110 protein-coding genes, 2 pseudogenes and 1 riboswitch (2 of these 113 running past the window's edge) are annotated in these 115,343 nt (G+C 36.2%); of the genes and pseudogenes, 87 read left to right on the forward strand and 25 right to left on the reverse strand.

The features are described 5' to 3' along the window. The 19 genes from MHI40_RS01180 to MHI40_RS01270 form a co-directional block, all read left to right on the forward strand. Positions 1–57, forward strand: the 3' portion of a protein-coding gene (locus MHI40_RS01180) for a dipeptide/oligopeptide/nickel ABC transporter permease/ATP-binding protein (protein WP_340761181.1). The gene continues 1,635 nt to the left of window position 1, outside the view; 57 of the gene's 1,692 nt are visible here — the last part of the coding sequence; the start codon falls outside the window, past its left edge; it ends in the stop codon at positions 55–57. Continuing rightward, complete coding sequence (locus tag MHI40_RS01185; protein WP_340761182.1) at positions 54–851, forward strand: ABC transporter ATP-binding protein; 798 nt, start codon at positions 54–56, stop codon at positions 849–851. Before MHI40_RS01180 ends, MHI40_RS01185 begins: the two co-directional genes overlap by 4 nt. After that, entirely contained in the window at positions 851–1,480 is a 630-nt protein-coding gene (locus MHI40_RS01190; RefSeq protein WP_340761183.1) for a phosphate starvation-inducible protein PhoH, read from the forward strand. Before MHI40_RS01185 ends, MHI40_RS01190 begins: the two co-directional genes overlap by 1 nt. Continuing rightward, positions 1,480–2,088, forward strand: a complete 609-nt coding sequence (locus MHI40_RS01195) for a hypothetical protein (protein ID WP_340764337.1) — start codon at positions 1,480–1,482, stop codon at positions 2,086–2,088. Before MHI40_RS01190 ends, MHI40_RS01195 begins: the two co-directional genes overlap by 1 nt. A gap of 100 nt (positions 2,089–2,188) precedes the next feature. Continuing rightward, entirely contained in the window at positions 2,189–2,713 is a 525-nt protein-coding gene (locus MHI40_RS01200) for a hypothetical protein (protein WP_340761184.1), read from the forward strand. Between the two features lie 457 nt (positions 2,714–3,170). Further along, entirely contained in the window at positions 3,171–4,166 is a 996-nt protein-coding gene (locus MHI40_RS01205; RefSeq protein WP_340761185.1) for an ABC transporter substrate-binding protein, read from the forward strand. A 76-nt stretch (positions 4,167–4,242) separates the two neighbouring features. Continuing rightward, positions 4,243–5,103, forward strand: coding sequence for an ABC transporter permease (locus tag MHI40_RS01210; RefSeq protein ID WP_340761186.1), 861 nt, complete (start codon positions 4,243–4,245; stop codon positions 5,101–5,103). Continuing rightward, positions 5,100–6,311, forward strand: coding sequence for a quaternary amine ABC transporter ATP-binding protein (locus MHI40_RS01215; RefSeq protein ID WP_340761187.1), 1,212 nt, complete (start codon positions 5,100–5,102; stop codon positions 6,309–6,311). The genes MHI40_RS01210 and MHI40_RS01215 overlap by 4 nt, the downstream gene beginning before the upstream one ends. Positions 6,312–6,538: 227 nt before the next feature. Beyond that, the gene (locus tag MHI40_RS01220; protein ID WP_340761188.1) at positions 6,539–8,515 is read left to right on the forward strand and encodes a bifunctional diguanylate cyclase/phosphodiesterase; all 1,977 of its coding nucleotides are present in this window, start codon (positions 6,539–6,541) and stop codon (positions 8,513–8,515) included. Positions 8,516–8,612: 97 nt separating this feature from the next. Continuing rightward, positions 8,613–9,533 (forward strand): DUF2971 domain-containing protein, encoded by a 921-nt coding sequence (locus tag MHI40_RS01225; RefSeq protein ID WP_093536460.1) that lies wholly within the window; start codon positions 8,613–8,615, stop codon positions 9,531–9,533. A 143-nt stretch (positions 9,534–9,676) separates the two neighbouring features. Further along, positions 9,677–10,441: a sporulation protein gene (locus MHI40_RS01230; protein ID WP_340761189.1), complete on the forward strand. Its 765-nt coding sequence runs from the start codon at positions 9,677–9,679 to the stop codon at positions 10,439–10,441. 412 nt (positions 10,442–10,853) lie between these two features. Next, positions 10,854–11,105: a hypothetical protein gene (locus MHI40_RS01235; RefSeq protein WP_340761190.1), complete on the forward strand. Its 252-nt coding sequence runs from the start codon at positions 10,854–10,856 to the stop codon at positions 11,103–11,105. Between the two features lie 95 nt (positions 11,106–11,200). Beyond that, positions 11,201–12,898 carry a glycoside hydrolase family 13 protein gene (locus MHI40_RS01240; RefSeq protein ID WP_340761191.1) on the forward strand — a complete coding sequence of 566 codons (1,698 nt, stop codon included), beginning with the start codon at positions 11,201–11,203 and terminating at the stop codon, positions 12,896–12,898. Next, a complete protein-coding gene (locus MHI40_RS01245) occupies positions 12,895–13,791 on the forward strand; it encodes an ROK family protein (protein WP_340761192.1) in 897 nt (298 codons plus the stop codon). The genes MHI40_RS01240 and MHI40_RS01245 overlap by 4 nt, the downstream gene beginning before the upstream one ends. A gap of 392 nt (positions 13,792–14,183) precedes the next feature. Further along, positions 14,184–15,482 carry an ABC transporter substrate-binding protein gene (locus MHI40_RS01250; protein ID WP_340761193.1) on the forward strand — a complete coding sequence of 433 codons (1,299 nt, stop codon included), beginning with the start codon at positions 14,184–14,186 and terminating at the stop codon, positions 15,480–15,482. A 122-nt stretch (positions 15,483–15,604) separates the two neighbouring features. Further along, a complete protein-coding gene (locus tag MHI40_RS01255; RefSeq protein ID WP_093536446.1) occupies positions 15,605–16,465 on the forward strand; it encodes a carbohydrate ABC transporter permease in 861 nt (286 codons plus the stop codon). Next, entirely contained in the window at positions 16,465–17,280 is an 816-nt protein-coding gene (locus MHI40_RS01260) for a carbohydrate ABC transporter permease (RefSeq protein ID WP_093536444.1), read from the forward strand. Before MHI40_RS01255 ends, MHI40_RS01260 begins: the two co-directional genes overlap by 1 nt. Before the next feature lie 23 nt (positions 17,281–17,303). Beyond that, positions 17,304–18,326 carry a LacI family DNA-binding transcriptional regulator gene (locus MHI40_RS01265; protein WP_340761195.1) on the forward strand — a complete coding sequence of 341 codons (1,023 nt, stop codon included), beginning with the start codon at positions 17,304–17,306 and terminating at the stop codon, positions 18,324–18,326. Positions 18,327–18,352: 26 nt separating this feature from the next. Next, positions 18,353–20,014: a glycoside hydrolase family 13 protein gene (locus MHI40_RS01270; protein WP_340761196.1), complete on the forward strand. Its 1,662-nt coding sequence runs from the start codon at positions 18,353–18,355 to the stop codon at positions 20,012–20,014. 173 nt (positions 20,015–20,187) lie between these two features. On the opposite strand, the gene MHI40_RS01275 is transcribed toward MHI40_RS01270, so the two are convergent. Further along, positions 20,188–21,468: a glucose-6-phosphate isomerase gene (locus MHI40_RS01275; protein ID WP_340761198.1), complete on the reverse strand. Its 1,281-nt coding sequence runs from the start codon at positions 21,466–21,468 to the stop codon at positions 20,188–20,190. 168 nt (positions 21,469–21,636) lie between these two features. Next, positions 21,637–22,110 (reverse strand): general stress protein, encoded by a 474-nt coding sequence (locus tag MHI40_RS01280; protein ID WP_093536418.1) that lies wholly within the window; start codon positions 22,108–22,110, stop codon positions 21,637–21,639. 193 nt (positions 22,111–22,303) lie between these two features. Between MHI40_RS01280 and MHI40_RS01285 the strand changes: the two genes are divergently transcribed. The 5 genes from MHI40_RS01285 to MHI40_RS01305 all read left to right on the forward strand — a co-directional run bounded on the left by MHI40_RS01285 (position 22,304) and on the right by MHI40_RS01305 (position 29,767). Next, positions 22,304–22,723: a MerR family transcriptional regulator gene (locus tag MHI40_RS01285; protein ID WP_340761199.1), complete on the forward strand. Its 420-nt coding sequence runs from the start codon at positions 22,304–22,306 to the stop codon at positions 22,721–22,723. 35 nt (positions 22,724–22,758) lie between these two features. After that, positions 22,759–24,060, forward strand: a complete 1,302-nt coding sequence (locus tag MHI40_RS01290; RefSeq protein ID WP_093536414.1) for a hemolysin family protein — start codon at positions 22,759–22,761, stop codon at positions 24,058–24,060. A gap of 189 nt (positions 24,061–24,249) precedes the next feature. Then, a complete protein-coding gene (locus MHI40_RS01295) occupies positions 24,250–27,390 on the forward strand; it encodes an SNF2 helicase associated domain-containing protein (RefSeq protein ID WP_445678318.1) in 3,141 nt (1,046 codons plus the stop codon). 565 nt (positions 27,391–27,955) lie between these two features. Next, positions 27,956–29,140, forward strand: a complete 1,185-nt coding sequence (locus MHI40_RS01300) for a ParM/StbA family protein (protein WP_093536410.1) — start codon at positions 27,956–27,958, stop codon at positions 29,138–29,140. A 9-nt stretch (positions 29,141–29,149) separates the two neighbouring features. Further along, positions 29,150–29,767, forward strand: coding sequence for a hypothetical protein (locus MHI40_RS01305; RefSeq protein ID WP_340761201.1), 618 nt, complete (start codon positions 29,150–29,152; stop codon positions 29,765–29,767). An 81-nt stretch (positions 29,768–29,848) separates the two neighbouring features. On the opposite strand, the gene MHI40_RS01310 is transcribed toward MHI40_RS01305, so the two are convergent. Continuing rightward, positions 29,849–30,709 carry a YsnF/AvaK domain-containing protein gene (locus tag MHI40_RS01310; protein ID WP_340761202.1) on the reverse strand — a complete coding sequence of 287 codons (861 nt, stop codon included), beginning with the start codon at positions 30,707–30,709 and terminating at the stop codon, positions 29,849–29,851. Positions 30,710–31,034: 325 nt separating this feature from the next. Beyond that, the gene (locus MHI40_RS01315) at positions 31,035–31,613 is read right to left on the reverse strand and encodes a GbsR/MarR family transcriptional regulator (protein ID WP_340761203.1); all 579 of its coding nucleotides are present in this window, start codon (positions 31,611–31,613) and stop codon (positions 31,035–31,037) included. A gap of 183 nt (positions 31,614–31,796) precedes the next feature. Here MHI40_RS01315 and MHI40_RS01320 point away from each other — a divergent pair, with 183 nt between their 5' ends. From MHI40_RS01320 to MHI40_RS01400, 17 genes are all read left to right on the forward strand, one after another. Further along, positions 31,797–33,050, forward strand: coding sequence for a quaternary amine ABC transporter ATP-binding protein (locus MHI40_RS01320; RefSeq protein WP_340761204.1), 1,254 nt, complete (start codon positions 31,797–31,799; stop codon positions 33,048–33,050). A gap of 1 nt (position 33,051) precedes the next feature. Further along, positions 33,052–33,909, forward strand: a complete 858-nt coding sequence (locus MHI40_RS01325) for an ABC transporter permease (protein WP_340761205.1) — start codon at positions 33,052–33,054, stop codon at positions 33,907–33,909. Then, positions 33,906–34,808 (forward strand): glycine betaine ABC transporter substrate-binding protein, encoded by a 903-nt coding sequence (locus MHI40_RS01330; RefSeq protein WP_093536398.1) that lies wholly within the window; start codon positions 33,906–33,908, stop codon positions 34,806–34,808. Before MHI40_RS01325 ends, MHI40_RS01330 begins: the two co-directional genes overlap by 4 nt. A gap of 232 nt (positions 34,809–35,040) precedes the next feature. Next, a complete protein-coding gene (locus tag MHI40_RS01335) occupies positions 35,041–36,075 on the forward strand; it encodes a serine hydrolase domain-containing protein (RefSeq protein ID WP_340761206.1) in 1,035 nt (344 codons plus the stop codon). Positions 36,076–36,077: 2 nt separating this feature from the next. Continuing rightward, complete coding sequence (locus MHI40_RS01340; RefSeq protein ID WP_340761207.1) at positions 36,078–37,385, forward strand: ABC transporter substrate-binding protein; 1,308 nt, start codon at positions 36,078–36,080, stop codon at positions 37,383–37,385. A gap of 21 nt (positions 37,386–37,406) precedes the next feature. Continuing rightward, the gene (locus MHI40_RS01345; RefSeq protein WP_340764340.1) at positions 37,407–38,354 is read left to right on the forward strand and encodes a carbohydrate ABC transporter permease; all 948 of its coding nucleotides are present in this window, start codon (positions 37,407–37,409) and stop codon (positions 38,352–38,354) included. Between the two features lie 11 nt (positions 38,355–38,365). Further along, entirely contained in the window at positions 38,366–39,193 is an 828-nt protein-coding gene (locus tag MHI40_RS01350; protein WP_340761208.1) for a carbohydrate ABC transporter permease, read from the forward strand. Next, complete coding sequence (locus MHI40_RS01355) at positions 39,180–40,190, forward strand: N-acetylglucosamine kinase (RefSeq protein WP_340761209.1); 1,011 nt, start codon at positions 39,180–39,182, stop codon at positions 40,188–40,190. Before MHI40_RS01350 ends, MHI40_RS01355 begins: the two co-directional genes overlap by 14 nt. Positions 40,191–40,204: 14 nt before the next feature. Beyond that, entirely contained in the window at positions 40,205–41,110 is a 906-nt protein-coding gene (gene murQ / locus MHI40_RS01360) for an N-acetylmuramic acid 6-phosphate etherase (protein WP_340761210.1), read from the forward strand. Between the two features lie 51 nt (positions 41,111–41,161). After that, the gene (locus MHI40_RS01365; RefSeq protein ID WP_340761211.1) at positions 41,162–42,061 is read left to right on the forward strand and encodes a MurR/RpiR family transcriptional regulator; all 900 of its coding nucleotides are present in this window, start codon (positions 41,162–41,164) and stop codon (positions 42,059–42,061) included. A gap of 378 nt (positions 42,062–42,439) precedes the next feature. Further along, the gene (locus MHI40_RS01370; protein WP_340761212.1) at positions 42,440–44,488 is read left to right on the forward strand and encodes a BglG family transcription antiterminator; all 2,049 of its coding nucleotides are present in this window, start codon (positions 42,440–42,442) and stop codon (positions 44,486–44,488) included. Between the two features lie 55 nt (positions 44,489–44,543). Further along, positions 44,544–44,819, forward strand: coding sequence for a PTS sugar transporter subunit IIB (locus MHI40_RS01375; protein ID WP_340761213.1), 276 nt, complete (start codon positions 44,544–44,546; stop codon positions 44,817–44,819). A gap of 1 nt (position 44,820) precedes the next feature. After that, positions 44,821–46,083, forward strand: coding sequence for a PTS ascorbate transporter subunit IIC (locus MHI40_RS01380; RefSeq protein WP_340761214.1), 1,263 nt, complete (start codon positions 44,821–44,823; stop codon positions 46,081–46,083). Positions 46,084–46,405: 322 nt separating this feature from the next. After that, positions 46,406–47,188, forward strand: a complete 783-nt coding sequence (locus MHI40_RS01385) for a transporter substrate-binding domain-containing protein (RefSeq protein WP_340761215.1) — start codon at positions 46,406–46,408, stop codon at positions 47,186–47,188. 39 nt (positions 47,189–47,227) lie between these two features. Further along, complete coding sequence (locus MHI40_RS01390) at positions 47,228–48,382, forward strand: saccharopine dehydrogenase family protein (RefSeq protein WP_340761216.1); 1,155 nt, start codon at positions 47,228–47,230, stop codon at positions 48,380–48,382. 42 nt (positions 48,383–48,424) lie between these two features. Next, positions 48,425–49,081 (forward strand): amino acid ABC transporter permease, encoded by a 657-nt coding sequence (locus MHI40_RS01395; RefSeq protein WP_093536386.1) that lies wholly within the window; start codon positions 48,425–48,427, stop codon positions 49,079–49,081. A 40-nt stretch (positions 49,082–49,121) separates the two neighbouring features. Continuing rightward, on the forward strand, positions 49,122–49,871 hold the full coding sequence (locus MHI40_RS01400; protein WP_340761217.1) for an amino acid ABC transporter ATP-binding protein: 750 nt from the start codon (positions 49,122–49,124) through the stop codon (positions 49,869–49,871). A gap of 62 nt (positions 49,872–49,933) precedes the next feature. On the opposite strand, the gene MHI40_RS01405 is transcribed toward MHI40_RS01400, so the two are convergent. Together MHI40_RS01405 and MHI40_RS01410 are read right to left on the reverse strand one after the other, a co-directional pair. Further along, positions 49,934–50,734, reverse strand: coding sequence for a hypothetical protein (locus tag MHI40_RS01405; RefSeq protein ID WP_340761218.1), 801 nt, complete (start codon positions 50,732–50,734; stop codon positions 49,934–49,936). Between the two features lie 169 nt (positions 50,735–50,903). Then, positions 50,904–52,148, reverse strand: coding sequence for a mechanosensitive ion channel family protein (locus MHI40_RS01410; protein WP_340761219.1), 1,245 nt, complete (start codon positions 52,146–52,148; stop codon positions 50,904–50,906). 507 nt (positions 52,149–52,655) lie between these two features. Between MHI40_RS01410 and MHI40_RS01415 the strand changes: the two genes are divergently transcribed. Beyond that, positions 52,656–52,985 carry a hypothetical protein gene (locus MHI40_RS01415; protein WP_340761220.1) on the forward strand — a complete coding sequence of 110 codons (330 nt, stop codon included), beginning with the start codon at positions 52,656–52,658 and terminating at the stop codon, positions 52,983–52,985. A 151-nt stretch (positions 52,986–53,136) separates the two neighbouring features. Here MHI40_RS01415 and MHI40_RS01420 read toward each other — a convergent pair whose 3' ends face one another. Together MHI40_RS01420 and MHI40_RS01425 are read right to left on the reverse strand one after the other, a co-directional pair. Further along, positions 53,137–54,426, reverse strand: a complete 1,290-nt coding sequence (locus MHI40_RS01420) for a HAMP domain-containing sensor histidine kinase (protein WP_340761221.1) — start codon at positions 54,424–54,426, stop codon at positions 53,137–53,139. Between the two features lie 59 nt (positions 54,427–54,485). After that, complete coding sequence (locus MHI40_RS01425) at positions 54,486–55,508, reverse strand: ATP-binding protein (protein WP_340761222.1); 1,023 nt, start codon at positions 55,506–55,508, stop codon at positions 54,486–54,488. Between the two features lie 459 nt (positions 55,509–55,967). Between MHI40_RS01425 and MHI40_RS01430 the strand changes: the two genes are divergently transcribed. The 12 genes from MHI40_RS01430 to MHI40_RS01485 all read left to right on the forward strand — a co-directional run bounded on the left by MHI40_RS01430 (position 55,968) and on the right by MHI40_RS01485 (position 65,200). Then, positions 55,968–56,678 carry a class I SAM-dependent methyltransferase gene (locus MHI40_RS01430; protein ID WP_340761224.1) on the forward strand — a complete coding sequence of 237 codons (711 nt, stop codon included), beginning with the start codon at positions 55,968–55,970 and terminating at the stop codon, positions 56,676–56,678. A gap of 197 nt (positions 56,679–56,875) precedes the next feature. After that, a complete protein-coding gene (locus tag MHI40_RS01435) occupies positions 56,876–57,853 on the forward strand; it encodes an alpha/beta fold hydrolase (protein ID WP_340761225.1) in 978 nt (325 codons plus the stop codon). Between the two features lie 155 nt (positions 57,854–58,008). Beyond that, the gene (locus MHI40_RS01440; RefSeq protein ID WP_340761226.1) at positions 58,009–58,608 is read left to right on the forward strand and encodes a cupin domain-containing protein; all 600 of its coding nucleotides are present in this window, start codon (positions 58,009–58,011) and stop codon (positions 58,606–58,608) included. 534 nt (positions 58,609–59,142) lie between these two features. Beyond that, on the forward strand, positions 59,143–60,669 hold the full coding sequence (locus MHI40_RS01445; protein ID WP_340761227.1) for a T7SS effector LXG polymorphic toxin: 1,527 nt from the start codon (positions 59,143–59,145) through the stop codon (positions 60,667–60,669). Beyond that, the gene (locus MHI40_RS01450; protein ID WP_340761228.1) at positions 60,666–61,232 is read left to right on the forward strand and encodes an imm11 family protein; all 567 of its coding nucleotides are present in this window, start codon (positions 60,666–60,668) and stop codon (positions 61,230–61,232) included. Before MHI40_RS01445 ends, MHI40_RS01450 begins: the two co-directional genes overlap by 4 nt. A gap of 246 nt (positions 61,233–61,478) precedes the next feature. After that, a complete protein-coding gene (locus tag MHI40_RS01455; RefSeq protein ID WP_340761229.1) occupies positions 61,479–61,988 on the forward strand; it encodes an ankyrin repeat domain-containing protein in 510 nt (169 codons plus the stop codon). A gap of 110 nt (positions 61,989–62,098) precedes the next feature. Next, positions 62,099–62,416 carry a T7SS effector LXG polymorphic toxin gene (locus MHI40_RS01460; RefSeq protein WP_340764342.1) on the forward strand — a complete coding sequence of 106 codons (318 nt, stop codon included), beginning with the start codon at positions 62,099–62,101 and terminating at the stop codon, positions 62,414–62,416. Between the two features lie 199 nt (positions 62,417–62,615). After that, a complete protein-coding gene (locus MHI40_RS01465) occupies positions 62,616–62,795 on the forward strand; it encodes a hypothetical protein (RefSeq protein ID WP_340761230.1) in 180 nt (59 codons plus the stop codon). Between the two features lie 189 nt (positions 62,796–62,984). Further along, a complete protein-coding gene (locus MHI40_RS01470) occupies positions 62,985–63,494 on the forward strand; it encodes an ankyrin repeat domain-containing protein (RefSeq protein ID WP_340761231.1) in 510 nt (169 codons plus the stop codon). A 284-nt stretch (positions 63,495–63,778) separates the two neighbouring features. Next, positions 63,779–63,910 (forward strand): hypothetical protein, encoded by a 132-nt coding sequence (locus tag MHI40_RS01475; protein WP_340761232.1) that lies wholly within the window; start codon positions 63,779–63,781, stop codon positions 63,908–63,910. A 130-nt stretch (positions 63,911–64,040) separates the two neighbouring features. After that, positions 64,041–64,466, forward strand: coding sequence for an SMI1/KNR4 family protein (locus tag MHI40_RS01480; RefSeq protein ID WP_340761233.1), 426 nt, complete (start codon positions 64,041–64,043; stop codon positions 64,464–64,466). A gap of 542 nt (positions 64,467–65,008) precedes the next feature. Further along, positions 65,009–65,200 (forward strand): hypothetical protein, encoded by a 192-nt coding sequence (locus tag MHI40_RS01485; RefSeq protein WP_340761234.1) that lies wholly within the window; start codon positions 65,009–65,011, stop codon positions 65,198–65,200. Positions 65,201–65,575: 375 nt separating this feature from the next. Here the strand turns inward: MHI40_RS01485 and MHI40_RS01490 are convergent. The 3 genes and pseudogenes from MHI40_RS01490 to MHI40_RS01500 form a co-directional block, all read right to left on the reverse strand. Further along, a pseudogene (locus tag MHI40_RS01490) lies at positions 65,576–68,460 on the reverse strand (DUF3427 domain-containing protein). Positions 68,461–68,493: 33 nt separating this feature from the next. Further along, positions 68,494–68,892 (reverse strand): (deoxy)nucleoside triphosphate pyrophosphohydrolase, encoded by a 399-nt coding sequence (locus MHI40_RS01495; protein ID WP_340761235.1) that lies wholly within the window; start codon positions 68,890–68,892, stop codon positions 68,494–68,496. A 370-nt stretch (positions 68,893–69,262) separates the two neighbouring features. Continuing rightward, a complete protein-coding gene (locus tag MHI40_RS01500; protein WP_340761236.1) occupies positions 69,263–69,394 on the reverse strand; it encodes a hypothetical protein in 132 nt (43 codons plus the stop codon). A gap of 136 nt (positions 69,395–69,530) precedes the next feature. Next, a riboswitch (PreQ1 riboswitch) is annotated at positions 69,531–69,577 on the forward strand. A gap of 130 nt (positions 69,578–69,707) precedes the next feature. On the opposite strand from MHI40_RS01500, the gene queF reads away from it, so the two are divergent. From queF to MHI40_RS01540, 8 genes are all read left to right on the forward strand, one after another. Beyond that, positions 69,708–70,208, forward strand: a complete 501-nt coding sequence (gene queF, locus MHI40_RS01505) for a preQ(1) synthase (protein ID WP_093536326.1) — start codon at positions 69,708–69,710, stop codon at positions 70,206–70,208. 142 nt (positions 70,209–70,350) lie between these two features. Further along, on the forward strand, positions 70,351–71,022 hold the full coding sequence (gene queC / locus MHI40_RS01510; RefSeq protein ID WP_340761237.1) for a 7-cyano-7-deazaguanine synthase QueC: 672 nt from the start codon (positions 70,351–70,353) through the stop codon (positions 71,020–71,022). Further along, positions 71,019–71,558 carry a VUT family protein gene (locus MHI40_RS01515; RefSeq protein ID WP_093536322.1) on the forward strand — a complete coding sequence of 180 codons (540 nt, stop codon included), beginning with the start codon at positions 71,019–71,021 and terminating at the stop codon, positions 71,556–71,558. Before queC ends, MHI40_RS01515 begins: the two co-directional genes overlap by 4 nt. An 81-nt stretch (positions 71,559–71,639) precedes the next feature. Beyond that, on the forward strand, positions 71,640–71,837 hold the full coding sequence (locus MHI40_RS01520) for a TcaA NTF2-like domain-containing protein (protein WP_340761238.1): 198 nt from the start codon (positions 71,640–71,642) through the stop codon (positions 71,835–71,837). Between the two features lie 91 nt (positions 71,838–71,928). Then, positions 71,929–72,552, forward strand: a complete 624-nt coding sequence (locus MHI40_RS01525; RefSeq protein ID WP_093536318.1) for a hypothetical protein — start codon at positions 71,929–71,931, stop codon at positions 72,550–72,552. A 434-nt stretch (positions 72,553–72,986) separates the two neighbouring features. Then, positions 72,987–73,508: a sigma-70 family RNA polymerase sigma factor gene (locus tag MHI40_RS01530; RefSeq protein WP_340761239.1), complete on the forward strand. Its 522-nt coding sequence runs from the start codon at positions 72,987–72,989 to the stop codon at positions 73,506–73,508. Then, positions 73,501–73,986: a DUF4179 domain-containing protein gene (locus MHI40_RS01535; protein ID WP_340761240.1), complete on the forward strand. Its 486-nt coding sequence runs from the start codon at positions 73,501–73,503 to the stop codon at positions 73,984–73,986. Before MHI40_RS01530 ends, MHI40_RS01535 begins: the two co-directional genes overlap by 8 nt. Then, positions 73,979–74,878, forward strand: coding sequence for a DUF5643 domain-containing protein (locus MHI40_RS01540; protein WP_340764345.1), 900 nt, complete (start codon positions 73,979–73,981; stop codon positions 74,876–74,878). The genes MHI40_RS01535 and MHI40_RS01540 overlap by 8 nt, the downstream gene beginning before the upstream one ends. Positions 74,879–74,978: 100 nt before the next feature. Here MHI40_RS01540 and MHI40_RS01545 read toward each other — a convergent pair whose 3' ends face one another. Continuing rightward, a complete protein-coding gene (locus MHI40_RS01545) occupies positions 74,979–75,797 on the reverse strand; it encodes a purine-nucleoside phosphorylase (protein WP_093536312.1) in 819 nt (272 codons plus the stop codon). A gap of 195 nt (positions 75,798–75,992) precedes the next feature. Between MHI40_RS01545 and MHI40_RS01550 the strand changes: the two genes are divergently transcribed. The 4 genes from MHI40_RS01550 (at position 75,993) to MHI40_RS01565 (ending at position 81,691) form a co-directional block, all read left to right on the forward strand. After that, positions 75,993–77,306, forward strand: coding sequence for a GHKL domain-containing protein (locus MHI40_RS01550; RefSeq protein WP_340761241.1), 1,314 nt, complete (start codon positions 75,993–75,995; stop codon positions 77,304–77,306). A gap of 323 nt (positions 77,307–77,629) precedes the next feature. Then, complete coding sequence (locus tag MHI40_RS01555) at positions 77,630–79,369, forward strand: sensor histidine kinase (RefSeq protein WP_340761242.1); 1,740 nt, start codon at positions 77,630–77,632, stop codon at positions 79,367–79,369. Continuing rightward, positions 79,369–80,097 carry a LytR/AlgR family response regulator transcription factor gene (locus MHI40_RS01560; RefSeq protein ID WP_340761243.1) on the forward strand — a complete coding sequence of 243 codons (729 nt, stop codon included), beginning with the start codon at positions 79,369–79,371 and terminating at the stop codon, positions 80,095–80,097. The genes MHI40_RS01555 and MHI40_RS01560 overlap by 1 nt, the downstream gene beginning before the upstream one ends. Before the next feature lie 151 nt (positions 80,098–80,248). After that, positions 80,249–81,691 (forward strand): carbon starvation CstA family protein, encoded by a 1,443-nt coding sequence (locus tag MHI40_RS01565; protein ID WP_340761244.1) that lies wholly within the window; start codon positions 80,249–80,251, stop codon positions 81,689–81,691. A gap of 166 nt (positions 81,692–81,857) precedes the next feature. Here the strand turns inward: MHI40_RS01565 and MHI40_RS01570 are convergent, their stop codons facing one another. The 3 genes from MHI40_RS01570 to MHI40_RS01580 all read right to left on the reverse strand — a co-directional run bounded on the left by MHI40_RS01570 (position 81,858) and on the right by MHI40_RS01580 (position 84,700). Next, positions 81,858–83,573 carry a GMC family oxidoreductase gene (locus MHI40_RS01570; RefSeq protein ID WP_093536304.1) on the reverse strand — a complete coding sequence of 572 codons (1,716 nt, stop codon included), beginning with the start codon at positions 83,571–83,573 and terminating at the stop codon, positions 81,858–81,860. Positions 83,574–83,619: 46 nt separating this feature from the next. After that, a complete protein-coding gene (locus MHI40_RS01575; RefSeq protein WP_340761245.1) occupies positions 83,620–84,381 on the reverse strand; it encodes a gluconate 2-dehydrogenase subunit 3 family protein in 762 nt (253 codons plus the stop codon). A 61-nt stretch (positions 84,382–84,442) separates the two neighbouring features. Continuing rightward, positions 84,443–84,700 carry a hypothetical protein gene (locus tag MHI40_RS01580; protein WP_093536300.1) on the reverse strand — a complete coding sequence of 86 codons (258 nt, stop codon included), beginning with the start codon at positions 84,698–84,700 and terminating at the stop codon, positions 84,443–84,445. 280 nt (positions 84,701–84,980) lie between these two features. Between MHI40_RS01580 and MHI40_RS01585 the strand changes: the two genes are divergently transcribed. Genes MHI40_RS01585 through MHI40_RS01595 form a run of 3 tightly spaced genes read left to right on the forward strand, consistent with a single transcriptional unit; the run spans position 84,981 to position 86,689 of the window. Next, positions 84,981–85,358, forward strand: coding sequence for a PH domain-containing protein (locus tag MHI40_RS01585; RefSeq protein WP_340761247.1), 378 nt, complete (start codon positions 84,981–84,983; stop codon positions 85,356–85,358). Between the two features lie 15 nt (positions 85,359–85,373). Continuing rightward, a complete protein-coding gene (locus MHI40_RS01590; protein WP_340761249.1) occupies positions 85,374–85,985 on the forward strand; it encodes a histidine phosphatase family protein in 612 nt (203 codons plus the stop codon). Then, complete coding sequence (locus tag MHI40_RS01595; protein ID WP_340761250.1) at positions 85,982–86,689, forward strand: alpha/beta fold hydrolase; 708 nt, start codon at positions 85,982–85,984, stop codon at positions 86,687–86,689. The genes MHI40_RS01590 and MHI40_RS01595 overlap by 4 nt, the downstream gene beginning before the upstream one ends. 178 nt (positions 86,690–86,867) lie before the next feature. Here the strand turns inward: MHI40_RS01595 and MHI40_RS01600 are convergent, their stop codons facing one another. From MHI40_RS01600 to MHI40_RS01610, 3 genes are all read right to left on the reverse strand, one after another. Further along, on the reverse strand, positions 86,868–88,583 hold the full coding sequence (locus tag MHI40_RS01600; RefSeq protein ID WP_340761251.1) for a GMC family oxidoreductase: 1,716 nt from the start codon (positions 88,581–88,583) through the stop codon (positions 86,868–86,870). A gap of 28 nt (positions 88,584–88,611) precedes the next feature. Beyond that, entirely contained in the window at positions 88,612–89,391 is a 780-nt protein-coding gene (locus MHI40_RS01605) for a gluconate 2-dehydrogenase subunit 3 family protein (protein WP_340761252.1), read from the reverse strand. An 82-nt stretch (positions 89,392–89,473) separates the two neighbouring features. After that, the gene (locus MHI40_RS01610) at positions 89,474–89,731 is read right to left on the reverse strand and encodes a hypothetical protein (RefSeq protein WP_340761253.1); all 258 of its coding nucleotides are present in this window, start codon (positions 89,729–89,731) and stop codon (positions 89,474–89,476) included. A gap of 471 nt (positions 89,732–90,202) precedes the next feature. On the opposite strand from MHI40_RS01610, the gene tatA reads away from it, so the two are divergent. Then, entirely contained in the window at positions 90,203–90,409 is a 207-nt protein-coding gene (gene tatA, locus MHI40_RS01615; RefSeq protein ID WP_093536286.1) for a twin-arginine translocase TatA/TatE family subunit, read from the forward strand. A 348-nt stretch (positions 90,410–90,757) separates the two neighbouring features. Here tatA and MHI40_RS01620 read toward each other — a convergent pair whose 3' ends face one another. Beyond that, positions 90,758–92,509: an ABC transporter ATP-binding protein gene (locus tag MHI40_RS01620; RefSeq protein ID WP_340761254.1), complete on the reverse strand. Its 1,752-nt coding sequence runs from the start codon at positions 92,507–92,509 to the stop codon at positions 90,758–90,760. A gap of 127 nt (positions 92,510–92,636) precedes the next feature. Here MHI40_RS01620 and MHI40_RS01625 point away from each other — a divergent pair, with 127 nt between their 5' ends. From MHI40_RS01625 to MHI40_RS01650, 6 genes are all read left to right on the forward strand, one after another. Then, positions 92,637–94,082, forward strand: a complete 1,446-nt coding sequence (locus MHI40_RS01625; RefSeq protein ID WP_340761255.1) for an ABC transporter permease — start codon at positions 92,637–92,639, stop codon at positions 94,080–94,082. A gap of 50 nt (positions 94,083–94,132) precedes the next feature. Next, positions 94,133–95,593, forward strand: coding sequence for an ABC transporter permease (locus MHI40_RS01630; RefSeq protein WP_445678334.1), 1,461 nt, complete (start codon positions 94,133–94,135; stop codon positions 95,591–95,593). Positions 95,594–95,617: 24 nt separating this feature from the next. Further along, complete coding sequence (locus MHI40_RS01635) at positions 95,618–97,429, forward strand: ABC transporter substrate-binding protein (protein WP_340761257.1); 1,812 nt, start codon at positions 95,618–95,620, stop codon at positions 97,427–97,429. A gap of 348 nt (positions 97,430–97,777) precedes the next feature. Then, positions 97,778–97,966, forward strand: a complete 189-nt coding sequence (locus tag MHI40_RS01640) for a hypothetical protein (RefSeq protein WP_093536278.1) — start codon at positions 97,778–97,780, stop codon at positions 97,964–97,966. 69 nt (positions 97,967–98,035) lie between these two features. Then, positions 98,036–98,851 (forward strand): undecaprenyl-diphosphate phosphatase, encoded by an 816-nt coding sequence (locus MHI40_RS01645; protein WP_340761258.1) that lies wholly within the window; start codon positions 98,036–98,038, stop codon positions 98,849–98,851. A gap of 141 nt (positions 98,852–98,992) precedes the next feature. Next, positions 98,993–99,202, forward strand: a complete 210-nt coding sequence (locus tag MHI40_RS01650; RefSeq protein ID WP_340761259.1) for a hypothetical protein — start codon at positions 98,993–98,995, stop codon at positions 99,200–99,202. 154 nt (positions 99,203–99,356) lie between these two features. Here MHI40_RS01650 and MHI40_RS01655 read toward each other — a convergent pair whose 3' ends face one another. From MHI40_RS01655 to MHI40_RS01675, 5 genes and pseudogenes are all read right to left on the reverse strand, one after another. Further along, positions 99,357–100,811, reverse strand: coding sequence for a right-handed parallel beta-helix repeat-containing protein (locus MHI40_RS01655; RefSeq protein WP_340761260.1), 1,455 nt, complete (start codon positions 100,809–100,811; stop codon positions 99,357–99,359). Positions 100,812–101,026: 215 nt separating this feature from the next. Then, positions 101,027–101,221 (reverse strand): alpha/beta-type small acid-soluble spore protein, encoded by a 195-nt coding sequence (locus tag MHI40_RS01660; RefSeq protein WP_340761261.1) that lies wholly within the window; start codon positions 101,219–101,221, stop codon positions 101,027–101,029. Positions 101,222–101,357: 136 nt separating this feature from the next. Further along, positions 101,358–101,564 carry a hypothetical protein gene (locus MHI40_RS01665; protein WP_340761262.1) on the reverse strand — a complete coding sequence of 69 codons (207 nt, stop codon included), beginning with the start codon at positions 101,562–101,564 and terminating at the stop codon, positions 101,358–101,360. Between the two features lie 133 nt (positions 101,565–101,697). Next, positions 101,698–102,015, reverse strand: a pseudogene (locus MHI40_RS01670) (MazG-like family protein). A gap of 86 nt (positions 102,016–102,101) precedes the next feature. Next, positions 102,102–102,371, reverse strand: a complete 270-nt coding sequence (locus MHI40_RS01675) for a hypothetical protein (protein WP_340761263.1) — start codon at positions 102,369–102,371, stop codon at positions 102,102–102,104. A 246-nt stretch (positions 102,372–102,617) separates the two neighbouring features. On the opposite strand from MHI40_RS01675, the gene MHI40_RS01680 reads away from it, so the two are divergent. The 7 genes from MHI40_RS01680 (at position 102,618) to MHI40_RS01710 (ending at position 110,776) form a co-directional block, all read left to right on the forward strand. After that, entirely contained in the window at positions 102,618–103,256 is a 639-nt protein-coding gene (locus MHI40_RS01680; protein ID WP_340761264.1) for a GntR family transcriptional regulator, read from the forward strand. Positions 103,257–103,846: 590 nt separating this feature from the next. Continuing rightward, positions 103,847–104,104, forward strand: a complete 258-nt coding sequence (locus tag MHI40_RS01685; protein WP_093536272.1) for a hypothetical protein — start codon at positions 103,847–103,849, stop codon at positions 104,102–104,104. Positions 104,105–104,172: 68 nt separating this feature from the next. Beyond that, entirely contained in the window at positions 104,173–104,943 is a 771-nt protein-coding gene (locus tag MHI40_RS01690) for a gluconate 2-dehydrogenase subunit 3 family protein (RefSeq protein ID WP_340761265.1), read from the forward strand. Between the two features lie 23 nt (positions 104,944–104,966). Further along, complete coding sequence (locus tag MHI40_RS01695; protein ID WP_340761266.1) at positions 104,967–106,691, forward strand: GMC family oxidoreductase; 1,725 nt, start codon at positions 104,967–104,969, stop codon at positions 106,689–106,691. 430 nt (positions 106,692–107,121) lie between these two features. Further along, on the forward strand, positions 107,122–108,246 hold the full coding sequence (locus tag MHI40_RS01700) for an NADH-dependent flavin oxidoreductase (protein WP_340761267.1): 1,125 nt from the start codon (positions 107,122–107,124) through the stop codon (positions 108,244–108,246). 287 nt (positions 108,247–108,533) lie between these two features. Beyond that, positions 108,534–109,724 (forward strand): M14 family zinc carboxypeptidase, encoded by a 1,191-nt coding sequence (locus MHI40_RS01705; protein ID WP_340761268.1) that lies wholly within the window; start codon positions 108,534–108,536, stop codon positions 109,722–109,724. A gap of 326 nt (positions 109,725–110,050) precedes the next feature. Beyond that, a complete protein-coding gene (locus MHI40_RS01710) occupies positions 110,051–110,776 on the forward strand; it encodes a 3-ketoacyl-ACP reductase (RefSeq protein ID WP_340761269.1) in 726 nt (241 codons plus the stop codon). A 58-nt stretch (positions 110,777–110,834) separates the two neighbouring features. Here MHI40_RS01710 and MHI40_RS01715 read toward each other — a convergent pair whose 3' ends face one another. Beyond that, positions 110,835–111,689, reverse strand: a complete 855-nt coding sequence (locus MHI40_RS01715; RefSeq protein WP_340761270.1) for a dimethylarginine dimethylaminohydrolase family protein — start codon at positions 111,687–111,689, stop codon at positions 110,835–110,837. A gap of 173 nt (positions 111,690–111,862) precedes the next feature. Here MHI40_RS01715 and MHI40_RS01720 point away from each other — a divergent pair, with 173 nt between their 5' ends. From MHI40_RS01720 to MHI40_RS01735, 4 genes are all read left to right on the forward strand, one after another. Beyond that, positions 111,863–112,597 carry a YqcI/YcgG family protein gene (locus MHI40_RS01720; RefSeq protein WP_340761271.1) on the forward strand — a complete coding sequence of 245 codons (735 nt, stop codon included), beginning with the start codon at positions 111,863–111,865 and terminating at the stop codon, positions 112,595–112,597. A gap of 229 nt (positions 112,598–112,826) precedes the next feature. Then, complete coding sequence (locus MHI40_RS01725) at positions 112,827–113,627, forward strand: NUDIX hydrolase (protein ID WP_340764349.1); 801 nt, start codon at positions 112,827–112,829, stop codon at positions 113,625–113,627. Positions 113,628–113,696: 69 nt separating this feature from the next. Continuing rightward, positions 113,697–114,245 (forward strand): cysteine hydrolase family protein, encoded by a 549-nt coding sequence (locus tag MHI40_RS01730; RefSeq protein WP_340764350.1) that lies wholly within the window; start codon positions 113,697–113,699, stop codon positions 114,243–114,245. Positions 114,246–114,296: 51 nt separating this feature from the next. Beyond that, positions 114,297–115,343: the 5' portion of a nicotinate phosphoribosyltransferase gene (locus MHI40_RS01735; protein WP_340761272.1), read on the forward strand. The gene runs 414 nt beyond the window's last position; 1,047 of the gene's 1,461 nt are visible here — the first part of the coding sequence; the start codon lies at positions 114,297–114,299; its stop codon lies beyond the right edge, outside the window.

Here is a 115,343-nt window from a genome sequence, read left to right on the forward strand (position 1 = left end):
GATTCAATCCCGTTATTGAAACCGAAAAAAGGGAGAGAGACGGTGCTGATTTCATGACATCTTTAGTGGAGGTAAAGGAATTACAAAAAACATTTGGTCGCACAAAAGAGGTACAAGTAAATGTGCTGAAATCTATTTCATTTTCATTAAAACACGGTGAAATTATCGGGCTAATCGGGGCCAGTGGCGCAGGGAAGAGTACGATTGGTCGTATAATTGCTGGTCTCGAGACGTCGAACGGAGGAGAGGTTTTTTTCGAAGGCCAAGAGGTTTTATCTCTTACTGGAAAAAAACGTCGTTCCCTTGCTAAGTATATTCAAATGGTGTTTCAAGATCCATACGAAGCCCTCTCATCACGTATGAAAATTGGTCAGCTTGTAGCAGAGCCACTTGTCATTCAGGGAATTGATAAAGGAAACAAAGAAAAACGTTTAGAAAAGGTACGATATGCGTTAAATAGTGTGTCATTAGATCCTGATAAATATATAAATCGTTATCCACATGAATTATCTGGAGGAGAGCGACAACGGGTTGGTCTTGCGCGTGCTTTCGTATGTGAACCGAAGCTTATTATTGCAGATGAACCAACGTCCATGTTAGATACTTCACTACGTTTAGAACTACTGGAATTAATGAAAAAAATGAATGAATACAATCAAGTCTCTTACTTATTTGTTACACATGATATTGCTTTGACACAAGGGTTTTGCGATCGATTAATCGTGTTACAACAAGGTGAAATTGTAGAGGATGGTAAAACAAATGATATTATTCAAAATCCGCAACATCCTTATACAAAATCACTCATCGAGGCATTGCTCGTATTAGAAAATCATAAAGGAGATCAATAATGAAAGCTAACTTTATAGAACTAAATCCAGGAGCAATTTTTGCACAACGTGGTAAAAATAAAACAAGAGAAAATTTTACGAATGTCGATATTTATAACCTATCCAACATCGATTTAACAGCTTATAACTGTTTAGTTATAAGTGGATTTGCCGATCAAGACTTTTTATATGAACAACGTCAAATCATTCTAGATTTTGTGAATGCGAGAAAAATACTCATATTTTCAGGTAACTTAGTAACAGATTGGTTGCCTGGTGGTCAGTTATTTGTGCCAAAAGAGATTAATAGTCATAAAGACTATGAGGTGTCGATTCATAAACAGCATCCAATATTTGAAGGTGTATTGGAGGACGATATGACCTATAACAAAGGGGTTTCTGGATTTTTTGCACGAGGGCATCATCCTACTCCAGAGGGCGCCGAAGTTCTCTTAACTTTACCAGGGGATACTCCAATAACGTATATTGACCGTGTGAGCACAAAAGGAACTATTTTAGTCCATGCGGGTTCAGACTTGTTTGGTTATATGAAGCCTGAGATCAACAAAACAACCGACCGAATTGGTCCACAGTTAGTAAAATGGGTACATGAAGAGATTGCGATGCTACAAGAAGAGGTGACTACATGATGAAAAAAATAGCAGTTGTTTATGGTGGTAGCTCACACCATCATCGTACATATAAAATATCTGAGTTTGCCAAGTACATTAATCGACTTATTCCCATACGCGAATTAGAAACTGCTTCTTTGGAAGGTGTCGATGTATTGCTTGTTCCTTCTCAAACACATTTGGGATTACTTAAGAAAAATGTAGAGAAGATTTATGCGTTTGCAAATGGTGGGGGAACAGTCGTTACGTTAGGTCCACAGGGATTTGATTGGTTACCTAGTCACAAATGGGAATTCCGTCCTACGAACTTTTGGTGGTGGCTAGACAAAGATCCGAAAAGTGGTCTAGTATTATCTGCTCCTGAGCATGACTTATTTAAAAATTACTTAACTCTTTCTGATGCAACATGGCACCAACACGGCGTATATTGGCCGCCAGATAACTGTGAAGTGCTCGTTTCAACAGATGACGGTGGGGCGGTTATTTATATAGATAAAGTAAGCACAAAGGGTACTTGGTTAAATACAACACTGGATCCGGATTTCCACTACGGTTCCTATTTCATGCCTGCAACGGAACAATTTTTAAGAGGCTTTTTACCGTGGCTGGTGGAAGGAAAGCTATAGATATTGCCTCGATATAGTTTCTGGAGAATTTGTTTTTCTCATAAGGCGCGCAGGCTCAGAAAAAGGGTAAAGCTCAAAAAAAAATTAGGGGATAAAACGCATGCAAACAATCAAGATCTATGATCGTAATGATTTAATAGAAATTAGCTTTGAGGACATTTACAAATATCATGGGACACTTGCTTATATGGCGATAGGTGTAGGCTTCCGAGTTATTCAAGCCGCTTTTGAAGCTTTATATGGTGAGGACGTTCCAAATCGTAAAGATATTTCCATCCTATCTGGTCATGGAGGTCCTGGATTTCGCGATGTTTTCGAATTTGTTACCCGTGCTCAATCAAGAGGTACATATATAGTCGATACAACTTATCCAAAAGCTCAATACGATCCATATCGTCCAACATCCTATGCGTATATTTTTACACGTGAAACCGGAGAAGCAGTAGAGGTGGTATTAAAGGAGAACTTCTTACCTCCTATTTTTTATGAACTTTTGAAAAAAGGCCGTGAAGACTCATTTACACCTGAAGAATACTTATACAATGAACAACTAAAACAGAATCTTGGTAACCGAGCATTACAATTACCGATTAACGAGTTAGTAGAAGTAACAAAACTGAAATAAGTTTAGTTCAAGTTACTAATGAAGTCGCTTGTAGACCGGTGTCAAATGCTTCCCTGGAGATCTGAGAACTAAACTAGGGAAGCTATTCGACATCGCAATGAAAAAAATTAGTAAATCTTTTTTGTGATTTTCTCATCAAGGAAACAATGATCGTAGGCATGCCCTTCAAAGAGGTAACTCTTAGATTATAGTAATCCGCCAAAAATTCCTCCTTAAATGTTGTATTCAATCGAATAAGTCAAACTAGCTCTTCTGTTAATATACCTCTGTTTACCTCCATCTATTTCCCCTCTCGCTTTAAACTCTACTAACATGAAAACTCTTAGAAAAGCGCATCAAATTTTTGAAAATTGTAGGTACATAAAAAATAACATGATTAAAGTTTAAAAAATAGGGTATGTAATAGGGGGTTAGGGCTATGTGTCTAATTTAATAAATAGAGAAACGGGGATAAATTATGAGGAAAATGATGTTGTTTACTTCTTTGTGTGCACTTTTAGTACTTGGTGCATGTAGTAGTGAAACGAGCACAGACAGTATTGAAGTGATTAAATTTGCAGATGCAGGATGGGATAGTATCCGTGTACATAATAGTATAGCTCAATTGATTGTGGAAGAAGGTTACGGCTATGACACTGAGGTTACAAGCGGAACCACGGCAGCTACTTTGCAATCATTAGAAAAAGGTGACATAAATGTCTATATGGAAATATGGACGGATAATACAAAAGACGTTTATGAAAAAGCAATTGAAAGTGGAAGTATAGTGAAACTAGCAACTAATTTCAATGATAATTCGCAAGGACTATATGTTCCAACCTATGTTATAGAAGGAGATGCGGAAAAAGGGATTGAAGCGGTTGCACCTGACTTGAAAACTGTACAAGACCTAGAGAAGTATCCAGAGCTGTTCCAAGATCCTGAAGATAGCACTAAAGGAAGAATAATTGGAGCGCCATCTAGTTGGGCGGTAAGTGAACACTTGGAGTCGAAACTTGAAACTTATGGTCTAGATGCAAAATTCAACTATTTAGCACCAGGATCAGACTCTGCAATCGTTGCAGATCTAGCGGGAGCATATAAAAAAGGTGAACCTTGGGTAGGGTATTACTGGTCACCAACATGGGTAACAGCTAGTTATGACTTAACATTACTTGAAGATGTTCCATATGACGCAGCAACTTGGGAAGAATCCAAAGGAACTGAATTCCCTCCAAATGATGTTGTAATTGCTGTTCATAAAGATTTACCAACACAGGCAAAGGATGTTACGGAATTCCTTAGTAAATATGAAACTAGTAACGCTTTAACAGAAGAAGCGTTAGATTATATGAACGAAAATGAAGTGGAACCAGAAGAAGCCGCACAGTGGTGGATGAAAGAGCATGAAGATATTTGGACGACGTGGGTGTCTGAAGAAGTTGCAGAAAAAGTAAAAGCAGCTTTGAACTAATAATTCATGATAAAAAGTAATCTATCCTATAAAAAATGAGGTGAATGCGACTGTTCTTTGAAACAGTCCATAGTCTATGACAGAATTTCCAGATGTACGAATACCAATAGGGGATATAGTAGAAAATTTTATTGATTTTTTGGCGATGAATTTTGATGCATTCTTTGATTTTATTTTTGTTATTTCTTCTTCCATGATCAAGGGTCTAGAAGCGGGTCTTCTAGCAATCCCTTGGTGGATTTTTATTATTATTATTTTTTTACTAGGATGGTATTTTACTAATTTGTATGGAGGACTTCTTTTTGGTTTCTTTATATTTCTGATAGGTACATTCGATTTATGGCCAGAAACAATGACTACTATTTCAATAGTATTAATCTCTGTTATATTGTCTTTATTAATCGGGATTCCACTAGGCGTTGCGACGGCATTTAGTAAATCATTGTCTACTATTATGAGACCAGTTTTAGATGCCATGCAAACTATGCCAAGCTTTGTTTATTTAATACCTGTAATATTTTTCTTCCCATTAGGGAATGTTCCAGCCGTTATTGCTACTATTATTTATGCACTCCCCCCAGTTATCCGACTGACTGAGCTAGGAATTCGTAATGTAGATAAGGAAGTAGTAGAATCAGCACAATCATTTGGTTCTTCCACTTCTCAAATGCTTATGAAAGTACAATTACCTCAAGCATTGCCAACTATTATGGCGGGTGTTAACCAAACAACAATGATGGCGCTATCTATGGCAGTTGTTGGATCGATGGTAGGTGCTCAAGGACTTGGAGAGTGCGTACTGTATGCGATAAATCGTATTGATATTTCACTTGGTTTTGAAGCGGGGATTAGTATTGTATTCTTAGCGATAATAATTGACCGAATTACCGGAGGAATTGCAAATCGCCTTCAGAAACATAGGAGGGATGTAGCATGACAGTTAAACTTAAGGTAGAAAATGTATCTAAAATATTTGGACCAAGACCTAAAAAGGTCATTTCAATGGTTGAAAAAGGTGTTCCAAAAGATGAAATTCTTGCGAAAACGGGCCATACGGTAGGTGTATATAATGCATCTATGGAAATTATGGAAGGCGAGACATTTGTCATTATGGGACTATCTGGTAGTGGAAAATCTACGCTCATTCGTTGCTTAAATTTATTGAACAAGCCTACCTCTGGGGCAATTTACGTCGATGGCGAAAATGTAGTTGGATATAACAAAAATCAGCTAAAGTATTTCCGTCAGAAAAAAATTGCAATGGTGTTTCAACATTTTGGTTTATTCAGCCATAGAACGGTACTAGAAAATATTGAATATGGCCTAGAAATACGAGGGATGTCTAAAGCAGAGCGTCGGGAGATTGCCGGGAAACATTTAGAAACAGTAGGGCTAAAAGGATACGAAAACCAATTTCCGGATGAACTATCTGGAGGGATGCGTCAACGTGTAGGAATTGCTAGAGCACTTGCGAATGATCCGGACATTTTACTTATGGATGAACCATTTAGTGCGCTTGATCCGTTGATCCGACGTGAAATGCAATTAGAATTACTAGATATACAAAATAAACTACAAAAGACTATTATTTTCATCACACATGATGTTAACGAAGCTTTTAAAATTGGTGACCGTGTAGCGGTGATGAAGGATGGCAAAGTTGAACAAATCGGTACTCCAGAAGAAATTCTTGAAAAACCGGCAAGCAATTACATTTCAGAATTTATCCGAGATATTGATCGTTCTAAAATTTTGCAGGCGGAACATATTATGTCTAAGCCATATGGGTTAGTTTCCTTAAAAGATGGGCTGAATGTCGCTATTCAAGTAATGAGAGAAAATGGTATTTCTAGTGCATTCGTTACGGATCGTAAGCGCCAGCTACAAGGAATAGTTACTATTGACCAAGCGATTAATGGTCTCAAAGAGAAAAAGACCTTACAAGAAGTAATGTCTACAGAAGTGAAAACAGTAAAGGCGGATGAATATGTACAAGATATTATTCCGTATGTATTAGATTCAAAATACCCCATCGTCGTTACGGATGAAGAGCTAATGATTAAAGGAATCATACTAAGGGTTCATGTATTAGCAAGCTTAATCAGCGAGAGTATGGACGAACAAAAAGAGACACAGAAACTATAACTAGTTTCTGTGTTTTTTTCAAGTAACAAATATTCTTTTCCTGAAATTTTATCCTCACTATATAGTGTTAATATAAAATTAATAGTACTTTTAAATTTTTACTTATATATTACTTTGAATTAAGTATGTTATAGTCTAATTGGTATAGTGAGGTGGAGAATATATTTAATTTTAACAATACTAGTCCTTCAAAAGATGCATATTTGGAAATTAGCGGTGAATACTCTATGACAATAGTGGTATTTTCAATTATTATAGCGATTGTAGCATCTTACACGGCAATTTCCTTGAAAAGAAGAGCAAAAGAAAATAGTTTTTTTCATAAAAGCTTCTGGTTACTGCTTGCCTCGCTATGCTTGGGGTTTGGTATATGGTCTATGCATTTTATAGGAATGGGTGCATTTTCATTGCCAGTAAATATGAGCTACAACAAAACTATTACGCTTATATCAATTATTCCTGCTATGTTAGCTTCATTTATAGCTTTCTATTTGGCAGACCTTCCAAGACGAAACTATTGGTCGTATGTATTCGCGGGGATAGCGATGGGGATAGGAATTTCCTCCATGCATTATATAGGAATGTATTCGATGGAAATGGACGTTATTTACACTTATGACCTTCTACTTTTTTTAGTTTCTATTTGTATTTCAATTTTTGTTTCTATTATAGCAGTTTACATTCTTGCGAAGGTTCATACCTATCAGTCGAAAAATATACTTCTGATTTTAATCTCTTTAATCATGGGGTTGGCTATTTCTAGTATGCATTACACCGGTATGGCAGCTATGAACTTTTATATTCCCAAGGGGTATGAATTGAATCATGAGGCTTCTCATATGACCGAAATGTATGGATTAGCAGTCATTGTAGGTTTAGGAATGGCTATACTTTTGGGAGTATTATTACTTTCAAGTTTGTTAGACCGGTATATTGAGTATCGTGGGAATTACTACGATGCATTAACACAATTACCTAATCGACGGTTGTTTGAAAAGAAAATTCAGTCACCTAAAGTTTTAGCTATTTGGCATATACATGATTTAGAGCATATAAACAGAGAGTTCAATTATGCTTTCGGTGATGAGGTGATTCGAGAACTAGTACATATGTTCAAATCTATATCACCTTCCAAAACAGAGCTTTATCGGATAGGAGGGAATCGTATTGCTTTGCTAACTAGGGATGTGGATAGTGCAAAGCAGTTAAAAGAGGTGTTGAAGAAGCTAGCAGAGTCACTTCGTGAGCCTATTCGAGTCCAAGATAGAGAAGTAATGCTGTTTGGAGTATGTGCTATATCTCAAGCCGATTACGGTGAGAAGGACACTGATATCTATAGAAATGTACTTGCCGTTTTAAACTATCCTTCTATTATGTATGATCATGATATTATTTACTATGATTCTAGTATTCATAGGTATACATTTAATCTTGAAATAGCTGAAGATGTAAATCGAGCTATGAAAGAAAGCGAGTTATATCTTGTTTATCAACCGAAATTTAGTTCGTACTCGCAGTGTATTGATGGGCTCGAGACATTATTAAGATGGAATCATCCTAAATACGGTAATCTATCACCTGCTGTTTTTGTTCCAATTTTAGAGGAATATGACCGTATGGTTAAAGTGACTGACTGGATAATAGATGGGGTTTGTAAACAAATAGCATCTTGGAAATTGGAGGATATTTCATTCAAACAAGTAGCTATTAATATTCCAGGCGAGTATATAACTTCCCCTTTGTTATTAGGGGTATTCACAGAAAAGTTAAGCGAATATGGGTTGGAGCCATCGCAAATAGAATTAGAAATAACTGAGAATAGTTTTGTGAAAAATGTGGAAGAAGCTATGAGGGCGGTAAGTAAATTTAGAGAAGAAGGTTTCTCTGTTGCATTGGATGACTTTGGTACTGGGGTATCGTCGCTATCTTATTTAAAAGAAATGCCAATATCAACCTTGAAAATTGATAAGTCTTTTATAGATGATGTACCGAAATCCTCTAAAGATTCATCTATAATTACCGCTATTATTGCTTTAGGAGAATCATTAGACTTAAATGTTGTCATAGAAGGAGTAGAAACAAAAGAGCAGGTGGATTTCTTAAAGGACACAAGTAAAAACCCAATTTTTCAAGGATTTTATTTTGCAAAACCGATGAACCCCCATGATCTTGTTAAGTGGTATCAAGCCAGAGTGGAAGGATAATTTCTTTCTAGCTCTGGTTTTTTTGTCTTAAAAATCAATAGCTTTTGGACATAAAAAGAGGGAAGTAATACTATAAAAGTATAGGAGGTGCTATGGGATGTCTAAATCTGAGGTAGAGAAAAACCTTTTAAATATTGATATGAAGGCTCTTATTCCTTTAATAAGTAAAGAATTTAAAAAATACTTCACAAAAAATATTAAGGCGTTATATCACTATACAAATTTAGAAGGAGCACAAGGAATTATTAGCGATAAAACCTTTTGGGCCTCGCATATTAAATTTATGAATGATTCCAAAGAATATAGTCATGGGTTAGAGGTATGCGAAAGTATCGTCCAAAAGCTTATTCAAGAGTTACCTCTAGAAAATCCCAGAAGAGCATATTTGGAAGAGGTCTTTACGATTTTAGAGGAACAAGACACAGATATTTTTGTCGTGTCCTTTTGTGAAAGTGGAGACCTATTAAGTCAATGGAGAGGATATAGTCGAAGTCAGCATGGGATTTCTATTGGTTTTGACTTTTCATCGTTATTTGATGTTTCTTTTCATCTAAGTGAAGAAAACTTTTTTCCGCGGAAGGTGATATACGATCATAAGTTGCAAGAGAGAATTATTCGTAGGATTATAAATGTTTCACTCATTAGTTTAGAGCTAAGTGAAGTAAAGCCACAGTTCTCTCCTAAGGAAGTAGCAAGAACGATTGGATACTTTCTACCACTTTTTAAACATGCTACTTTTTCAGAAGAAAAGGAATGGCGGATTATTGTGACCAACTCTAGGAGCATGTCATATCAGCATGAGCTGAAATTCCGCGCGCGCGATAATATTATTCTTCCATATATTGAGTTAGAAACACATAACAAAGTACTTCAAAATGACAATAGACTGCCAGTCAATCAAATCATTATAGGACCTTCGGGAACAAATGAATTTACGGCAAGAAGTATTAATTATTATTTGAAAAATGTAGGATACCCAACTGTTCCTATTAAACTATCGCATATTCCTTATCGCTAATAAGAAAAGCTTATGCGCTTATACTAGCCTTGAACGTTGGTGGACAGCTGACGAGTAAGAAGCAGAGTATTTTTCTAATAAAAGTGAAACCTATTGCGATGTAAAAGCGTAAAAATGTTATTAAAATCAAAGGAGAAATGTATATGTCATTTTTCAATAAAGTATTGGCAAGTGTCGGGGTTGGTGGAGCTAAGGTAGACACTAAACTAGAAAAGTCAGAGTTTACTGCTGGTGAAATTATGCAAGGTGTAGTAGAAGTGGTTGGCGGAAACTTAGAACAACAGATTGATGCGATCTACTTAACGGTAAATACAACATACATTCGTGAATCGAATGATCTAAAATACACGGACGTAGCAGCTTTTCAAAAATATAAAGTCACTGAACCTTTTACAATTGGGGCAAATGAAAAGAAAAAAATTCCCTTTTCACTAACACTTCCTGAAGATGCGCCAGTCACTTATGGAAGCACGCGTGTATGGATTAGCACAGGGTTAGATATCAAAAATAGTATAGATCCTACAGATAAAGATTATATTAACGTACGACCAACGAGAATAGCGGCTCATATTTTGGAGGCAATTGAACAGCTAGGATTTAAAATAAGAAAAGTTGAATGTGAGAAAGCCTCTCATAAATTAGGTAGTCGATATCCGTTTGTACAAGAATTTGAATTTGTGCCGGTTAGCAGCTCCTATAAAGCGAAACTTGATGAACTAGAAATCCTATTTTTGTCTCAGTCCGCACAATCAGCTGAAATTTTAATGCAGGTTGACCGAAGAGCAAGAGGTTTTGGGGGACTACTTGCAGAGGCTTTTGAAATGGACGAGAAATTCATTCGATTGACTATTAATGCACAAGATATTCCAACTATTAAAGACAAACTAAAGAGAGCAATAGGGATCTAGGGCATAATTCATTCACAATGCATATAAAATAATAAGCACCTTCAACTATTTTAAAATGGTTGGAGGTGTTTTGATAGGGAGTGCGTTTTTTTACGGAAAGCTTGTTTAGTGGCTAAACTATCGCTCCAAAAGCTACTTTCCCAGTAACTATTCCTGTTCAATACTACTTCAAATAATCGTATTTGCACTTTCTATAACTGCATTATTTGCAACAGGAAAAGGTAAGTTGGCTATTGTATTTGGTTGTAGTGTTTTAATAGAGATGATTTTAATGTACTCCATAGAAGACAAAAAATATAAAGTTAAAACTATTATAGAGGTATCATGCAAAATATTAGTAGATAACTCTTAGAAGGAAATATTGGAAGCTTTGTTGAATTAAAGGATATATGAAGAGCACTACAAACCAGCTGTGCAGCTTGAGCAAACGATTAGGTTGTCAGAGAATCTTTATGGAAGTATAAAACTATCACAGGAGTGGATACCAGTACTCCAATCATTTAATGATTCTCCAATAATTCCATCGTATTATTTTGGTTGGAATACATATGATAGCGCAGATAAGTCGACATATCCTGAAAGAAATGAAAATGGAAATTCTTCCGGGGGCGGAGATACATTTATTGACTTCCCTATTTACTTTGGGGAATCAGTATTAGAGTAGGTGTACTTTAAGAAATTATTAGTGCAAGCGCTTGCATAATAGATGCTAGAAGATTAGAATAACTCTATTAAGTTACATTTGGGATGGTGAAAAAAATGGGGCAAAAAGTGGATTCTTGGTGGAAAAAAAGTGTTGTATATCAAATATATCCAAGAAGTTTTATGGATTCAAATGGGGATGGTGTTGGAGATATCCAAGGGATTATTTCCAAGCTGGACTATATTCAAAAATTAGGGATTGATGTTCTTTGGTTAAGTCCTGTCTATGATTCTCCAAATGATGACAATGGTTACGATATTAGAAACTATCGGACCATAATGCAGGAGTTTGGAACAATGGAAGATATGGAAAAGCTTATAGAGGAAGCAAAAAAACGTGGTATTCGTATTGTGATGGATTTAGTTGTTAATCATAGTTCAGATGAGCACGAATGGTTTGTGGAGTCGAGAGCCTCAAAAGATTCTAAGTATCGAGACTACTATATTTGGAGAGACGGGAAGGATGGACGTCCCCCTAATAACTGGGAGTCTGTATTTTCAGGGTCTGCTTGGGAAAAAGATGAACTTACGAATTCATATTATTTACATCTGTTCTCCAAGAAACAACCAGATTTAAATTGGGAGCATGAGCCTCTAAGAGAGGACGTGTACCAGCTAATGACTTATTGGTTGGAAAAAGGGATTGGTGGCTTCCGAATGGATGTCATTAACTTTATCTCGAAGGATATGAACTTACCGGATGGTGAAGTACAACCGAATAAGTTATATGGAGATGGAAGCCCGTATTTTATGAATGGCCCTAAAATTCACTCACACTTGAAAGAGATGAATGACAAAGTGTTGAGTAAATATGACATAGTTACAGTAGGAGAAATGCCTGGGGCGACAACCGATGATGCCCGTCTTTACACGAACCCCGACAATAACGAAGTGAATATGGTATTTACATTTGAACATATGGACTTAGATAGTGGGCCTAGCGGAAAGTGGGATGTACAGCCATTGAAGCTAATTGATCTAAAGAGAAATTTCGAAAAATGGCAACATGGACTTCATAATGTGGGTTGGAATAGCTTATATTGGAACAACCATGATCAACCACGGGTAGTATCCCGTTTTGGTAACGATGGAGAATACCGAGAGCTATCTGCTAAAATGTTAGCCATCTGTCTGCATATGCTACAAGGCACCCCTTATATTTACCAAGGGGAAGAGCTGGGAATGACGAATGTAGAATTCCAGAGTATGGAGGATTACCGCGATATTGAGACGTTGAATATGTATAAAGAAAAAATAGAGCAGGGGACTTCGCATAAAGACATTATGAGGGGTATTTATGCTAAAGGTCGAGACAATGCAAGAACACCTATGCAATGGACATCAGATGGTGGTTTCACTACAGGTATTCCTTGGATTCAAATGAATCCTAATACGGAGGAAATAAACGTGGAACAAGCTATAAATGATTCCAATTCTATTTTTTATACGTATCAAAAGCTAATACAGCTTAGAAAACAGCATAATATTATAACAGATGGAAGCTTCCAGCTAGCACTTGCTAATCATCCTAACTTATTTGTTTATAAACGGATGTCGGCGGATGAAGAATGGCTCGTAGTAGCAAATTTCTCCGATCAAATGGAGCGGCTAGAGTGGGAAACTTTTGACCTGCCATCAAAATCACATAGACTTATAATATCAAACTATAATACGGTTCAAACAACTGAAAAAATAGTAGAAATCCGTCCATATGAAGCGTTTGTGGTCGCATTTGAAAAGGGGATAGGGAATTGAAGAAGGTTCTGGGAGTAGATATTGGTGGAACGAAAATCCGGATGGGTGTTGTCAACGAACAGGGTGAAGTTCTGGTAGATAAGACGATACCAACTATTTTGCCGCTATATCCCTATTTAGAAGAGCAAATTCTTGCGATAATAAACGATGTGCCTGATATATCGGGTATAGGCATTGGAACAAGAGGGATGGTAGATGCAGAAACTGGTGTCATTACATTTGAAACAGAAATGCCAGGCTGGCAAGGCACCCCTGTCAAAGCATTACTAGAAGCTGCAACAGGACTTCCTGTAGAGATCAACAATGATGCCAATTGTGCTGCGCTAGCTGAAGCGAGACTGGGTGCAGCAGCAGAGTACAAACAGGTCGTTTGCCTAACAGTGGGAACAAAGCTGGGTGGGGGTATTGTTCTTGACGGTAAAGTGATGAACGGGATAAATGGTGGCGGTGGTGAGGTTGGTCACTTAATCTTATATCCAAACGGTATAGTATGTGGATGTGGAAGACCTGGCTGTAGTGAAGAGTATGTATCCGGAACAGCTATTAAGAGACTTATTCAGGAGCAGAATGTGATCAATGCAGAAACGAACGAATTGGCGAAACCTCATGATGTATTCCGTTTAGCTGCGAATGGTCATACGGGTGCAATAGCAGTTCGTGATCGCTTCCTATCGGACTTTGCCATCGTTATCTCTAGTCTTCAAGCGGTGCTAGATATGGACTGTGTTGTTATAGGGGGCGGAGTATCTGACTCTGCTGATTTCTGGTGGGAAGAACTTCTAGCAAAAGTAGAACCTTTAAAACTGAAGCCAGTTCAAGTGAAAAGAGCAACTTTCGGCAATGAAGCGGGAATGCTGGGAGCAGCTATGCTTGTAATAGATTCAAACAAGTAAACTAAAGATATACAAACATTTTTGTATAATTTAAATTCAAAAAAGGTCTTGTCCAATGTGGGCCAGACCCTTTTTGAGTGGCTGAATCTGTCATAGTCGTACTCAACTTTTTCTGGTCAACTTTGTAAACATGAAAAAAATGTTCTATCAATAGAAGAGCTTGCTAAACTAATAGAAGTAATAAGTATTGAAACGATACCGTCTAGATAATAGGGTGACAATATTTATGTGAAATAAAAGACAGAATTCATATTTAAATCACTATTGTCATCTTATTATGAATATGGTAGGATTGTTTTAACAACTTGTGCAAACGCTTTCGCAAGCTTTGTTATTATTTTTAATCTTTTGTGCAAACGTTTTCGCAAATACAAAAAAGGGTGGGAGAAAGTATGAAGAATAAATGGCGCGCAGGTTTTCTAGCAGCTTCATTAGGTATTGCAGGGGTATTAGCAGGATGTAGCTCGGATGGGGAAAATTCTTCAAGTGGTGATTCTAGTAAAGATGTAAAAATAGACATTTTCCAATTTAAAGTGGAATTTAAAGATCAATTTGAAGCGGTAGCAGAAGCATATGAAAAAGAAAATGAAGGAGTCGACATTAATATTACTACTGTCGGTGGTGGAGAGGACTACGGTGCTGCTCTTCGTTCGAAATTTGCCTCAGGAAACGAACCAGCTATTTATAATATCGGAGGACCCCAGGATGTATCAGATTGGTCAGACAAATTAGCTGATCTATCAGGCACTGCAGCAGCAGACGCAGCTCAAAAGGGTTCTTTAGATGGAGTTTCTGTGGATGGGAAAGTTTTAGGACTACCATTTAACCAAGAGGGATATGGCTTTATTTATAACAAAAATGTATTTGAAAAAGCGGGTATTGACCCTGCTTCTATCATAGACTTTGCTTCTTTAGAAGCTGCAGTAAAAGAGCTTGATAGCCAAAAAGCAGACCTAGGCTTAGAATCTGTATTTGCATTACCAGGGAAAGAAACTTGGGTAACTGGTTTACATTTATCTAACACTTTCATTGCACCAGAATTTGATAATAATGTGTTAACAGCATATGAATCGAAAACAATCGATTATAAATATGGCGACGCATTCAAAAAAATTCTTGACCTTCAAAACGATTACTCTGCACAACCAACTGTTAGTTTAGATTACTCTAAACAAGTTGAGGAATTATTCTCTCTACAAAAAGTAGCTATGATTCAACAAGGTAACTGGGTATATGGATCAATAGCAGGAATTGATGAAGACTTCGCAGCAAACGATATCGGACTTCTTCCTATTCCTGTTGAAGGATATGAAGGAGATAGTATTCCAGTAGGAATTCCAATGTACTGGGGCGTAAATAGCAATGCAGACGAAGCAGTAGTGGAAGAATCAAAAAAATTCATAGACTGGTTATACACGTCTGATGCTGGAAAAGAAACAGTATTAAATGACTTTAAATTTATACCTGCATATGAAGGGTACGATTCATCTAAAATCTCTGATCCGCTTTCAAAAGCTGTGTATGAATATGCGGAGCAAGGAAAAACAATTGGTTGGACATTCATGGGTTATCCAACTGGATGGGGTCAAGATGAGTTGGGCGTACAAATACAGAAGTACCTTAGCGACGAAGCAAGTTGGGAAGAAGTTATAGAAGCAACTAAAGAATCATGGGAATCTTCACGTAAATAATAAATAATTGGTTTAAACAAAGTAGCACTTGTGCTACTTTGTTTTGTCAAAAGGATAAAAAATGGTGCTACTTTCAAAATTGTTTAGAGGAAGAGCATCGTTGTAACTTTGGAGGTGAGCGCATGCGCACAAAAGACTTAGCGTATTGGTTGTTTTTATTGCCGGTTTTAGTAGCATTAACGATAGTAGTAGTTGCTCCATTATTTTTAGGGGTATATTATTCTTTCACTGATTGGAATGGAATTCAGACAAACAATTTTGTCGGATTTGATAACTATGTTGCCTTGTTCCAGGATGAACGTTTTCTAGATTCTCTATGGTTCACGGTTAAGTTTTCGGTCGTATCTATATTCCTTATTAACGCGATTGGGTTGTCATTGGCGCTGCTTGTGACTGCCAATTTAAAATCTAATAAATTATTGAGAACGATTTTCTTTATGCCAAACTTAATCGGCGGATTAATCTTAGGATTTATCTGGCAGTTTATATTTACTAAGGCATTTGATGGATTTGGTTCCCTGTTAGGAATAGAAAGTTTACAAGGGTGGTTATCAACATCTACCACTGGTTTTTGGGCATTAGTTATTTTAATGAGCTGGCAAATGTCAGGGTATATCATGGTTATATATATTGCTTACTTAGAAGGAATTTCAAATGAACTGCTAGAGGCAGCTGAAATAGATGGAGCAAGTCCTTTCCAACGTTTCCGTCTAGTTGTATTCCCATTAGTAGCTCCGGCTTTTACAGTTAGTATGTTTTTAACACTTTCCAATACATTCAAGCTATACGATCAAAACTTGTCGTTAACGGGTGGAGGTCCATATAACTCAACGCAAATGGTTGCGATGGAAATTTTTAATACAGCTTTTGGTCGCTATGAAATGGCCTACGCACAATCGAAAGCAGTTATATTTTTCTTGATTGTGGCAGCAATTGCTTTATTGCAAGTGTATATTAGCAAGAAACGTGAGGTGGAAATGTAATGCGTAAAAAGTATTTAATTCCCCTTGAAGTATTAGGGATTTTCCTAGCCCTTATCTGGCTAGCTCCGTTTTATCTAATGATCGTAAATTCGTTAAAAACGAAACGTGAAATTTTTGAAGATACACTAAAACCGCCTAGTTCAGCAACATTTGATAACTACGTGCAAGCATTTAATGAATTAGACTTTCTTAGAACATTTGGGAATTCCCTATTAATCACAGTAGTTAGTGTTGCACTTATCATTGTCTTTTCTGCAATGGCAGCATATGCTCTTTCACGTGCAAAAAGTAGATTTAGTACGATAATCTTTTTCGTATTCGTAGCAGCTATGCTAATCCCGTTCCAATCAGTTATGATTCCACTTGTAACGATTTTCGGGAAGTTTGAAATGCTGAATCGTGCTGGTTTAATATTCATGTATATAGGTTTTGGTGCAAGTTTATCGATATTCCTTTATCACGGAGCCTTAAATTCTATTCCACGATCATTGGACGAAGCAGCTACAATAGATGGTGCAAATAAATTCCAAGTTTTTTGGCATATAATACTACCGTTGTTAAAACCGATAACAGTAACAGTTGGAATTCTAAATACCATTTGGATTTGGAATGACTACTTACTTCCTTCGTTGGTTATTAACCAGGAAGGGAAAGAAACAATTCCGCTTAAAATGTTCTTTTTCTTTGGAGAATATACAAAACAATGGCATCTTGCTTTAGCAGGTCTGACATTAGCAATTATTCCAGTAATCATTGCATACTTCTTTGCACAACGCGAAATTATAAAAGGTGTATCTGATGGTGCTATAAAATAATTTAGGAAAGGAGGGAGTTCCATATGACTGTTACAATTATCGATGTAGCAAGAGAGGCAAATGTGTCTCCATCTACAGTTTCCCGTGTAATTGCAGACAATCCACGAATCAGCGAACAAACGAAACGAAGAGTTAGAGAAGTGATGGAAAGACTAGAATATCACCCTAATTTTCAAGCGAGAAACCTAGCTTCTAAAAGTACAAAAACTATTGGAGTGATTATGGCCCATTCGACTACGCTTGCGTTTCAAAATCCTTTCTTTCCTGAAGTTATTCGAGGGATTTGCTCTAGAGCTCATGCCAGTATGTATGGAATCTATCTGTCCACTGGTGGCACGGAGGATGAAATATTCGAGGAAGTTGTCTCGATGGTACAAGGAAGAAAAGTGGATGGAATTATCCTTCTCTATTCCCGTGTAAATGATCGAACAATGAATTATTTAAAGGAAACGAGATTCCCATTCACGATGGTGGGACGTCCTTATCAATTTGATGATGAAATTACATATGTAGATAATGACAATAAAAAAATTGCTCACGATATGGTAGATTATTTGTATCAACGCGGGCATCGTCAAATTGCATTTATCGGAGGAAATCTTAACTTTGTCGTATCCACCGACCGTCTCGAGGGATATCGACAGGCGTTAATCGATGCTGAATTACCCAACTCAGATGATTATTTTATACAGGATCAGGCTTTTAAAGAAAAAGGAAATAAAAGTATTCATGAGTTAATGCAGTTAGCAGCACCACCTACGGCTATCGTGGCCCATGACGACCTAGTTGCATATGAAATTGTTCGCTATTTAGAAGAATTATCTATCCGAGTTCCAGCGGATATTTCTATTGTTAGCTTTAATAACCATGCCTTATCTGCTTATGTGAGTCCTCCATTAACTTCACTCGATATTTCAATATTTGATCTTGGTTTTGAAGCAACAAAATTTTTATTGGAAAAAGTTCAGAATACAGAAGCCCCTGTCGTGCACCATCTAGTAGAAACAAATTTGATTGAACGAGAATCATGTAAAAATATTGGCTAGACCAATTAAAATAAAAGAGGTAGATTATGAAAGAAAATTGGTGGAAAGAAGCTGTGGCGTATCAGATATATCCACGTAGCTTTCAAGATTCAAATGGTGATGGAGTAGGGGACTTACAGGGAATAATGTCTAGGCTGGATTATCTACAAGATTTAGGAATTGATGTTATCTGGATTTGTCCTATGTATCAATCACCCAATGATGATAATGGCTATGATATAAGCGATTATCAAGCAATCATGGCTGAGTTTGGAACAATGGAAGACTTTGATGCCTTGTTAGAGGAAGTTCATAGACGTGGCATGAAATTAATCATGGATTTAGTGATCAATCATACGAGTGATGAACACCCTTGGTTTATCGAATCACGTTCTTCAAAATTAAGTGAAAAAAGAGACTGGTATATTTGGCGCGACGGTGTAGAGGGAAAAGAACCAAACAATTGGGCTAGTATATTCAATGGACCTGCTTGGGAGCTTGATGAAGAGACCCAACAATATTATTTACATTTGTTTTCCAAGAAGCAACCAGACTTGAACTGGGAAAACAGTGACGTTCGTAATGCCTTGTATTCAATGGTCAACTGGTGGTTAGATAAGGGTATTGACGGCTTCCGTGTAGATGCAATCAGTCATATTAAGAAAGACATAACATTTAGTGACATGGCCCCTGTATCAGGTATCCCATATGTTCCAGCATGGGAAAAGTATATGAATGTGCCGGGAATTATGCCGTTCTTAGATGAGTTGAAGAAGGAAACTTTCGCTAAATACGATATTATGACAGTCGGTGAAGCAAATGGTGTAGGAATTGATGAAATATCCGAATGGGTAGACGAATCTGAAGGAAAGTTTAATATGATTTTCCAATTCGAACATTTAAGTCTATGGGATGCTGAAACAACAAAGTTAGATATCCCCGGTCTTAAACAGGTATTAACTAGGTGGCAAAAGGCTTTAGAGGGAAGCGGCTGGAACGCTCTATTCATAGAAAATCATGATAAGGCGCGATCTGTTTCCACTTGGGGGAGCGACACAGAATTTTGGAGAGAAAGTGCAACAGCGTTAGCGGCAATGTACTTTTTTATGCAAGGAACTCCATTTATTTATCAAGGTCAGGAGTTGGGAATGACCAATGTCGATTTCTCTTCTATCACAGATTATAATGACGTTGCAACCAAGAATTTATACAACTACCGAACTGGTCAAGGTGAATCACATGAACAAGTGATGGGAATTATTCGAGCTACAAGTCGTGATAATTCAAGAACACCAATGCAGTGGTCCTCGGACGAATCTGCAGGGTTCTCCAGTGGAACACCATGGCTTGGTCTAAATCCAAACTATAAAGCAATTAATGTAGAGGCTCAAGAGCAAGATCCTAAGTCAATTTTAAACTTCTACAAACAAATGATACAATTACGCAAAAAAGAAATAATTTTCACTTACGGTATATACGATTTAGTGTTAGAAAGTCATCCAACGTTGTATGCTTATACCCGTACAATGGGACAACAAAAGGTAATAGTCCTATCTAACTTATCGGATGAAGCAGTAACAGTGACAGCTGCAGAAGGTATTACGTACAAGCATGAGAATCTACTGTTAGCTAACCTAGAAGTAGGAGTTCATACAGAGGCAACTATATTACAACTGTCTCCTTATGAAGCAAGGATTTATCAATTATAGAGAAACGTCTTGTCCAATGCGGGCAAGACGTTTTCGTTGTAAGGTAGTTATGCAAATAAAAGAAAAATGAAGAGGCGATTAGTGACATAACCCACTAATCGCCTCTTCATGCCTCGCTGGAATATAGATTAACCAATTCAAAGCTCCCTCAGAGGGTGTCTAACTCTCGTACCTTAATAACCTGGTTTTTTTAGAATTTTAAAGATATTATTCTTATAGTCTTCCACACCAGGTTGGTCAAAGGGATTAATATCTAGTAAGTATGCGCTATAAGCACATGAAATCATATAGAAATACAACAAATGTCCGATATGTTCCTCGTCAATTTGCTCAATGGTTAAGGAAACTTGTGGTACACCGCCATCTAAGTGGGCGCTAGCAGTTGCTTCGTGGCAAGCGTGGTTGAATTCATGAAGCGTTAATCCACTTAAATAGTTTAGTTCATCGCCATCATTTTCTGCCTCGAATACAGTTAAATCATCATTAGCTTTTTCAACTGTCAAAAATGTTTCAAATAACATGCGTTTTCCATCTTGAATGTATTGGCCTAATGAGTGCAGATCTGTTGAATAGACAACGGAAGCAGGGAAGATACCTTTACCTTCTTTACCTTCACTTTCCCCAAACAGTTGCTTCCACCATTCTTGAATATAGCGAAGTTTTTCATCAAAGGTTGCCATAATTTCGACCGGATAACCAGCATCATACAAATGCTTACGAATAATAGCATACTGAATAGCACTGTTTCTTGTTGGATCAACAAGATTGAATTCCTCTTGTGCTTTTGTAGCACCACCCATTAGTTTTGCAATATCATATCCTGCAGCCGCGATTGGAAGTAAGCCAACTGCCGTAAATACCGAATATCTACCTCCAATATCATTTGGCACGACATAACGTTTATATCCCTTTTCAATTGCAAGTGATAAAAGGGCACCTTTTTCTTCATCTGTAGTGACGATAATACGAGATGTTGCCTGTTCACCGTAGCGTTTTTCCATGTATTGCTGTAAAAAACGGAATGCTAATGCTGGTTCGGTCGTTTTACCAGACTTGGATATTACATTTAAAGACACTTCTTTTCCATCTAAGTACGACATCAATTGTTTCAGATACTCTCCACTGACCATGTGACCGGCAAAAATTACTTCCAGACCTTCTTTTGTTTCAAATGGTGTCGAAAGTGCTTCAATTACCGCTTTAGAACCTAGATAAGATCCGCCAATTCCGATAACGACAAGGACATCCGATGTAGAACGAACTTGTTCAGCTGTATTTTGAATATCTTGAAGAAATTCATTACTCATATTGCCTGGCCAATCAACCCATCCTAAAAAGTCAGCTCCAGCAGCTGATTTTGTATGTATCCCTTCATGTATTGCATTTAGTCGATTCTTCACTTCAAGTGTAACCAATTGTGAATAATCCCCCGAATAATTTACATTAATATTCATACGAATCCCCTTTGTAATACTGCATTTATTACTACTAATCTTATCATTAAACAGATATAAAAACGAGCATATGATACAAGAAGATTTTGTTCGTACTATACAAAAAATCCCTAAACTAGTATGTAAAGTTTAGGGATAGAACAGATAGTTTCTAACGCGATATAAAAATTAACGTTCTCCTCGGTCACTTAGCGGGTATTGGTTTAAACGGTTCTCTACATCTTTTGCACGGATGGGTTCTCCAGGACCTTCTAATTCATCTCCATCATAAGAAGAGTCCGATTGATTTTTAATATAGTTATCATAAACAGCGCCATAGTTCTTGTCTACATACAGGAGAATTCCTCCATTTTTCACTTCACTATAATAACGTTCAGACTCTTCATCAGTAAATCCCATTTGACTAAAGGCTGCACGAACTGGCTCATCACCCATCAAAAATGCTTTGAATTTATCTAACCAGTTACCTTCTACAGATTCTAACTCTACAGCTGTTTGTCCTCGCACGATTGAAAGTGATTCCTTGTCATCTGTTACGACATAAATATCGTCATCCACATATCCTTCTAATTTTAGTTCATTGATTTTGTCTAATACTTCCTGTTCTGTTAGAAATGATCCCACAAATTTTTTATCTGCCATTTTAAAGACCTCCATATTTTTTAGTATTGCTATTAATTTACCCATTAGAGCCTGTCATAAACAAAGACATTTCTCTTCAAAGTTTAAAGGGTAGAAAAATATATTTTCTTTTAAGAACACATAGGTTGTGTAATTTTCTACACTAAATAATTGCTTATATACTTAACTACTATTATACTTAAACTATAACGTGATGGTTTGGAGTGATCTAATTGGGATCGAAAAACTAAGAATTGGTGAATTAGCAGAAAAAACAGGTATAACTAGACGGACAATAGATTATTATACAACGCTTGGCTTACTACAAGCTGAACGTTCCGCTTCTAATTATCGTTATTACTCTATAGAAATGATCGAGAAACTACGATTAATTGAGGAGAAAAAAGCATCTGGAATGTCTTTGGAAGCTATCAAAAAACAATTTGAAGAGGTTCAAATTGAAGAGGTAGATATTCAGGAGTTACGTTTACAAATGCAATATTTAGAAAAAGAAGTTACTCATTTAATAGAACAGATTAATTCAGAGGAAAAAGCTACTCAACACAATATAAAACAAAAAGTCTCATCAGAAAGCGTTGCGCTAATGCAATCTTTACTTTTACTTATCACTTAGGAGGTGAAGTCTTACTATTATAGTAAGACAACTTATTGACCGTATTAAACTTAACTATATTCATTATTTTATTAGCATTAACAGGATTTTTTGTTGCAACAGAGTTTGCAATCGTTAAGGTAAGGCATTCGAGAATAGATCAGCTTGTGGCTGAGGGCCGTAAAGGATCGCTTGCAGCAAAACATGTTACCACACATCTAGATGAATACTTATCGGCCTGTCAGTTAGGAATTACTGTTACAGCACTTGGTATTGGGATGGTGGGTGAATCGACATTTGAATTCATCCTACATCCTTTGTTTAATGGTATCGGTATTAGTACTGAATATATTCATTACTTTACAATCGGTGGTGCGTTTGCCATTGCAACATTTTTACACGTAGTAGTTGGGGAGTTAGCTCCCAAAACGGTTGCAATTCAAAAGGCGGAAGCTGTATCCCTTCTTTTTGCCAAGCCCATTATGATTTTCTATAGAATTTTATACCCGTTTATTTGGTTCTTAAATGGTTCCGCCCGTATTTTAGTAGGTCTATTTGGTATGAAGCCAGCTTCTGAACATGAATTATCTCATACCGAAGAGGAACTGCGATTATTGTTAGCAGAGAGCTTTAAAAGTGGAGAGATAAACCAAAATGAATTGAAATATGTGAATAATGTCTTTGAGTTTGATGATAGAATTGCTCGCGAGATTATGGTGCCACGTACTGAAATTATTGGTTTTGAAAAGAATGCAACATTCCATGAAGTACTTACATTAATTTCCGAAGAGCGCTACACCCGTTATCCTGTTTATGATGGAGACCATGATAATATAATCGGCTTTATAAATATTAAAGACTTTTTGACGCAGGGGATGAGTAATCGGGTTACTGCGGAGACATTTACGATGGAAAGGTTTACAAACCCTGTCATAAATACAATGGATACTATACCGATAAATTCCCTATTATTGAAAATGCAGAAAGAACGTACGCATATTGCTATTCTTTTAGATGAGTATGGTGGTACTTCTGGTCTTGTCACAGTAGAAGATATTCTTGAAGAAATAGTTGGAGAGATTCGTGATGAATTTGATGAAGATGAAATAGCGGACATCCGCAAACTAAAAGATGATCATTATCTAATACACTCAAAAGTATTACTAGACGATGTAGCGAAACTTTTGAAAATTGAGTTAGAAAATCCAGATGTTGATACATTTGGTGGTTGGTATTACACGCAAAATATGGACCTGTTAATGGATAAACAGGTTGAGTATAATGGCTATAAATTCTCTATTTACGAAAAAGATGGTCATCAAATACATTTTATTGAAGCGATAAAAATACCTTCTTAATACCATGCAAGTGAATAATATTGAACCTTCTAGAGCTCAAATCTAGAAGGGTTTTTTTATAGCACTTTACTAGTCGATTTTCAGAGTAGGCAGGAGGGATATGTTAATATAAAGTAAAAAGCCAACAACTATCCGATCAACAGAAATAATTTAGGGAAGATCGAGAAAGGATACACAATGAATTTTTCGATGAATGAAGCAAAGATTAAGCAATTATGTGGGGTTACCGCTTTTAAAAAGGGTAAATCTTATTATCAAGCTGGAAAAGTACATGTGCATTCTTTTCAACCAGATGATTCTATCATAAAAGCAACTGTACATGCAGTCGATGATGTGGAAGTTATGGTAGTAGCAGATGTTGAGGGGAAGGTTGGAGGTACTTGTACTTGTCCGCCTATAGGGTTTGTTAAAACATATTGTCAGCATATTGCAGCAGTGCTCTTTGTAGTAGAGGAAAAGGAAACAGAAGAGCGTCTGGCATCAAGAATGCTTGATTTGTTTGAAAACAGATCTGTGCACCCTACAGCAAAACAGCTACATTTTGATAAAAGACAAACATTACATATTGAATTTATATGTCATCTATTACCACTAGTTGATGGCTGGGATAACGGAATTGGCATTCAGGTAAAGGTGGGTACAAATAGTTTATATAGTATTTCTAACATGAAAGATTTTCTTCGTAATTTGGAGAGACAAGAGCCATTTGAATATGCCTCAGAACAATACTATGCTCCCGAGATATATAGCTTTCCAAAAGAATCAGATGCCGTGCTTCAGCTGTTATTAAAAGGGCAGCATGAGCAATCCCTCCACGCAGATACCTTACTCATCTCAGCATCCGACTGGGATCAGTTAGTCCCGTTGTTAACAGAAGCGCCATTAGTTCGATTCGTTCAGGGGGAAAGAAAATATAGTGGGGTGAAGTTTGGAAGAGATCTTCCACTCCGTTTTGCCTTTGATGAAACGAAGAGGACCAATTACCAACTGAATGTGGAGGGACTTGATCAAATTGTTGTGTTGAAAGGCTATGGATATGCATTCTCACAGGGGATTTTGTATAAGCTTCTTCCAGAAGAATGTATAAGACTTGCCGAACTAAAAGAGATGCTTAATCAGTCTGGAAAACATGAATTAGTCATAACAGAGAGCCAAATCGATTATTTTATGGAGAAAACCATACCAGGGCTTATGAGGCTGGGGTATGTACATATTGCAGAATCTATTTCTAAAAGAATGGGAGAAACTCCACTCCGGGTAAAGCTGTTTTTAGACCGAGTCAAGCATCGAATACTTGCAGGACTTGAATTTCATTATGGACACCTGGTTATAAATCCTTGTGAGGAGATAGAGTCAGATGTTATGCATTATCCGGGTATTAGACGGCAGTTGGATAAAGAACAAAAGATTATCGATGTGCTAATGGAAAGTGGATTTTCTCAAACCTCGGGGGGATTCTACTTGTTTGATGAAGAGGCAGAGTATCACTTTTTATATCATGTGCTATCTGGTATGGAAAAGTGGGTCCAAATATATGCCTCGACAGCAGTTAAATTGCGTGTACAAAGAGGATATATTGGTCCGAGGATTAAAGTAGAAGTAAAAGAGCGAACAGATTGGTTAGAGTTTAAATTCGATTTAAAAGATATTTCAGAGAAGGAAATTCAGCGATTGATGACCTCCATCGAAGAAAAACGGAAATTTTACCGTATTCCAGGAGGTAACTTAGTTTCACTTGAAACCCCTGAATATCAAGCATTATCTAGCTTTATTATTGATATGGGAATCACGATGGATTCATTTGATGATGAAATCCATATACCGTTAATAAAAGGGATGCAAATGATTGATGCTTTAGATCAAAGTGATCTATTAGAACCTGGTGAGAAATTTGCAAAGCTCATGAAAAACTTACATGACCCTGAAAACTCAGAATTGGATGGCGCTATACCTCTGGAAACGATACTTAGAGACTATCAAAAAGTAGGTTTTCGTTGGTTTCAGCTGCTGGCAAAATACAAATTTGGTGGTATACTCGCCGATGATATGGGACTTGGAAAAACCCTTCAAAGTATTGCCTTTATTGAATCTGTTCTTCCAGATATTCGTGCGAGAAATTTACCGGTGTTAATCGTGTGCCCTGCATCGCTATTATACAATTGGAGGAACGAGCTAAAAAAATTTACTCCACATATCCAGGTACAGGTGATAGATGGTAATAAGACAAAAAGAAGTGATTTGTGGAGACACACTTTACATACTGATGTAATAATTACTTCTTATCCAACGCTACGATCGGATACAGATCTGTACCGGGAACGATTTTTTCATACATTGTTCTTAGATGAGGCCCAAGCCTTCAAAAATCCAGTAACCAAAACAGCGAAAGCAGTAAAAATGATCAAAGCAGATTTCCGATTTGCCCTAACAGGAACACCAATCGAGAATACATTAGACGAGCTCTGGTCTATATTCCATGTTGTATTTCCCGAACTATTACCTGGAAGAAGAGCCTTTAGTGAATTAAGTCGTGAAAATATTGCAAAACGGGTCCGACCATTTATTTTGCGTCGGATGAAACAAGATGTATTGAAGGAATTACCAAAGAAAACAGAAACAATGCTCTACTCTGAATTACAAGTCGAACAAAAGACATTATATGCCGCTTATTTGGCTGAACTTAAACAGGATGCACTGAAGCATTTAAAAAAAGGGGATCTTCAAAGGAACCGCATTAGAATATTAGCGGGTTTAACAAGACTTCGACAGCTTTGTTGTCATCCAGCTCTATTTGTAGATGGTTACAAGGGAAGTTCAGCTAAATTTGAACAATTGATGGAGCTTCTAGAAGAGTGCAGAATATCGGGGAGAAGAGTGCTCATTTTTTCTCAGTTTACACAGATGCTAGGAATTATTAGAGGGAGACTTATACGAGAGGGGACTCCTTACTTCTATTTAGATGGACAAACCCCATCTGAAGAACGGGTAGAATTATGTGATCGCTTTAACAACGGAGAAGGGAATCTATTTCTCATTTCGTTAAAAGCAGGAGGCACTGGGTTAAATTTAACTGGAGCTGATACAGTTATTCTTTATGACCTCTGGTGGAATCCAGCAGTGGAGCAGCAGGCCGCTGATCGTGCTCATCGAATGGGTCAAGAAAACGAAGTTCATGTCATACGTTTAATAGCTAAAGGTACGATAGAGGAAAAAATTACTCAGTTACAACATAAAAAACAAAGCCTCATTGATGAGGTCATTCACTCAGGGGAGGATACTTTGTCTGCAATGACAGAACAGGATATTAAAGAGATTTTAATGATTGAATAGGGAGTTTTTAAAGAATAGTCCAAGTGAAGCATAAAAGCTTTGCTTGTTTTTTTTATTTGCTTTTATTCAGAATATGGCGCTCTATATAATCGTTTTTAGTACCTTATTTTTGATTCCTAATAGGAAAGTTAGGTAAATAGATTAAACGCTTTAAATGGCCGATAAGTACTTAATTAACGGAATTGGATAATTTAAATTCTAAATAGTGAACTATAAATAGGCTAAAAGTTATTCTTTCTTTTATTACTTTATTGTAGTAAAAGTACCAAAGAAAGTATTAAAAAATCCCCCTAAATTGAATTTTAGTGATGTATTCATAAGTGTATACAAGTATACAAAAAGAAAACAAAGTGTATACATAATAGTAAACATGTACACAAGCGGGTGTACATGTTGATTTAACAACATGTGTGCAATTATGTATACAAGTATACATAATGAGTAGAGTTGTATACAAAGAGAGATTAAATGTTTACAATTTGAATACATCTTTTGTTGGATTGACCGTGTTTACTCTATAAGATAACCTTAAATTGGTAGAACATATAGATGAAGGGATGATTTGATGAATACTTCAAGAATTTGTGCAATCGATGTAGGAAATGACTCAGTTAAAGCTTTATTTGGTAAGTTAGATTATGAACTCAATATTCCTAACGTAATAGCCGTATCCACAGAAGACAGACCTGTTATAGGAATAGAGGAATTGAATGATAAGGATCCAATTGAAGGAATTCATATTAGAGTTCACTCCCCTGCCCTAAATGATAATAATATAATTTACAGAGTGGGTAGTTTAGCAACAAAAAGTGATAATGCAACTGAATTAGACCCTGGTAGCAACAAATCAGAAGAAGATCAAACATTAGTAATGTTATTTGCTACTTTAGCTTTAGATGCAGTGAGAGAAGAAAACTCAGAACTATTCAAAAAGAATAATAATATAATAGATGCTAACTACACATTGGGTACAGGTTTACCTTTACGTGAAGTAAAAGAAGGTAAGGATGTAGGTTATCGTTCACAACTTTTAGGATCTGTTCACCAAGTGGAATTTTTAGTGACTCCTAAATATCAAGGATTAAAAGTGAATATTAAGTTTGAAGAAGTTAAAATCTATCCTGAAGGATTTGCTGCATATATAAACTTAATAATGGATAATGATCTAAACATTATTAATAGAGATTTGGTAGACAAAAGTATCCTGATTCAAGATATTGGTGGACTATCAACGGATGTAGCAGTTATTAAAAATCGTAATGTAGATGATGATAAAGCGCAGGGGTTCAATTTAGGTGTTTCTGAAGCTCTAGAGTCTATTCGAGAAGAGATTAGATTAAAACATGGTGTAGAACTGGATAGCCGTAGAGATGTGGTAGATATTATCACTAGAAAAAATGATCGAAATCATATTATGGTGAATGGTAGCCGTACAAGCGTTCATGATATTACTGACCGAATTCTGCTAGACTTGGCGAAAAAAGAATATCGTCACTTACGTAATGTTTGGCAAAAAAATTCGCAAACAGAGATATGCTACTTTGTTGGTGGTGGAGCAATTGTATTAAAAGAGTATATCAAAACACTAAACAACAATCTAAATGGATATAACATCGAATTCTTTGAAGATGAAAAAGAGAGCATTTGGATGATGGCAAATGCCTATCATAAATTAATCTCTGATTTTGTGAGAAAGAATAAGAAAGATATAAAAAGTAATGAAGTAGTGAAACAAAAAGTAGAAAAATAAGGTGATTTCATGGAAAAAGCGAGGAACTCTGGTATTCAAAGGGGACAAGCAATTACTTTTCGTCTGCCTTCTGACACTCCTGATCACATTTTAAAGCAAATGCAAAAGTTAAAAGAGACTGAGAGAAGAAACTTTTCAAGTAAAATAGCAGAGTTTGTTTTGGAGGGAGTAAGTACCTCCTTATCTAAGGATAGAGAAACTATAACTATCCCGATGCCTAAGCAGTTAAGTAAGGAACAGCGTAACTGGCTCAAGCATGCACATTCCGAAGCTATGCTAGGAAATATTGTCTATCATTTGTTGTCTGATCCAGTTCGTGCAATGTCTATTCTTGCTTCCCTTAACAGTAATGCCTTAGATATTGACCAAGCCTTATACTTACAAGCTGAGCTTACTGAAGAAGTAGAAGATGAATTAGATATTAGTACTAATACTAGCATTTTGACGGAACGAGAGAATAATCCCCCAGAATTACCCGATGATGAAATCGAAGATGATTTAATGAACTTTGACTGGGAGCAAGCAAAACAAGAGCATGCCATAACTGAAGAAGATTCAGAGGAAAGTACCGAGATGGAAAGCTTGGATGATTTGCTTGGTGACTTTCTTTCCAGGATGAATAAATAATAGTTGAAGTATAAATAGGTAAACTAATACCCCCAACCATTAATATTGGTTGGGGGTATTAGTTCTAGTGGAATTTTGTGGTTATAATCTATCACGTTTATTCAAAGGATCATTGTCCAAACGGTTTTCTTCCAATGGATCATTATCTAGAGCCTTAGCTTCGATATCATCTGTACGATGGATATCTGCTTCTTCGCGACGAACTGTCTCGTTTACAAACTCGGTGTCCGTTACTTTTCTCTTGCCTACAACAATTTCTTCACTTACGACAGGACGTTTGGTTACTTCTACTCTCTCTTCCATAACTGGAATATGAATTTTTTCACCATCATCTACAACTTGTCCAGTGGCGTTTTCATCAACTACTGCACGTCTTTCAATATAAACTTCTTCGTGCTCTACTGGAACTTCAACTCTTTCTTGCGTTTCTACAACGTGTTTCTCAACGTTTACTTCACCAGCTAGTTGTTGTTCCTTATCAATGGACAGTCTTTCCTCATGAAGGCGCATCCGTTCTTCTTGTGTATGACCATCAATGAAGTTGTCTGTTGTAGAGAAATTTGTACCTGTTTGCGTAGTGCCTAGATCTTTATCGTTCTCATCATAAATAGTTCCGTACTCTTTATCTACATAGAGAAGGATGCTACCGCTTTTAACTTCATTATAATACCGATCGGACTCTTCATCAGTGAAACCCATATTTAGAAACGCTGCTCGAACTGGTTCATCTCCACTCATAAAAGCCATAAACTTATCGAGCCAGTTACCTTCTACTGTAGATAGATCTACATCCGTCTGACCGCGAACAATAGAGAGCGACTCTTTATCGTTAGACACTACATATATATCTTCTTCCACATAGCCTTCAAGTTTTAACTCGTTAATCTTATCGATTACTTCCTGTTCTGTTCTAAAAGATCCAATATATTTTTTGTTTGCCATTATTAATCTCCTCCTAAAAAATTAGATATTAATATCGTGCATGTTTAATAAAATACCCAGCAATGTTTTAAATTAAACAAAAGCAACTTCATTTTTGAATAGGATAAAGTTCAAAACAAAAAATTAAAGAAACTGCCAGTTGCTTATAAAATAAGGGTTTAAAGCACTTGAAACAATTTTTATAAGATAATATTATTCCAGTAATTGGATTTTTTGAAGCGAGTTAAGGGTAAAATAATTGGAGAAGTCTTGGTTAGAGTTACAAAAACCCAAAATAATTGGCACTATGAAAAGTGCTGATTATTTGGGGTTTATCTTGAAATCTCTAATTTTTAGAGTCTCTCTCAAACTTAGGAACCAAATCGAAAATTCGTTGGTCCTCAAATGCATCTATGAGGCGTTCAAGCCAGTTGTAGTAATCTTTCATATACTTAAGCTTACTAATATCTATTTCAACCACTTCACGCAATTCATCACTAAGTGTTGGATTTTGCAATAACTCCTCATACTCTGCTAGTGACTTTTTAATAGCTGCTGAATGAAGTGTAACCGATCTCTGCCATTTAATAGAAAATAAATCGATGAAGCTTTGATGCCAATCATCGGTTACTTTATATAAATCTTTTCGAACTCCTTTTTTCCATGCACGCTCAACTAATTTTAGTTCAGACAGTGCCCGGACAGAAGTACTCATACTTGTTTTACTCATGCCTAATTTTTCTGTCATATCATCTAATGTTAAAGGTTCATTTTGAAAAAACATTGTGCCGAATTGTCTACCTGCAGAAGGCACCAAGCCGTATAAATGTATATTTTGGGCAATTGCTTCTATAATTCTTTCCCGTGCTTTATCTATTTTTTCATGGTCCTCCATATACGTTCCCTCCACTGAAATTAGCTTCATTCAAATCATCTGCTAACTAAATTTAAATGTATTATATCCTTACCCAAAAAGCAATTTTTTTAAATATTTTTCGTACAGTTTTAACTGTACAAACAATTAATATAGTTAATACTGTTGAAATTATACGAAAAAACCACTATAATGAATTGGGTTCGGATTTTTCGGACGGTAAGGAGTGAAGATATGACTGAGGAATACATAAATAAAAAAATAGTGGTAAAAGACGCTACTAAGATATTTGGTAAAAGTAGTGGCCGTGCTATACAGATGCTGAAAGATGGCAAAACAAAAAGTGAAATATTGAAAGCCACGGGGACAACTGTGGGGGTAAAACAAGTATCCTTTGATGTAAATGAAGGTGAAATTTTCGTCATAATGGGTCTATCCGGAAGTGGTAAATCAACATTAGTTAGACTACTTAATAGATTAATAGATCCAACGATGGGGCAAATATTACTGGACGGTAAAGATATTGTACAGATGAATAAAGAGCAGCTTCGTAATGTAAGACGGAAGAAAATTGGTATGGTTTTCCAAAACTTTGCGCTCTTCCCACATAAAACAATTGTTGAAAATACAGAATATGGTCTAGAAATCCAAGGGATATCTAAAAAAGAACGGAACGAAAAAGCAACAGAGTCATTAAGACTTGTTGGTTTGGCGGGATATGAAGACCAATACCCGAAACAACTAAGTGGGGGTATGCAACAGCGTGTCGGACTTGCTAGAGCACTGGCAAATAACCCCGACATCTTGCTTATGGATGAAGCGTTTAGTGCATTAGATCCACTGATACGAAAAGATATGCAAAATGAGTTGCTTCAGCTTCATCACGATATGCAAAAAACAATTATTTTCATTACACATGATTTAGATGAAGCACTTCGTATCGGTGATCGTATAGCACTGATGAAAGACGGAGAAATTGTTCAGATTGGATCACCTGAAGAAATTTTGATGAGTCCATCCAATGAATATGTCGAAAGGTTTGTAGAAGACGTCGATTTGTCTAAAGTACTAACTGCTGGTCACATCATGAAAAAAGCCGACACAGTAAAAGTTGATCGTGGTCCGCGTGTAGCACTTCGACTGATGAAACAACTGGGTATTTCTTCTATATATGTAGTGGATAATGCGAATCGCTTACTAGGAGCTGTAACTGCGCAAGATACTCTAGAAGCTATTGAATCGGAGAAGTCTTTGAATGATGTGCTTATTTCTGACCTTCCGATGATTTCACCTGATACAGTGCTTACGGAACTATTTGATGTAGTGTCAACCGCGAGCATTCCTGTTGCTGTTATCAATGAGGAACAAAAGCTGCAAGGGATTATCATTCGTGGTGCCCTTATAGGTGCATTATCTGGGGATAATGATTTTATAAACAAAGATGGAACAGTGGATTCCGAAGAGCAAACTATTACGGAGGTGAAGTAAGATGGATAAATTATTACCTCGTTTACCTTTTGCTGATTGGATTGATACTGGTGTTGACTGGTTAGTAGATACATTCGGGACTGGTCTGGACGGATTTGCCGATGTATTAGAAGGGGTAGTAGAAGGTTCGGTAGATATATTGGATTTAGTTCCTTCTATATTACTAGCTTTTATCTTTGCTTTGATAGCTGGAATTATATCTACAAGAAAGATTGCCTTCTTTTCATTGATTGGACTCTTATTCATTGATTACTTAGGATATTGGTTCCCTATGCTTCAAATGTTAACGCTAGTACTTACTTCCGTTATTTTTGCATTAGTAATTGGTATTCCTGTCGGGATTCTTGGTTCACAAAAAGCAGGTGTGCGAAAGGTAGTAAATCCAATATTAGATTTAATGCAAACAATGCCTGCATTCGTATATTTAATACCAGCGATTTTCTTTTTCAACATTGGAGTAGTACCGGGAGTTGTAGCATCGGTAATTTTCGCAATGCCTCCTACAATACGTTTAACGATGTTAGGCATTCAGCAAGTTCCAAAAGATTTAATAGAGGCAACAGAAGCTTTTGGTTCAACAACATGGCAGCGTTTATTTAAAATCCAAATTCCTCTAGCGAAACCTACAATTATGGCAGGGGTAAACCAAAGTATTATGTTAGCGCTATCGATGGTAGTAATCGCATCAATGGTAGGTGCGCCAGGCTTAGGGGAAGAGGTATACCGCTCTGTTACGCAATTGAAAACAGGAGTTGGTGTAGAAACGGGATTATCCATTGTAATCGTAGCGATTATTTTAGATAGAGTCACGCAATACGCTGGAAATAGAAAGAAAAAATTAGGGGGACATTCATCATGACATTAACAAAAAAAATAACAGGTATTGGCGCAATTGCATTACTATCACTTGGATTAGCAGCATGTGGTGATGCAGATGAGAAAAACGATTCAACATCTACAGACTCCACAGTAGGAGAATCCCTTAATTACAAAATTACGGGTATCGATCCTGGAGCTGGAATTATGGAAGCAACAGAACGAGCTATTACAGACTATGAACTAGATGAGTGGGACCTTGTAAGTGGTTCAAGTGCTGCAATGACAGCCTCTTTAAAAAAAGCATATGATGCGGAAGAGCCAATTGTGGTAACTGGTTGGACTCCTCACTGGAAATTTGCTGAATATGATTTAAAATACCTTGAAGATCCAAAAGGTTCATATGGTGGAGAAGAAGAAATTCACACAATTGGTCGTACTGGATTACAAGAAGATATGCCAGAAGCTCACCAAGTCCTTTCTAATTTCAACTGGACAGAGGATGAAATGGGTGAAGTAATGATTGCTATCAAAGACGGTGAAAAACCTGAAGTAGCTGCACAAACATGGATTGATACAAATCCTGAGAAAGTTGCAGAATGGACAGAAGGTATTGAAAAAGTGGATGGTGACAAGATTAAACTTGCATATGTTGCATGGGATAGTGAAATTGCCAGCACGAACGTTATGAGCATCGTATTAACAAGTTTGGGCTATGACGTAACAATGCTTCAAGTGGAAGCTGGTCCAATGTGGACTGCTGTTGCAGACGGTAGTGCAGATGCATCGCTTGCAGGTTGGTTACCATTAACACATGCTACGTATGCTGAGAAATTCGATGGCAAATTCGAAGATCTTGGTACAAGCATGACAGGTGTGAAAATTGGATTAGTTGTACCAGCATATATGGACATCACATCTATTGAAGACTTAAAAAAATAATTAGAAACGAAACCCCTGGAGCGAGTAAAACTTGTTCTGGGGGTTTTTTATTTTGTCCCTGTGTAAGAAACATTCACGTTAACTCAAACGTGAATGTTTATATTTTCATGTTTGTTTCTTACACAGGGACTAAAAATATTTTGAAAAAAAATTTCACTATTTTTAAATATATATAGTATAATATTTTAAATAACTAAATTATCTTTTATTTCAGAATATTTAGGGGTGGATAATGCTAAAAGAGTATATCCAAGGGTTTATTGAGGAGAAGAAAATTCCGGGGGCTGTCATACACGTGCAACGTGATGAGGATATTTTGTTTCAACATAGCTGTGGTGGATATAATGCTAGAGATGGTAGCTATCATTCTATTAAAGAGGATACTATTTTTGATATTGCATCTTTAACAAAAGTAGTAGCAACCTTACCCTCTATCCTAGTGTTATTGATGAAAGAAGAAATAGCTTTAGAGGACCCGGTACAGAAATTTTTACCTGATTTTCGATACGATTCGGTTACCATTCAGCACCTTCTACATCACAATAGTGGCTTGCCAGCGGATTTAACTCCACCGGTTCAACGAGGTGTGAATAGAAATATACTGCTTGAAGTTTATCGGTCACAACTAGAATACGTGACAGGAGAAGCAGTGGTCTATAGTGACTTAGGCATGATTTTGCTAGGAGAGATCATACAAGAAGTATCTGGAAAAGCCTTAGACAGGTTTGCAGAAAATGAAATATTTCTACCTTTGAAGTTGCAAAAAACTAACTTCAATCCTTCAAAGGAACTTTTAGTTAATATTGCATCGACCGAAATGGTGGATAAACAATATGTACAAGGAGATGTCCATGATGAAAAAGCCCTTTTATTATCAGGAGTTTCTGGAAGTGCAGGACTATTTTCCGACATAGGGGATTTAGTTCAGTTTGCAAAAGTTTGGCTAGGTATAACAAATCAGTCGGTCATACCATCTGAATGGATGGATTTATGTCATACTCTATTATTCCAAAATAGAGGCTTAGGCTTTGAGGTTTGGACTGGTGTTGATCCGTTATTATCTTGTGGTAGGAGGTGGAGTATAGGTTCTTTTGGTCATACAGGATTTACGGGTACTTCAATCTGGATGGATCCAAAGGAAAAGCTATTTGTGGTTCTGTTAACAAATGCAGTGCATTATGGAAGGCATTCTTATTTAAGAGAGTTAAGACAAGGGGTTCATGATTTAGTTTATGAAATGTATATCTCAAATAAAGGGGCGTATTAGAAATGAGAAAAATGACAAAGTATTTGCTTCTAATTTTATTTGCATTGCTAGTAACATTCGTTTTAGCAGCATGTTCAGATAGTGGAGATGATTCAACTACGGATGCTGATAAAGGAACAAGTGACAAAGGGGAAACGGGATCAGAAGAAAAAGTAAAACTAACAATTGGTAGCTGGCGTACAGAAGATGTGGCCAAATACGAAAAGGTAATTGCTTTGTTCAACGAGACAAACCCTGATATACAAGTAGAATTTAATCCGACTAAAAATACGGAATATAATACAGTTTTAAATACGTCATTACAAGCAGGTGAAGGACCGGATATTTTCCACCTACGTCCATATGCAGCGGGATTAAAGCTAGCTGAAGCAGGGTTCGTTGAGCCAATTTCAGACATTAATGGATTGGATGAATTTTCAGATGATTATCTAGCAGCTTCTAAAGGCGCTGATGGGAAGCAGTATGGTGTTCCATTAAACATTAGTTCTACTCAATTTTTCTATAACAAAAAAATATTTGCGGACCAAGAACTTGAAGTGCCAACAACTTGGGATGAATTTATCGAAGTAAATGAAAAATTATTGGATGCAGGTATTACGCCAATTGCCATGGGTACTAAAGAGGGTTGGTTGCTATCTTTAACACATGGAATTGTAGGGGCAGGAGTGTTAGATGGAAATACATTTGCAGATAAACTAGTTACTGGTGATAAAGATTTTACAGATCCAGCATTTGTTGAATCAATTGAAGTCATGAATGATTTGAAAAAGTATTTCCCTGCTAATTCTGAAGGACTAGGGATGGATGATATTCGTACATTATTTGCGATGGAACAAGCAGCAATGTTCCCGCTTGGCAGTTGGGAAATCCCAGTCATTAATGAATTAAATGCAGAATTAGACTATGGATTTTTCCCAATGCCATCGAAAACAGGAAACCAAACAGTAACAACTTGGGTAGATGGATCATTTGCAATTAATGCAAATTCAAAAAATAAAGAAGCTGCAAAAACATTTTTGGAATTCTTAACAACAAAAGAGTTTGGAGAATTATTTGTAGATGAGTTCAAAATGATTAGTGCGATTCCTGGAATCACTTCAGATAATGAGTTACTCAGTGAGTTAAGTAAAACAGTGGAATCCAACTCAACACCATATTACTGGGTTATTAACTTTGTAAGTGGGGACCCAACAACAAAAACTGTATTAGAAACAGAATTACAAGGGATGTATTTAGGAGAAGTAACACCAGCTGAAGTAGCTCAAAAATTGCAGGAAAATGCAGAAACCTCATTTGAGCCTTTTAAATAACAAAAAAGGAGGCTATGAATGATGACGACTGTACAAACTGCTTCAAAAAAGAAGAGAAGAAAAAATGGGAACCGGTGGACTATCCACCTTTTCCCTATTCCTGCATTAATTATTTATAGTGTGTTCGTGCTCTATCCTATATTAGCTGCATTAACGTATAGCTTCTATTCATTCAAAGGTTTTTCAAGAGAGTCGTTTGTTGGCTTTGATAATTTCGTTACATTATTTACGACAGAGCCATATGGATCAATGTTTACAAATGCCTTTAAGCATAATCTACTCTATTTTGGGCTTCAAATGGTCGTTATGAATGGCTTGGCATTTATACTTGCTTTTATCATTTACAAAAAAGTAAAAGGTGCTGAGTTTTTCAAGATTGCCTTCTTTCTACCCCGTTTATTATCCGTGATTGTGGTCGGTTTTTTGTGGAAACTTATTTTAAATCCTAATTTTGGTACTTTAAATATGTTACTAGGCAAACTAGGGCTAGAGGAATTACAGCGAGCATGGCTTGGAGATCCAAATACAGCATTGATATCTATAATTCTGGTAAATTGCTGGTTTGGTTTAGGGTTTGGAGTATTAATCTTTCTAGCAGGTTTTCAAAGTATTCCAGGTGAACTAATAGAAGCTGCTAAACTAGATGGTGCTAAAGGAATGACAATGATTCGGAAAATTTATTTACCGTTAATGATTCCTTCCATTATGATCATGACGGTCTTAACATTTATACAGTCATTCGAGGCGTTTGAACTCGTCTATGCGATGCAGGGGTCGATGGGTGAGCCGTATTATTCAACAGATACTTTAGCGGTATTCTTTTATCGTTTAGCATTTGGAAGCTCCACATCTGGAAGCTCTGATGCGATAGGTCTAGGTTCCGCCTTAGCGGCAGTATTATTTTTCTTCATATTATTATGTACCATGATATTCCTGAAGTTTACGAATAAAAAAGAAGTAGAAATGTAAGGGTGAATAGTATGAAAAATAGTTCAATGTGGTCTAAACCATTTTATTATGTCCTTGTATTTGTTGTAGCTACTATTAGTCTGTATCCAATATTTTTAATGTTTTTATCATCGTTTAAAACAAGTGCAGAAATATTTAAAAACCCATTGGGCCTTCCAACGCACTTTAGTTTAGACACCTATAGAACATTATTGAGTAAGGTTCCGTTTGATCAATATTTTATCAATAGTGTAATTGTTAGTGTTACATCCGTTGTACTGGTTGTACTCTTTTGTTCTTTAGCTGCTTACTATATTGCACGCTTTAAGTTTAGCTGGAACAACGCTATCTTCTTTATATTTTTATTGGGAATGATGATCCCTATTAAATTAGGAATTGTACCGTTATTTATTTTAATGCGTGATTTAGGGCTGATAAATTCACTTTGGTCCCTTATTTTTATGAATATCGCAACAGGTACGCCATTAACGGTGCTTATCTTAACTGGATTCTTTAAAACGATGCCTATAGAGTTAGAGGAAGCAGCAAGAATGGACGGTGCAGGAAATCTACGAGTACTTTGGAGTGTTCTTCTTCCATTAATGCGACCGGCACTAGGTACGGTAGTTATAGTAAACTTTATTTCTTCATGGAATGATTTTTTCTTCCCGCTAATTTTTATAACAGAGAAAGCGAAGATGACAATACCGGTTGGCATGCTTTCACTGTTTGGTGAACATTCAGCAGATTGGGGATCGCTTTTCGCTGGCCTAACATTAGCTTCTTTACCGATGATGATTCTATTCTTTGTTGCATCAAAACAATTTATGGAGGGACTGACAGCAGGTGCAGTTAAGTGAGAGTTATTTAATCGGTGTGGACGGTGGAGGCACGAAAACCTGCTGTGTTATTGGCGATAGCACTGGAAGAATAATTGGCACAGTTATAGGTCGAGGAACGAATATAAAATCTACAAAACCTGAAAAGGTACGTGTACAAATTTTTGAATTACTCAATGAACTTTTAAAACAGTATGGAATAAAAAAAGAACAAGTTTTCGGGATTTTTATCGGCACTGCTGGCGGCGATAGAGATACAGATAAAAAAACATGGTACGACTGGATGAAGAGTTATTTTTCACCGCATCTTTGTCGTATCCAGGTAACAAATGATGCACTACCAGCTTTAGTAAGTGGGACCTTCAGTCTCAATGGACTGGTTGTAATTGCAGGAACAGGATCAATAGCTTATTTAGTACAGGATAACGGTGTACGAACTACACGTTCTGGTGGATGGGGCTATTTATTAGGGGATGATGGTAGTGGTTATCATATAGGTAACGAATCACTCCGCTATGCCACAAAGTATTATGACCAACACGGGGGCCTTTCTCGAAACGAGCGTTTAACACAAGTAATTTTACAAACTTTCAATTTGCAAAATGCAGGTGAAATTATACCAGCTGTTTATGAACATGAGAACCCACGTACAGCAATTGCTTCATTAGCCATGTCCGTATTAGATTTAGCAGAACAAAAGTATCAACCAGCTGTTGAAATAGTTCAGCAAGCAGCTAAGGGATTAGTAGAGCTGCTTACTGCTATATTTTATAAGGAAAAGGATGCTAAGACTTTGCCAGTTGTGCTCTGTGGTGGATTATTTTCGAATGATTTCTTCTTTGCGACATTTGAAGAAGCTATGCAAAAGTTTGATAATAAATTGTATGTACCTTCATTACCACCAGTTGTTGGTTCTTATTTAAATGCTTTAATTAGTGAAGATATAGTACTAACACCAGAACTACGAAAAGAAGTAATTAGGTCATGGGCAAAAGTTATGGATGAACATAACCGATGAAAGGTATGATATAAATGAATCGATTGGAAAAGCTGGGGACTGAACGAACCAACCTAAAAACCAGTAACTTAGATACGATGTCTGTGAATGAAATTATTAAAACGATGAACGAAGAAGACCAAACAGTTGCACTAGCAGTTCAGAGAGTTTTACCTCAAATAGAGGATGCCATTTATATTGTTCACGAGGGTTTCAAGAATAATGGGAGATTGCTTTATGTAGGAGCAGGTACGAGTGGTCGAATTGGTTTACTAGATGCAGTAGAGTGTCCACCAACCTTCAGCACATCACCACAAATGGTTCAGGCTGTTCTTGCTGGAGGTTATGGTGCAGTTATGGTTGCTGTGGAAGGTGCAGAAGACGATCAAGAGTTAGGGGAAAGTGATTTAAGGCAATTAGATATCACTTCAAGTGATGTGGTGATTGGAATTGCGGCTAGTGGCAGAACTCCATATGTAATTGGTGCTTTAGCTTATGCACAATCGGTAGGGGCTAAAACAATCAGTCTATCTAGCAATCTGGAGTCTGCAATTAGCCAATACGCAAACGTAGCTATTGAAGTAGAAACAGGTCCTGAAGTTTTGACAGGGTCTACTAGGTTAAAGGCTGCCACAGCACATAAGATGGTTGTAAATATGATTTCTACTGTATCGATGATCCAAGTTGGTAAGGTTTATAAAAACTTAATGGTCGATGTGCATGCTAGTAATTATAAATTAAAAGAACGTGCAAAAATGATTGTTTGTGATGCCACCAATATTACATATGAAGAAGCAGAAAAAGTGCTTGATAAAACACAATTCAATGTGAAGCAAGCCATAGTAATGACTCTAACTGGATCGACAGCGGAAGAAGCGGCGAAATTATTGGAAAGAGCAAATGGGAAAGTACGCATGGCCATCGGAGGAACGAATGAATAAAATGCAATTATTTAATCTTTTAAAAGAAGTTAAGAGAGCTAGGGGTGTGGAATGACGCAAAAGGTGAATGCGGGATTAGCGATATTGGAAGAAATGTTTGATCGTCTGCCGGGCTCAGAAAGGAAAATTGCAGAGTATATATTAAAGTTTCCGAAAGAGTCCATTAACTTAACGGTCGTAGAGTTAGGTAAAGTGAGTGGCACAAGTAGTGCAGCGGTTATAAGACTTTGTAAATCACTTCAAATGAATAGCTTTCAAGATTTAAAGTTAAGAATTGCTGGTGATTTACAAAATGAACGTCAGGACCTGAGGGATATCGAACCAAATGAAGCATTTGAAACTATGGTTGAAAAAATAACAATACAAAGTATTAGGTCACTACGAGAAACAACTAATATGCTCGATATGGTGCAATTGACAAAGGCAGTAGAAGCTATTTTACAAGCCTCTCATATTTATATATTTGGAGTTGGTGCATCGGGCATTGCCGCAATGGATGTGCAACAAAAGTTTATGCGTATTAATAAGTATTGCTCCTATTACCCTGATGTGCATTTATCTGCAACAGCAGTTGCTAATGCATCGAAGAAAGATGTAATCTTTGGGATTTCCTCTTCAGGTAATACACATGAAGTTGCAAAAGTATTAGAAATTGGCATGAAAACTGGTGCTAAAACCATTAGTTTAACACGTTATGGTAATTCACTAGTAGCCGATATAGCAGAAATAAATTTGTTTACTGCAACATCATTAGAACCTACATTTCGCAGTGGAGCAACTTCTTCAAGATTAGCACAGCTACACGTAATTGATATGCTCTTTATGTGTATTGCAACGACTACATTCGAGCAAACAATTGGCTACTTAGACACAACAAGAATGGCAATAGATGCTCTCCATCAAAAACTACCAAAAAGAAAAACTGCTTATGAGCAGGAGTTAAGTGAATAAAAATATACCCTGTGAAAGAACAATCATGATTGTTTTTTCACAGGGTTATTTTAATTGGGTACAACTTCTAAAACAATCAGAAACCGATAGCCTTTTTTAGTGAATCTTCAGGATTCTCTATATAATGAGGGATTAGTTCTATAATCAGCTATAGTGGGCGGATAATGTATGCATACCCTTTTGGCATTAGATTTGTAAGTGCCATGGAGCTTCAATGTTACTATATGTAACCTTCAGGCCCGCATTTATGATATTGAATTTAATTGAGCTAAAATGTACATACCAATGAGGTAAGGAATTGAAAGTAACTTTTGTGACCAAATGTCATCTGAAGTGAAAGCGATTTCCGTTATAATTTATATTAAGGGGGAGCTAGGGATGTTGGAAAAACGAAGTCTGAATACTTTTTATCAATTGATGAAATTGCAACCGACGCAACTAACCTCTTTTATGGACAAGATAAACCTAACTGAACATCAGTTTCAATATGATGTAGAAAAAGTTAATAGCTTCTTATATAAAGTAGGGGTAACGCCCATTAACATTTCGGGTGACCGAATCATAATAGGGCAAGAAGTAATCGATTACTGGAAGGAAAATGGAGCAGGATTTGTAGCAAATCAATTTTCTTTTGAGCAAGAAGAGCGTGTAATCATATTCTTGTTATATACCTTTATCCGACATGAACCTCTCTCCAACTTTCACTTTCAACACTTGTTTGGCGTTAGTAAAAATACCGTCAGTTCAGATGTGAAGCGAGTTAATAATTTTTGTGCCGATTTCCGTGTAGAAGTCCGCTATTCGCGTGTACATGGATACCATTTAAAAGGGACAGAAGAAGATAAGCGAAACTTAATGCTCAAAGCAATTTCTACATTGAAGATTAAATCATATGCTCATGAAAAGTTCACATTTATATTTCAGCAGCAACAATTACAGAATCAGTACGATAACTACCAGCAAGTATTGAAGGATTTTGAACAGCAGTATTCATTTGCATTCACGGAAGATAGATTGGATGAATTTATCTACTTACTTCAAATGGTTCATATTCGTCAACAACAACATAAACGGGTGCAAATCTATCCAGATACAGTGAGTTTTTTGGAAAATCAACAAGCTTTTCTAGTATCTACATTGATACAGCAGCGCTTGGGATATACAACTAATCGGGAAGAAGTTGCCTTTTTGACAATTCAACTGCTTGGCATATGCCAAGGGGAAGTTAGCCCTGTTAGAACGGATGCACTATTTGCGATTACAGAACAAATTATTGTTAATTTTGAACGTTATGCATGTATCCAATTATTAGATAGAAACAAAGCAATGGAAACATTGTATTTACATTTTAAGCCTGCCTACTACCGGATGCTCTTTAAAATACCAATTACAAATGTATTACTTAATGATATTAAGGAAGAGCATCGAGACTTGTTTATCGTCGTAAAAGAAGTACTCAAGCCAATTGAGGAAATGTTAAATATTAAGGTACCAGAAGATGAGGTAGGATTTCTAACCCTTCATTTTGGTGGATTGCTTAAAATGGATAGTGACAGCTCGTTAAAGTTGTTTAGAGCTTTAATCGTTTGTCCAAATGGTATTAGTTCAAGTTTAATGTTGGAAAATCAATTAAAGTCACTTTTTCCACAGTTTAAATGGACTTCATCGTTTTCATCCTATGATTTTCAACATCTTGCAGATACGGAGTATGATCTTGTATTTTCTACTGTGGTACTTGAAACAAAAAAGCCATTATTTATCATTAGACCAATTATGAGTGAAATGGAAAAGAAGGAACTAATACAAACAGTAGAAGGACTCACGCTCCAACAGTCATACCATAATCCAACCTCAGATGAATTAATAAAGATTATTCGTCAGTACGCGGATATTAAACAACCTGAGCTGCTAAAAAGCGCATTACAACAGGCTTTGTTTAAAAATGATTACTTGAATATAGGGAGGAAACAACCAGTGTTAAAGGATTTATTAATCGAAGAGAATATCCAATTTATAGATGAAATAAGCGATTGGAAAGATGCAATCAAGGCCGTAGCGGAACCACTGTTATTAAATGATTCCATTACAAATCAGTATGTAGATGTCATGATTGAGAACGTAGTGACAATGGGACCGTATATTATTATCGGTGAACAAGTGGCGATACCGCATGCACGCCCAGAATTCGGCGTGAAGAAATTAGGCATGAGCTTGTTGAAATTATCAGAACCAACTTACTTGTTAGGGGAAGAGCAAAACAAAGTAGAAATATTCATTTGTTTAGCTGCTATTGATAACCAAACACATTTAAAAGCATTAGCTCAATTAACTACCTTGTTGAGTGATCCCGAAAAACTAGAACTTTTAAAGAAGGCTGAGAAAAAAGAAGATATTCTAAACTTAGTTGTAGAGTTTTCTGAACTATAAGCTTACAAAAATGAAAAATACAATCGAAACTAACTATTAATAGGAGGAAGTAAAAATGAAAATTTTAGCAGTATGTGGAAACGGTTTAGGTACGAGTTTTATATTGTCGATGAATGTAAATAAGGCACTAAAAGTATTGAATATTGACGGTGAATGCAAGAATATGGATTTGGCTAGTGCAAAGACAGAAGTAGCTGATTACTATATTGGTACTCCTGAAATTATGGAGCAATTGCAAGATGGCAACAAAAAAACGATTAGTATTGTCAATATGGTCAGTGCAGATGAAATTCAGAAAGCGTTAACTACTCATATCGTGGGGGAAAAATAGTATGTTTGATTTTATCATGAAGGATATTCTAGGTACTCCAGCTATATTGGTAGGGTTGTTCGCTTTATTTGGCTTACTTTTGCAGAAGAAAGCCATTACCGATGTTGTTTCCGGTACATTAAAAACGATTATGGGCTTCATTATTCTTAATGCAGGTGCGACAGTATTAACGGGTTCTCTTACTATCTTCGGAGAAATGTTCGAAAAAGCATTTAATATTGAAGGCGTAATTCCAAACAATGAAGCAATTGTGGCGTTATCACAAAATGCTTTTGGTACGGAGACCGCTATGATTATGTTAATAGGTATGATAGTGAATATCGTCTTAGCACGATACACAAAGTTCAAATATATCTTTTTAACAGGACATCACACTATGTTCATGGCTTGTTTACTTGCTGCTGTGCTTTCCACATCAGGGATGGGGAGTGTTCCTCTTGTAATTCTTGGGTCTCTAATTTTAGGTGGATTGATGGTTCTACTACCTGCAATGCTACAACCTACGGTAAGAGAGATTACAGGTTCAGATGATATTGCTGTAGGACATTTTGGTTCTTTCGGTTATTTCGTTGCTGCTAAAGTTGCTAAACTGACAGGAGACAAAACGAAGTCAACAGAAGAGGTTAAAGTGCCAAAATCACTTGGTTTCTTACGTGATTCATCCGTAGCATTAGCGTTAACAATGACTATTATGTTCCTTGTAGTTTCATTATTTGTTGGGCCGACTTACATAGAGGAAAACCTTAGTGATGGTACAAACTTCTTAGTATTCTCATTACTTCAGGCCATTACTTTTGCTGCTGGGGTGTTCATCATCTTAGCTGGTGTTCGTATGTTGATCGCTGAAATTGTTCCCGCATTTAAAGGGATTGCAGACAAAATTGTTCCAAATGCAAAACCTGCACTAGATGTACCAATCGTGTTCCCATTTGCACCTAATGCAGTTATTATTGGGTTCTTATCAAGTTTCGTAGCTGGATTACTAAGTATGTTTTTACTTCCACTCGCTGGATTGGCAGTAATCGTACCAGGACTTGTTCCTCACTTTTTCTGTGGAGCAGCCGCTGGAGTATTCGGTAATGCAGTAGGTGGACGTAGAGGTGCTATAATTGGTGCTTTTGTACAAGGGATCTTAATCAGTTTCCTACCAGCAATGTTATTACCAGTCCTTGGTTCGCTAGGATTTGAAGGCACAACGTTTGGTGATTCTGATTTCGGTGTAGTAGGTATTATCATTGGTTATATTATTAATCTATTTAGTTAGTAATAGACTAATAAATTTACACATATAAAAGTAAAACAGTCATGGACGACAGGAGTCTATGGCTGTTTATCTGTATTGGGAGTCAACCACATTCGAGTAAGACTCTAAACTATTTTTCTAAATACAATTCAAACACATAAAATCCCGTAGGAACGAGTAATACTTGTTCCTACGGGATTTTGTTTTTTGAGCGATGTTGATTTATTAGATTATCTGATTATAAAAGCCAGTCCTAAAGAATACATTGTTTGAAAGGGAGTTGGTTTTCCAAAATGAATTTGGACGATTTCACAATGTTTTACATTATAAAGGGGGACAAGCATTGAAAAAGAAACTAATTTTGAGCATCATTACTTTAATAGTCCTGAGTATTGTTGTGGGGTGTGGGTTTGGGGGAGGAAAGGTACTAGATCGAATGGAAAAAGACGAAGTGCTGAATGTGGCATTTGAGGGTACGTATCCACCATTTAACTATTTAGATGACAATGGCGAACTAACAGGTTTTGATGTAGACATTTCAAATGAAATTGCGAAAAGATTAGGCGTGAAAGCTAACTTTGTAACTTCAAAATGGGAAGGCTTAATAGGTGGTTTAAAGGCAGATAAGTTCGATATTATCATTGGGCAGATGACTGTAACAGAGGAAAGGAAAAAAAGTGTAGATTTTACTGATCCATATGTTATAACAGGCTCGGTGTTAATCACCCGTGAAGAAACAAACGATATTAGTAAACTAGAAGATATTAAAGGCAAAAAAGTTGGTGTAGGTGGGGGAACTACGTTTGAAGAAATTGCAAATAGTGTAGAAGGTGCAGACGTCAAGCTATATAAAGCGTTTAGCGATTATTTAGAGGATCTTAAAAATGAAAGATTAGATGTCATTATTAATGACCAACTGCTAGTGAGCTATAACATCAAAGAAAATAATCTGCCGATCAAAGTTGCGAGCGATATTCTCAAAGTGGACGAAGTTGGAATGGCAGTCAATAAAGGTAATGAAGATTTTGTTGAGAAGGTGAATGAGGCTCTAAGTGAGATGAAAGAGGATGGGACGTATAAGGAAATATATAAAAAGTGGTTTGGTTCAGATCCTGTTGAACAATAAATAACAAAAGTACAAACATGATAAGGAGGAAAGAAAACCTTGCATATCGTAGTTTTAGGAACAGGGATGATCGGGACAACGGTCGTAAGTGAACTTGCCAATTTTACTGATATAGATTTAATTACTGCTGTTGATGTTAGGCAAGAGAGTATAGACAAATGTTTAGAAATCTCAAATAGTCATAAAGTTGTGGGAAAAGTTGCTTCATTAGAAACAAAAGAAGACATAGCTGAAGTGTTAAAGTATGCAGATGTGGCAGTTGCATGTCTTCCTCATTCTTTGAGTCTTGTAGCTATAAAAGCAGCAATAGAATCGAAATGTCATTTAGTAGATTTAGTAGGATCTAAGTTCAATGAAAAAATAGAATTACATGAGGCAGCAATGGATGCAGGGGTAATTATCGTACCAGGCTGTGGAGTAGCTCCTGGAATTACGAATTTTTTGGCAGCTCAAGGAATTGAGATGCTAGAGGAAGCAGAGGAAGCGGTTATGATTTGTGGGGGGATTCCCAGACATCCAGTTCCCCCATTATGGTATCAGGTTGTTTTTCGATTAGAGAGTGTCCTTGGCCTTTATACAAAACCGGCTATTGCAGTGGAAAACGGACAACTTGTAGAACTATCTCCTTTATCAGGATTAGAAAAGATGACATTCCCTCAACCCGTAGGTGACTGTGAAGCTGTTATTACGGATGCGCATAGCACTGCTTATATTCTAAAGGATAAAGTGAAAAACCTATATGAAAAAACAGTTAGATACCCTGGGCACTGGGACAAGATGAATGTATTAGGAGAACTAGGATTTCTTGATAATATTCCTATTACAGTAGCAGGAGTTACAATCACGCCACGGGCATTTGCAGAGCGAATCTTGGCACCTAAAATGCTAGGTGCCTCTCATGAAGATGTGACAGTGCTCCGAGTGGAAGTTAGTGGAGTTAAGGATGGAAAGCCAACTAAATTTACATGGGAAATGGTCGACTTATACGATCATGAACGAGAGATTACCTCTATGGCTAAAACTACGGCAATCCCTGCAGCGATCATGGCGAAATGGATTGCTTGTAAAAAAATCATAGAGACAGGTGTTGTACCAATAGAGAGCTTAATCGTTAGAGAAAGGTTCCAACCATTTATGGAGGAGCTAAACAATCTTGGAATTCAAATAGACTTTAAAGAAGATATTTTACTCTAAGTGATTATCAACCTTGTAATTCGTCGGAAAGGAGGTTGATGTATGGATGTTACGATAATTATTGATTCATTGCCATCTTTGCTTAAGGCAACTTTAATGACTATTTTACTGGCAGCGATATCCATCATAATAGCGCTCGTTCTTGGATTTTTTGCTGCAATTGTAAGAATCCTAAAAGTAAGAATATTAAACGGAATTGCCACAGCATATGTTTCGATTATTCGTGGAACTCCTCTACTTGTTCAAATTTTTGTCATTTACTATGGGTTGCCGCAGATTGGTATTTCGCTAGACCCAATATCTTCAGGAGTAGTGGCATTAAGCTTAAATGCTGGTGCTTACCTTTCAGAGTCCTTTAGGGCAGCAATTCTTGCTGTGGACAATGGTCAAATGGAAGCATCATTATCAATGGGAATGACGTATTCGCAAGCATTAAGGAGAATTATTCTTCCCCAAAGCCTTCGAATAGCTATTCCTACCTTATCTAACACATTTATTGTGCTTATCAAGGATACCTCTCTAGTCTCCGTTATAACGGTAACTGAACTACTGCAAATGTCGAGTTTAATCATCGCAAAAACATTTGAACCACTCACAATCTATTTGCTAGCTGCGGCTATTTATTGGATATTAATAACTTTCTTCACAACCATTTTAGATAAACTAGAAGTTCGTACATCAAAATACTTGGTTCGCTAAGTACGTGCAGCATTTTAAATACGAATGATAGGAGATGTTCATGAGTATCATTCAAGTTAATAATTTAAGAAAAAGCTTCGGAACGAATGAGGTACTAAAAGGAATAGATTTAACAATTGCTAAAAGTGAAGTGGTTGTAATTATGGGACCGAGCGGTTCAGGGAAATCAACCCTATTACGCTGTCTAAATTTCTTAGAAGAGCCAACGGAGGGTATTATTCGTATTGGTGAATTTCAAGTAGTTACAGGTGGCAAAGCAAATAGTAAACGAAAAAAAGAAATAAGAGAACTAAGGAAGAGAACCGGGTTTGTATTTCAATCGTTCAATCTATTTCCCCATAAAACGGCCATTGAAAATGTGATGGAAGGGCCAATCATAATACATGGAACCAAAGTAGAAGAAGCTAGAATATTAGCGAAGGCACTTCTTACAAAAGTCGGTCTTGGAGATAGATGTGATTACTACCCAGCTCAATTGTCAGGTGGACAGCAGCAAAGGGTAGCAATTGCAAGGTCATTAGCCTTAAATCCTATGGTAATGCTCTATGATGAGCCTACTTCTGCACTAGATCCTGAGCTTGTAAAAGAAGTTCTACAGGTAATTAAAGATTTAGCACGAGAAGGAATGACAATGATTATCGTGACACATGAAATGAGCTTTGCAAAAGACGTCGCAGATCGCGTTATTTTTATGGATAAAGGAGTAATAGTGGAACAAGGAACATCAGAAGAAATCTTCCTGAAACCAAAAGAGGAAAGAACGAGACAGTTCTTATCGATAGTTAAGTAAAAGGAGTACCAGGTTCTATAACAGTTCTGAATTTGAATAGAGCCTGCTACCCTTTTACTCCTTTACTCTTTTTCTTCAATATGAGTTGCAATCTCCAAAGCAATTATTGGATCCTTTACTTCGTCTATCATATAAACTGTACTTTCCTTTTGCCAAATAATGCGATTATCTGATTGATACACGTCAATATGAGCAAATCCGTTCGGTTTCGGAATAGGTAATGTATGAGTTTCTAAAAACTCAGTGGCTTCTTTTGCAAGTTTTTCTCCTTTTACACCTTCTGAAGTATGTGTGTGTGCAGCGATTGCCCAACGGCCTTCATTCCAACTTGTCCACATGGAGCCAGCGCCAGCATCCTGATAGCCGGTAATGCCAAACCCAAGATCAATTGGTTGTCCTCCAAACTCACTAAAGTTTTCAAATCCTACTTGTTCATTTGCTTCCTGTATACTCTCATATTTTTGTGCCTTAAGACGAGCAATAATTTGATCATTATCTGCTAACATTTCATGATTAACAGCAATGGGCTCATCGCTTTCGTAAAAAATAACTTCATAATTGTTTGTATCTGATTTCGTCGTTGCGGTTAAATATTTTCCTTCTTCTAATGGTAATTCACTTGGCAGCATTTTAGTTAGATCAGTTTTCAAGTCAGTTTTTACTGCATCTAATACTTCTGCTTGTGTCATAGTTTGTTCAGTTTGATTGGTTTCGTCATTCTGTGGAAGGTTTTTGTCTGACGGTACTTCCGAAATCTGTTCTTTGCTATTATTCGTCATTTTATTTACATCATCGCTAGTGGAACAGGCACTAAGTAAAATTAAGGTAAGGGCAGTGGTGGAAATTGGTGTTAAAAATTTCATTTGAATCTTCCTTTCTCTGCTTCCTTTTTTCTCTTCATTAAAAAGTAAACTCCATTGGTAGTCAAGAATATAACATTTATTGGGATTCTAAGCTCTTTTACCAAACTTCAGGAAAACAAAAAAGGTATAGAAACGTAAAAGTTTCCATACCTTTTTCAATTGATAAAACTTATTTAACCCATACGTCAACAATTTTTTTAAAATCATTCCCGGTTGGGTTCTGGAATAATTGTATTCCAAATTCCGCGGCTACGGCAAAAAGGTGATCGAATATATCTGCTTGAACCGTTTCATAGACAGCCCACTGTGTATCATTGGTAAATGCATATATTTCTAGCGGTAATCCGTTCTCGGTTGGAGCTAACTGTCTAACCATTAAGGTCATATCCTGATTGATTCCAGGATGGTGTCGAAGATAGTTGCTAATATATGCTCTAAACACACCAATATTCGTAAGAGCTCTTCCATTCACTCGATTACTGTGATTAATTTTATTTCTTGTATTGTACTCAGCAATTTCACTTTCCCTAAGGGTAACGTAGTCTGAAAGATAGTGGATATTTTTAAAGTTATTAATCATTTCTTCCGTACAAAATGAAATACTGTTCTTATCAATAAATAACGAACGCTTAATCCGTCGTCCTCCAGAGGTTTGCATCCCTCGCCAATTTATAAAAGAATCGGATATTAGGGCATAGCTTGGAATCATCGTAATCGTTTTATCAAAGTTTTGGACCTTTACAGTATTTAAGGAGATATCAATAATGTCTCCATCTGCCCCGTATTTCGGCATTTCAATCCAGTCACCAACCTGGACCATATCATTAGTGGACAACTGAATTCCAGCAACGAGACCTAATAATGAATCTCTAAAAACCAACATGAATACGGCGGATAGAGCACCAATACCACTCAGAAGAAGAAGTGGGCTCTTTCCAATCAGGTTAGCTATCACCATAATAATCCCAAGCGTTATGATAATAATTTTAACAACTTGTATATACCCTTTAATAGGTTTGGTCCTAGATACTTCATAGGTTTGATAAATATCATTCATTGCATTTAAAGCACTATTGATAATTACTAACCCCATAATTATTAAATATGCTATGGAAACTTTTTGGATCAAATTTTGAAAGGATTCAGGGAACGCGAAAGCAAAGAAATAAATAATAATCGCTGGAACAATATGCGATAGCTTATGAAAAACCTTTCGTTCCAAAAGCATATCATCCCATCGGAATTTTGTGTTTTGTACGATTTTAGTGATGACCCTGATAACTACTTTTTTACTGATAAAATTAGCGATTATACAGACAAACAGTATAAATAGCACCATAATAATTAGTGAAAGATAACCGGCCCAGGTTATATCCATATTAAATTCTAAAAGCTGGTTATAAATGTAATTCATCTATTTCACCTCATTGTATATATTATTGTTGGTATCAAGTTTGCTACTCATTTTTGTCATAAGTGTAATGAGGTAATAACCATTGTATCAGAAAAAATTGGACTTCACTTTCTTCGAGGCTTCGCGAATAAAATGAGCATTCGAGAAGTGACTATAAGATGAACTTTTTGAGAAAGAACGGAGATTTCCAATTATGATTTACCTATCTAATTATTTATAATCCTCTATCGGAAGTTGGAAGTTGACTACCTGGTAGCATAAAAGGAAATATATATCTGCTGTTAAAAACAAGTAACAGACATGGAATGCTTTAGGGATTCATAGATAAGGTAGATTTAAATGCGATGAAATTGAAGGGGACGGTACTATAGCTAATTATTAGTGAAGATGGCAGTTATAAATGATTAAGTGCTGCTAAATTCTGAAGTATTCTCTATATGTTTTACAAATGATATAATTGCTGTCATTAGTAAAGAGTATCAGCTATTCACGCATGGAGGATTTCAAATGATTGAAGTAATAACGGTAGTAAATATGTTGGTAGAAGTAAAAAATACGAAAGATTATGAAAAAAAAGTAGAAAAGATTTTGCAGTCCAAGACTCGGTCGATTCAACATATAGAGACGATTAATATGTCGAAACCAAATGAAAAACTGATCGTAAGCGCTTTGGTGAAGTATAGAGTTCTCATAGAAGAAAGAATGGAAAACAAGTTTTTAGATGATTATGTGGGTCTCGTTCTTCCGATGTTTTATAATCGTTTTAAAGCGATGCCTGTAAGCAATCAAATTTATAAAATTTCAAGGATCAAAAAAGAAAATAGTTATCGGCGTTAATATTTGTTTGCAAATCGGGCTAATCCTTGTAAAAAGAAGTAGCAGAAAAGCAAATAATCTAAATGAGATGAAAATAGTTAAGACCTAATAAAAATAGACTTGTGATTGAAAATGAGACAAGTCTATTTTTAGTATAATTTCTTAGCACTTATCAACTCATAACAAGTTCCTTCTCAGTTTTCTTTGCTTCTAACGAATTAAATAATAAGGAAGGAAATGTAATTTTAAATGTCGTTCCTTTTCCAATTTCACTTTCTACATGAATTGTACCATTCATAGCACGTACGATACTATACACTACCATAATACCGAGACCTGTTCCCTTGCTTCCTTTGGTTGAATAATAAGGTTCACCTAGACGGGTCATTTGTTCAAGTGTCATACCTGAACCAGTATCTTTAATGAGAATGCTTACAGTTGTTGTACGCTCCGTTTCAACCGTTAATATTCCTCCCTCAGGCATTGATTCTATTGCATTTTTCATGATATTTACAAAGCACTGATGAAATTTTTGTTTGTCTCCTTCAATCTCCTCTCCCGGTGAAAAAATAGAAACTATTTTAACCGAATTTCGCTTTGCCAATGGTTGTAGCAATTGAACTACTTGTTCTAGCTCTTCCTGAAGAAGTAGGGGTTCCATCGATTTAATTTCAGGATTAGAGAAATTCAAATAATCTTGAATGACTCTTTCAGCAGATTTCAGTTCGTTTTTAATAATGGAGATGTAGTGGGTATGGTTCTCTTTTGAAATAGCATTACTTTGCAAAAGTTGAACAAAACCAATTGCTGCTGTCAATGGGTTACGAATTTCATGACTAATAGCTGCACCCATTCGTTCAACAGCCTCTATCCTTTTGGATTTTATAGTGCGTTGGCGCAATTGAATAGTCATAATAATTTCTTCAATAATATAAGAAATAATTACGGCTCCAATTGGTTGGATGACTAAGTAAGCAAACAAAACTTCAGCACTACTGTGAGGTAAGTGCCAAATTCCCATCGTAAAAGTTTGGGCAAAACTGAACAGAAAAGTTACGCATCCAGTAAAAAGAATTCGCTGCATGGGAGAGCGTTTTAAAAACCAGGAGGCAATTCGCCAAAAAAGAATGGCTAGTCCTCCATAATAAAGGACAGTCATCCAAAATCCAAAATCAATTCCCAAAAGACCTCTTACGAATACAATGAATGTAGCCAAAAAAGGTCCTATTCCCATATACAAACCACCGATAATGAACGGAACTTTCCGTAAATCAAAAACAACCTCAATACCTTCAATTTCATAAGTAAAAATAAAACAGATTACTAAACTAATTATTAAATAGATGTTGCAAATAGCTTGATCAGACCAATACCTTCTCAGCTTCTCTCCACATAAAAAACCTGAAAGTAGTAATACGATTAACAAGGATAAGTTGAAAAAGAAGTATACTGTTAACTCCAAGGTATTATTCCTCCAATACTATTTATTCCTAAAAGGATTCATCTATATCTTCACTTCATCTAAGTTTTGTTAATCTTAAAATGAAATTGAAAAGTGGTGCCTTTGCCAATCTCACTTTGAACTTCAATTCTCGCTCTCATAGCACGTAATATACTGTAAGCAACCATCATGCTGAGACCAGTTCCCTGGGGTCCCTTCGTAGAATAATGTGGTTCTCCTATACGTTGAATTTGTTCTTTACTCAACCCTGTTCCTGTATCTTGTATAGAAATAATTATCTTGTTCTGAGTAGCCACCGTTTTGATCAATAATGCACCGCCATAAGACATAGATTCAATCGAATTTCTCATAATATTTATAAAACATTGGTGGAATTTCGACTTGTCTCCTTGGATTGTTCCATAGGTAGAAAAGTCAGTTGAAACCTTCACTGAATGATAATTAGCAAGAGGGTGTAGTAATTTTAAAATATGCGTTAGTTCTTCTTGAATATCCAGTTCCTCTACTGATTCAACAACTGGTTTAGAAAAGGTTAAGTAATCTTGTATGATACCTTCTGCAGAATCTAACTCATTTTTTATAATGGAGAGATATTTTGTTCTTCTATTATTATCAAGATAAACTTGATCGAGGAGATCGATAAATCCAATTGCTGTAGTTAATGGATTTCGTATTTCGTGAGATATTGCAGCACCCATTTGTTCGACTGCAGCCAACTTTTCTTCAATTATTAACTGTTGCTGCAACTGCTGATTTTTTTCTCTTATTTCAATGAGAGAAGAAAGCAGGGCAACTCCAAGTGGTGGGACTACTACATAAGCAATGATTATGTCTAGCAATTGGTCGGCAGATACTGTGTATAATGCTATGGTGAGTAGGATACCTACACTTAATAGTAAAGTAATACCGGTGGAAAACAGTATTCGTGTAGTAGAAGTGAGTTTTAAAAACCAAGGAGAAATACGCCATATAAAGAAACTAAACACGCTATAAAATGCAATTGCTATAAAGAATCCAAGGTCTATTCCATGGAATGCACGAAAGAAAATAACCAAAAATCCTAGTATAGGACTGAGCCTCAAATAAAGACCACCCAATAAAAAAGGAATTATCCTCAAATCTAGAACATACTCACTTTGTATGGGATAAGAAAATAGAGAACAAAGTATTAATGAAAGAACAAAGTATAATAAGCCTGTTCGTTTGTGTATATGGATACTACCGACTCTCTTACTTAATAGAAAGAAAGCAAAAAATAGAATCGTTAATAAGGTCAGATTAAATAAAAAGTGTATTGTTATAACTCCCAATATATACCTCTTCTAATAATTTTTATAAATTAATAGTAACTAAAGAATGCAGAATATACAATATACTTAAAAGAATATTCAGACGATTTATAGGGATTTTTGATAAGTATCCCTAACCCTGTGTTTTTTTTCTAAATGCATGGGCTAAATATTGTGTTTTGTTACAAGGAGGTATTCGAAATTATTTGTTGAATACAGGAGGATATATAATACTAACCTTTGAGGTGGGACATGAATAACAGGGTGATAGAAACTTATAACCAACTTGCCAATGATTACGAGCATAATGTGGATAAAGGAAGTCTATTTAATACAGAATATGAACGACCAGCAATGATGAAGTTATTGCCAACTGATTTAAAAAACAAGCAGATTTTGGACGCTGGTTGTGCAGCAGGTTGGTATACAGAGCAATTAGTGAATTTTGGTGCTGAAGTTACAGCGACTGATATTAGTCCAAAAATGGTAGAGGCTACTAAAAGAAGAGTCGGAGAAAACGCAAAGGTATTATGTTTGGATTTAGGAGAAAAACTACCTTTTGAAGATGAAACATTCGATGTGATTATAAGCTCTTTAGTTCTTCATTATATAAAGGATTGGAGCAAAACTTTTAGCGAATTCCAAAGAATATTGAAACCTAATGGGAAATTACTTTATTCCGTACACCACCCATTTATGGATATAAAATTGTCCGTGAATGGTGACTATTTTTCCAAAGAGCTTATTATCGATCAATGGAAGAGAGAAGGAAAGCTAATAGAGGTTCCGTTTTATCGTCGTCCACTAAATGAAATAGTAAATGTAACGGCAGCATATTTTACATTGGAAAAGTTAATCGAACCACAACCTACAAAAGCTTTTGAAGAGAAAAAACCAGAGAAGTATAAAAATCTTAAGAAAAATGCTCACTTTATGATTGTAAAAGCTCGGAAAGAAAATTAGGTAAAAAGAGACAATTAGGAAAATAGACAAAGCTCTACGTTCTTAATTTTATAAAGTGTAAGCGAGGGGAAATCCCTCGTTTTTTTATGTAAAAAGCGTTATTGAAACTAAAAAAGTTATTTATCGTAATATAAAGATAGAAAGATTTTGACATTCCATTATCGAGTACAACTTTATATAAGAAAGCAGTGGAGAAAGTGAAAAAAAAGAGGTTTAAATTTCGGATAATAATTAGAAACTTAATTTTAGGATTAGCTGCACTATTCCTTGTCTGGATTGCTTTCCATCAGGTTATGGTCGCATATGAACAAAAGAAGTATCCAGCATTAGGTGAATTAGTTGAAGTGGATGGAAAAAATATGCATGTGTATACAAAAGGAGAGGGTCCAAATACAATTATTTTGTTGAGTGGTTTAGGTACGACAGCGCCAGTGTTGGATTTTGAACCTTTAATTAACGAGATGTCAAAAAGTAATAAAGTTGTTGTGGTAGAGCCTTTCGGTTATGGCTGGAGCGACCTAACGGATGAGGATCGAAAAGTAGAGAATTTAGTTGAGGAACTACGAACGGCTTTAATAAAATCGAAGATCGAAGGGCCATATATATTGATGCCCCATTCTATTTCTGGAATTTATAGTTTGTATTATGCAAGTAAATATCCAGAGGAAATTAAAGCTATTATAGGAATCGATCCGACGTTACCTAATGCTTTAGAGTATTTTGATGAATCTGTTCCCACAATGCCAAAATATATGAGTTACATAGCCCCTACGGGAATTGCAAGATTGACATTATATTTAAGTTCAGAAGACTTCCTTCCTTTGGCAGACAAAGGTATCTATTCAGAAAAAAATTTAAAAATGACCAAAATTCTTTCTGCTCAGAGGGGGTATAACAAAAATATAGTAAATGAAGCAAATGAAATAAATAACAACATTGGAAAAACACGTAATTTGTCGTTTCCTCCCGATATGCCTGTGATGATTTTCACGACAAACGAAAAAGAAGAGAATGAGGAAGGCAAATCGAATATAACCTTTTATCAGTCGGAAATAGGAAATTCGCCATTACATAAACTTGTTCCTTTAGAAGGGCATCATTATCTGCACTGGACTCAATATCAGCAAATGAGTGAATATGTTAATGAATTTACCGAAGCGTTTGGAAATGATTGAATAAATGCATAGTACCTGTCTTTAAATACAAGAAAGTACATTATTCTATCCAATCTGTGCTGTCTGCCTATTGCACAATAAATAGGCTAATTACATATCATGGAAGGAATGTGATTTGTAAACACATTACAAATGCTAAAAAGGCAGGTCAAGTTATGGATTCTTCTATTGATTACACAGCACCGTCCACACAGTTCGCTTTCGATGTAAATAAAAGCCCCTTCTTTAAAAAAGATAGTTATAACTTTATGAATATTTTAGGTGTTCAACAATTAAATACACTGGTTAATATATCTTTGCTCGATATTTTTCTTAGTGCCAACAATAACATAGAGCCACATTACCATCCGAATGCAGCAGAGTTAGTATACTGTATTTCAGGAGAAATCGTTGTTTCTATACTCAATCCATTTACTAAGCAATATAAACACTACACGATTACACCAGGTCAAGTGGCAAATATCCCACAAGGTTGGTGGCATTACCAAATGGCTACTGAAGATCGAACGCATATATTAGCTATTTTTAATGCTTCCACGCCTGAAGTAATTCTAGGTTCCGATATCTTAAAATTGACACCATCGAATATTATGGCGCATACCTATTGTATGAACGAAAACGAGTGGAAAAAAGCGATAGCTCCAGTTATGCCGTCTACCTATATTGGTCCACCAAAAAACTGCAACAAAACTACAACAGATAATCAGCAATACTATCCAAATCATTTCATCAACCAAAGCTATCCAATGCAATAATTCCACCCTGAAGAGTGTAGGGCACCAGTTACTAAAACAATTCTGTATTGTATTAGAACTGGTGCCTTTCACTATTTGGTGAATTTGAATATATCCTTGGAACAGTAGTGCTAATTTGCGTAGAAGTCATCTCTATTAAAAATAGTACTTCACAAAGTAAACGGAAACCCCTAAAGCAAGTTGAACTTGTTCTCAAGAATTTCTGGCAATTTATAAAGGTATTATTAAACGGTTACTCAAACTAAAAAACGGTAAGCTTTTAAAGCTTAAAATTTCTTCGTAGGTATTTATAAACACTTTTAGAAATTTGATTAAACCCTTAGTTGCATTATGACTGTGGTGTTTACCATCCCTATGAATCATTTTCCCAGTATTATTAAACTCTTCCTTTACCATCCAACTAAAAAATGGAATATTATAACTAATAGGGTAGAGGGGGAGTTTAATGTTTCAGGAAAGGAAGATATCTTTTTTTAGAGTCAACAGTTGCCTCTTACATTCTTTCAATAGGAAAAAAGAATCCAAGGTGTGTCTATGAAAATACTAGACGTAGATTTATTTCAAGATGGTTTAAGACGAAATATTGTAATGTTGGACAGGCTTGAAAGTGAAGTAGAGGCAATTCGTCGTGCTGTAGAAGGATTAGTAGCGATGGAAGACGAACTAAAAGGACAAGGAGGCAGTGCCATTCGTGCTTTCTATGCGGAATGCCATCTGCCATTACTCCAACAATTCCTTGTTTCTGCTGCGGGTTATAAGCAAGTGCTTCAACAAATGGAAAATGCATTATATGCATTAGAACCAGATACGTCTGGTCATATTGTGGAGCAATTTCTAGAAGGGGAGGTAGAGCAGGGACTTACTACAATCGCACAACTGACTGAAAATCTAACGAATGAGTCAAACAGTATTATGGACCAGGTCAGTGATATAGTAGCCCTCCCGCATCTGGATGATAGTGGTGTACAAGAAGGCGTTCTAGATGCAAAAAGAAAACGAGACGATACAGTAAGCAGGCTTCAAGAATTTGATGCAACGCAGACAGCAGCCTTACTACCTTTCGAGCAAGATATGCAGGCAATGGATACGTGGATCCGTAACATGGAAGAGATGTTCACAAGTAATCTAACAGATATTCACTTCCAAACAGATCGATGGGCGGAACTGGTGGCATGTAGTCCCCCATTAACCATTTCCACGCCAACGATTGAAGGAGAAATGTGCCTACGTGAAGAAGAGGAAGAAAAGTCTTTTGTAGATACTGGTTTAGAAGTAGTAGACGGAATTTTAAGTGGTTTATTTGATGTAGGGAAAGATTTTGTTACTGGAATTGTAGATATAGTCCAGGACCCGAAAGCCACACTGGATGCTACGTTAGAGGCAGTTACTAATCCGATAGAGACATATAACACGATAAAGTCGGCCATTACTACTTCCTACGAACGTGATATGGTCAATGGAGATGCCAATTCCCGTGCTCACTGGGTAACCTATGCATTAGGTACGGTTGCCACTTCAGTAGTTGGAACAAAAGGTGTCGGTGCACTTACCAAATCGGGGGTCACGGTCACAAAGGCAGTTGCTCCAAAAGTAGTCGGGGCTGCCAACAATGCCTCGGACTCATTAGCTAATCTATTACCCTACGGACCCCGTACACAGTTTGCGAGCGCAGGTGAAGTTCCTTATAACACAGTGAATGCGGCGGGCTTAAGGGATCAGGTGATTTCTATAGCTAGGGTTGAAAGTGGAGTTAAGGGTACTACTAAACCTTTACAAAATCACCACTACGCAACTAATAAAAGCAAAAAATACACTCCTCAAATGGAGAGTTTAACTAAAAAGTATGGCTTAAATTTAGATGATGGATGGAATAAGGAATTATTACCTCATCAAGGGAGACATCCATATGCATATCATGATTATGTATTAGATAAATTGAGTACTTATGATAGATTAGCTAAAGGAGATAGGGAGAAATTCCTTAAATTGTTTGAAGGGTTAAAGAAGGAAGTAAGGGATAATCCAGATATGCTTTATAAAGAATATTGGAGGTCAAAATGAAATATTTCAAACTAATTTTAGATGACAGCAACGATAATGACGTAGTTGTTCATTGTGAGGATACACATGGATTTGAGCAGTATGAGTTAAAGGAAGGGAATTTTTTAGAGAGTTGGAATGACAATATCACTTTTTATTTTAATCTACATGATGGAAATAGATTTACTGATTATTTAGCAAATAATTTAGGGTGGTTCATTGTATCAAAAAAGTTTAAGGATTTAATAAAAAAAATTGAAGAGGATGTCCAATTTTTACCTGTAAACGTTGTTGATTTTGAAAGTAAATCTAAAATAGTGAATGATGAATATTTTGTTGCAAATGTATTAGGAGTAGTTGATGCATTAAACCTTCAAAACTCTGATTATAGTGTTGTAGATTTAGACGGTGAAAAAATATATTCTGTAAGAAAATATGCAGTTTCGGAAGACAAAATAAATAACAAAAATTTGTTCAAATTAAAAGGAGATGAAATTCCTTTATTCATGTCAGAAAATTTTAAACAATTAGTTGAAAAAAGTAATATTACTGGTTGTGAATTTCTAGAAATAAGAAACATCTGATTTTTGGGGAACCTTAGAGGGATAAGGCACTGACTATACTTTTTGAGTCAGGAATAAAACACCCTACTATGCAACCAATTGACGGTATTGAACCGGCAATTGGTTGTTTAGTTTCGTTCGTTTGAATACGGATATTGTTGTAATAAGAAGTAGATAGTTTTGGAGGTAATCGTGAAAAAATGGTTGAAATGCTTAAGCTATTAGGTGAAGAAGCAGCATAAAATAAAGATACTTTAGGAGGATTCTGTGGATAATAAGGAAAAAGCAAAAAAAATCTATGATTTAATTAAGAATGGTGACTTAGAACTAGTGAAAGAGATAGTTATTACTGATAAAAACTTGCTAGATTTTGTAACCCCTTTTGGAATGTGGCTACATGTTGCAACTAGAGCAGGTAAATTGGATATAATAAAATTTTTAGTTGAATCTGGTATGGATATTAACATAATCGAAGGTGTACCAAAGTCAGCACCTATTGCACATGCAGCTAGTGAAGGTGAAATTAGTATTGTAGAATTCTTATTTGAGAATGGTGCAATATTAGATACTAGTGACCTAAATAGAAATCCTCTTTTCTCAGCGATTTATGGTGGGCACCTCGATATAGTAAAATATCTTGTTCTGAATGGTATTGACATTAACACTAAGTATACAGGGGGTACTATGCAAAATATGGGAGCTTATGAATTTGCTATTGAAAGAGGACAAACAGAAATTGCTGAATATCTTAAGCAAAAGATGAATGAAGAGGAATAATAAAGAGTTATACAAAGAATAAACCTATCCATAAATGAATAGACTCGTTAATTTAAAGTAGTATCAGTAATTTAATAAAATTAGGGTACCAGGTTCTAAAACAATTCTAAATTGTATTAGAACCTGGTACCTTTCATGATTGTGGTGTACAAGAAGGCGTTCTAGATGCAAAAAGAAAACGAGACGATACAGTAAGCAGACTTCAAGAATTTGATGCAACACAGACAGCAGCCTTACTACCTTTCGAGCAAGATATGCAGGCAATGGATACGTGGATCCATAACATGGAAGAGATGTTCACAAGTAATCTCACGGATATTCATTTTCAAACAGATCTTTGGGCGGAGTTGGTGGCATGTAGTCTCCCATTAACCATTTCCACGCCAACGATTGAAGGAGAAGTGTGCCTACGTGAAGAAGAGGAATAAAAGTCGGTTGTAGATACTGGTTTAGAAGTAGTAGATGGAATTTTAAGTGGTTTATTTGATGTAGGGAAAGATTTTGTTACTGGTATTGTGGATATAGTCCAGGACCCGAAAGCCACACTGGATGCTACATTAGGGGCAGTTACTAATCCCGTAGAGACATATAAAACGATAAAGTCGGCTATCACTACTTCCTACGAACTTGATATGGTCAACGGAGATGCCAATTCCCGTGCTCTGGGTAACCTATGCATTAGGCACGGTTGCCACTTCAGTAGTTGGAACAAAAGGTGTCGGTGCACTTACCAAATCAGGGGTCACGGTGACAAAGGCAGTTGCTCCAAAAGTAGTCGGAGCCGCCAAAAGTATGGGGTGGATCTAATAATTGGGAAATAAAACCTTGTTTGGGCACCAAATGCTGTAATAGGGCAACATAGTTTAGATGCTTTAGAAAATGTTGTCAATCAATTGAAAACAGTTGAAATTGAAGGTGGAGACTTTGATGATTTTGTTGAAGTTCTTGAAGAGTTAGGGAATTTAGCAAGTAGAAGGTAACTAAGGAGGAATAGTTTTGGATAAAAAAAGTTCTAACAAAGCAATTAGGAATGCAATAAAACTTGGAGATATTATTGGAGTAAAAAAGTTAATAGGCAGTGATACTGAAGTTTTGAACACTATAACTGCGTTTGGTACATGGTTGCATGTTGCTGCCAAAAATGGACAACTTGAAATAGTCCAATATTTAATTCAAAAAGGTATAGATATTGATGTTAAAGGCGGAACATTCGATGCTTCTGCATTAAATTTAGCGGCTGGTTCAGGTTATATTGAAATAGTAAAGTATCTAATAGAGGCAGGAGCAGAATTAGATGCGACCTTAGCAAAAAGAAATCCATTATTTGGAGCTATTTATGGTGGACATAAAGAAGTAGTTGAGTTTCTAGTCGAAAAAGGAATAGACATTACAATTAGATATACTGGAGAAAATATTAAGAATATGAATGCTTATGAATATGCTAGAGAATTTGGACAAACAGAAATTGCAGAATATCTAAAGCAAAAGATGGATGAAAAAGATTAATGAAGTGTTACAAAGAATAATCGTATTTTTAAATTAATAGGCTCGTTAATTTAAAGTAGAATTAGTAATTTAATAAGATTAGGGTACCAGGTTCTATAACAATTCAAAATTGTATTAGAACCTGGTACTTTTCACTTTAAGTGCAAGAAGGCGTTCTAGATGAAGAAAACGAGACGATACAGTAAGTAGACTTCAAGAATTTGATGCAACACAGACAGCAGCCTTACTACCTTTCGAGCAAGATATGCAGGCAATGGATGGCCTGGATCCGTAACAGGGAAGATATGTTAACAAGTGATCTCACAGATATTCACTTCCAAACAGATCGATGGGCGGAGCTGGTGGCATGTAATCTCTCATTAACCATTTCCAAGCCAACAATTGAAGGAGAAATGTGCCTACGTGAAGAAGAGTAAGAAAAGTCGGTTATAGATACTGTAGATGGAATTTTAAGTGGTTTATTTGATGTAGGGAAAGATTTTGTCGAGGACCCGAAAGCCACACAGGATGCTGCGTGCTAGTGAATAATAGGAGTGAGTTTAATTTATGGATGAAAGAATTATTAAGATGATCGAAAATTATGGTGAAGAAGATGATTTTTTTGGAGAAGTATCAGAAGAATATATTAATAAGGCTGAAGAAAAACTTAGAGTTAAATTTCCTCGAAGTTACCGCGATTTTATAAAAAAATATGGTTCGGGAGGAATATGTGGAGTTGAGCTTGAAGGTGTGCAGGGTAATTTAGGAGCATCTGTAGTTGATGCAACAGAGAGATGGAGAAAATTAGGGTTGGGTATGAACTTAATTGTTTTAGAGGACTCGGGAGAATTTGCTAGATGTATGTATTGTGCAGATATTAATGATGACAGAGTATTTAGTTGGGAAAGGGGGGGGACAGATTTATACCCAAGATATAATGCATTTGATGACTATGTAATCGACATATTTCAAGAAGGAATTGATAACTGGTAAAAAATAATGAGGTTAATCCAGGGGATACTTATGAATCAATTAACGGACCCGTACAAACTCGTAAGTTTAATGCAGTAGTAGTGATGACCGACAACTCTACCAATTGAATATAAAGAGTTTCTCCACATCCAATTGCAGAATGTCCAGGTGATGACCAACTTTGTATCGGTATTAACAACAAAGCATTTGGTAAGATATATTATTGGGATCATAACAAGGAAAAAATACAGGTAAATACAATTGAAGAGATGTGGGAACCTGTAACTTTAATTTATAATACTTTTTTGATTTAATCACGAGTTCTCAAGAGTTAAAAGAAAATAAAAACTTTGATGATTCAACTATTGAAAATATCAAAGTAAGTGAAAAATTTCTTTCGAGAAAAATAATAATTGACGTTTTAGATTGCCTCGAATTGCATTTAGCATTTCGAGGTCATTTTTTTATCAACATTCTGAATTGTATTAGAACTATAATGAGATGTAGTCCGAATAATTTACCGCATAATACACAACCTAACCCTGTGTTTAGGAGGTGAACTTATGACTAATCAAGAAAATAATCAAAATCAAAGAAATAATAAAAGTGTCGCAAAGAGCATCAAAAACACAGCAGGATCTGCATTTGAAACAGTCCATAATGCTTTAGAGGCTACAGAAAATGTTGCAATGAACACTGTTGATGCAACTAATAATGCTGCAAAGAATTTAACAGGTAATAAAAAAAATCGTTAGACTAAAAATTGTGCAATTTACAAGAACAATGTTAGATAAAAACGCCCATTGGGCGTTTTTTATATGGACGATTCAGAAACGTGTAATTAAAATACAATGCCAAAAGAGATGTTAGAGGATTTATATGTTCTACATTATAAGTATGAGGAAAGTAGCATTCCCTTAGAATTATTCTTCTCTTGGATTTGTTTTCTTATGCTGTTTATTTACATGAAAATTGTCGATTTCCCGGGAAATATTTCGAATTACATCTAAACCTTTTCTTTTTACATTACCTGCAGATATATTTTAGGTGCGAGACTAGTATTATTACTTTATGATAAAAAAGTATCTTCACAGTAAAACTTCTGTTGAAGATACTCCTTTGCATTCTTATTATTCTTCCACTAAATAATGATATATATCGTATTGCACTGGCTGTTCAAGAATCATGTTCATAGTTACAACTGGAATCTGCTTACCGTTTTTGTCAAACATCACTTCTTCTTGTGGGCTATTTTCTGCAACCGTAGTCGTACCGACATAATAAAAATCAAAGCCTTCACCGTCGTCTTTTTTAGTGAATAAGTGAATGTCCAAATTAGTTTCTTTCGCTCGCAAAATAGCTTTAACCTCATTGGATTCTAATGTTAGTTTACTGCGAGTAAACCAGCGAAATAAATCGGGTGCCAAAAATTCATCGCCATATGCTACGCTCGAATCTACTTCGTCTTTTTTGTGATAGGTCACAAAAACTGGGCAAGTTCCATGTTTTACTCGATAACCATAGATTGTGGAGGAATCGTCCTTTGCCCAATTTAATAAACGACAAGTATCTCTTCGTGAATATTTTTTATAAAGAGTCAGTGGCCGTGTTTGATCATATTGTTTATTTTTAATTTGAGCGCAGATAACAATGTCTTCTATAAGATTTTTGTAGAATGGGTTACGCAAACTTGTTTGAATATCAGTATTAAATTGATATTTGTTATTAATTAATTCGATAATTGGCTTAGAACCAAATTTTATTTGGTCATTTGACACATGGAATTTTAATGCAAATATATTTTCTACTGATTCAATTGTTTCTTTATCTGCATATGTTCCAAAATCTTTTAATCTGCTAACATATTCATCTTTATTAATGGAATCATTTTGAAGTAGAGAATCTACTAAAAGAACTTCATGTATTCTTTTCCCATTTAAAATTTCTTTTGAAAGCATTGTCAGAATGGCTATTTCATACTCAGTGAGTGAAGGCATTACTTCTTTCATTTTTAGCAAAAATGCATAGTAATTTTCTGAGTAACCGGTGATGACTTCAGGGTCCAGTGAATTCTGTTCAATAAAATCGTACATTGTGGGTATTCTTCCAAGACGGTTCTTTACTTCCGTATAGGAATCTCTTAGTGTTTTTAAAGTCGAAAGATTTGTGTTGTTAATTGCATCAAAAATGCGTTTCTTAGCAATCTCTTCAAAGTTTATTGTTGAAACACCTTGGATATAGTCAGTATTAACCGTTCTACGGCGGACATTATCCTTATTCATGGATTGGTCACCTGAAAGAGCAATAGGGATTAAATAGTTGTTTTTATAGTTGCCGATGAAATCAATAATAGTTACATACTCTTTTTCATTATGCTTGCGTAGTCCACGTCCCAGTTGTTGAATAAAAATTATACTTGACTGTGTTTGGCGTAGCATGATGATTTGGTTTAAAAACGGAATATCAATACCCTCATTAAAGATATCTACGGTTAAAATATAATCTAGTTGGTATTGTTCTAATTTGCGAATTGCATCTTCTCTTTCAGGTTGTGAATTATCACCTGTAAGGGCAATAGTTTTTAAGCCTTGGGTATTTAACACTTCTGAAAGGGCATGTGTTTCTTGCTTAGAGCTACAGAAAATTAATCCTCGTACCCGCTTTCCTGAATAGCCATAGTAGTTAACTTTTTCGAGAATATGATGAACACGCTCTTGCGATACAAGTTTTTGCAAGGTAGATGTGTCATCAATTATTTCTCCATTCCTCTCATAATCTATCACACCAAAGTAATGAAATGGACAAAGCATTTCCTCTTCAAGAGCGGCCTGTAGCCGAATTTCATAAGCTATATTGTAATCAAAGAGCTCAAAGATGTTAAAGCTGTCGGTACGTTCAGGAGTCGCTGTCATTCCAAGTAAGAAATTAGGCTCAAAATAATTAATAATATTCAGGTAAGAATCTGCACCTGCACGATGTACTTCATCTATTAAAATATAGTCGAATTCATCTTTTGCGAATTGTTGTAAATGCCGTTCTGAAGAGAGAGTTTGAACTGTTGCAAATAAGTATCTTGCGCTTGTATCTTTTGAATTACCTGAAAGTATTCCAAACTCATCTTCATGACCCCCTAATACTTTTCGGTAGTCTTGAAGTGCCTTCTTTAAAATTTGTTCCCTATGAACAACAAAGAGCATCTTTTTAGGGGCAAAGTTACGAACATCAAAAGCAGATAGATATGTTTTTCCTGTACCAGTCGCAGAGATTATTAATCCCTTTTTAGCACCGGTATCACGAAGATTCTTTAATTGTTTCAGCGCATATTTTGCATTTTATTTGGTTGAATAGCAAGACTATCGGCCAATTGGTTTGTGAGATATTCTGCGTTCACTTCAAATACGTTGGAGGTTGCCTGATTAACAAAGGGCTGTTGTTCATAATTCAGATTGTAGTTGTTAATCCATTCTACAGTTAGAGGGATGGCTTCATTCCATGCTTCTTCAAACTGATTCTTAAAGTGGTGGATGATTTCTCCATCTTCCAAAGAAGTTAAATAGATATTCCATTCATAGTTAGCTTTTAAAGCGCTATCCGTTAGATTTGAGCTTCCTACTATTAAAGAATAATAGTCTTTATGTTCGAATATATAACCTTTAGAGTGGAAGCCTTTCACGCCAGTCAGACGGACTTCGACATTGTCTAGTTTTAATAATTCTTTAAACATTTTAGGTTGATTGAAATTTAAAAAAGTAGATGTCATAATGCGGCCTTTGATACCTTTTAGCTGCAAGTCTAATAGCATAGTTTTTAAAGTTGCTAAACCACCCTCAGTAATAAAAGCTACGGAAAAAGTGAAGGTTTGGCACGTTTTCATCTCTTGAAGAAGTGTGGATAAAACATTTTCATGTGCTTTATTTGATAGCAGCTTAGGCTTAAACTGTCCTGAAACGGGATTACTTTTATCAATAAAGCCTTTATGTAAGGAATTTTTCATTTTGCGAATTAGTTGATCCAACTTGACCACTTCTTTTCATTCAAATTTTCCAAATTACATACTTTCATTCGCTATTTTTTCAACTGCTGGAATATCAGCAGCAGCAAAGTTCAGTGTATGTAAATTTTCCCGAGTAACCCATCTTGTGTCGGCATGCTCCGTTGCAATTGGAGTACCATTTAATAATTTCGCTTTATAAGTTTCGAGTCTGACGATAAATTTTTCATATTCATAAGTCGTATCTTCTACTTTTTGACCAACCACAATTGTACAATTAAATTCTTCTGTAATTTCTCGTTGTAAAGCCTGTTCGGGTGTTTCTTCAGCTTCAATTTTACCACCCGGGAACTCCCAAAGATCGGGAAGTGACATAATGGGACTTCTTAACGCACAAAATATTTCGCTTTTCTCATTTTCAATAATTGCCCCAACTACATGGACTAATTTTTTCATTATGTATCACCCTAATTTCAGTTTATACCTATATCATAGCTGATTTTAAAGTAATGATCAGCAAGTAACTTTAAATGATAGGAATTTACTGATTGTTATATATCTAACTGTGGTTTCTATATGGGTATTAATAGAGGGGGAACATATATGATCTGCTGTTTGTTTAATAATTTATGAATGGGGTGGTATTTAAAGCTGATTGGAGAAAATGTTAAGTAGATATAGTACGGAGAGATATACAGTGAAGGCAATGAGGAACTTATTGGATAAGCCGGGGTAGGGAGTACGTATAACAAAAAGTAGATACTCCACATAGTAGAGGTATCTACTTTTCTATGTTTCTGAGTCTCTTTGATAATCTAAATCTCTCCTAGGCTAAGATAGTTTGTAATATAAGCTTTAATAGCTCTTCTGTTGTTTCGGGTAATTGTTCGGGTAAGCTTAATGGATGTTTCATCTCTGTTCCTCCTTTAATCTCGTATTCTATTATCAATATAGGCAATCTAGTTAAAATTTATGCATGATATTATAAAAAAGTTTTGAATCTCTTAAATGGAGATTTGGAAATTCATTTGACTAGAATGCCTATTTGACGTCTTGGTCAATATTCTATATTATGATTGCATACCCGTACTTGACCGGGAGAGGTTCATAGCTTATACCCTCTATAAAAAACTATGGATACATGACTATTCGCCATGTCCATATAATTTGGACGTGGCTTTTTTGTTTTTATCCTTTTGTTTGTATAGATTGGTCTGTGAAGCCTCTTTTGAAAGTGTTGGGAAACATTTTTTATAGGAGGTTTTTTTATTATGTCTGGAAGAAGTCATGATGAAGGTTTGAAGGATTTAACACTGTTAGGGAACCAAGGCACAAAATATTCATTTGATTATGCACCTGAGGTATTGGAGTCGGTAGATAATTTACATTCTACTCGGGATTATTTTGTGAAGTTTAACTGCCCAGAATTCACAAGTTTGTGCCCAATTACCAATCAGCCGGATTTTGCAACGATGTACATCTCGTATATACCGGATAAAAAAATTGTAGAAAGTAAATCGTTAAAATTATATTTATTTAGTTTCAGGAATCACGGGGATTTCCATGAGGACTGTGTGAACATCATCATGAACGATTTAATCGAATTGCTAGATCCAAGATATATCGAAGTATGGGGTAAATTCACTCCACGTGGAGGTATTTCTATTGATCCTTGGTGTAATTATGGAAGACCTGGAACGAAATATGTAGAAATAGCAGATTTTCGTTTGATGAACCATGACTTATATCCAGAGAAAATTGATAATCGTTAATGGAATAATCATATGAAAGGCAGAAGTGCTAAAATCCTGAAACTAGGGGCTAGGCGCTAGAGATAGACAATCTAAAAAATTCAGAAGATGACAGCATTCTTCCTTATGGTGCTGTTTTGTCGATATAAGGGAGTTTAAACGGGTGAAGCAGGAAAAGGCAATTATTGTGTTTAGTGGAGGACAGGATAGCACGACCTGTCTGTTTTGGGCAAAAGAACGTTTTAAAGAGATTGAGGCAGTGACTTTTGATTATGGGCAAAGACATAGTCTTGAAATCGAATGTGCAAAGGAAATAGCTAAGGAGCTTGGTGTAAAGCATCACATTCTGGATATGTCGCTTTTAAATCAGTTGGCACCGAATGCTTTGACGCGAGATGACATAAAGGTAGAGGACGGGGAAGATGGGGGATTGCCGTCGACTTTTGTACCTGGTCGAAATCTGCTCTTTTTATCTTTTGCTGGGGTCTTAGCGAGCCAGGTAGGTGCAAAGCATATCGTAACTGGAGTGTGTGAAACTGATTTTAGTGGTTATCCAGATTGTCGTGATATTTTCGTGAAATCCTTAAACGTCACATTAAATCTTTCTATGGATACTACTTTTGTGATCGATACACCACTCATGTGGTTGGACAAGGCACAAACATGGGAACTTGCAGATCAGCTTGGAGCGCTCGAATTTGTTCGAGAGAAAACGTTGACTTGTTATAACGGTGTAATAGCAGATGGCTGTGGGGAATGCCCAGCATGTAAGCTGAGAAATAAAGGATTAGAAGATTATTTAACTTCTAAATCTATTGAAGGAGTAACATTATGAGAATTTTATTTTATTTAGTATCGATTGTGATTGCTAATGTCGTAACAGCAGCTTTTGCACCTTTACAGTTCGGGATGTTTATCGTCCCTATGGGAACATTGTTCGTGGGTGCTACCTTCATTTTTAGAGATCTTGTACAAAACAAATATGGTAGAGCAAAGACGTACTTATTCATTTTCATAGCTTTAGCATTATCAGCATTAGTGTCATTTATGTTGGGAGATACATTATTAATTGTATTTGCATCGGCAATTTCATTTGTTGTTGCTGAAACAGCAGATACAGAGATATATACAAGATTGAAACTACCCATGGCTTGGCGTGTATTCTATAGTGGGATTGTTGGTGGATTCCTGGATTCAGTCATTTTTGTCATAATAGGCTTGAGTCCTCTGGGAGCAAATATTCTTCCATGGGAAGCCGTGCCAGCCGCTATTGTAGGGCAAATTATCGTGAAAACCGTTATTCAGACAATCGGAGCGCTTATTTTGAGTCGGGTTTATGTAATGAAGGAAAAACGTCTTCTTTCTGAATGATTATATAAAAATTAAAATATTATAATTTAGCCTTCCAATAGACTTGGAAGGCTATTTATGATTTTACAGATTATGTAGGGGATGACCTTTGACTTCACTAATAATACTGTTACTGGTGTAGAGATGTATGATGATTATGCACTAGTTTCTACTAACGAGGAATTTGATTTTATAAATGCAGCTGGTGAATACACGTATTACAATCGGAATAAAGTATACACGGTAGTAATCAATAGTTCGGGTTATTATCAAATTACGAATATAGACATTTACGAATGATATGGTTGTAACAAGGTAATTACTTGAATACCCTAGTAATCTCCAGTAGACTAATAATTACCATAATTGACAACTGAGGAGAGAAATGCCCATGGAGATTTCTATAACAAAAGCTTTACGTGAGTTAAAAACATTGGATGCGCGCATTTTAAAAAAGATTAATGAGACAACTTTCGCAGCCTCTAAAAAACCGAAAGAGAATATTCGTGGATTTAAGACCGTTGAGGAGTTTGAAAAGGAAGCGAAAGAAAGTATACAATCCATAAAAGATTTGATGGATCGCAGAAAACAAATCAAAAAATCGATTGTAGAATCTAACGCTACAACTTTAGTAGAGGTTTCCGGAGTCAAAATGACGGTGGCTGATGCAATTGAGCGTAAAAACTTTATTGAAATTGAAAAAACTCTCCTTCGTAAGATGAATAACGATTATGCTCAGTCTCAGGAAAAAGTAGAAGTGAATAATGAACTTGCACAAGATCGATTAGACACACAGTTAAATAATATGATTTCTAAAGATGGTAAAACAGATTTAACAGCGGTGGAAGGCTACAAAAAGTTGTTTTGGGAATCTGAGGAAACAAAACTAATTGACCCGATCCACATAAAAGAAATCACCACTAAGATGACTTTAGATATTGAATCCTTTGAAGATGACGTAGATGTAGCGCTAAGTGAAATTAATGCTCGTACACTAATCACTATTAAACAATAAGTAAGCTTGGAATTTGCTGTTATAGCGAAAAAGAAGAAAGTTTCCCCGTTTGCAGGGTCTGGGTAAATCCCTGCTCCCAACTATAGTATTTACGAAAGCTATAAAGCTTAAAGCTCAACCCTTAAAGCTAAAAGGTTAACCATCAAAGCTCTTATATTCTAACGCTCAATATTTAGCGATAAAAAATCTATAAAATCTCGGATAACAGGTGCCGTAGGATTTGAAACTTCCTTTCTTCGCCTCCGAGCAGCTATGACAGCACAAAAAGAGTGGTCCTTCAGGATCGCTCTTTTTGTTTGCATTTTTTTCTTCCTGCACCATCCTGCAGATTCCTGAGTAATAATTTAGAATATTAGTTAATTACCCAATTTTTTAAAAACTTTTTTCGCAGTTGTAAGTCTAATAAATAGGGACGATTGAAATGAGGTGATATTTTGAGTGAAAAGATGTTAGTAAGGAAAGCGATTAAAGGGGATGAAGAAGCTTTTTTAGCGTTAATCCATTCATATGAAGAGGCATTATATCGAACGGCTATTTCTTATTTAAAAAATGAAGGAGATGCACTAGAAGCCCTTCAGGAAGTGACATATAGAGCTTTTATAGGTATAAAAACAGTAAGAGAGCCAGCCTATTTTAAAACATGGCTAATTCGAATTATGATGAATTACTGTCAAGATATCCTTAAGAAGAGCAAGTGGGAAGTACCAGATGATAGGATATTTTACATACAAGGAATAAGAGAGGACTATAACTTTTTTGAGGTTGAAGAGGCTCTATTAAGTTTATCTGATTATGAAAGAGAGTTATTACATTTAAAATACTTTGAAGATGTCAAAATAAAGGACATTGCTGTTATGTGGGATACACCAGAAGGAACAATTAAAACAAGGCTACATAAAGCATTAAGAAAACTTAGGACGGGATTTGAAGAGAGAGGAGAGGTTAAACGTGTTTGAGGAGGAAAAGAAGAAATTGGAGCAGAGAAAGAAGTCGATTTATCAGGTTCAAGTATCCAAAGATAAGCTATATTCCGCCGTGCAAATTGGATTCGAGAAAGAAAAAAAAGAAAGGATGTTAAAAAGAACCAAGTTGATAAAACGGAGTTCATGGTCGGTAGTAATTGCTGCCATCCTTCTCATTTCTTTTTTCACATCCATCTCCATATCTCCTGTTTTTGCAAGTAAGGTTGCATCTATTCCAGGGATGGAACGAATTATTGCACTTATTCAGCAAGACAGAGGTTTAATAGCTGCCGTTGAAAATGACTTTTATCAACCATTGAATCTCTCTCAAGAAAAGAACGGCATAATGGTTACACTCGATGGAGTAATCGCAGACAAGAAAGGAATAGTTGTTTTTTACTCTGTCCAATCTAAGGAGAAGAATCAGCCTTTAGAAGCCTTTAGAAATAGAATATTTGAAGCTAGTGAATGAAAATTACAGTAATTTGCCTGTAAATGACACTACTTTTTGGGCTTCGGAAAAATCAATAATTGAAGAAAAGGTATTTAGCTCTATAATGACACTTGAATCTGTAGAAAATCAAATAGTAGGTGATGGTAATATTTTATGGACGATTGGTTTGAAGAAAGCAGATAAATTGGAGCATTTTCAAATTCCATTTAAGTTTAAAAAGTCTAGTTTAGTAAGTAAAACAATCGCTTTAAATCAAGAAGTTTCAATTGAAGGTCAACGAATTATAGTGCAAAAAATTACAATTGATCCAATTCGTGCAGAAGTTAAATTAAAAGTAGATCCGAACAACTCCAAAAAAATATTTTCATTTAATAATATGAAGTTTATGAATGATATCGGTAATGAATGGATGATTAATAATATTGGGACTTCATTTAGAAGTTTAGATGAAACTGATTGGACTATAAAATCTCAAAGTCCTTACTTTAACGACTCTGATAATCTAAAATTAGTATTTGGAAAAATAGGAGCTATTGACAAAGGCGATGCATTTATTTTAATAGATACTGAATCAAAGAAGTTTTTGAGGAAACCTTCTGGGTCTATCTTCTCTGATTTAGAAATTGAGAACCGTAAAGTTAGTTTTACAATGGACGTAAATGGAGAAGATACTATGTTAGTATCCTCAAGTTTTGTAGATAATGATGGAAAAGAATTTTTTATAAAATATGACTTTACTAATCCTATGCCAGGGAAAAAGTATGTAAAGGGATTTTATAAGAAAACAGATGAGAGAGGATTAAAAATTGAATTTGAACTTCCAATGGAATCTATTCAAAGTCCCTTGCGATTCGATATAGTTTCTTACCCATCTTGGATAGAAGAGGACGTCGAGCTAGAGGTCAAATAATAAAACGAGATTCTGAGAACAAATTTCTTCATTGTTCGAGAATCTCGTTTTTTAAAGAGAGAAATAAAAAATATTAATGTTTTAGTTTTAACTATTTAACTTAGATCTCTTCCAAAATTCCTTTAACTAATCCAACGAATTTAACTCTTACTTTTCCAGCAACGTCAATTACTTCCTCATGATTTAGTGGCTGATCTAATATTCCACTTGCCATATTCGTAATGCAAGAAATACCAAGTACTTTCATACTGCTGTGAGTAGCTACAATTGCTTCGGGAACGGTAGACATACCAGCTGCGTCAGCTCCTAGAGTGCGGAACATACGAATTTCTGCAGGAGTTTCATAAGTTGGTCCACTCCACCAAGCATATACACCTTCTTGCAAATGAATATTTTGATCATTTGCTACTTTAGCTGCAATACTACGTAGCTCTTTGTTATATACTTCTGATAAATCCGGGAAACGGGTGCCTAATTCGTCATTATTTGGTCCCATTAAAGGATTGGCCCCGACTAAGTTAATGTGGTCTGTAATTAACATTAAGTCACCTGGGTTAAAGCTAGTATTTACTGCACCACATGCATTGGTAATAATTACTTTTTCTATACCAAGTGCTTTCATAACACGTACTGGGAAGGTTACTTCATCTAACGTGTAGCCTTCATAGTAGTGAAAGCGTCCTTTCATAGCAGCAACTATTTTTCCGTTTAATTCTCCGATAACTAGTTCATTTGCATGTCCAATTGCTTCAGATTTCGCAAAATGGGGGATCTCGCTATATGGAATTTTGGTGGGGTTCTTAATTTCATCGGCAAGCGAACCTAAGCCTGAGCCAAGAATCATTCCGATTACAGGACGATGACCTGTCTTACTCACAATATAATCTCTAGTTTCTAAAATGTTTTCCATGTTGTGCATCATAATTCCTCCTTGAAATGGTGCGTAAAAAAACAATACAAATGTAGTATACACTCTAAAAGTGGTAATGCAAAAATGGGATATGTGTACATTCAAGGTTATTGTTGGTGATTTATAGTATAATTACATTATTTACTAGATATTTGTCGAATAATCTTGTTTTTAATAGAAATAAACTAAGGAAGTACTAAATATATGAAAAGTCATAAAGTAAAAGTAATTTTCTTCTTGTCTGTTGTATTATTACTCTTTTTTTCTGCTTTAAATGTGTATACCTCATATGTGAGGATGAAACATACAATCGAAGAATCAGTTGCAAACCAAAGTTTAGAGGCTGCCAAATCCATAGCTTCCTCAATAGATGTAGAAACGTATCAGAAATTTTTGGATAAGCCAGAGAAAAATGAACACTTTCGAGAAATTCAAATCTATTTAAGTGATGCTCGAGAAAAGTTGGGCTCCTTATATGTTTACACACTAGAGGTCGATAATCCTAAGGTTTCTAAAACAATGATACTAGGTCATTCTGGTGAGATTGAGAGCTTAGTTGATTATCCGATAGGGTTTGCATGTACGGTACCAAAAGAGCAAGTTAAAAAAGCTTATGAAGGACAAACTTATATAACCAGTGTGCTGAAGGATCCAGGTTATGGAGATTATTTATCTGTTGGTGCCCCTATTAAGAACGAAGAAGGAAAGATACTGGGGTATTTAGGTATCGATACTAGTGCAGATACCATCAACCAGATTAAAGGTGCTGCACTAGAAAGGAATATACTAGCCTTAATATTCAACGGACTCTTTGTTTTTATCGTGATTGTCTCCTTTTTGTTTATGCAAAGATGGTACAGAAGAGAGGTTGCTAAGGAAGTTGGGTATACAGAGGATACATATCAAACAGAGATGAAAACGCTAATAACCTCTGTTTCTTCGTTACAACATGATTTTTCAAATCATATTTTAGTTTTGCATGGACTCTTAAAAATAGGTCAGTCGGATAAGGCATTACAATATGCTTCCTCTCTTTTTAAGGAAGTAGAAGCAATAGAATCTATAAAAATAGATATAGCTCATCCTGGGCTTTCCATTTTGTTGCAAACGAAGAGAATTGCTGCTCAAAATAATCGTATTAAAATGGATATTGTGATTTCTCCTGTTTCCTTTGACTGTATAAAAACAACTGATTTAATTATTATTTTGTCTAATTTAATCGATAATGCGATGGATGCAACAATGGAGCTACCTGAGGGAGAACGTAGCATACTCATAGAGTGTTCATCCAATAATACTCATTATGTATTTATAGTCACTAATACAGGAACTGCAATTTGCGATAAAGAACTAATCTTTAAACAAGGGCATTCTACCAAAAAAGAAGAACAAGGAAAAATAAGGGGGCAGGGCTTGTTTATTGTGAAGGAAGTTGTAAATGGTTACAACGGAAATATTTCTATTGAATCATCAGCCGATTTAAAAACAACTGCCATAGTGGAAATCCCTCTAAAGTAATTTTCCACTTCGTTCATATACCTACTATAAAAAATAGATACCCTACCCAAATAGAGGTGTCTATTTTTCTTTAAAAAACAGAAAATTACTTGCACGTGAATAAATTTCTATACGTGCCAAGGGCTATCCCGAGCAAACGAAACACCTTTAAAGAGACAAACACAAAAAGGTCAGCCAAAATATGAAATTATGAAATGGATTCAGCCAATTTGATAATTCCAAACTGTAAGAATCTGGTGCACTTCTTCCGAAATAAGATATGTATCATCTTGTTTATACAGTATAATTTAAATAATCTGTTTGTTTTGTAAGGTGGGATTCTGTTGTTGGACTTGCTAGCTATAATGCTTGAGAGGGTTGGCATGATTGTTGCCGTTGCCTTTATTTTGACTCGTTTTCAGTTTTTTAAAAACTTAGTGTATCGTGATAAATTGAATCGCAAGCAGGAGATTGCGGCGATCATATTTTTTGGCTTTTTTGGTATTGTGGGAACGTATTTTGGAGTTGCACTCGATACGAATTCACTGCATTTTAATAGTGTCGCAACAGTTTTGAGTTCAGAGGAAGCTATTGCAAATTCACGTGTTATAGGTGTGGTCGTTGCAGGTCTGTTAGGCGGCTACCGTGTGGGGATTGGTGCGGGACTGATTGCAGGTATTCATCGTATGACATTAGGTGGATTTACAGCTGTGTCTTGTGGTCTGTCAACTATCATAGCGGGAGCTGTTGCAGGAATATTTTATCGAAAAGAAAGGGCACTTAAACCGCTTACTGTCTTTGCTATTGGGGCATTTACTGAAGCGATGCAAATGTCTATGATTTTATTGATATCAAAACCATTTGAGCAATCACTTACATTGGTTAAGATCATTGGTATACCGATGATTTTAGCTAATGGTGTAGGAACTGCACTATTTATACTGATTGTCTATAATGTGATCAGCCAACAAGAGAAAGTATTGGCATTGCAAGCACAGAAAATGCTGCGTATTGCAAATCAAACACTAAGCTACTTACGCACCGGCATGAACACTGTCACTGCACAAGCCGTTTGTAATATTCTATTCCGTGAATTACAACCAAGTGCTGTTGCTATGACCAACCAAACGGACATTCTTGCGCATGTTGGAATTGCCAGTGATCATCATAAGGGGGGTAGTCCGATTCGGACAGATGAAACCAGAAATGTCATACAACATGGAGAGGTAGTTGTTGTCAATGATGGCACCATTCACTGCAATTATCCAGGCTGTCAATTAGGAGCAGCAGTCATTGTCCCACTTATACAGCGTGGAGAAACCATTGGCACACTGAAACTATACTATCCATCTGAAAAAGTCATAACTGAAGATAATATTGAACTAATTGTCGGATTGAGCTCCCTATTAAGTAACCAGCTAGAAATTGCTGAAACTGATCATGCTTATCAGTTGGCAAAAGAGGCTGAAATCAAAGCGTTACAGGCGCAAATCAATCCCCACTTTTTATTTAATTCTATGAATATTATTGTGTCGTTGATTCGCACAGATCCTGATCGGGCAAGGAAACTACTGACGTCATTATCCTATTTTTTGCGACAAAATGTCACAGGGACAACTGCGTCTCAAATAACACTTGAGCAAGAGCTATTGCATGTTAAAGCTTATTTGGAAATAACAGAAGCTAGATTTATAGATCGACTGACCATTTTATATGACGTGGATGAACATTTGCTAAATGAAAAGATTCCTCCTTTCACATTACAGCCCATTGTTGAAAATGCTATTCACCACGGCATTAAGGATATGGAAAATAATAGTGTGGTTAAGATGACGGTACGTGACTTTGATGCAGAAATTGAGATTATGGTGAAAGACAATGGGAAAGGGATATTACCTGAACGACTCGCTGTTCTGGGCACAATGCCGCTCGAGTCCGAATCAGGAACTGGAGTAGGATTATTCAATATTAATAGTAGACTACTAATGACGTTTGGAGACCAGGCGGGTTTAAAGATTGTAAGTAAAGAGAATGAAGGAACAGCTATTTCCTTTAGAATTCCTAAATTGGGGGGGAATGCCTGATGGGATCGATTACTATATTGGTTGTAGATGATGAACGCTATGCACGAGAGGAATTAACGTATTTACTAGGTAAGTTTCCAAGAGTTCAAGTGGTAGGGGAGGCAGAGAGTGGAGAGGCTGCAATTTTAAAGGCATTACAGATCCATCCGGATGTTGTTTTTCTAGATGTCGAGATGCCTAAAATGAATGGAATAGAAGTAGCTAAAACCTTGTCGGGGTTTAAAAAAGTGCCACTCATCATTTTTGCAACGGCTTATCCACAATTTGCGGCAGAGGCCTTTCGGATTAATGCCGTCGATTATTTATTGAAACCGTACGATGAAAGACTACTAGAGCAAACGATAGACCGAATAGAAAAGACGTTATATCCCGCACCAACGGCTGACAGTATGGAGAAGCTTGGGAAATTGGCGATAGAAACTGGCGGTGACATCGATTATATTCTACCGCAGAATATTTTGTATATCTATCGAGATGACAAAGTAACGAAAATTATTACGCAAACCGATGGATATGATGTGCGGACAACTTTGAAAGAGCTTGAAAGTCGTTTAGTACCATTTTCATTTTTTCGAATTCATAAAGGATATCTCGTTAATTTGAAATACGTCAGCCGCTTAACACCATGGTTTAATGGTGCTTATCAGCTAGAGTTGGAAGGATTAGAACAGAAGCTTTCTGTCAGTAGAAATTACGTTAAAGAATTACGCCAGCGTTTAGAACTGTAATAACGTGTTATCTCCCACTATTTGCATGTTAAACTCTTAAACTTGCATGTTGCACCGAAATACTCCTATTTTTGAAAATTTGCCATAAACTAAATATACCTTATGGCAAGAAAAACTAAATTCAGAAATAGAAGGAAATAGGAGGGCTCACATGATTACATTTTTTTGTGCAATTGCACTATTAATTATCGCGTATTTTACTTATGGGAAATTCATTGAAAAGATTTTTGATCCTACAGATGCTCGAAAAACACCTGCATATGCAAATGCAGACGGCGTTGACTTCGTACCGATGAATAAACAAAAAAATGCGCTCATTCAGCTGCTTAATATAGCAGGAACAGGTCCAATATTTGGACCAATTATGGGTGCGTTATTCGGACCAGTCGCTTTCTTATGGATTGTTTTAGGAGCCATTTTTGCAGGGGCTGTACACGACTATTTAACGGGTATGATCTCCATTCGCAACAAAGGTGCACATATTCCAGAGTTAGCTGGAAAGTTCTTAGGTAACGTTTCGAAACATATTGTAAACGTTTTCGCATTACTGCTTCTTTTATTAGTCGGGACAGTATTTGTAACAACACCTGCCTCTTTATTAGCGCTATTAATGGATGGTAAAGTAGCTTTATGGATATTGATTGTTGTTATTTTTATTTATTATTTCTTATCTACAATTCTTCCAATAGATAAAATTATCGGGAGACTGTACCCATACTTTGGCGCAGTACTACTGATTGGTACCGTGGGGGTTGGAGTTGCTTTACTAGTCTCTGATTATACAATTCCAGAATTGTCGTTAACAAACATGCACCCAGATAATGTACCAATTTTCCCGATTCTGTTCTTTACGATTACATGTGGTGCACTTTCTGGCTTTCATGCGACACAATCACCAATTATTTCGAGAACTGTCGAAAAAGAATCACAAGGTCGTTATGTATTCTATGGCATGATGATTACGGAAGCAGTCATAGCGATGATCTGGGCTGCAGCGGCAATGAGTATGCTAGACGGACAAACATTAAGTGAATTTATCGCAACAGGGACACCTTCTGCAGTAGTTAATGAAGTATCCATGACTTTATTAGGAGCTATTGGTGGAACAATTGCGGTACTGGGTGCTGTTGTACTACCAATTACATCAGGTGACACAGCGTTCCGTGCTGCACGTTCAATCATTGCAGATTATTTGAAAATTGATCAGAAAAAAGTGGCGAAACGTTTGATGATTGCTGTTCCATTGTTTGCTATATCGGCGATGTTAACGCAAATTGATTTCAACATCTTGTGGAGATATTTCTCTTGGGCAAACCAAGCAACAGCGGCAATCGCCTTATGGATTGCGACAATGTATTTGTTCATTAAAGGAAAGAACTACATTGTGTCGCTAATACCAGCACTGTTTATCACTTATATGGTTTTTGTCTATATCTTAAACGCAAAGATTGGATTTAGGTTAGACTTGGAACTATCCTTCTATATTGGAATAGTATTAACAATTATTTTGACAATCATGTTCTTTATTAAAGCAAAAAATAATAGAGCAAACCAGATTGAAACGGATGTAGTAGTGGATAATGTGACTGAATAACAGTAAATAGGGTTGCATGAACTAAATAACGGAGAAACGAAATAGTTTCTCCGTTATTTTTTAAATACCCTCCTAAAATTGGGGGTTAGTAAGAAAAAGCTACTCACTTCTTTAATAAAAAGAAGTGAGTAGCTTTTTGTTGTTGACTAATTCTATGAAATTAATACTAAATTAACGATCCACCTTTTTCCATATACTTAAGAATACCTTCAGCCGCACGGTAAGATAATGCACCTACAGTACCAGTTGGGTTGTATCCAGCATTTTGCGGGAATGAAGAAGCCCCTACAACAAATAGATTTTCAACATCCCACATTTGTGAGTAGTTGTTGACTGCAGACGTCTCAGGATCTGCACCCATAATTACACCACCAGTATTATGAGTGGATTGATATTCAGCTACATTGTAAGGCCCTAGATCTCCACTAACATCCACATGATTCGCACCCATTTCTTTCAGAATTCCTTCACACTTTTCAGCCAAGTACTTCGTCAATTGACGATCTTGTTCTTCGAAGTCAAAAGTGATTCGAACTAATGGATCTCCAAATGCATCGTTATAAGTAGGGTCTAAGTCTAGGAAATGTTGCTTATAAGCCATCGAAGCACCCTCACCACTTACCGTTAAGGAAGCATTTGTATATTTTAGGGAAGCATCTTTGAAATCTTTACCCCAAGATTTTGTGCCAGATGGAACTTGGTTGTTAGCGATAGGTCTTTGTCCTGTTTGACCAAGGATAATCATCCCACCGTGAATAAAATCTAAATCAGTGTGATCAAAGTTATCTCCGTTAAAATCATCAATAATCATACCTAAACCGCCGGCACCAGCAAAGTTGTTGAATTTATGATCATCGAAGAATCCAGTTGCTCTACCTTTACGAATTTGATAGGCATAGTTTTTCCCAATAACGCCAGTACCAGTAGTTGGGTCATAAGGTCTTCCAATTCCAGAAAGTAATAGAAGACGAACGTTTGTAAATACATATCCTGATAATACGACAACATCAGCTGATTGTTCAAATTCTTCCCCAGTAGTTAAATCTGTGTAAAGAACTCCGGTAGCTTTTCCGTTTGAGTATAAAATACGACGTACTTCAGAATGTGGACGAACTTCAAAGTTGCCAGTAGCTTTTGCAACTGGCAGTACAGTTACACCAGGCTCTGCTTTTGCACCATATTCACAGCCAAAACGCTCACAAAATCCACAATATTGGCAAGCAACTCGAGAAATTCCATCTGGGTTTGTATAATTTTCAGATAGATTGGCAGAAGGTTGCACATACGGATGATAACCCATTTTTTTTGTAGCCTCATCAAATAAGCGCATTGCCTCTGTTTTTTTCATCGCCGGAGTAGGGAATGGGTTAGAGCGTCTTCCACCTAGTGGATTGTCTTCGCCAGAAATACCTGCCATTTTTTCGTATTGATCATAATAAGGTTCAATCTCATCATATGTAATACCCCAGTCTTGGATAGTCATATCAGCAGGTATTTTATCTAAACCATATTTTTCAATTGTTTTACTACGCAGTTCAAAATCATATGGAAGGAAACGGAAGTTTTGACCGTTCCAGTGGGCACCAGAACCACCAACACCAACACCGAGTAAGAATGAACCATAAGATCTCATAGGAAGAGAGCGCATTTTGTCGTTATTACGGAAAGTAATTGTTTCTTTTGAAAGATCTTGCATCATTTCATGTCGAACTGCATATCTAAGCTCATCATGGGCCATAAAATAATCTTCTGTTTTTCTCTCTTTACCGCGCTCTAATCCAACAACCTTTTTACCTTGTTTTGTCAGCTCAGCCGCGATGATACCAGCGGACCAACCAACACCTATTGTGACAACATCTACTTTAGGTAATTTTGTTACCATTATTATTTCCCCCTCAATCGTCAATTTCTATATAGCTATGATTCTATTAATGTTTGTGCTGAGAATTTAACGCCATCGGTTCAATCTTCGTAAATTCTTTTTCAATAATATCCAGGAAGCTCATCTGATGTCCTGGGAAATTCTTCATCTTCCAGCCTTCCATATTTGCATTACCACCATATAGAGGATCAGCGTAAGCGCCTTCAATTGTTGCTGTTCTTAGGACACCAAAGAAATGAGCAGAGGATACACCTTTAAGCTCCACATTTCCATCAGCGAACTCGGTTAATATTGCGTCTTGTTCATCTTCCGAAAGTTCTATGAAAGATTTATCATATGTTTTTAAGCTGTGATCTTGGATTCCTTTTAAACCAATTTCAAAGATTTGTTGACGATTTTGGCGACCTTGATAACCTTGGGTATCTTCTCCAGGGAAGAATGGTCCAGATGTATATTCTTTTGATCCCATGCCCCAAGCACCTGAAAGTTGATGGTCAATATAGTAGGCAACAAGTAATTCTTTTGCACCAGGACCGTTTTCATCTTTCGGGAAAATTCTCTCAGAAGCAGCTTCCGTTATACGATATTGTTCGGGTGTAAAGTACATTAAAGCAACATTTGGGTTAGAAGGAGCAGTACTTGAGTGCACATTTGTTTCATTCGTTGTAGTCTTTCCATCCTTTACGAGAAGACTCCCTAGGGCTCCTCCTAAAACGACGCCACCAACTGTTAAACCTGAGTTTTTGATGAAAGTACGTCTCGATGAACGTTTGTCTAAAACAGGTGTATTTTTTTTCTGTTCAGTCATAATATAACCTCCTATATAAGTAGTTGAGAATTTTAACTAGGTAAATATTTATGCAAAAAAATTAATGGATAATGGAATGCCAGTTATAGACGATAGAAAACAGTACAGTAAATACAATTAAAGAGCTTATAAAGTACAAATGTTGTTTTCCTGTCCAACAAAGAACGATAATGGCTAGACCAAGACCCGAGCCTACTAAAGCAAACCATGGGAATGCACTATTATAGAAGAAAAGAGCTAGAGCAAAATCAGCTACTATAAATAATGCCAATAATACTTGATTCAAAATTTTTAATTCTTCCAAATTATATTGCGTCACTTTATTTCTCCTTTGACATATACTATTTGTTTAGTAAATTTTATTTATACTAATTATTAAAGAGTAATAATACAAAACAAATCGTACTCAGTGTATCTTATTTTTATCTTGGTTTCTAGATAATATTTGCAAAAATTAAATAAAAAAATATTCAGATAATGAAATATGTTACTATGCGATAGCAATATATTGTAATTGGGAGTAGGCTTTTTTCATATCCTAGCAGGAGATTGGGATACAACTATTGAATAGTTACTAAAATGTATTAGGGGGAATAGAGATGGGATTTTTAGATGGGCTAATGGGGAATGTGTCGGAGATAGAAAATAGCCAGGTTGAAAGTGAGTTAAAGGATTTACTAGCCTCTTCTGAAAAGGTGGAACATGCGTATAAACTTATCCGGGATTTAATCGTTTTTACAAACAAGCGGTTATTGCTTATTGATAAACAAGGTATGAGTGGAAAAAAGGTAGAGTATCATTCTGTTCCATATAGAAGTATCGTTCATTTTTCAATTGAAACTGCTGGCACCTTTGATCTGGACGCGGAACTAAAAATTTGGTTATCGGGAAGCTCAGTTCCTATACAAAAGAAATTCAATAAAACCCTAAATATATATAAGGTACAAAGTGTATTAGCAGAATATGTAATGCGTTAAAAGGGAGATGTGCAGGTGGAGTTACTTATTATACGACATGGACAATCGGAGGCAGATTTACTGGGAGTGCATGAAGGAAGAGCAGACTTCGCCTTGACTAAATTAGGGGAGCTGCAAGCAAATACAATGGGGGCATACGTAGCAAAACATCTACCACCTGATATTATCTTAGCAAGTCCTTTATTAAGAGCAAAGGGCACTGCCGAAATACTACAAAAATTCGTCGGCTGCAACTTGCTCATTGAAACTGATTTAATGGAATTTAATAATGGTGTGCTAGCGGGACTTTCTAAGGAGGTAGCTCGGGTGAAGTATCCACTACCTCTAGCAGGAAGACCATTACATATTCCTATTGAACAGGGTGAATCAGAATTAGAGTTTCGCTTTCGTGCAGAAAGAATTTTTCACAAAATCATCCAAGATTATCAGGGATATAATCGGGTGGCAATTGTCTCTCATGGTGGGTTTATCTCTCAATTCATCAAAGCATTTTTAAAGCAGCCTAATGAAAGTGAATTTGGGTTTGCGACAAGTGATACCGGACTCCATCTATTAGAAATAAAAGAGAAGGCAAGGATTATTAGGTTTCTAAATAAACAGGAACATTTAAAAGGTGAGATAGATTGATATTGCATACAAATGTTATGGGTAATGGGAAACCTATCGTTTTTGTACATACAGGTTTGCAAACTGGATTATTAGATTTTGAGTTTCAAAGAGAGTATTTTAGCTATAATTACCAAGTGATTTCTCCAGACTTGAGAGGTCATGGTCGATCTATAACAGAAAATATACAAAATTTCTTTGAGGATTCTGCAAAGGATTTATTGGAAACGCTGGATTATTTAAAAGTTTCTGCTGTTCATCTCGTAGGGTGTTCGTTGGGTGCACTTGTAGCGATTAAATTTGCACACATGTTTCCAGAAAGGGTTATTACGTTAGCTATTTCAGGAGTTACACCAGTAAAGCCGGACAACTGGTTGGAAATCCATAAGGAAGATGTTAATGGGCAAAATAATTTATTACAAAACAAAGAATTCGCTAATTACTTTGATCACCTACATGAATCTGATTGGCGACAGTTCATTCATTTTGGAAAAAGCGAAAACTGGTATCCATTTGAAGATGTAAAGGCAGTAACAAAATTTGAATTCCCAGTACTATTCATCGTAGGGGAGAAAAAGCGGAATGAAACTATCGGTGCATCCATTTATCCTGAGATAAATTCAAAAGTACGTATTGCAATTGTACCGTTTGCAGGGCATTTGGTTCATGATGAACAGCCTGAAATTTACACAAAGATATTAGAAGTATTTATAAAGACTGTGTAAGTTTCTTAGAAACCAAAAGAGTAGTTGGAAGTTTGAGGATGAATCCATATATTAAAAAACTGCTACCTTCTTTGATGGAAAGAAGGTAGCAGTTTTTAAGTTGTTGGCTAATTCTATGAGTAGAAATTATCGTTATAGTTAAGCAAATATTATTTGTTCATTTAGAAGCGTCTCGTTTTTAAACTAAAGATCCGCCAGTTTTTAAGTATTTTTCAATACCTTCAGCAGCACGATATGCTAATGCGCCAACAGTGTTCGTTGGGTTGTATCCTGAGTTTTGTGCAAAGGCACTTGCACCTGGTACGAATACGTTTTCACAATCCCACATTTGTAGGTAACTGTTTAAAGCACTTGTTTCTGGGTCAGCACCCATAATTACTCCACCAGTATTATGAGTAGACTGATAGTTACGAATATCGTAATCGCCGATTTCATCACCAGTCATTTTAACTTCTTTTGCACCCATTTGCTTCATGATCTCAGCACATTTTTCGCCCATAAATTTCATTAGTTGACGGTCTTGGTCTTTCCAATTGAACGTCATTCTAAGTAATGGGTCACCGAATGCATCTTTATACGTTGGATCTTGATCGATGTAATTATCTTGCCAAGGAAGGGAAGCTCCTTGTGCTTTAATGATAAGAGCTCGGTTTGCGTTTTGGACAGAAGCGTCTTTAAACTCTTTGCCCCAAGTTGGAACGTTTGGTGGTACGTGATTATTCGCAATAGGGCGATCCCCTAGTTGTGTAATATGAATTGTAGCACCATGTAAGAAATCTAAGTCAGTGTGATCAAAGAAGTCTCCATTGAAGTCATCAATTTGAGCTCCTAGAGCACCTGCTCCAGCATACATATTAAAATCTTTATCGAAGAAACCAACAGCAGTACCCAAATATGTTTGATATGCATAGTTTCTACCAATAACTCCTGTACCAGTAACTGGATCATATGGGCGTCCAAGTTGAGAATTTAATAGAAGTTTAATATTATTCATTTGATAGGCTGAAACTACAACTACATCTGCCTCTTGAATAAACTCTTCACCAGTACGTGTGTCTACATAAAGTACACCTGTAGCTTTTCCGTTCGTGTGTAGAACTTTACGTACTACACAATGAGGCCGAACTTCGAAGTTCCCTGTTTCCTTAGCTACAGGTAATACTGTAACTACTGGTGATGCTTTCGCTCCATATTCACAACCAAAACGTTCACAGAAACCACAATATTGGCAAGCGCTACGAGCAATACCATCTGGATTTGTATATGGTTGTGTTAAATTGTTGGATGGCATATGGTATGGATGATATCCAAGATCTTTAGTTGCACTTTTGAATAATGCTGTAACAGGTGTTTCCAACATTGGTGGATTAGGATATTTAACTTGTGGAGAACCAGGCAATGGATTCGGTTCGCCGCCAATACCAGTCATAGCATCGAATTTATCAAAGTAAGGTTCTAACTCTTTGTAAGTTATACCCCAGTCTTGAAGCATCATCCCTTTAGGGATTTTACCTTTTCCGTAACGTTTAACAGTTTCTGAATAGATCTCGAAATCGTATGGTAAGAAGCGGAAAGTTTGTCCATTCCAATGCTCTCCTGAACCACCTGTTCCCTCTCCAATTAAGAAGCTACCCCATTCACGATAAGGTAATGCTCGTTGTGTCGTATTATGACGGAATGTAAGTGTTTCTTTTGAAAGATCCTGCATCATTTCTTTACGATCTGCGTATCGTAATTCGTCGTGAGCCATAAAATAATCTTCAGTAGAACGTTCTTTACCACGTTCAATACCTACCACTTTATATCCTTTTTTTGTAAGTTCAGCTGCAATAATACCGCCTACCCAACCTACCCCTACTAAAACTATATCTGTTTTTGGTAATTTAGTTGCCAAAGTTTTTCACCCTTTCTATTGGTAGATATTAATGTTGATGTTGCGAGTTTAAGCTCATAGGAGCGATTTTCACGAATTCATCTTTTTCTAATACGTTCATATAATTCGTTTGATGTCCAGGGAAATTTTTCATTTTCCAACCAGCCATATCTTTATTACCGCCATACATTGGATCAGCATATACTCCTTCAATCGTTACTTTTCTAAGCAAAGTAAAGAAAAAGGATGAACTAACAGCTCCGCTTAATTTAACTTTATCAGCTTCGAAATCTTTTAAGATCTCGATTTGTTGTTCTTCTGTTAAATTAGCAAATTTAGGTTTCTCATCGGATTTCTTCGCAGCCTCTGTATTTAAAGCTGTAATTCCAAGGTTAAAAACTTGCTGACGATTTAAATGGGTTTGGTATCCTTGTTGTGGAACTGCTTCTGCAGGGAAGAAAGGACCAGTCATATATTCTCTTGAGTTAAGGCCGAAGCTTCCTGCAAGTTGATGATCGATATAATATGCAACAAGTAATTCTTTCGCACCGGGTCCTACTTCAGTTTTAGGGAAAATTTGTTCTGTTGCCGCATCTATCGTATCGAATTGTGCTTTGTCAAAATACATTAGTGCTTGGTTGTAATTCACCGCAGCAGATGTTGAATGAACGCCAGTTTCGTGAGTTTTAGATGTTGAGTCTTTACCTAGTAAAGAACCAAGCGCTCCACCTAGTACAACCCCACCAACTGTTAATCCAGAATTTTTGATAAATGTACGTCTAGATGAACGTTTATCTAAGTATGGAGCCTTTTTTTCCTGTTCTGACATAATATAACCTCCAACGTAAATTAGTAGAAAAATAGCTTAAATTGTTTATTCAGGTAAACAATGAATTAAAAAAATAATCTAATTAATGAAAAAATGAATGCCAGTTATAAACTAATGAAAATAGGATCGTATAAACCAATAAAAATGAGATAAAGTATATATATTTTTTTCCAGTCCAGCAAAGAACAATAATAGCTAGTCCAATACTTGAACCTATTAACGCGAACCAAGGGAACTCATTATTATAGTAAAAGAGACCAAGTGCTAAATCTGCTACTATAAATAAAGCAAATATTACTTGATTCAACAGTTTTAATTCTTCTAAGTTATATTGCGTCACTTTTATTCTCCTTTAACATAGTTCACAAAACTATGAAAATGTAATTTTTATACATAACAAAACAACCGTTTACCAGTCTACTCCTTTTATTTCTTCAATACTACATATTTATTTCGGATAAGAAAATATAATTTTATTCTGAAAAAACATTAAATTCGCATAAATATTGCAAATTTATAGTAAAGACGTCTGTGTTATTGATATAAAGTAACTAGTGTTTTGAAGGTGAAAAAAGCTAAAGAACTAGTTGCATAAACAAAGCTCAAGAAAGTTAGCGAAGTGAAAAAAGTAGATTTTGTATTAAGGAGACATTTCAAGCTCACACAATTCATTTTGAGTACCTAGGTATTTACAAATTTAAACGTAGGAGTATAATGTGTAATTGATACAAAACAACCAATATTTTTTGTCGGATAAACAACTATTGCAAAAACCACGTGAAAATTATATAGAAAAAGTATAGGAGAGATTATAATGCCAAATATCGGAATACCTGGTTTAATCATTATATTAATCATTGCTTTAATCGTTTTCGGTCCGAAAAAGTTACCTCAATTGGGTAGAGCAGTTGGAGAGACGTTAAAAGAATTCAAAAACTCAACTAAAGATATAGTAGACGATGTTGCAGAAGAATTTAGAATAGAAGATAAAGAAACAGAAACTAAAAAAAATATCTAATGCAAAAAGCCACCTATTTAGGTGGCTTCAGACTGTAGACAAACTCAATTTTAGGTGTATAGAGTTGAATATTAAACTCGGCAAGGCCCACCACTTCGCTTTCCGCGGGCTTGGCTTCAGCCTCCTCGTCACTACGTTCCTGCGGGGTCTTCAGCTCAAGCTTTTCCCACTGGAGTCTTCGTGGTGGACCTTGCCTTATAAACCGTTCCAATAGAGTATTCAATATCTTACTTTTAATAGGATGAATAAACCCATTTATTATTATTCATAACCGTTTATAAAAATACCTTTGTCGTCAAACTAAAGCCACCTATTTAGGTGGCTTTTTGCATGCGTTAATATGCGTTGCTAGATTTGAGCATGTTGTTTAGGAATAGCTACCCAATGCTCCGGGGATACCTCTATTAACTCGGATTGACTCAATTGGTATTTATCTATTTCTAAGTTATCTTCCATTAGAGACCGTTTTTTCTTGGCCTCTACTTTAGGATCGGGAATTGGAATTGCGGCTAGTAATGATTTTGTATAAGGGTGCTGAGGGTTAGAATAGAGCTCCTCGCTTTCTGCAAGCTCTACAATTTTCCCAGCGTACATAACTGCCACTCTATCACTAATATGCTTGACCATTGATAAGTCATGCGCAATAAACAAATAGGTAAGCCCTAGACGATGTTGGAGATCCTCTAGCAAGTCGACAATCTGAGATTGTATAGAGACATCTAAAGCGGATAAGGGTTCATCGCAAACGATAAAGTCAGGCTCAACAGCAAGTGCCCGAGCGATTCCGATTCTTTGGCGTTGCCCACCAGAAAATTCATGTGGGTACCGCATGGCGTGTTCAGGTTTTAGTCCCACCATTAGGAGTAATTCTTCGACGCGCTGTTTTCTTTCCTCGTTGTTTTTACTTAAACGGTGTATATCTAATGCTTGCCCGATTATATCCAATACTTTAAAGCGTGGATTTAATGAAGAGTAGGGATCTTGAAAGATCATTTGCATATGTCGACGCATTGTTTTCATTTCATCTTTACTAAGTCTATTTATCGCTAAACCTTGATATAATACATCTCCGTCTGTTGGTTCATGAAGTCGAAGTATTGCTCTACCAGTTGTAGACTTACCTGAACCAGATTCTCCGACTAACCCTAATGTTTCTCCAGGTTTTATGAAAAAGCTAATATCGTCAACTGCTTTTAGTACATTGCCTTTTCCAACATCGAAATTCATTTTAAGGGAACGTACATCTAGTAGAGGTTTTCCGTCTTCTGTCCCAAGGGTATGGAGAGAAGGACGTTTAGCTTTTTTTTTCTGATCTAATCTTGGAAGAGCGTTAAGCAGTTTTTTTGTATAGTCATGTTGAGGGTTTTCAAAGATTTCTTCCGTTGTCCCAGTTTCGACAATTTCTCCATCCTTCATGACTGCTACTCGGTCACACATTCCGGCCACTACACCCAAATCATGGGTGATTAAAATAATAGATGTTCCAAAACGTGCTTGCATGTCTTTCATGAGGTTTAATATTTGCGCTTGAATGGTAACGTCAAGTGCAGTTGTAGGTTCATCTGCAATCAGAAGAGTAGGACGACAAGCCAATGCTATTGCAATCATGACCCTTTGACGCATTCCACCAGAAAACTCATGCGGATACTGATTGAAACGTTCTTCGCTATTTTTAATTCCTACTAGTTTGAGTAGGTCGAGTGCTTGTTTTTTTGCTTCCTTTTTGGATAACTTTTGGTGTTTGATCAAACTTTCAGCTATTTGTTTGCCAATTCGAAGAGTAGGATTAAGGGAGCTCATAGGGTCTTGGAAGATCATACTAATATCTTGCCCTCGGATACTTTCCATCTCTTTTTCTGACTTATTTATAAGATTTTCTCCGAGAAATTCAATCTCGCCGTTTTTTAACAAGGAAGGAGGGGAAGGGAGTAATCTCATAATTGAACGAGCGGTAACACTCTTGCCGCTACCTGATTCTCCAACAATCCCAATAGTTTCTCCTTTTTTCACTTCAAAACTGACACCTCGCACAGCTTCAAATTCTTTGTCGCTGGTCAGAAACGAGATATGTAAATCTTTAACCTTTAGAACCGTCTCCAACGTAAAACACCTACCTATTCCTATATATATAATATTAAATAAATATCATTGACTAAATAAAATTTCCTATCTATACTTTACAATACCACTAGGAATTATACAATATCAGAAAGGAGGTAAATAGTCGATGGAATTGCACAAAGAACCATCGCTCAATTTTGGTTTTTCTACTCATCTTTCATATGTTTTTGAGAAAATGATGAAACGACCTTCCTACAAATATTTGTTGTTAGTATTAGGATTACCCTTACATCTTATTATTTTTTTCTTTTACCAATCTAAAAGAAAAAGTGATACATATTTTACTATTCATAAAATAATAAATGACTCATTACAAACAGCAGGGCTTAAAGAAAAGTTATTAAGTGATTTCAAGGAACAATACGTTCGAAAACATGCTTTCTTTCAGGAAAAAGTGGATGAACAGCTAATGAATCGGGAAGTAGATAGACTAACAGAGGAACGCTACTCGAAAATACTCGCAGAAAAAATAAATGACGAGTATGAACGTCAGGGTTTAACAAAGCTAAATTATATCTCCTTTTTTCAACGTTTATTAAAAAATCCGCTCTTTTTAATTGTTTCTTTTATACCTGGAGTACTGATGTATATATTGCTGTTGTTGTTTAGTAATTTCTTTATCAAATTTATCTTCGAGCGCCTAATTATGAGTGTTTTTGTCATTGCAGGTGTCTCAGTGCTAGTATTTACAATTTTATATTTGTCGCCTTTTGATCCTGCTGCAAATCTTTTAGGTGAATCTGCAACGAAAGAGCAAATTGCTTCTTTTAATCATACGTATGGTCTGGATCTGCCTTACTTGATGCAATTATGGAATGCCGTTAAAGGGATTTTCACATTTGACTTAGGTGCTTCCTTTACTGGGAATGAAGACGTAGCAGCTAGTATTGCTAATAAGTTCCCGATTACTTTAACAATTGCGATTTTCTCACTATTAATGGCTATTGTTATTGCCATTCCAGTTGGAATCATATCAGCTACTAGACAAAATACATTTCTAGATTATTCCTTTATGTTTATCGCATTAATTGGATTATCTATTCCGAATTTCTGGCAGGGCTTAATATTTATATTAAATTTCTCTATTAAACTGCAGTGGTTACCTGCCACTTATAATCCTCAGAATATGTTGTCGATTATTATGCCAGTAATAGTTTTAGGCACAGGGCTTACAGCTTCTGTTGCAAGAATGACTCGCTCCTCTATGCTAGAAATAATAAATGAGGATTATATTATTACGGCAAAAGCGAAAGGGCTAAATGAACGTCAAGTTCTATGGAAGCATGCTATTGGTAACGCAATGATTCCCATTATTACAGTAATTGGATTGTTGTTTGGAGATATGCTCGGGGGAGCAGCTGTTACAGAGAAAGTATTCAATATTAGCGGTATAGGTAGTTATATTGTAGATAAACAGTTTATCCCCGACATTCCTGCCATCATGGGTGGGGTCATATATATTGCTATAACAATTTCATTAGTAAACGTGCTCATCGATATTTTGTATGCGTTTTTTGACCCTCGCATTCGATCTAAGATGAAGCAACTGTAATATAGAAGTAGGTGTAGAGGGTGAACTCGTTTAAAAAACATGCTTTGAAATTGTCTCGAGAGTATACGCAAGCAAACTTTGCATTGGTTCTTTCTATTGTGGTCAGCCTAGTTTTCCTTATAAATAGTTTTAACTATAAAGAAGGAACGATAAAGTCTCTTGTTTTTACGATATTTTTAGTTTATGCATTATTCACTTTGTATCAATTTTTCCTAACATGGAAAATTAAAAAAGATCTTTTGAAATTTGGTGCCATACAGCCAATTACAAGAAAGCTAGGATATATTCAACTCTTAAGTATATTGAGTGCAAATGTTTTTACGGCATCATTTGCTTTTAACTTGATAAAAAACAAAAAAACACCAGATTACACATTTGCTGTATACATGTTATTTACACAGCTTTTTGTAATTGCAATCTCTGCTTTTAATATGTTTAAGCCGTATGTGACAGATACTTTTTTACCCGCAATGGGAATTCTGGTGGGAATACTGGTTTTTCAAGTAGTAACTTTAGCTCTTGTATCAAAATATGTACAGGATGAATCTGCACCACCTTGGTTTTTGGTCATTGCTATTGTATTGATTGCTTCATCTGTAACTGGTAATTTGTTTAACCTGTTACTTGGTATAAGTTTAATAGTAAAGATACGGAGCCACGATCGTTCAAGAATTATAAAGTGGAACACGATTTGGGGTAAAATCACTCGCAATTCCACTGCAATATTAGGAATGTTCTTCATCATACTTATGCTTTCTCTATCAGTTTGTAGCAAGTATACATTCGATTATGATATGGCGGTAGAAAATGATTATGGAAGCTTGCTTCAACAACCTAGCCTAGAGCATCCCTTTGGAACAGACGATTTTGGAAGGGATCTATTTTCTAGAATTATCTTTGGAGCAAGAATATCTCTACTAGTAGGGTTTGCTTCTACAATTATTCCTCTAATAATAGGAGGGGTTCTTGGAGCAATAGCAGGATATTATACAAAACGTGCGGATAATATTATTATGCGATTGCTAGATATCCTGTATGCAATACCTGGAATTTTGCTTGCGATTGCTATTATAGCTGCGTTCGGAGCTAACACGATGAACCTGATATTAGCACTTAGTGTTGGTGCAATTCCAAGCTATGCGCGAACGATGAGAGCAAACGTACTCATGGTATCGAACTATGAGTATGTCGATTCTGCACGAGCTTTAGGTGCTTCTGATTTCTCGATTATTTTTAAGCAGATTGTACCTAACTCACTGGCTCCGATGATTGTAAAAGCCACTTTAACAATTGGAGGAGCTGTAATTGCAACGAGTAGTTTAAGTTTTCTTGGACTAGGGGTTGAACCACATATTCCGGAGTGGGGAAATATTTTAAAAATAGGTAGTACTTATCTTGAATCGCATTCCTATCTAGCGATTATACCGGGGCTAGCAATTATAGGTCTTGTATTATCTTTCAATTTCTTAGGAGATGGGTTAAGAGATGCTTTTGATCCAAGAATGGATTAAACAATTATTTAGGAGGAAATGAATATGAAAAAAAGTTTATTGGCAATCCTGATCACTCTGGTAGTGATATTAGCAGGGTGTGTAAATACGAAGTCGGACGTTGCGGATAAAGGAAATGATAACAAAGATGTAAAAACAGATGATAGTGCAGTAGCTATTGAACTGTTAGGTATGAGTACTGGGGAAGCGGACATGAATATCGTACGTGACCAACTGATTAAAAACGGTTTTGATGTGAAGTTGAATATCCAACCAGATTACGGTAGCTTTACAGCACAAAAAGATGCTGGAAACTATGACTTAGCACTATCTAGCTGGACAACAGTTACAGGAAATCCTGATTATGCGGTACGTTCACTATTCAAATCAGATGGTGATAACAGTATTATGTCTGATGAAGAAGTAGATAAGTTAATAGAGCAAGCAAGTACAGAAACGGAAGAAGAATTTACGAAGACTTATAAGCAATTAGAACAACGTCTTGTGCTTGATAAAGCATATATTGCCCCTTTATATAATTCGTTCAAAGCACAAGGTGTAAACAAAGAAATTGTAAATGCAGATACAGTAAGACTTGCGAAATCACGTGCAATTGCATGGGAATCTATCGACTTTGTAGATACTTCGAAAAGAGCGACACAACCATTAATAATGCAACAACCAATCGGAGCACTAACATCTTTAGATCCGATTAAAGGAAATGACGGTTCTATAAATACGTTAAATACAAATATGTATGTAAGACTTGTAAATTTAACAGATGACGATAAAGTAGTCTCAGATGGTTCTTTATCACTTAACCATGTCATTGCGGAAGGAAACCAATCTTATTATTTCCTTCTTCGTGATGATATCAACTTTGCTGCAGTTACAGATGAAAAAGCAGTGGATACTGGGGAACGTGTTGGAGCAGACGATGTAGTATTCTCATTAAACCGAGCTAAAGATGAAAAATCTGTACCAGATCACCGCACATATAGCTTACATGAAAGTATGGAAGAAATAGAAGTAGTAACGGATCTGGCAGAGCTTGATGTAAACCAGTCTGGTAGCGAAGTTACTGTAAAAGAAGCACTTGAAGAGGGCTTAGATGCCAAAATATCAGAATTAGTAGAAGACAAAAATGCAGCTGATAATGCAGCGGGTAAATATCAGGTAGTGAAAATTACAACAGTAAATCCATTCCCACAAGTACTAAATTATTTAGCCCACCAATCTGCAGGTATCGTGTCTAAGAAACAAGTAGAAAGCATTAACACATACGATGTAGAATCATTCGATGTTAACAAAGATATCCCTTATGGGGACCAAAACACCGTTACAGAAGGTGCCAAATATAACAATACGTTATATGCAAGCGGACCTTACATTTTGTCACACAAAAATGATTATGAAGCTATATTCTTGAAAAACCCTGCATATATGACAGGAACGGAAAATGAAGCTAAAATCTCTAATGTAACTGTACGTTTTATACAAGATCCAGATAGCACACTTTCAGCATTACGTAATGGAGAAATTCACATATTCAACGGAGTGCCAGAAACAAAATATGACTTAGTAGAAGGCGATAGCAAGTTAACACTTCAAAAAAGTGACAGTAACGCTGTGTCTTATCTATTGTTCAATACCAAAAACCGTGCAGTATCAGATAGCGAAGATCTAAGAAAAGCTATTCTGTATTCGATTAACCAAGATGAAATTTTAAATTATTATCAAGGAAATAAAAACAAAGCAGTTTCTACTGTAAGTCCACTTGTGGATACTGGAAATGAAGTAGTTGCAGATCCAGCGAAAGTGAAAGAATTCTTAGAGGCTTATAATTCAAGTAAATAATAACTATAAGCGCCAGTTTCTATACAAATTTTGATTTGTATTAGGGGCTGGTTTTTTTATATATAGTATTAGTCGTTGAATGCAGTTTTGATAAAATGGCTAGAAAAAGGATAAGGAGATATGCCAAGTTTCCTATTTTCTTAAAGAAATGACTAAAAAAAGTCTAATTATCTACTGGAAATAGTAAAATGTAAGAAGTATGGTAGTGTTTAATGTGGAAGACATGATTTACTAGGTCGTATCTTTTTAGTTGTAGTATCGTTCCTCTTATTTATATGGAGATTACCCTTGAATCAACAATCAAAAAAGCATCATTATTGCAACTGGTGATTTATTGGGGGTGCAAAAATGAAATTTCGCTTGTTCCTTGTTTTTATAATTGGATATGCTTTAAGTTTTATTTTATTAACAGATTTATATGACGACAGAGTTCTAAATACGTTATTTAGAGTGTGCTTTGCATTATTTTTTCTATTCGTAATTTGGCTTGTTCAACCTAAAAGAAAAAATAGCGACGATAAGGTTAAAAGAGATTGATGAGGATCAATATAGTTTTGGTCCGTAAAAATAATTGTTCCTTAAAACGAGAATTCATAGGGAGGTAAAATGGGAGAATTAGATGTTATCTTAATAATAAAAATGATTATTATTGGGCTAGTGCAAGGCTTTACAGAACCAATTCCAGTGTCATCTAGTGGACACGTAATGATTGCTAGTGAAATCTTGGGGCTAGGTGAACAAGGATTTACATTTGCTATATTAACAAACACAGCTTCACTATTTGCGATACTTTATATTTATAGAAAAGATATCGCAAGGCTTGCAGTAAATTCATTTCTTTATTTGAAAACGAAAAATCGTCGTTATAAGAGTGACTTTCGTTTTGTTTTCTTTATCATCATTGGCTCTATTCCAGCGGGTGTTCTAGGAATATTGTTAAGTGACTATATAGCAGAAAGTGTTAGCATGACAACGATTGCGGTGATGCTTTTCGTAACAGGGATTGCCTTGTGGGTAATTCGAAATCTGAAAGGTAAAAAAGACGAAAGTGATATTACAATTAAGGATGCTTTTATTGTGGGATTAGGGCAGGCTGTCGCATTAACACCTGGGATTAGTCGTTCAGGTGCAACTATTATTTCCGCAGTTGCTGTTGGAATGAAACAAGATACGGCACTTCGATTTTCATTTATGTTGTATATTCCCGTTAGCCTCGGAGGAGTTATATTAGGTCTTTCTGATTTTCTGAATGAACCGAATAAAGCAGCCTTAGCAATTCCGTATTTAGCTGCTTTTATAGCAACACTATTAATGACCTATTTTGCGATGAAGTGGTTTATGGGAATTATGAAAAATGGGAAGCTGGTTTATTTTACATATTATTGTTTCATCGTAGGAGCATTACTTCTAATTTTCTTCTAACGTGCTTTACTTCAAGAAGGAGTAAAGCTTTTTTTATTGAACTAAACTCGCGGATCAACAAGCAGGTATTACTGGAAGAATGTCGAAGTACTTGAATATATGAGGAATTCATCTAACGGTATGAGGGAGCGGCAAAACTATATGAGTAATAAAATTTTTATTTTATATTTTTTAATTGGCATGTTTCTTGTGGTTCCAATTCTAGAATGGCTTGGTATGCCGTCATTTGCAAACATACTAGTTTATTTGTTTGGTGAGCCAGATAAAGGAAACAAAATCATTGTATCTCTGTTTTTGCTTGTTTTCTTGATAGCTCTGTTTCCTTTTATAAAATATAAGAAAAGCACATAACAATGCTTGATGGGGCAACAGGAATTTAGAAAAAAAAGAATACCAAAATAAAATGGGTTGGGAGAACATATCCTAGCTCCATTTTTATGTATATCTTAGATAAACCAGAACCCCAAGGCGTTATGCCGAGGGGTTTTATTGATTGGTTGTTTTATTATTTTACATACGTAACATGACTACCAGTTCCACCAGCAATAGGTAGTTTAAAGGTATTTGTATTCGTGCCAATTTTCAGCTTTACATTAATTTTGGTGGATATGTTAATCCCACGGACAGATACATATTTGTTTGATAACTTACCATCACCAGTTAGGACGTTTTGTGAGATGGTTCCTTCGTTATGAGTAGAGCGTATTGCAATAGCAGCAGGTACTACGTACGTCTTGTCCTGTACATCCTGAATTTTATTTTTAGTAATTAAAAACTGATTATTATGGGTGTTGATACTAATACCATTTGCGAAGCTATTCTTCAAGGTATTTTCTTTTATTATTAAATCTTTCGTAAGCTTGGCACAGATTGCACCTGAGATACTGCTTCCTTCTTTCCCTGCATTTGTTAATTGGTTATCGCTTATCGTAAGACCACTGGCATAATCTGACGTTGATCCGGCAACAATAATGCCACAACCTTTGCCGATTCCTTCGATTTGGTTACCTTTTGCCGTTGAGCGCTGTGTACCAAATATTCCTTTTTTGCCATCACCTGTCGCATTAACAAACGCTATACCGACTTTCGCGTTTCTTATTTTATTATGGTTAAACGTAATATTTTCTCCACCATGCGTGTCTAACGCTTCCCATAACGGTATATCCTCTATGGTGCTATTTGTTACCGAGCTGTCTTTGCTTCGTGGATATTTTCCCAGGTCACTCTTAGAACCTTTCCTAGAAAAGAACACGCCATATGCATTTCCGTCGGTTCCGGGTCCAATAGCTTTAATATGGCTCTTATCTACGTTGAAATTACTAACAGAGAATCCGCCAATGCCTGCATAGCCGATGTCCTCAATGTTTGTATTTGTAACAGTCACATTGTCTGCAAACTCGGCTTTAATGCCATAAAAACCGATGTCATGTATAAAGCTATCATGAATAACAATATTTTTAGCATAATTCACTGAATTCGCACTAGCAATGTTTATTCCGATACCTTTTACATTAGCATCTTTGTTGCCTGCCCCCTGTATTTCTAAACCGTATATCTTCACTCCGCTACCTATCGTTAGTAGTGTCGTGTGCTTTTTATCATTATAAATTTTAGAACCATAACCAATAATAGTTGTATTATCAGGAACTTTTAATCCGCTTACCTTAAACGAACTGCTATGTGGCAATACAACAATTTTACCGGCTCCGAGGTTCAATGCATTTTGTAGTTTTTCAGTCCCATCCACAGTTTCTACAAATACAACTTTGTCTTTATTACTATCTGAAATGCCAAGCTCAAGTCCAAGTTTAGCCTTTTCTGCTATTTCTTTTCCTAACGTATTATTATCAAGGGATTCTGCGTTCACTTTCACATCGGCACTGACACCAATGGTCAGCACCATAATAATTGCTAAAATACTGGTAAATAATACTCTCGATAATCTCATCATCATCATCATCGTCCTTTTTCATCTTTTAATTTTTGGTTTATTTATATTCGTGCCTTTTATCGGACGTGACGGTACAAAGTATCACGTCAGGTCATCTTTATGTGGGAGGAAAAAACCACTCCACTTAAAAAAAGTAGGTCTCACAGACTATGTATCGGATTTTTAAACCACATATTTACATAAAAACAAAAAAAAGCCCCGTCATAAACGGGGCGTGAGTCTTCTTATTTACCGCGTAGTTGCGTTTGTGCTTGACGCACTAAACGTTTCGTTATTTCTCCACCCACAGAGCCGTTTTGACGAGACGATGCGTCTACGCCGAGTGTTACACCGAATTCTGATGCAATTTCTGCCTTCATGCTATCTAGCGCTTGCTTTGCACCGGGAACAACGAGTTGGTTTGAGTTAGAGTTGGCCATTATTTATGTCTCCTTTGTGTGCATCATCAAGATGATTTTTCATCTTGTGCTGTTCAGTATGCTCCTGTTTTTTGCGATTATTCCTTCTCTACACGTTTATAAAAAAAAGAACCCCACGGCGCTATGCCGAAGGTTTTTATTTTGGGTTAAGTTGGGTGTCAATCAGCGATTCGATGTGTTCGTTGTAGTCGGAATAATCGAAGTCCGATAGCTGTTCGATGATTTTTGCCACATCAATCTGATTGCGCTGTTCATCTGTCAAGTCCGCATAGGCGTCAACAACGACTTGTACGTCCTCGTATCTGAGTTGGTTGTCATGACGGTCTCTTTCGCCGACCTCCATTTGTGTGTCCTTTTGAACAAAGGCAAACGTTTCTGCTGCCTCTTTGGTTTCAAATTGGGTGATAACGTAATACGACAGGTGGATGTCCTCCTTTTGTATGGTTGGTTTAGGGCTTATTGTTATAAGGTCACACCTACAAATCCGAGGATTTGACGAATGTACCGTTTACCACTTTGACTGTACGGTGCTTGATTTCATCGTAGGCTGTTTGCAGACATTCTTCTAATGTTATGTTGTTTTGTTGGGCAAGGATAATCAGTATGACCACTTAATCGCCGATACTGTCACGTAGAGCGTCCATATCGCTTCGTGCAAGTGCTGCGACAACTTCTCCCACTTCTTCTGCGACTTTTAAGTATTGCTTGCTGGATTCCGCTTTATCTAGCCCTTTATTGATGGACCATTGTTCAACGCAGTGAACGAGTGTGTTTAATTCTGTAATTCCTGGCATGGTTGGTTGTCCTCCAATTTTAAGTGTGTGTTTGCTTACATAATCACTAGACGTATGTAGCCCAGTGATTTTTGTTGGTTATTCGATTACTTACTAGCTATGCGATCTTCGTATGCAAGTGCATCACTCGCAGTCATGAATGTAAAGTACCCGTCTTGTTCTTCATCGGTGGAATCTGGGAAGATTTCTACACGAATAAAGGAACGAGCATCTTCTTTTGTTGCGAATTCACGGTGCGTGCCGTTTTCATTGAGTAAGAATTCAATGCCATTGAGTGCAACACCGTTGATTGGTCGAGCTAAGACGATGTGTGTGTTCACGGCTTCTTGGCTTTTACTGTTTGTTGTTACTGTCATGTGAAAACATCTCCCTTTTTTATGTGACTTTGCTTTTTATAGGTCGGATGCAATTCCCGGCTAGTGTTGGTTTAACTTCAATAATGCGTGTTAATAAACGAGCAAATATCGGCATACAGGCGTTCATCGAACGACATATCCGTGTCAATCATTTACCTTTAAAGAGGATGTTTTATTCTTTAAAATAATACTTTGTAAAGTATAATAAGGAAGTATTTACTTAAAATAATTCCGGGGGGTTAAGATATGGTTTCAAACAAGATGAACGCACAAAAATTGGCTTATGAATACATTAGGGAATCTATGCTTGATGGAACTTACAAAGGCGGAATGAAGTTAGTAGAGGAGCGTCTTGCAGATGAGATTGGTGTTAGTCGTACACCAATTCGTGAAGCAATTAAAAGGTTGGAGCAAGAGGGATTAATTAAGAACAAGCATATATATAATCCGACAGCACAGGATTTGATATACATATATGAGATGCGCATAGTACTAGAAAGCTTTGCAGCGAAAAGAGCAGCGAAAAATATGACAGTGGAGAAGGTTAAAGAACTTGAGAATACTATCCAGGCATCTCGTAATTCGCTTATGGAAGGACAGTCCAAAAATACATATAATGCAAACCAACGTTTTCATGATTTAATTATAAATGAATGTCAAAATCCAATAATGATTGAAAGATTAGCGCAAGCTCAGACAATTTTCTATTTGTTTAGTCTAAGGCTTGATATATATAGTCGTCCAAATATAATAGATGAGCATGAAGAAATTTACAAAGCCATTAAGAATAAGGATGAACAACTTGCCGGAGAACTCATAGCTGAACATTTATATAAAGACATGAATTTTACTTTGGAGCTTATCGGAAGGAATGGGCAGTTTTAAATTATTTATGGTTAGTCACCAAAAGTGATGATTAAATTGCATTCAAACCTACCTGAAGTAAGATGTTAAAATTTCCCAGATGATACAGAGCACTAATTTATCTAGTTAGCATATGAATTAGTGCTAATAACTCACCACGAACAGCCTAAATCCTTATAGTACCTCCATTGCACCTTTTTTGGGTGTTTTTTTATTTGGAATACTTTTCTACATAGTCCTCGTTTATAACCTTTGCCCCTTTTCTAAAATTCACTATAAATATATCTAATTTCATTCTAAGAGTTAAAAATGGTCGCACTATCATGTAAAAGCTGCAGTTCATACTTGGGAAGTACCATCTTCTAAGGTACTAATATTGTCTTGTCATAAAGAAAACTTATCCTCTTTTCACTAACTTAATAAGTTATATCAAACTGAGTGAAAAGTTCTTGTTCATGATTATTTCCTAAAATTTTTAAGGTGTACAAACAACAAAAGAATATAGTAGAATAGATAATGTTGTTTTTGTATACAAAAACATATATTTTGTATACAAAATAAAATCATCTTTTGAAACGTGTTTTTACTATTGCATAAAAAGGAGAATAAGTATGACGCAATACAATTTAGAAGAACTGAGGATGCTCAATCAAGTGCTACTGGCCCTTTTCATCGTAGCTGATTTTGCACTTTTACTCTTTTTTTATAATAGTCCATTCCCTTGGTTTGCTTTATTAGGTTCTGGGATTGGTTTAGCTATCATTGTTCTTTGTTGGACAGGAAGAAAACACACTATTTTTATAGCTTCATTGCTTGCTTTTTCAGTTCTGCATACGATTGTTTACAATTGGAGCTCTATTGTGCATTAAAAGAAAAAATGAAGAATATTTATTAATCGATTAAATAGAAAACTATTAAATTTATAGGAGGTTTTATTATGTCAGAACAAGAAAAGAATAACACTGTTTTAGACAAACGATCGTCTAGACGGACGTTTATCAAAAATTCTGGTTTGACAGTAGGGGGAGTTGTTTTAGGGGGAGCTTTAGGAAGTCTTCTAATAAAAGATGAAAAATCAGCGACCACTACTAAAACTCAAAATCACGCGGCAACACCTAAGGCTAACCCAAATGTAGCTTTAATGTTCTTCACACCAAACCAATATCAAGTTACTCAAGCAGCAGTGGAACGTATTTTCCCAGAAGATGCAAATGGTCCTGGTGCAAAAGAACTTAATGCAGCTATTTATATTGATCATCAGTTGGCTGGTCCATGGGGTTCTAACGTTAAAGACTACCGTTTAGGTGCATTTTATAAAGCAGAAGAAAACCAAGGTCCACAAACGAAAATACTTAGAAAAGATTTGTTTCTAGCTGGTTTAGTTAGTTTAGACAAGTATAGTAATGAACAATATGAAGTTGATTTTAAAGAGTTAGAAGCTGCTAAACAAGATGAAGTTCTACTTTCTTTTAGTGAAGGTAAAGTTGAATTATATGGAAAAATTTCCTCTTCTCAATTTTTCAATTTACTACGCACATTAACTATTGAAGGTGTATATGCAGACCCAATGTATGGTGGTAACAATGAAATGTTAGGTTGGAGTATGCGTAAGTATCCAGGATCTCGTATGCAATATGTAGCTGAAATACAAGATGAGAAATTTATCGAACTGGAACCACAAAGTTTAAATTCTCATATGGGACATTAATAATAGAAAGGACTGACATATAAATGGTTACAAAATTACCTAAAGTACCTGTTGTAGTAGTAGGAATGGGTTGGGCTGGTGGAATCGTTTCAGCTGAACTAACAAAAGCAGGCATAAGCGTTGTGGGGTTAGAACGAGGTAAAGACCGGACAACAGCTGATTATACAATGGGACATGATGAACTTCGTTATCAACATCGTCAAGAATTAATGCAAGATCTTTCGAAGGAAACTATTACTTATAGAAATACATTATCCGGTAAGGCTTTACCAATGCGTCACTACGGTACATTTATAGTAGGTGACGGAGTAGGTGGTGCAGGTAGTCACTGGAATGGACAAACTTATCGTTTCTTACCTTATGACTTCGAAATACGTACAAAAACAATTGAGCGTTACGGAATCGAAAAAATCCCTGCTTGGATGGAAGGTCTTGAAGACTGGGGTATAACCTATGATGAGATGGAACCATACTATGATACATTCGAAAAAATGGCTGGTATTTCAGGGGAAACAGTAGAACTTTGGGGGAAACGTACGAATCCATATCCAACGCCTCCTTTAGTGAAAACACCATTAATGAAAGAATTCGAAAAAGCGGCAACAAGCTTTGGATACAAACCTTTCGTTATTCCTGCAGCAAACCTTTCTGAAGCATATACAAACCCTGACGGCATCTCTCGTGGAGCATGTCAATACTGTGCGTATTGTGAAAACTTTGGTTGTGAATATGGAGCGAAAGGTGACCCAGCAGTAACGGTAATTCCGGTTGCAAAACAAACAGGTAAGCTAGATCTTCGTACACATTCTAATGTGGTGGAATTAACTAAAAGTGGTGGTAAAGCAAACGGGGTTATTTACGTAGATATGCTAACTGGAGAAAAATTTGAGCAACCTGCAGATGTAGTTGTAGTTGCGAGTTATGTATTCAATAATTCTCGTTTACTTCTAAACTCTGGTATCGGCACTCCTTATGATCCAAAAACAGGTAAAGGGACAATCGGTAAAAATTACTGTTATCAGGTAACAGCTGGAGGTTCTCAGTTATTCTTCGAGGACAAAGAGTTTAACCTATATGGTGGTGCTGGAGCGTTAGGTATTGAGATTGCTGAATACATGGGGGATAACTTTGACCATGAGGAAGTAGATTTCATACATGGAGCTGGTATTCGTTCAACACAATATGGCGACCGTCCGATTGCAGTAAACCGTGTACCTGCAGGAACGCCAAACTGGGGTGCTGAGTTCAAAGAGAAATCTATTAAATATGCGAATTCAAATTTCCCAGTTAAAACGCAAGGTGCATCTTTACCACATAAAGAAAATTATCTAGACCTTGACCCAGAATTTAAAGACGAATTTGGATATCCATTATTACGCATGACATATGAATATACAGACAATGACCGTGCGATGGGGAAATACATGTCTAAAATTACACGTAAATTTGCAGAAGAAATTGGTGCAGATATTATTGACACAAATGAAGAGCAAGGTCCATTTAACGTAAATAAAGATTCAAATACTCATAATACAGGTGGAGTAATTATGGGGACAGACCCTGAGAAATCAGCGCTAAATACTTACCTACAAATGTGGGAAGCTGAAAACGTGTTTGTTTTAGGTGCATCTGCATTCCCACATAATAGTTGCTTTAATCCAACTGGTACACTGGGTGCACTTTCTTATCGTGCTGCAGAAGGCATTCAAAAATATTTAAAAGAAGGCGGATTACTAGTTAAAGCATAAATGACAACTAGTTATTCTATAAAAGAACTCTTGACCGGAATTTAATTTGCGGTCAGGAGTCTTTTTTTGTAAATAATGTATATGATTGACTACAAAAGCACGGTGGCTCTATAAATTTGAGAATAACATAGCAACAGATTTGTACAAAACTCTCTGAATATAGTAAAAGAATTCTCTCTTAATGTGTATGGACATGCTGGAATGATCAAGAGTATGAACGTATACATCAAAACATTACCGCTTGGGTGAAAGAAATAGAAAAAATTAGAGCTGAGCAATAAACAAATCCCTATGACGTATACTATTATACATAGTGTGCAGCATAGGGATTTCATGTGGCAGATTGTTGGAACATTAACGTTAACTTCTGTAGTATTAACAAAGAAGATACATTGTCCTTCTTAGGAAGACTAGTAAAGGGGTTAATAAAATGAAACAAAAATACGAAAAGATTTTTCAAGAATTTACGTTTTCATCAGGTGTAAAAGTAAAAAATCGAATTATGGTCGCTCCAATGACTCACTATTCCTCGGAAGAAAGTGGGGAAGTATCGGAAAGAGAGTTAGCCTATTATAAAGAGCGCTCTGGTGGTGTTGGTACATTTATCACTGCTTGTGCATATGTGATCAAGGGTGGTAAAGGATTTCCAGGACAATTTAGCATCGATGATGATAAATTCCTTCCAGGATTGAAAAAACTAGCTCAGAGCATTCAATCGAATGGAACAAAAGCTATTATTCAAATTTATCATGGGGGCAGACAGTCGCCGGCCCAGTTATTACCAGATCAGCAACCCGTTTCAGCAAGTGCTGTTGCTGCGGAACGTGAAGGTGCAATAGTTCCGAGAGAGATGACAGAGGATGAAATTAAGCAGACAATCCAGGCTTTTGGAGATGCTACAAGAAGAGCAATAGATGCAGGCTTTGATGGAGTAGAAATCCACGGAGCTAACACTTACCTGTTACAGCAGTTCTTCTCGCCGCATTCAAATAGAAGAGAAGATCAATGGGGAGGTTCCCTTGAGAATCGTATGAAGTTTCCCATGGCAATCGTAGATTCTGTTAAACAAGCAGTAAGGGAACATGCAAAAACACCATTTATTGTTGGTTATCGAATTTCTCCAGAAGAGGGCAGTAACCCTGGGATTCAATTGGAGGATACTCTTCAATTCGTAGATAAGCTAGCTGATCAGGGCTTAGATTATCTACATGTGTCTGTGAATCATTTCTGGAATGGTTCCTTCCGTGAAGAAGATAAAACAGAGTCAAGAATTATTAAGATACATGAAAAAATAGGGAATCGGACTCCGGTAGTTGGAGTAGGTTCATTGCATACACCGGATGAGGTAGTCGAAGCGTTAGAAACGGGAGTGCCTTTCATTGCGTTAGGTCGAGAACTTTTAATGGAACCAAAGTGGATGGATAAAGTTCAAGCTGGCCAGGAAGATCAAATACGTAAAACTCTTTCGAGACAAGCGCAAGAAGAGTTAGTTATCCCTGATCCATTATGGGATAGACTAGTAAATGTAAAAGGTTGGTTACCAGTAGAAGATTAAAAGAGTCGAGAAAAGTGATAATCACTTTTCTCGACTCTTTTTTAGTAAGGGAATTAGATTGGTAAAAGGAATAACATAAACTTCAATGTAGTTCAATTATCTTATAAAGTGAGTAACTTTGGTAGTCGAAATAATTAGTCCTTCGTGTCACTAAAGGTATACATAAATTGAGCTATATAACTCTATTATAATACTAATTAATCAAATATTCATAATAAATTTACTATTTAAATTTCGTTTGTTATTCTAGTAACAGTTCTAAGAATTAGAAGAAGGAGTGATATGTATTGAAGAAAAAAATGGTTAGTACAATAGGTATATTAGGGCTATGTACAAGCTTGGCTTTTCCTGTTTATGCTGCGGATATGGTTAAACAAGAAACGCATCATCATGAATACTCTATCTCTGGTTTTATCAGTCATGGTGAGCTCCAAAAAACACTCAAACAACTTGAGAAGACAAGTAATGGAGTTGTACAGGTAGAGGTCGTTGGTCAATCCCATAAAGGGTTGGATATATACACTGCCAAAGTTGGAACAGGTGACAAAGTTATTCTTCTTCAAAGTGAAATTCATGGTAACGAAAAAACTGGTACAGTCGCTCTTTTAAATCTCTTAAAAAGCCTTTCCACAAATTCAAAAGAAGCAAAGAAAATCCGTGAAGAAGTTACGATTGTTTTCATGCCTATGATGAATCCAGATGCATCTGAAGCGGACAAACGACGTAATAGTATGACATGGGATGAAGCAGTGAGAGATTTCCCGCAACTGGCAAGCGCTAAACCTTCTTGGAACTATTTAGACCGAGGGATTAGTCAAAGTTATAACTATGGCGAGAATCCAGGTTTCGATGTGAATAGAGATTTTAATCCAAACTTAAACTATGTCCCAGAGGCGCAAGACTTCCCAGGAGCATCTAATAAGCCAGGTTGGTTTATCACACCTGAATCACAAACTTCTCGTGATGTATATAAGGCATTAAAAGAGGAGTATGGAAATGTAGATGTCTTTGTGGATTTACATCATCAAGGGATATACTATGTGGATGGCACCTCGGATGAAGTAACGCTGTCACTATCCGCACAGTTTGTTCCAGATCCGAACACACCTGAAGGAGCGAAATACGCCCAATATGCTGATAACTACAACTATGATTTTTCAAGACAATTGAACGTTGCAGCTTATAACGAACTTCAATCTTATGGTAACTCAAAGTTCAAGAATATTTCACTCTATTCTCAAGGGCTTGATCTCCCGGGCACAGCTCTTGGAAGTTATGCGCTGAATGGTAGTGGAACTGTGCTTTTTGAGGTGAAAGGTCAGACACAAACGATGGGGCAGAAGGAAAAAGGACAACTTGTTAAATCGGTTGAACGTGGACTAGAAGCAATTATTAAAGGTGTCGCAGATGGTTCTGTAGAAACATTGAATCCGGAAGATTATGAGAAGATTCCACTAACATCTAACAGACCTTCTTGATGTTTTGAATTAAATAATATTACTACGTAATGCCCATTCTGTAGGATAAATTTTGATGAATAAATATGCCCCGTAAATTCCAAATAAGGAGCATTTCATGTAATTAAAATTGGTATGTGCACTATGTTTAGGGTCCAACTGATAGGCGTTATAGTTACCTATTGAGGATGAAAAAGAGCCGTGAAAAGTGATTAAACACTTCTCTCGGCTTCTTTCCTCTGTATATCATGATGGAGTATTTTACATAGTGAAGGTGTTTAAATGGAGTTTTTCATTTTACAGGACTATGATTAGAGTAGATTATCATGAAAAAGGAGTTGCTAAAAATGGGACAATCATTAAAAGGAAAAGTGGCATTTGTAACGGGAGCAGGAAGAGGTATTGGCGAAGCGATAGCTATTGCTTTAGCAAAAGAAGGAGTAAACGTTGGATTACTTGCAAGAACAGAGGAAGCATTAAAGGGTGTAGCTGAAGAAATTGGTACCTTAAATGTTAAAGTAGCTTATGCGCCAGCAGACGTTTCTTCATTAGAAGAAGTGAAACAAGCAATCGAAAAACTAACTAGTGAATTAGGAACTGCCGATATATTAATAAATAATGCAGGAATTGGTGGCTTTGAGAAATTAGTAGACACAGATCCAGCAGAGTGGAAAAAGATTATTGATGTTAACTTAATGGGTACTTATTATGTAACACATACAGTACTTCCACAACTGATTGAAAAAAATGGAGGAGATATTATTAACATCTCTTCAACAAATGGATTAAATGGTGCGCCTGGTTCCAGTGCATATAGCGCATCTAAATTTGGGGTTATTGGGTTGACAGAATCATTAGCTCAAGAAGTTCGCCGTAATAATATACGCGTGACTGCATTAACTCCGAGTACAGTCGTAACAGAGCTAGCTACCAATTCTTCTTTAGTGGATAAAGATAAAATTGACCAATTTATGCAACCAGAAGATATAGCTGAGTTCATTGTGTCACAATTAAAATTAGATCCGAGAATTTATGTGAAAACAGCTAGTTTATTAGCAACAAATCCTTTCTAAATAATGCACTTTAAAAAGACCCATTCCTAGAGGAATGGGTCTTTTGTGTGTAACTTTATTAGCGTCGTTCTATTGGCATAGAGCAACAGCGGAAGGAACCACCCGATTTTATGATTTCCGAGAAATCGACCTCTATCACTTGATAGCCATGCTGCCTCATTTGAAGATTAACGTCATGATTAATTGGTAAACTTATTACCCGATTTTGTCCAATAGATAATACATTGGTACCCATTGAGAACTGCTCACTTTCGCTCACTTCGATTAAATTATACATACTCGATAATAGCTCCACCATTTTTTTGTCGAGCGCATCAGGAAAAATCAATGCATCTTTTGCAGAAAGAATATTGAATACACAGTCAAGGTGCAAGTATTTTGGATTAAAAACAATAGGTAGGATATCGAAATCTGTTAGCTCTTTTTGTAAAACTTTAATAGCGTCCATAGATGTACGATGGCTAATCCCGATAAACACTCGATGGCCATCGACAATAACATCGCCACCTTCTATAGAGTGTTCAGAAAGTTTTTTGTAAAAAATGTCATGTTCATTCATCCAATCAGCTAACACTTTCTCTTCACCCTGACGAATCGGATTTGCCATTTCGGAGATAAACAAATGATTGCCCAAGGTAAAGCCTATATCTCTTGTGAAAACTTGTTCGGGATGGTCTTTGCTTGGTGTTAATTTAATTACTTCCACACCGGCATTCTCTAAGGCTTTTTCAAATTGTTGATGTTGTGAAATAGCAAGTGAACGGTCAATATTATCATTTACATATTGTTTCTGAACATCATTAATTACTTCTTTAATTTCCATATATTGAGGTTCGCATAAGACGACTTTTTTTAGTGTTTCATATTCACTTTGACAATGTACTTGAGATTGATCTTGAATTATTTTTACCATAAGGAATCCTCCACTTTTTTAATTCATTCTTCTTTTCTATTCCCTATATTTTTCATTGTATAACCTTTTTCAGTGAAGTTTATTTGAATTTTAATATCATTGTTTTAGGGAATTTAAGATTGGGTAAAGACAAGACTAAGAGATGTATGAATAATGATTGTGGAGGCGATTGTATGATTACAAAGGAACAGGCATTATTGACAAAAGAAGATTTTCATACTAGAACCGACTTACCAAATTGGCTGTATAAGGAATATGAAACTTTCCACAACACAGTAACGGATAAGACGTTTCCTTGTTTTTTTGGAATGAGTGGAGAATTGAAAGGCGAGCTTCGTTATGCATATATTAGCCAAGAAGACTGGAGTAATCTACCTTCTGCAGTGGAAGGCTTTCTAGATCTGTTTAAATTACCAAATTACAAAAGACATGGTCTCTTTGTATTTGTAGAGCCTTTTGAGCAAGAGGGTTCTCTCGAGGATTATCGTAAGCAATTTTGGGATATCCTTCAATACTTACATGAAATGGATGAAGTTGAATGGCCAGAAGACAGTCCACGCGACCCTGATCATCATTTATGGGATTTTCGATTCAATGGAGAGCCAATCTTCGTGTTTGGAAATGCTCCTGCATATAAGAAGAGAAAGACACGTCACTTAGGGAATGCAATGGTTCTTGGATTTCAGCCTCGCAAAATCTTCGAAGGACTAGAAGGAACTGAAAAGGGTGGTATTATGTCGCGTGAAAAGGTTCGTAAACGAGTAGAGGTTTGGGACCAACTTCCTAAGCATCCAGATATCGGCCACTTCGGAGATCCAACACATAATGAATGGAAGCAATCCTTTATTGGGGATGATATTGAACCCATTCAAGGAAAGTGTCCTTTCCATCATAAATTAGAAGCTTAATATTAAGTCCCATCTGAAATTTCCTTGAAGATGTGGGTGTTAAATAGACCAATTTAAAATGGTGGTCAATAAATACTCCGTCACACAAAAGGAAATTTCTTTTTATTTTGTCTTTTTCATGACATATGCCTTGCAAAAATAAATGTTATAGCGTAAAATACAATTAACAAATAACAAACTGTTAATTAAAATAAAGAGCGAGTACTATAATAGAAAGGCAGGTACTATGATGGGGAAATATAAGTCGGAAGAAGAAATGTTAGAGAATTACGATGCAAATAAATATAAAACACCCGACGGATATACAAGTGATATTGCCGTATTTACCATCATTTCAACTGAGGTAGAAAAGCATAAACCACCTGTAAAAGAATTGAAGTTGATGTTGATACAACGAGCAGCGAAGGATGCAGAGGGCGAGCCAAATGTAGAAGGTAGTAAATGGGCATTGCCAGGTGGTTTTGTTCAGCCAGATGAAACAGCATTTGAAGCAGCTTCGAGAGAACTTGAAGAGGAGACAGGGGTAACCAATCTCAAGATGAAACACTTTGGCACTTACGATAAACCTGGACGTGACAAACGTGCTTGGATTATCTCCAACGCGCATTATGCGATTGTACCAGGAAACCAGTTAGTCAAACGCAAAGCAGCTGATGATGCTTCGGATGTACAGCTATTCAACTTAGAAGAAATCAGTCAGTTAGAGCTCGCTTTCGACCACCAACAAATAATTTCAGATGCCATTTGGATTATAAAGAAAGATATGGCTCTTACTACATTAGCAAAAAACTTTTTACCGAAAGAATTCGTATTGTCGGAATTACAAGGCGTACTATTAACCGTATTGGATGATTCCTGGATTAAACTTGATTCACAGTTTTTTAGAAAAGCACCATCCTTGCCATTCATTGAAAAAGTAATGGATGAAGGGGAGTTAAAAAAATCTAATAGATGGTCTAAAAACAAAGCACAATTATATAGATTTACCGATTTCGAGCCTTTTGTTTCAATCTATAATGCAAATTATTAATTTTTTTCTATTTATTAATTAACAATTTAACAATTGATGATTTATTTAATATAAAGGAGCGGATGAATGATGAACAAAGCATTGTTGAATATTGATTACACGGTAGATTTTGTGGCGGACAATGGAGCATTAACATGTGGTAAACCAGGACAGGATATCGAGGGAGCCATTTTACATGTAACGGAAGAATTTATAGCTGCTGGCGACTTGGTCGTTTTTGCGATTGATACTCATCAAAAGGATGACCAGTACCACCCTGAATCTAAGCTGTTTCCCCCTCACAATATAGAGGGAACGGAAGGAAGAGATTTGTTTGGAAAACTCAAAGATGTATATGAAAATAATAAGAATAATGAACAAGTCTATTGGATGAACAAAACTAGGTATTCGGCGTTTGCCGGTACAGACCTAGAGTTAAAGCTAAGAGAAAGACAAATTACAGAAGTTCACTTAGTCGGTGTATGTACCGATATTTGCGTACTTCATACAGCAGTGGACGCGTATAACAAGGGCTTTAAAGTAGTCGTTTATAAGGATGCTGTCGCGAGCTTCAACCAACTAGGTCATGAATGGGCTCTAGGTCATTTCCAAAACAGCATAGGTGCAGAAGTCCGATAAAACCATCTATAAACTAGTAAGTGGGTATTAAAATGAGACGGAGGGGTACGCATGAAAACAAATTACAAAGATGATGGGTTTGCGTTACACACAGATCTTTACCAAATCAATATGGCAGAAACATACTGGGAAGATAATATACACAACCGTAAAGCTGTTTTTGAAGTATATTTTCGAAAGTTACCATTCGGTAATGGGTATGCAGTATATGCCGGGTTAGAAAGAATTGTTGAATATATTTCTAACTTTCAATTCACAAAGAGTGATATAGAATATCTTCAAAATGAACTAGGTTACGAAGAAGACTTTTTAGCATATCTTCAAACGCTGAGATTCACTGGAACAATTCGTTCGATGAAAGAAGGAGAATTGGTCTTCCATAACGAACCTATGTTACGTATTGAAGCTCCTTTAGCGGAAGGACAATTGATAGAGACGGCTATACTGAATATCGTCAATTATCAAACGTTAATAGCGACAAAAGCTTCTAGAATGAAACAAGTAATTGGTGATCAAACCGCTATGGAATTTGGTACGAGGCGCGCACAAGAGATGGATGCAGCTATTTGGGGAACAAGAGCAGCTTTTATCGGGGGATTTGAAGCAACTAGTAATGTGCGAGCTGGGAAATTATTTGGTATACCTGTATCTGGTACGCACGCCCATTCTATGGTTCAAGCGTATCGTGACGAGTATACCGCATTTCATAAGTATGCGAAAAGACATAAAGATTGTACTTTCTTAGTAGATACGTATGACACCTTAAAGTCTGGCGTTCCTACCGCTATCAAAGTAGCAAAAGAGCTAGGCGATAAGATTAACTTTAAAGCCATTCGCTTGGACAGTGGTGATTTAGCTTATCTATCCAAAGAAGCGAGAAAGATGCTAGACCAAGCTGGTTTCAAACAGACGAAAATTGTTGCATCTAATGATTTGGATGAATATACTATTTCTCAATTAAAACATCAAGGAGCTAAAATTGATGCTTGGGGAATCGGCACTAAGCTAATTACTGCTTATGACCAAGCGGCATTAGGAGCAGTTTACAAATTGGTATCTATTGAAGATGATCATGGAAATATGGTAGATACCATTAAG

The sequence above is a fragment of the Psychrobacillus sp. FSL H8-0510 genome (genome assembly GCF_038008345.1).
Classification (GTDB): Bacteria; Bacillota; Bacilli; order Bacillales_A; family Planococcaceae; genus Psychrobacillus; species Psychrobacillus psychrotolerans.

Excerpts from the sequence above, each read along its gene's own strand:
- MHI40_RS01185 (WP_340761182.1), top strand. The coding sequence starts at position 54 with ATGACATCTTTAGTGGAGGTAAAGGAATTACAAAAAACATTTGGTCGC.
- MHI40_RS01190 (WP_340761183.1), top strand. The coding sequence starts at position 851 with ATGAAAGCTAACTTTATAGAACTAAATCCAGGAGCAATTTTTGCACAA.
- MHI40_RS01195 (WP_340764337.1), top strand. The coding sequence starts at position 1,480 with ATGAAAAAAATAGCAGTTGTTTATGGTGGTAGCTCACACCATCATCGT.
- MHI40_RS01200 (WP_340761184.1), top strand. The coding sequence starts at position 2,189 with ATGCAAACAATCAAGATCTATGATCGTAATGATTTAATAGAAATTAGC.
- MHI40_RS01205 (WP_340761185.1), top strand. The coding sequence starts at position 3,171 with ATGAGGAAAATGATGTTGTTTACTTCTTTGTGTGCACTTTTAGTACTT.
- MHI40_RS01210 (WP_340761186.1), top strand. The coding sequence starts at position 4,243 with ATGACAGAATTTCCAGATGTACGAATACCAATAGGGGATATAGTAGAA.
- MHI40_RS01215 (WP_340761187.1), top strand. The coding sequence starts at position 5,100 with ATGACAGTTAAACTTAAGGTAGAAAATGTATCTAAAATATTTGGACCA.
- MHI40_RS01220 (WP_340761188.1), top strand. The coding sequence starts at position 6,539 with ATGACAATAGTGGTATTTTCAATTATTATAGCGATTGTAGCATCTTAC.
- MHI40_RS01225 (WP_093536460.1), top strand. The coding sequence starts at position 8,613 with ATGTCTAAATCTGAGGTAGAGAAAAACCTTTTAAATATTGATATGAAG.
- MHI40_RS01230 (WP_340761189.1), top strand. The coding sequence starts at position 9,677 with ATGTCATTTTTCAATAAAGTATTGGCAAGTGTCGGGGTTGGTGGAGCT.
- MHI40_RS01240 (WP_340761191.1), top strand. The coding sequence starts at position 11,201 with ATGGGGCAAAAAGTGGATTCTTGGTGGAAAAAAAGTGTTGTATATCAA.
- MHI40_RS01250 (WP_340761193.1), top strand. The coding sequence starts at position 14,184 with ATGAAGAATAAATGGCGCGCAGGTTTTCTAGCAGCTTCATTAGGTATT.
- MHI40_RS01255 (WP_093536446.1), top strand. The coding sequence starts at position 15,605 with ATGCGCACAAAAGACTTAGCGTATTGGTTGTTTTTATTGCCGGTTTTA.
- MHI40_RS01260 (WP_093536444.1), top strand. The coding sequence starts at position 16,465 with ATGCGTAAAAAGTATTTAATTCCCCTTGAAGTATTAGGGATTTTCCTA.
- MHI40_RS01265 (WP_340761195.1), top strand. The coding sequence starts at position 17,304 with ATGACTGTTACAATTATCGATGTAGCAAGAGAGGCAAATGTGTCTCCA.
- MHI40_RS01270 (WP_340761196.1), top strand. The coding sequence starts at position 18,353 with ATGAAAGAAAATTGGTGGAAAGAAGCTGTGGCGTATCAGATATATCCA.
- MHI40_RS01275 (WP_340761198.1), bottom strand. The coding sequence starts at position 21,468 with ATGAATATTAATGTAAATTATTCGGGGGATTATTCACAATTGGTTACA.
- MHI40_RS01280 (WP_093536418.1), bottom strand. The coding sequence starts at position 22,110 with ATGGCAGATAAAAAATTTGTGGGATCATTTCTAACAGAACAGGAAGTA.
- MHI40_RS01285 (WP_340761199.1), top strand. The coding sequence starts at position 22,304 with ATGGTTTGGAGTGATCTAATTGGGATCGAAAAACTAAGAATTGGTGAA.
- MHI40_RS01295 (WP_445678318.1), top strand. The coding sequence starts at position 24,250 with ATGAATGAAGCAAAGATTAAGCAATTATGTGGGGTTACCGCTTTTAAA.
- MHI40_RS01300 (WP_093536410.1), top strand. The coding sequence starts at position 27,956 with ATGAATACTTCAAGAATTTGTGCAATCGATGTAGGAAATGACTCAGTT.
- MHI40_RS01305 (WP_340761201.1), top strand. The coding sequence starts at position 29,150 with ATGGAAAAAGCGAGGAACTCTGGTATTCAAAGGGGACAAGCAATTACT.
- MHI40_RS01310 (WP_340761202.1), bottom strand. The coding sequence starts at position 30,709 with ATGGCAAACAAAAAATATATTGGATCTTTTAGAACAGAACAGGAAGTA.
- MHI40_RS01315 (WP_340761203.1), bottom strand. The coding sequence starts at position 31,613 with ATGAAGCTAATTTCAGTGGAGGGAACGTATATGGAGGACCATGAAAAA.
- MHI40_RS01320 (WP_340761204.1), top strand. The coding sequence starts at position 31,797 with ATGACTGAGGAATACATAAATAAAAAAATAGTGGTAAAAGACGCTACT.
- MHI40_RS01325 (WP_340761205.1), top strand. The coding sequence starts at position 33,052 with ATGGATAAATTATTACCTCGTTTACCTTTTGCTGATTGGATTGATACT.
- MHI40_RS01330 (WP_093536398.1), top strand. The coding sequence starts at position 33,906 with ATGACATTAACAAAAAAAATAACAGGTATTGGCGCAATTGCATTACTA.
- MHI40_RS01335 (WP_340761206.1), top strand. The coding sequence starts at position 35,041 with ATGCTAAAAGAGTATATCCAAGGGTTTATTGAGGAGAAGAAAATTCCG.
- MHI40_RS01340 (WP_340761207.1), top strand. The coding sequence starts at position 36,078 with ATGAGAAAAATGACAAAGTATTTGCTTCTAATTTTATTTGCATTGCTA.
- MHI40_RS01345 (WP_340764340.1), top strand. The coding sequence starts at position 37,407 with ATGACGACTGTACAAACTGCTTCAAAAAAGAAGAGAAGAAAAAATGGG.
- MHI40_RS01350 (WP_340761208.1), top strand. The coding sequence starts at position 38,366 with ATGAAAAATAGTTCAATGTGGTCTAAACCATTTTATTATGTCCTTGTA.
- murQ (WP_340761210.1), top strand. The coding sequence starts at position 40,205 with ATGAATCGATTGGAAAAGCTGGGGACTGAACGAACCAACCTAAAAACC.
- MHI40_RS01365 (WP_340761211.1), top strand. The coding sequence starts at position 41,162 with ATGACGCAAAAGGTGAATGCGGGATTAGCGATATTGGAAGAAATGTTT.
- MHI40_RS01370 (WP_340761212.1), top strand. The coding sequence starts at position 42,440 with ATGTTGGAAAAACGAAGTCTGAATACTTTTTATCAATTGATGAAATTG.
- MHI40_RS01375 (WP_340761213.1), top strand. The coding sequence starts at position 44,544 with ATGAAAATTTTAGCAGTATGTGGAAACGGTTTAGGTACGAGTTTTATA.
- MHI40_RS01380 (WP_340761214.1), top strand. The coding sequence starts at position 44,821 with ATGTTTGATTTTATCATGAAGGATATTCTAGGTACTCCAGCTATATTG.
- MHI40_RS01395 (WP_093536386.1), top strand. The coding sequence starts at position 48,425 with ATGGATGTTACGATAATTATTGATTCATTGCCATCTTTGCTTAAGGCA.
- MHI40_RS01400 (WP_340761217.1), top strand. The coding sequence starts at position 49,122 with ATGAGTATCATTCAAGTTAATAATTTAAGAAAAAGCTTCGGAACGAAT.
- MHI40_RS01405 (WP_340761218.1), bottom strand. The coding sequence starts at position 50,734 with ATGAAATTTTTAACACCAATTTCCACCACTGCCCTTACCTTAATTTTA.
- MHI40_RS01410 (WP_340761219.1), bottom strand. The coding sequence starts at position 52,148 with ATGAATTACATTTATAACCAGCTTTTAGAATTTAATATGGATATAACC.
- MHI40_RS01415 (WP_340761220.1), top strand. The coding sequence starts at position 52,656 with ATGATTGAAGTAATAACGGTAGTAAATATGTTGGTAGAAGTAAAAAAT.
- MHI40_RS01430 (WP_340761224.1), top strand. The coding sequence starts at position 55,968 with ATGAATAACAGGGTGATAGAAACTTATAACCAACTTGCCAATGATTAC.
- MHI40_RS01440 (WP_340761226.1), top strand. The coding sequence starts at position 58,009 with ATGGATTCTTCTATTGATTACACAGCACCGTCCACACAGTTCGCTTTC.
- MHI40_RS01445 (WP_340761227.1), top strand. The coding sequence starts at position 59,143 with ATGAAAATACTAGACGTAGATTTATTTCAAGATGGTTTAAGACGAAAT.
- MHI40_RS01450 (WP_340761228.1), top strand. The coding sequence starts at position 60,666 with ATGAAATATTTCAAACTAATTTTAGATGACAGCAACGATAATGACGTA.
- MHI40_RS01475 (WP_340761232.1), top strand. The coding sequence starts at position 63,779 with ATGTTAACAAGTGATCTCACAGATATTCACTTCCAAACAGATCGATGG.
- MHI40_RS01480 (WP_340761233.1), top strand. The coding sequence starts at position 64,041 with ATGGATGAAAGAATTATTAAGATGATCGAAAATTATGGTGAAGAAGAT.
- MHI40_RS01485 (WP_340761234.1), top strand. The coding sequence starts at position 65,009 with ATGACTAATCAAGAAAATAATCAAAATCAAAGAAATAATAAAAGTGTC.
- MHI40_RS01495 (WP_340761235.1), bottom strand. The coding sequence starts at position 68,892 with ATGAAAAAATTAGTCCATGTAGTTGGGGCAATTATTGAAAATGAGAAA.
- queF (WP_093536326.1), top strand. The coding sequence starts at position 69,708 with ATGTCTGGAAGAAGTCATGATGAAGGTTTGAAGGATTTAACACTGTTA.
- MHI40_RS01515 (WP_093536322.1), top strand. The coding sequence starts at position 71,019 with ATGAGAATTTTATTTTATTTAGTATCGATTGTGATTGCTAATGTCGTA.
- MHI40_RS01520 (WP_340761238.1), top strand. The coding sequence starts at position 71,640 with ATGACCTTTGACTTCACTAATAATACTGTTACTGGTGTAGAGATGTAT.
- MHI40_RS01525 (WP_093536318.1), top strand. The coding sequence starts at position 71,929 with ATGGAGATTTCTATAACAAAAGCTTTACGTGAGTTAAAAACATTGGAT.
- MHI40_RS01545 (WP_093536312.1), bottom strand. The coding sequence starts at position 75,797 with ATGCACAACATGGAAAACATTTTAGAAACTAGAGATTATATTGTGAGT.
- MHI40_RS01550 (WP_340761241.1), top strand. The coding sequence starts at position 75,993 with ATGAAAAGTCATAAAGTAAAAGTAATTTTCTTCTTGTCTGTTGTATTA.
- MHI40_RS01560 (WP_340761243.1), top strand. The coding sequence starts at position 79,369 with ATGGGATCGATTACTATATTGGTTGTAGATGATGAACGCTATGCACGA.
- MHI40_RS01565 (WP_340761244.1), top strand. The coding sequence starts at position 80,249 with ATGATTACATTTTTTTGTGCAATTGCACTATTAATTATCGCGTATTTT.
- MHI40_RS01570 (WP_093536304.1), bottom strand. The coding sequence starts at position 83,573 with ATGGTAACAAAATTACCTAAAGTAGATGTTGTCACAATAGGTGTTGGT.
- MHI40_RS01575 (WP_340761245.1), bottom strand. The coding sequence starts at position 84,381 with ATGACTGAACAGAAAAAAAATACACCTGTTTTAGACAAACGTTCATCG.
- MHI40_RS01585 (WP_340761247.1), top strand. The coding sequence starts at position 84,981 with ATGGGATTTTTAGATGGGCTAATGGGGAATGTGTCGGAGATAGAAAAT.
- MHI40_RS01605 (WP_340761252.1), bottom strand. The coding sequence starts at position 89,391 with ATGTCAGAACAGGAAAAAAAGGCTCCATACTTAGATAAACGTTCATCT.
- MHI40_RS01625 (WP_340761255.1), top strand. The coding sequence starts at position 92,637 with ATGGAATTGCACAAAGAACCATCGCTCAATTTTGGTTTTTCTACTCAT.
- MHI40_RS01635 (WP_340761257.1), top strand. The coding sequence starts at position 95,618 with ATGAAAAAAAGTTTATTGGCAATCCTGATCACTCTGGTAGTGATATTA.
- MHI40_RS01640 (WP_093536278.1), top strand. The coding sequence starts at position 97,778 with ATGAAATTTCGCTTGTTCCTTGTTTTTATAATTGGATATGCTTTAAGT.
- MHI40_RS01645 (WP_340761258.1), top strand. The coding sequence starts at position 98,036 with ATGGGAGAATTAGATGTTATCTTAATAATAAAAATGATTATTATTGGG.
- MHI40_RS01650 (WP_340761259.1), top strand. The coding sequence starts at position 98,993 with ATGAGTAATAAAATTTTTATTTTATATTTTTTAATTGGCATGTTTCTT.
- MHI40_RS01655 (WP_340761260.1), bottom strand. The coding sequence starts at position 100,811 with ATGATGATGATGATGAGATTATCGAGAGTATTATTTACCAGTATTTTA.
- MHI40_RS01660 (WP_340761261.1), bottom strand. The coding sequence starts at position 101,221 with ATGGCCAACTCTAACTCAAACCAACTCGTTGTTCCCGGTGCAAAGCAA.
- MHI40_RS01665 (WP_340761262.1), bottom strand. The coding sequence starts at position 101,564 with ATGGAGGTCGGCGAAAGAGACCGTCATGACAACCAACTCAGATACGAG.
- MHI40_RS01675 (WP_340761263.1), bottom strand. The coding sequence starts at position 102,371 with ATGACAGTAACAACAAACAGTAAAAGCCAAGAAGCCGTGAACACACAC.
- MHI40_RS01680 (WP_340761264.1), top strand. The coding sequence starts at position 102,618 with ATGGTTTCAAACAAGATGAACGCACAAAAATTGGCTTATGAATACATT.
- MHI40_RS01685 (WP_093536272.1), top strand. The coding sequence starts at position 103,847 with ATGACGCAATACAATTTAGAAGAACTGAGGATGCTCAATCAAGTGCTA.
- MHI40_RS01690 (WP_340761265.1), top strand. The coding sequence starts at position 104,173 with ATGTCAGAACAAGAAAAGAATAACACTGTTTTAGACAAACGATCGTCT.
- MHI40_RS01695 (WP_340761266.1), top strand. The coding sequence starts at position 104,967 with ATGGTTACAAAATTACCTAAAGTACCTGTTGTAGTAGTAGGAATGGGT.
- MHI40_RS01700 (WP_340761267.1), top strand. The coding sequence starts at position 107,122 with ATGAAACAAAAATACGAAAAGATTTTTCAAGAATTTACGTTTTCATCA.
- MHI40_RS01710 (WP_340761269.1), top strand. The coding sequence starts at position 110,051 with ATGGGACAATCATTAAAAGGAAAAGTGGCATTTGTAACGGGAGCAGGA.
- MHI40_RS01715 (WP_340761270.1), bottom strand. The coding sequence starts at position 111,689 with ATGGTAAAAATAATTCAAGATCAATCTCAAGTACATTGTCAAAGTGAA.
- MHI40_RS01720 (WP_340761271.1), top strand. The coding sequence starts at position 111,863 with ATGATTACAAAGGAACAGGCATTATTGACAAAAGAAGATTTTCATACT.
- MHI40_RS01725 (WP_340764349.1), top strand. The coding sequence starts at position 112,827 with ATGGGGAAATATAAGTCGGAAGAAGAAATGTTAGAGAATTACGATGCA.
- MHI40_RS01730 (WP_340764350.1), top strand. The coding sequence starts at position 113,697 with ATGAACAAAGCATTGTTGAATATTGATTACACGGTAGATTTTGTGGCG.